The 115,343-nt window shown below is 68.9% G+C and carries 94 protein-coding genes, 3 pseudogenes and 2 riboswitches (1 of these 99 running past the window's edge); of the genes and pseudogenes, 39 read left to right on the top strand and 58 right to left on the bottom strand.

The window, feature by feature from the left end; genetic code table 11:
* Window positions 1–107: pseudogene (locus P0D62_RS11495) on the top strand (IS5/IS1182 family transposase); the annotation flags it as partial.
* A gap of 74 nt (window positions 108–181) precedes the next feature.
* On the opposite strand, the gene P0D62_RS11500 reads toward P0D62_RS11495, so the two are convergent.
* A complete protein-coding gene (locus P0D62_RS11500) occupies window positions 182–415 on the bottom strand; it encodes a ribbon-helix-helix domain-containing protein (protein ID WP_275702697.1) in 234 nt (77 codons plus the stop codon).
* Between the two features lie 66 nt (window positions 416–481).
* On the opposite strand from P0D62_RS11500, the gene P0D62_RS11505 reads away from it, so the two are divergent.
* Genes P0D62_RS11505 through P0D62_RS11515 form a run of 3 tightly spaced genes read left to right on the top strand, consistent with a single transcriptional unit; the run spans window position 482 to window position 2,190 of the window.
* Complete coding sequence (locus P0D62_RS11505; RefSeq protein ID WP_275702698.1) at window positions 482–1,240, top strand: SDR family NAD(P)-dependent oxidoreductase; 759 nt, start codon at window positions 482–484, stop codon at window positions 1,238–1,240.
* A 21-nt stretch (window positions 1,241–1,261) separates the two neighbouring features.
* Window positions 1,262–1,594 (top strand): hypothetical protein, encoded by a 333-nt coding sequence (locus P0D62_RS11510; RefSeq protein WP_275702699.1) that lies wholly within the window; start codon window positions 1,262–1,264, stop codon window positions 1,592–1,594.
* Window positions 1,591–2,190 carry a 2'-5' RNA ligase family protein gene (locus P0D62_RS11515; RefSeq protein WP_275702700.1) on the top strand — a complete coding sequence of 200 codons (600 nt, stop codon included), beginning with the start codon at window positions 1,591–1,593 and terminating at the stop codon, window positions 2,188–2,190. The genes P0D62_RS11510 and P0D62_RS11515 overlap by 4 nt, the downstream gene beginning before the upstream one ends.
* Before the next feature lie 292 nt (window positions 2,191–2,482).
* On the opposite strand, the gene P0D62_RS11520 is transcribed toward P0D62_RS11515, so the two are convergent.
* From P0D62_RS11520 to cobU, 6 genes and pseudogenes are all read right to left on the bottom strand, one after another.
* The gene (locus P0D62_RS11520) at window positions 2,483–5,005 is read right to left on the bottom strand and encodes a GH36-type glycosyl hydrolase domain-containing protein (RefSeq protein ID WP_275702701.1); all 2,523 of its coding nucleotides are present in this window, start codon (window positions 5,003–5,005) and stop codon (window positions 2,483–2,485) included.
* Window positions 5,006–5,059: 54 nt separating this feature from the next.
* Entirely contained in the window at window positions 5,060–5,920 is an 861-nt protein-coding gene (locus P0D62_RS11525; RefSeq protein WP_275702702.1) for a carbohydrate ABC transporter permease, read from the bottom strand.
* A gap of 1 nt (window position 5,921) precedes the next feature.
* A complete protein-coding gene (locus tag P0D62_RS11530) occupies window positions 5,922–6,869 on the bottom strand; it encodes a carbohydrate ABC transporter permease (RefSeq protein WP_275702703.1) in 948 nt (315 codons plus the stop codon).
* Between the two features lie 112 nt (window positions 6,870–6,981).
* Window positions 6,982–8,367 carry an extracellular solute-binding protein gene (locus P0D62_RS11535; RefSeq protein WP_275702704.1) on the bottom strand — a complete coding sequence of 462 codons (1,386 nt, stop codon included), beginning with the start codon at window positions 8,365–8,367 and terminating at the stop codon, window positions 6,982–6,984.
* A gap of 167 nt (window positions 8,368–8,534) precedes the next feature.
* On the bottom strand, window positions 8,535–9,329 hold the full coding sequence (cobS, locus tag P0D62_RS11540; protein WP_275702705.1) for an adenosylcobinamide-GDP ribazoletransferase: 795 nt from the start codon (window positions 9,327–9,329) through the stop codon (window positions 8,535–8,537).
* A gap of 116 nt (window positions 9,330–9,445) precedes the next feature.
* A pseudogene (gene cobU, locus P0D62_RS11545) lies at window positions 9,446–9,967 on the bottom strand (bifunctional adenosylcobinamide kinase/adenosylcobinamide-phosphate guanylyltransferase); the annotation flags it as partial.
* Window positions 9,968–10,167: 200 nt separating this feature from the next.
* Here cobU and P0D62_RS11550 point away from each other — a divergent pair.
* A complete protein-coding gene (locus P0D62_RS11550) occupies window positions 10,168–10,950 on the top strand; it encodes a cobalt-precorrin-6A reductase (protein WP_275702706.1) in 783 nt (260 codons plus the stop codon).
* Between the two features lie 38 nt (window positions 10,951–10,988).
* Here the strand turns inward: P0D62_RS11550 and cobA are convergent, their stop codons facing one another.
* From cobA to cobO, 3 genes are read right to left on the bottom strand one after another with little or no spacing between them, the layout of a single operon-like run.
* The gene (gene cobA, locus P0D62_RS11555) at window positions 10,989–11,729 is read right to left on the bottom strand and encodes a uroporphyrinogen-III C-methyltransferase (RefSeq protein WP_275702707.1); all 741 of its coding nucleotides are present in this window, start codon (window positions 11,727–11,729) and stop codon (window positions 10,989–10,991) included.
* Window positions 11,729–14,419, bottom strand: a complete 2,691-nt coding sequence (locus P0D62_RS11560; protein WP_275702708.1) for a cobyrinate a,c-diamide synthase — start codon at window positions 14,417–14,419, stop codon at window positions 11,729–11,731. Before P0D62_RS11560 ends, cobA begins: the two co-directional genes overlap by 1 nt.
* Window positions 14,413–15,003 (bottom strand): cob(I)yrinic acid a,c-diamide adenosyltransferase, encoded by a 591-nt coding sequence (gene cobO, locus P0D62_RS11565; protein WP_275702709.1) that lies wholly within the window; start codon window positions 15,001–15,003, stop codon window positions 14,413–14,415. The genes P0D62_RS11560 and cobO overlap by 7 nt, the downstream gene beginning before the upstream one ends.
* A 74-nt stretch (window positions 15,004–15,077) precedes the next feature.
* Window positions 15,078–15,140, bottom strand: a riboswitch (cobalamin riboswitch).
* A gap of 221 nt (window positions 15,141–15,361) precedes the next feature.
* On the opposite strand from cobO, the gene cbiT reads away from it, so the two are divergent.
* Window positions 15,362–15,949, top strand: coding sequence for a precorrin-6Y C5,15-methyltransferase (decarboxylating) subunit CbiT (gene cbiT / locus P0D62_RS11570; protein WP_275702803.1), 588 nt, complete (start codon window positions 15,362–15,364; stop codon window positions 15,947–15,949).
* A 334-nt stretch (window positions 15,950–16,283) separates the two neighbouring features.
* On the opposite strand, the gene P0D62_RS11575 is transcribed toward cbiT, so the two are convergent.
* Genes P0D62_RS11575 through P0D62_RS11590 form a run of 4 tightly spaced genes read right to left on the bottom strand, consistent with a single transcriptional unit; the run spans window position 16,284 to window position 18,855 of the window.
* A complete protein-coding gene (locus tag P0D62_RS11575) occupies window positions 16,284–17,093 on the bottom strand; it encodes an energy-coupling factor ABC transporter ATP-binding protein (protein WP_275702710.1) in 810 nt (269 codons plus the stop codon).
* Entirely contained in the window at window positions 17,090–17,851 is a 762-nt protein-coding gene (gene cbiQ / locus P0D62_RS11580; RefSeq protein WP_275702711.1) for a cobalt ECF transporter T component CbiQ, read from the bottom strand. Before cbiQ ends, P0D62_RS11575 begins: the two co-directional genes overlap by 4 nt.
* A complete protein-coding gene (locus P0D62_RS11585; protein ID WP_275702712.1) occupies window positions 17,844–18,179 on the bottom strand; it encodes an energy-coupling factor ABC transporter substrate-binding protein in 336 nt (111 codons plus the stop codon). The genes cbiQ and P0D62_RS11585 overlap by 8 nt, the downstream gene beginning before the upstream one ends.
* On the bottom strand, window positions 18,172–18,855 hold the full coding sequence (locus P0D62_RS11590; RefSeq protein ID WP_275702713.1) for an energy-coupling factor ABC transporter permease: 684 nt from the start codon (window positions 18,853–18,855) through the stop codon (window positions 18,172–18,174). Before P0D62_RS11590 ends, P0D62_RS11585 begins: the two co-directional genes overlap by 8 nt.
* 241 nt (window positions 18,856–19,096) lie before the next feature.
* Between P0D62_RS11590 and P0D62_RS11595 the strand changes: the two genes are divergently transcribed.
* Window positions 19,097–19,753: a precorrin-8X methylmutase gene (locus P0D62_RS11595; protein WP_275702714.1), complete on the top strand. Its 657-nt coding sequence runs from the start codon at window positions 19,097–19,099 to the stop codon at window positions 19,751–19,753.
* A gap of 110 nt (window positions 19,754–19,863) precedes the next feature.
* Here P0D62_RS11595 and P0D62_RS11600 read toward each other — a convergent pair whose 3' ends face one another.
* From P0D62_RS11600 to P0D62_RS11640, 8 genes are all read right to left on the bottom strand, one after another.
* Window positions 19,864–21,093: a CbiX/SirB N-terminal domain-containing protein gene (locus tag P0D62_RS11600; RefSeq protein ID WP_275702715.1), complete on the bottom strand. Its 1,230-nt coding sequence runs from the start codon at window positions 21,091–21,093 to the stop codon at window positions 19,864–19,866.
* A complete protein-coding gene (cobJ, locus tag P0D62_RS19110; protein WP_319947005.1) occupies window positions 21,090–23,708 on the bottom strand; it encodes a precorrin-3B C(17)-methyltransferase in 2,619 nt (872 codons plus the stop codon). The genes P0D62_RS11600 and cobJ overlap by 4 nt, the downstream gene beginning before the upstream one ends.
* A gap of 198 nt (window positions 23,709–23,906) precedes the next feature.
* Window positions 23,907–24,728 (bottom strand): precorrin-4 C(11)-methyltransferase, encoded by an 822-nt coding sequence (cobM, locus tag P0D62_RS11615; protein ID WP_275702716.1) that lies wholly within the window; start codon window positions 24,726–24,728, stop codon window positions 23,907–23,909.
* Window positions 24,729–24,916: 188 nt separating this feature from the next.
* The gene (cobI, locus tag P0D62_RS11620) at window positions 24,917–25,669 is read right to left on the bottom strand and encodes a precorrin-2 C(20)-methyltransferase (RefSeq protein ID WP_275702717.1); all 753 of its coding nucleotides are present in this window, start codon (window positions 25,667–25,669) and stop codon (window positions 24,917–24,919) included.
* A gap of 30 nt (window positions 25,670–25,699) precedes the next feature.
* Window positions 25,700–25,822: riboswitch (cobalamin riboswitch) on the bottom strand.
* A 77-nt stretch (window positions 25,823–25,899) separates the two neighbouring features.
* The gene (locus P0D62_RS11625; protein WP_275702718.1) at window positions 25,900–26,721 is read right to left on the bottom strand and encodes a hypothetical protein; all 822 of its coding nucleotides are present in this window, start codon (window positions 26,719–26,721) and stop codon (window positions 25,900–25,902) included.
* A complete protein-coding gene (locus P0D62_RS11630; protein ID WP_275702719.1) occupies window positions 26,718–27,707 on the bottom strand; it encodes a type IV toxin-antitoxin system AbiEi family antitoxin in 990 nt (329 codons plus the stop codon). Before P0D62_RS11630 ends, P0D62_RS11625 begins: the two co-directional genes overlap by 4 nt.
* 81 nt (window positions 27,708–27,788) lie before the next feature.
* The gene (locus P0D62_RS11635; RefSeq protein ID WP_275702720.1) at window positions 27,789–28,175 is read right to left on the bottom strand and encodes a type II toxin-antitoxin system VapC family toxin; all 387 of its coding nucleotides are present in this window, start codon (window positions 28,173–28,175) and stop codon (window positions 27,789–27,791) included.
* A complete protein-coding gene (locus tag P0D62_RS11640; protein WP_275702721.1) occupies window positions 28,175–28,417 on the bottom strand; it encodes a type II toxin-antitoxin system Phd/YefM family antitoxin in 243 nt (80 codons plus the stop codon). Before P0D62_RS11640 ends, P0D62_RS11635 begins: the two co-directional genes overlap by 1 nt.
* Before the next feature lie 144 nt (window positions 28,418–28,561).
* On the opposite strand from P0D62_RS11640, the gene P0D62_RS11645 reads away from it, so the two are divergent.
* The 4 genes from P0D62_RS11645 (at window position 28,562) to P0D62_RS11660 (ending at window position 30,938) form a co-directional block, all read left to right on the top strand.
* Window positions 28,562–29,140 (top strand): DUF4956 domain-containing protein, encoded by a 579-nt coding sequence (locus P0D62_RS11645; RefSeq protein WP_275702722.1) that lies wholly within the window; start codon window positions 28,562–28,564, stop codon window positions 29,138–29,140.
* Entirely contained in the window at window positions 29,137–29,874 is a 738-nt protein-coding gene (locus tag P0D62_RS11650; RefSeq protein WP_275702723.1) for a polyphosphate polymerase domain-containing protein, read from the top strand. Before P0D62_RS11645 ends, P0D62_RS11650 begins: the two co-directional genes overlap by 4 nt.
* Window positions 29,875–29,998: 124 nt before the next feature.
* Entirely contained in the window at window positions 29,999–30,433 is a 435-nt protein-coding gene (locus P0D62_RS11655) for a hypothetical protein (RefSeq protein WP_275702724.1), read from the top strand.
* 235 nt (window positions 30,434–30,668) lie between these two features.
* Window positions 30,669–30,938 carry a type II toxin-antitoxin system Phd/YefM family antitoxin gene (locus P0D62_RS11660; protein ID WP_275702725.1) on the top strand — a complete coding sequence of 90 codons (270 nt, stop codon included), beginning with the start codon at window positions 30,669–30,671 and terminating at the stop codon, window positions 30,936–30,938.
* Window positions 30,939–31,129: 191 nt separating this feature from the next.
* Here P0D62_RS11660 and P0D62_RS11665 read toward each other — a convergent pair whose 3' ends face one another.
* The 10 genes from P0D62_RS11665 to P0D62_RS11710 form a co-directional block, all read right to left on the bottom strand.
* Window positions 31,130–34,102: a hypothetical protein gene (locus P0D62_RS11665; RefSeq protein WP_275702726.1), complete on the bottom strand. Its 2,973-nt coding sequence runs from the start codon at window positions 34,100–34,102 to the stop codon at window positions 31,130–31,132.
* The gene (locus P0D62_RS11670) at window positions 34,099–34,776 is read right to left on the bottom strand and encodes a hypothetical protein (protein WP_275702727.1); all 678 of its coding nucleotides are present in this window, start codon (window positions 34,774–34,776) and stop codon (window positions 34,099–34,101) included. Before P0D62_RS11670 ends, P0D62_RS11665 begins: the two co-directional genes overlap by 4 nt.
* A 95-nt stretch (window positions 34,777–34,871) precedes the next feature.
* A complete protein-coding gene (locus tag P0D62_RS11675; RefSeq protein ID WP_275702728.1) occupies window positions 34,872–36,668 on the bottom strand; it encodes a hypothetical protein in 1,797 nt (598 codons plus the stop codon).
* A gap of 8 nt (window positions 36,669–36,676) precedes the next feature.
* Window positions 36,677–42,856 carry a hypothetical protein gene (locus P0D62_RS11680; RefSeq protein WP_275702729.1) on the bottom strand — a complete coding sequence of 2,060 codons (6,180 nt, stop codon included), beginning with the start codon at window positions 42,854–42,856 and terminating at the stop codon, window positions 36,677–36,679.
* 13 nt (window positions 42,857–42,869) lie between these two features.
* On the bottom strand, window positions 42,870–46,013 hold the full coding sequence (locus tag P0D62_RS11685) for a hypothetical protein (protein WP_275702730.1): 3,144 nt from the start codon (window positions 46,011–46,013) through the stop codon (window positions 42,870–42,872).
* A complete protein-coding gene (locus tag P0D62_RS11690; RefSeq protein ID WP_275702731.1) occupies window positions 46,003–54,525 on the bottom strand; it encodes an alpha/beta hydrolase in 8,523 nt (2,840 codons plus the stop codon). Before P0D62_RS11690 ends, P0D62_RS11685 begins: the two co-directional genes overlap by 11 nt.
* A gap of 258 nt (window positions 54,526–54,783) precedes the next feature.
* Complete coding sequence (locus tag P0D62_RS11695) at window positions 54,784–56,229, bottom strand: cobyric acid synthase (protein WP_275702732.1); 1,446 nt, start codon at window positions 56,227–56,229, stop codon at window positions 54,784–54,786.
* 324 nt (window positions 56,230–56,553) lie between these two features.
* Window positions 56,554–57,495 carry a cobalamin biosynthesis protein gene (locus tag P0D62_RS11700; protein WP_275702733.1) on the bottom strand — a complete coding sequence of 314 codons (942 nt, stop codon included), beginning with the start codon at window positions 57,493–57,495 and terminating at the stop codon, window positions 56,554–56,556.
* Between the two features lie 57 nt (window positions 57,496–57,552).
* A complete protein-coding gene (pth, locus tag P0D62_RS11705) occupies window positions 57,553–58,146 on the bottom strand; it encodes an aminoacyl-tRNA hydrolase (protein ID WP_275702734.1) in 594 nt (197 codons plus the stop codon).
* A complete protein-coding gene (locus P0D62_RS11710) occupies window positions 58,143–58,727 on the bottom strand; it encodes a 50S ribosomal protein L25/general stress protein Ctc (RefSeq protein ID WP_275702735.1) in 585 nt (194 codons plus the stop codon). Before P0D62_RS11710 ends, pth begins: the two co-directional genes overlap by 4 nt.
* Before the next feature lie 252 nt (window positions 58,728–58,979).
* On the opposite strand from P0D62_RS11710, the gene P0D62_RS11715 reads away from it, so the two are divergent.
* Window positions 58,980–59,645: an EcsC family protein gene (locus P0D62_RS11715; RefSeq protein WP_275702736.1), complete on the top strand. Its 666-nt coding sequence runs from the start codon at window positions 58,980–58,982 to the stop codon at window positions 59,643–59,645.
* A 626-nt stretch (window positions 59,646–60,271) separates the two neighbouring features.
* Here the strand turns inward: P0D62_RS11715 and alr are convergent.
* The 4 genes from alr to pdhA form a co-directional block, all read right to left on the bottom strand.
* Window positions 60,272–61,387, bottom strand: a complete 1,116-nt coding sequence (gene alr, locus P0D62_RS11720) for an alanine racemase (protein WP_275702737.1) — start codon at window positions 61,385–61,387, stop codon at window positions 60,272–60,274.
* Between the two features lie 455 nt (window positions 61,388–61,842).
* The gene (locus P0D62_RS11725) at window positions 61,843–63,489 is read right to left on the bottom strand and encodes a dihydrolipoamide acetyltransferase family protein (RefSeq protein WP_275702738.1); all 1,647 of its coding nucleotides are present in this window, start codon (window positions 63,487–63,489) and stop codon (window positions 61,843–61,845) included.
* 10 nt (window positions 63,490–63,499) lie between these two features.
* Entirely contained in the window at window positions 63,500–64,477 is a 978-nt protein-coding gene (locus P0D62_RS11730) for an alpha-ketoacid dehydrogenase subunit beta (protein WP_275702739.1), read from the bottom strand.
* Window positions 64,474–65,574 carry a pyruvate dehydrogenase (acetyl-transferring) E1 component subunit alpha gene (gene pdhA, locus P0D62_RS11735; RefSeq protein ID WP_275702740.1) on the bottom strand — a complete coding sequence of 367 codons (1,101 nt, stop codon included), beginning with the start codon at window positions 65,572–65,574 and terminating at the stop codon, window positions 64,474–64,476. Before pdhA ends, P0D62_RS11730 begins: the two co-directional genes overlap by 4 nt.
* Window positions 65,575–65,750: 176 nt before the next feature.
* Here pdhA and P0D62_RS11740 point away from each other — a divergent pair, with 176 nt between their 5' ends.
* On the top strand, window positions 65,751–66,470 hold the full coding sequence (locus P0D62_RS11740; RefSeq protein WP_275702741.1) for an ABC transporter ATP-binding protein: 720 nt from the start codon (window positions 65,751–65,753) through the stop codon (window positions 66,468–66,470).
* Window positions 66,470–69,307, top strand: coding sequence for an FtsX-like permease family protein (locus P0D62_RS11745; protein WP_275702742.1), 2,838 nt, complete (start codon window positions 66,470–66,472; stop codon window positions 69,305–69,307). The genes P0D62_RS11740 and P0D62_RS11745 overlap by 1 nt, the downstream gene beginning before the upstream one ends.
* Here the strand turns inward: P0D62_RS11745 and P0D62_RS11750 are convergent.
* Window positions 69,304–69,507 (bottom strand): hypothetical protein, encoded by a 204-nt coding sequence (locus tag P0D62_RS11750; protein ID WP_275702743.1) that lies wholly within the window; start codon window positions 69,505–69,507, stop codon window positions 69,304–69,306. The two genes, P0D62_RS11745 and P0D62_RS11750, sit on opposite strands and share 4 nt — an antisense overlap.
* Before the next feature lie 124 nt (window positions 69,508–69,631).
* Here P0D62_RS11750 and P0D62_RS11755 point away from each other — a divergent pair, with 124 nt between their 5' ends.
* Window positions 69,632–71,812, top strand: coding sequence for an alpha-galactosidase (locus P0D62_RS11755; protein ID WP_275702744.1), 2,181 nt, complete (start codon window positions 69,632–69,634; stop codon window positions 71,810–71,812).
* Here the strand turns inward: P0D62_RS11755 and P0D62_RS11760 are convergent, their stop codons facing one another.
* The 6 genes from P0D62_RS11760 to argF all read right to left on the bottom strand — a co-directional run bounded on the left by P0D62_RS11760 (window position 71,813) and on the right by argF (window position 80,336).
* Window positions 71,813–72,874: a LacI family DNA-binding transcriptional regulator gene (locus tag P0D62_RS11760; protein ID WP_275702745.1), complete on the bottom strand. Its 1,062-nt coding sequence runs from the start codon at window positions 72,872–72,874 to the stop codon at window positions 71,813–71,815.
* 82 nt (window positions 72,875–72,956) lie between these two features.
* The gene (locus tag P0D62_RS11765; RefSeq protein WP_275702746.1) at window positions 72,957–73,862 is read right to left on the bottom strand and encodes a carbohydrate ABC transporter permease; all 906 of its coding nucleotides are present in this window, start codon (window positions 73,860–73,862) and stop codon (window positions 72,957–72,959) included.
* Entirely contained in the window at window positions 73,859–74,851 is a 993-nt protein-coding gene (locus tag P0D62_RS11770) for a carbohydrate ABC transporter permease (protein ID WP_275702747.1), read from the bottom strand. The genes P0D62_RS11765 and P0D62_RS11770 overlap by 4 nt, the downstream gene beginning before the upstream one ends.
* Before the next feature lie 66 nt (window positions 74,852–74,917).
* A complete protein-coding gene (locus P0D62_RS11775; protein WP_275702748.1) occupies window positions 74,918–76,246 on the bottom strand; it encodes an ABC transporter substrate-binding protein in 1,329 nt (442 codons plus the stop codon).
* 471 nt (window positions 76,247–76,717) lie between these two features.
* Entirely contained in the window at window positions 76,718–79,306 is a 2,589-nt protein-coding gene (locus P0D62_RS11780; protein ID WP_275702749.1) for an alpha-amylase family protein, read from the bottom strand.
* Window positions 79,307–79,334: 28 nt separating this feature from the next.
* Window positions 79,335–80,336, bottom strand: a complete 1,002-nt coding sequence (argF, locus tag P0D62_RS11785; protein ID WP_275702750.1) for an ornithine carbamoyltransferase — start codon at window positions 80,334–80,336, stop codon at window positions 79,335–79,337.
* A 121-nt stretch (window positions 80,337–80,457) separates the two neighbouring features.
* Between argF and P0D62_RS11790 the strand changes: the two genes are divergently transcribed.
* On the top strand, window positions 80,458–80,826 hold the full coding sequence (locus P0D62_RS11790) for a hypothetical protein (RefSeq protein WP_275702751.1): 369 nt from the start codon (window positions 80,458–80,460) through the stop codon (window positions 80,824–80,826).
* Here P0D62_RS11790 and P0D62_RS11795 read toward each other — a convergent pair.
* A complete protein-coding gene (locus tag P0D62_RS11795) occupies window positions 80,816–81,271 on the bottom strand; it encodes a low molecular weight protein-tyrosine-phosphatase (RefSeq protein WP_275702752.1) in 456 nt (151 codons plus the stop codon). The genes P0D62_RS11790 and P0D62_RS11795 overlap by 11 nt on opposite strands.
* A gap of 166 nt (window positions 81,272–81,437) precedes the next feature.
* Between P0D62_RS11795 and P0D62_RS11800 the strand changes: the two genes are divergently transcribed.
* The 7 genes from P0D62_RS11800 (at window position 81,438) to hxlB (ending at window position 86,383) form a co-directional block, all read left to right on the top strand.
* Window positions 81,438–82,130, top strand: a complete 693-nt coding sequence (locus P0D62_RS11800; RefSeq protein WP_275702753.1) for a response regulator transcription factor — start codon at window positions 81,438–81,440, stop codon at window positions 82,128–82,130.
* A complete protein-coding gene (locus P0D62_RS11805) occupies window positions 82,127–83,551 on the top strand; it encodes a sensor histidine kinase (protein ID WP_275702754.1) in 1,425 nt (474 codons plus the stop codon). Before P0D62_RS11800 ends, P0D62_RS11805 begins: the two co-directional genes overlap by 4 nt.
* Window positions 83,548–84,228, top strand: a complete 681-nt coding sequence (locus P0D62_RS11810; RefSeq protein ID WP_275702755.1) for an AzlC family ABC transporter permease — start codon at window positions 83,548–83,550, stop codon at window positions 84,226–84,228. The genes P0D62_RS11805 and P0D62_RS11810 overlap by 4 nt, the downstream gene beginning before the upstream one ends.
* A gap of 172 nt (window positions 84,229–84,400) precedes the next feature.
* A complete protein-coding gene (locus tag P0D62_RS11815; RefSeq protein ID WP_275702756.1) occupies window positions 84,401–84,709 on the top strand; it encodes an AzlD domain-containing protein in 309 nt (102 codons plus the stop codon).
* Window positions 84,710–84,856: 147 nt separating this feature from the next.
* Window positions 84,857–85,123 carry a hypothetical protein gene (locus tag P0D62_RS11820; protein WP_275702757.1) on the top strand — a complete coding sequence of 89 codons (267 nt, stop codon included), beginning with the start codon at window positions 84,857–84,859 and terminating at the stop codon, window positions 85,121–85,123.
* A gap of 58 nt (window positions 85,124–85,181) precedes the next feature.
* Complete coding sequence (hxlA, locus tag P0D62_RS11825; protein WP_275702758.1) at window positions 85,182–85,826, top strand: 3-hexulose-6-phosphate synthase; 645 nt, start codon at window positions 85,182–85,184, stop codon at window positions 85,824–85,826.
* Window positions 85,823–86,383, top strand: coding sequence for a 6-phospho-3-hexuloisomerase (hxlB, locus tag P0D62_RS11830; RefSeq protein ID WP_275702759.1), 561 nt, complete (start codon window positions 85,823–85,825; stop codon window positions 86,381–86,383). The genes hxlA and hxlB overlap by 4 nt, the downstream gene beginning before the upstream one ends.
* A 58-nt stretch (window positions 86,384–86,441) precedes the next feature.
* On the opposite strand, the gene P0D62_RS11835 is transcribed toward hxlB, so the two are convergent.
* Both P0D62_RS11835 and P0D62_RS11840 read right to left on the bottom strand, forming a co-directional pair.
* Window positions 86,442–88,205 (bottom strand): ATP-binding cassette domain-containing protein, encoded by a 1,764-nt coding sequence (locus P0D62_RS11835; protein ID WP_275702760.1) that lies wholly within the window; start codon window positions 88,203–88,205, stop codon window positions 86,442–86,444.
* Window positions 88,202–90,016, bottom strand: coding sequence for an ATP-binding cassette domain-containing protein (locus P0D62_RS11840; RefSeq protein WP_275702761.1), 1,815 nt, complete (start codon window positions 90,014–90,016; stop codon window positions 88,202–88,204). The genes P0D62_RS11835 and P0D62_RS11840 overlap by 4 nt, the downstream gene beginning before the upstream one ends.
* Window positions 90,017–90,182: 166 nt before the next feature.
* Between P0D62_RS11840 and P0D62_RS11845 the strand changes: the two genes are divergently transcribed.
* Window positions 90,183–91,028, top strand: coding sequence for a hypothetical protein (locus P0D62_RS11845; protein WP_275702762.1), 846 nt, complete (start codon window positions 90,183–90,185; stop codon window positions 91,026–91,028).
* Between the two features lie 179 nt (window positions 91,029–91,207).
* Here P0D62_RS11845 and P0D62_RS11850 read toward each other — a convergent pair whose 3' ends face one another.
* From P0D62_RS11850 to P0D62_RS11855, 3 genes and pseudogenes are all read right to left on the bottom strand, one after another.
* Window positions 91,208–91,621: a hypothetical protein gene (locus P0D62_RS11850; protein WP_275702763.1), complete on the bottom strand. Its 414-nt coding sequence runs from the start codon at window positions 91,619–91,621 to the stop codon at window positions 91,208–91,210.
* Between the two features lie 605 nt (window positions 91,622–92,226).
* Window positions 92,227–92,334 (bottom strand): annotated as a pseudogene (locus P0D62_RS19180) (VOC family protein); the annotation flags it as partial.
* A gap of 127 nt (window positions 92,335–92,461) precedes the next feature.
* Window positions 92,462–93,565, bottom strand: a complete 1,104-nt coding sequence (locus P0D62_RS11855; RefSeq protein WP_275702764.1) for a DNA alkylation repair protein — start codon at window positions 93,563–93,565, stop codon at window positions 92,462–92,464.
* Window positions 93,566–93,964: 399 nt separating this feature from the next.
* Between P0D62_RS11855 and P0D62_RS11860 the strand changes: the two genes are divergently transcribed.
* The 3 genes from P0D62_RS11860 (at window position 93,965) to P0D62_RS11870 (ending at window position 96,844) form a co-directional block, all read left to right on the top strand.
* Complete coding sequence (locus P0D62_RS11860; protein WP_275702765.1) at window positions 93,965–94,870, top strand: phosphotransferase family protein; 906 nt, start codon at window positions 93,965–93,967, stop codon at window positions 94,868–94,870.
* 32 nt (window positions 94,871–94,902) lie between these two features.
* Window positions 94,903–95,925, top strand: a complete 1,023-nt coding sequence (locus P0D62_RS11865) for an NAD-dependent epimerase/dehydratase family protein (RefSeq protein ID WP_275702766.1) — start codon at window positions 94,903–94,905, stop codon at window positions 95,923–95,925.
* A 79-nt stretch (window positions 95,926–96,004) separates the two neighbouring features.
* Window positions 96,005–96,844, top strand: coding sequence for a PhzF family phenazine biosynthesis protein (locus tag P0D62_RS11870; protein ID WP_275702767.1), 840 nt, complete (start codon window positions 96,005–96,007; stop codon window positions 96,842–96,844).
* Between the two features lie 18 nt (window positions 96,845–96,862).
* On the opposite strand, the gene P0D62_RS11875 is transcribed toward P0D62_RS11870, so the two are convergent.
* The 3 genes from P0D62_RS11875 to P0D62_RS11885 form a co-directional block, all read right to left on the bottom strand.
* Window positions 96,863–98,074 carry a glycosyltransferase gene (locus P0D62_RS11875; RefSeq protein WP_275702768.1) on the bottom strand — a complete coding sequence of 404 codons (1,212 nt, stop codon included), beginning with the start codon at window positions 98,072–98,074 and terminating at the stop codon, window positions 96,863–96,865.
* Window positions 98,075–98,091: 17 nt separating this feature from the next.
* A complete protein-coding gene (locus P0D62_RS11880) occupies window positions 98,092–99,018 on the bottom strand; it encodes a hypothetical protein (RefSeq protein WP_275702769.1) in 927 nt (308 codons plus the stop codon).
* Window positions 99,019–99,393: 375 nt separating this feature from the next.
* Entirely contained in the window at window positions 99,394–100,023 is a 630-nt protein-coding gene (locus tag P0D62_RS11885) for an HAD family hydrolase (RefSeq protein ID WP_275702770.1), read from the bottom strand.
* Between the two features lie 462 nt (window positions 100,024–100,485).
* Here P0D62_RS11885 and P0D62_RS11890 point away from each other — a divergent pair, with 462 nt between their 5' ends.
* Window positions 100,486–101,751, top strand: coding sequence for an ATP-binding protein (locus tag P0D62_RS11890; protein ID WP_275702771.1), 1,266 nt, complete (start codon window positions 100,486–100,488; stop codon window positions 101,749–101,751).
* A gap of 12 nt (window positions 101,752–101,763) precedes the next feature.
* Here P0D62_RS11890 and P0D62_RS11895 read toward each other — a convergent pair whose 3' ends face one another.
* Window positions 101,764–102,714: a 2-hydroxyacid dehydrogenase gene (locus P0D62_RS11895; protein WP_275702772.1), complete on the bottom strand. Its 951-nt coding sequence runs from the start codon at window positions 102,712–102,714 to the stop codon at window positions 101,764–101,766.
* Between the two features lie 52 nt (window positions 102,715–102,766).
* A complete protein-coding gene (locus P0D62_RS11900; protein WP_275702773.1) occupies window positions 102,767–103,456 on the bottom strand; it encodes an aspartate/glutamate racemase family protein in 690 nt (229 codons plus the stop codon).
* Window positions 103,457–103,589: 133 nt separating this feature from the next.
* Here P0D62_RS11900 and P0D62_RS11905 point away from each other — a divergent pair, with 133 nt between their 5' ends.
* The 6 genes from P0D62_RS11905 (at window position 103,590) to P0D62_RS11930 (ending at window position 108,345) form a co-directional block, all read left to right on the top strand.
* On the top strand, window positions 103,590–104,276 hold the full coding sequence (locus tag P0D62_RS11905) for a type 1 glutamine amidotransferase domain-containing protein (protein ID WP_275702774.1): 687 nt from the start codon (window positions 103,590–103,592) through the stop codon (window positions 104,274–104,276).
* Window positions 104,277–104,405: 129 nt separating this feature from the next.
* Window positions 104,406–104,876: a hemerythrin domain-containing protein gene (locus P0D62_RS11910; RefSeq protein WP_275702775.1), complete on the top strand. Its 471-nt coding sequence runs from the start codon at window positions 104,406–104,408 to the stop codon at window positions 104,874–104,876.
* Between the two features lie 136 nt (window positions 104,877–105,012).
* Window positions 105,013–105,594, top strand: coding sequence for an ATP-binding protein (locus tag P0D62_RS11915; RefSeq protein WP_275702776.1), 582 nt, complete (start codon window positions 105,013–105,015; stop codon window positions 105,592–105,594).
* 60 nt (window positions 105,595–105,654) lie between these two features.
* Window positions 105,655–106,269: a class I SAM-dependent methyltransferase gene (locus P0D62_RS11920; protein WP_275702777.1), complete on the top strand. Its 615-nt coding sequence runs from the start codon at window positions 105,655–105,657 to the stop codon at window positions 106,267–106,269.
* Between the two features lie 123 nt (window positions 106,270–106,392).
* Complete coding sequence (locus P0D62_RS11925; protein WP_275702778.1) at window positions 106,393–107,145, top strand: class I SAM-dependent methyltransferase; 753 nt, start codon at window positions 106,393–106,395, stop codon at window positions 107,143–107,145.
* A gap of 168 nt (window positions 107,146–107,313) precedes the next feature.
* On the top strand, window positions 107,314–108,345 hold the full coding sequence (locus P0D62_RS11930; protein WP_275702779.1) for a hypothetical protein: 1,032 nt from the start codon (window positions 107,314–107,316) through the stop codon (window positions 108,343–108,345).
* A gap of 200 nt (window positions 108,346–108,545) precedes the next feature.
* Here P0D62_RS11930 and P0D62_RS11935 read toward each other — a convergent pair whose 3' ends face one another.
* The gene (locus P0D62_RS11935) at window positions 108,546–109,169 is read right to left on the bottom strand and encodes a response regulator (protein ID WP_275702804.1); all 624 of its coding nucleotides are present in this window, start codon (window positions 109,167–109,169) and stop codon (window positions 108,546–108,548) included.
* The gene (locus P0D62_RS11940) at window positions 109,163–110,353 is read right to left on the bottom strand and encodes a sensor histidine kinase (RefSeq protein WP_275702780.1); all 1,191 of its coding nucleotides are present in this window, start codon (window positions 110,351–110,353) and stop codon (window positions 109,163–109,165) included. The genes P0D62_RS11935 and P0D62_RS11940 overlap by 7 nt, the downstream gene beginning before the upstream one ends.
* A 149-nt stretch (window positions 110,354–110,502) precedes the next feature.
* On the opposite strand from P0D62_RS11940, the gene P0D62_RS11945 reads away from it, so the two are divergent.
* The 3 genes from P0D62_RS11945 (at window position 110,503) to P0D62_RS11955 (ending at window position 112,835) form a co-directional block, all read left to right on the top strand.
* Window positions 110,503–111,594: an ABC transporter permease gene (locus P0D62_RS11945; protein WP_275702781.1), complete on the top strand. Its 1,092-nt coding sequence runs from the start codon at window positions 110,503–110,505 to the stop codon at window positions 111,592–111,594.
* Window positions 111,591–112,292, top strand: coding sequence for an ABC transporter ATP-binding protein (locus P0D62_RS11950; protein ID WP_275702782.1), 702 nt, complete (start codon window positions 111,591–111,593; stop codon window positions 112,290–112,292). The genes P0D62_RS11945 and P0D62_RS11950 overlap by 4 nt, the downstream gene beginning before the upstream one ends.
* Before the next feature lie 87 nt (window positions 112,293–112,379).
* Window positions 112,380–112,835 (top strand): hypothetical protein, encoded by a 456-nt coding sequence (locus P0D62_RS11955; protein WP_275702783.1) that lies wholly within the window; start codon window positions 112,380–112,382, stop codon window positions 112,833–112,835.
* Window positions 112,836–112,849: 14 nt separating this feature from the next.
* Here P0D62_RS11955 and P0D62_RS11960 read toward each other — a convergent pair whose 3' ends face one another.
* The gene (locus tag P0D62_RS11960) at window positions 112,850–113,698 is read right to left on the bottom strand and encodes an HAD family hydrolase (protein WP_275702784.1); all 849 of its coding nucleotides are present in this window, start codon (window positions 113,696–113,698) and stop codon (window positions 112,850–112,852) included.
* Between the two features lie 15 nt (window positions 113,699–113,713).
* Window positions 113,714–114,292 (bottom strand): sugar O-acetyltransferase, encoded by a 579-nt coding sequence (locus P0D62_RS11965; RefSeq protein WP_275702785.1) that lies wholly within the window; start codon window positions 114,290–114,292, stop codon window positions 113,714–113,716.
* A gap of 96 nt (window positions 114,293–114,388) precedes the next feature.
* Between P0D62_RS11965 and P0D62_RS11970 the strand changes: the two genes are divergently transcribed.
* Window positions 114,389–115,006 (top strand): sugar O-acetyltransferase, encoded by a 618-nt coding sequence (locus tag P0D62_RS11970; protein ID WP_275702786.1) that lies wholly within the window; start codon window positions 114,389–114,391, stop codon window positions 115,004–115,006.
* 116 nt (window positions 115,007–115,122) lie between these two features.
* On the top strand, window positions 115,123–115,343 hold the beginning of the coding sequence (locus tag P0D62_RS11975) for an MFS transporter (protein ID WP_275702787.1). Its footprint extends 1,012 nt past the window's final position; only the first 221 of its 1,233 coding nucleotides appear in the window; it begins with the start codon at window positions 115,123–115,125; its stop codon lies beyond the right edge, outside the window.

The raw sequence follows: 115,343 nt of genomic DNA on the forward strand, positions 1-115,343 counted from the left end.
TCGAGGCATTCATCGCTTTGGCCAACGCGGTCATCGTGATCCGACGCCTCGTCCGCACCGCTTGGACAACCCACCGCTGGGACACCCGACCAACCCGACGACCATGACCTACCTGCGGAATCTCTAAGCACCACCACGGGCCTGGTCTTGTCCAGCTGGGCGGCATGAATGGGACGCATGATCAGTCGATGTCCAGCGAGGTGGAAGCCGCAAACTCCGCAAGTCCATCCAAGTCATCGGCATCGGTTGCAGCCGCCAGAATGGAGGCATCTCGCTCCGCGACGCGGCGCCGCCGCTCACGCTCAAGCGCACGCGACACCACAGCGGCCCGACTAGGAGCCAGGCGAGCCTTCACCTCGTCATCCAGAAACCCGACGAGTTCGTCCGGTATGCGAACGGTGATCTGCATAGTCATACCAACACAATACCAGTGTGGGATTCACACTACGCTGCGGCGAGGAGGACAGGAGGCGACAAGAAGATGTCAGATTCGCTAAAGAGCCGGTTGGACGGCAGGGTGGCGCTGGTGACGGGGGCGTCGCGCGGGCTGGGCAAGGCGATTGCGCTGCGGCTCGCGCGCGACGGGGCGCGCGTCGTCGTGAACTACGCACGTTCGGCCGGGCAGGCTGAGGAGGTCGTCGAGCAGATCCGGCAAGAGGGCGGTGAGGCCATCGCGCTGCGGGCTGACGTCACGGATGAGCGGCAGGTGCGCGAACTGGTGAACCAGGCTGCCAGCGCCTTCGGGGACATCGACGTGGTGGTGAACAACGCGACGGGACCGCAACCGGAGCTGCGCATCGAGGACAGCAGCTGGCAGGACTATCAAGACCAGCTCGACTTCTTCGTCAAGGCGCCCTTCCACATCATGCAGGCGGTGCTCCCAGGAATGCGCCGGCGCGGCGTCGGAAGCGTGGTGAACATCGGCAGCGAGGTGGTGCTGCGCGGCTCCGCTCCCTTCGCCACCTACGTGTCGGCGAAGGCCGCGATGATCGGACTCACCCGCTCCTGGGCCAACGAACTGGGCGCCGACGGCATCCGCGTCAACCTCGTCGCACCGGGTTGGATCCCCGTCGAGCGGCATATCGAGTCGGACACCGACGGCTATCGGAACATGGTGCCGCTCGGCCGGATGGGCACGCCCGACGAGATCGCGAGCGCCGTCGCCTTCCTCGCTTCCGACGACGCGAGCTTCGTCACCGGCCAATGCCTCACCGTGAACGGCGGGCTCACCTTCGAGTGACCCATGGGCCATCATGGGGGCATGAGCGAATTCGCGCGGACGCCGGGCGTCATCCCTTACGTGTTGGTCCACGACGGTCCACGCAGGCTTCTCACCATCGACGCGGTAGCGTCCGGCATGCTGCAGCCCGCCGCGGCGTGCCCCGTCATCGGTATCGACGGGCAGCAGTATCAGACGCTGTGGGGCCGGGCGACCTTCGAGATCCCCGCCGACCGCAACGTGCACGTCAGCGCCCATGTGACCGCCGACGATCCCTTCGGATTCGCATCGGTGCTCCTTCCGCCTGCGCCCACCCCGGTGCTGCTCAACTACGAGCGCGATGGCCTGGTCCGCTGGGGGCTCTTCCTCCAGTGACCGAGGCTCTGACCATCGCGTCGGAGGATCGCGACTTTGCCGAATGGCACGGCGGACGCACCCACGCGGCGGTGTGGGCGTTCGACCTGGATCCGCCCGAGGTGCGCGGGATGATCGCCGCCGCGCATCGCTGCCTCAGCCATCTGCTGCTCCCCCGGTATGCGCGCCAGCCGCACGTCACCGTCGCCTTCGCCGGCCTGATGGCCCCTGATGATTTCGACGACGCACGTCTTGACGCCGACCTCTCGCTCCTGCGCGGGCTGATGGCGGGCCCTGTGACGCTGACCGCCACCGGCTGGGCGAGTTTCCCGATGGCGCCGTACCTGCGGGTCGACGCCGACTGGCCGCACGAGGCGCGTGCAGCGCTCAACATCAGCCGGCCTCTTGCCGCCGAGACCTACCAACCGCACGTCACCGTCGGGCTGTACGACACCGTCGTGCCGATTCGCGACGCCGTCGGCCTTCTGGACGGTCTTCCCTTCGGCGGCGCCTGGACGCTGAGCCACCTCTCACTGTTGCGGTATGAAGCCGCCGATATCGCCGGTCCGCTGGAGATCGTCGGTCGCTTGGACCTGACCACAGGCGAGTTCTGCTGAGCGAGCACCATTCACGCTCTTCGAGGTGTGGAGACGCAGATTTGGTTTCCTTCGGCTACGTATCTGGCTCGATCTGTTCCTATTTCACAGATCCCGCCAGATACGTAGCCGGAGGATCCTGCCCTGCCACAACGAACCCGACCACAAGTCCCTACGCACCGTCACGCTCTCCTCGAGGCTCGGCCGCAGGCGGCCTCGCACCTCGAAGAGCGTGGGGATGACGCTCTTTGAGGTGCGAAGGCTCAGGGCGAGGAACGAGCCCCAAGCCGAAGCCTCGAAAAGAGCGACCGCGTCAGCCGAGGGTGACGACGACCGTGTGTGGGCCTTCGGAGAGTGGGAGACGGGTGACCTTGCGGCCGGTGGCCTCATCGAGGACCGGCTCCAGCGGCCGACCGTCGAACTCGACGCTCACCACGCCCGCGCCGACGCCGCCGGGGTTGCGCACCTCGATCGAGTAGGTGGCGCCGCGCCACTGGCGGGTCGCGGTGAAGCCGGGCCAGTCGGCGGGGATGCAGGGGTCCACCACGAGCTCGTCGAAATCGGGTCGCACGCCGAGGATGTACTTGGTGGCGGCCGTGTACATCCAGCCGGCGGTTCCGGTCAGCCAGGGGTTCTGCGCCTTGCCGTACCAGTCGTGGTCGCGACCGTAGAGGAACTGCGCGTAGACGTACGGCTCGGCACCGCGCACCTCGACGGCGTCATTGGAGTTGAACGGTGCCAGCGCGTCGTAGTAGGCCATGGCTCGCTCGCCTCGGCCCAACATGGTCTCGGCGATGATCGGCCAGGCATTCGGATGACTGAAGATGGCCCCGTTCTCCTTCACGCCCGGGTAGACGCGGGTGACGTAGCCGATGGTGTCGTCGACCTGCGTGTAGCTGGGCCAGCACAAGTGGGTGCCGTACGGGCTGGCGAGATGCTCGGCGACGGAGTCCATCGCGCTCAGGCCGCGCTCGCGCGGAGCGGCGCCCGAGATCACCGACCACGCCATGTGCTCCAGGAAGATCTTGCCCTCCGGGCTCTCCGTCGACCCGACCTTCACTCCGTCGCGGGTGAAGCCGCGGATGTACCAGTCGCCGTCCCACAGCTCTCGGTTGGCGGCCTCGCTCACGCGTTCGACGATCTCGGCGAGGCGCTCCGCTTCGGCGGTCCAGCGAGCCGCCTCCCCCGCGTGGGAGGAGCGCGCGGCCCGATGCCGCGCCACCTCCCCCAGCGCGCTCGCCGCCCACACATGCAGGAAGCTGACCAGCGACGTCTGCCCGCCCCCGAGGTTCAGGCAGTCGTTCCAGTCGGCGCGCAGCCCCTTGGCGATCCCGTTGTCACCCACCTGCTCGGCGGTGAACTCGATGGCCCGGCGCAGATGCTCATAGACGGTGGCCGGAGCCGCATCGATGCGGGCGGCCACCTCGTCACCGATCGTCGCGGCACGGTCCTCCAGGGACATGTCGGAGTCGGCGAAGGCGATCACCTCGTCCAGCAGCGAGAGCTCGCCCGTCTCCTTGATGTACTCCAGCACCGACGGCACCAGCCACAGGTGATCGTCGGAGCAGGCGTCCGCCAGGCCGTGCACCAGGTCGCCGGCCTTGCCCGGGACGACCGTGGGCAGCTTCACGCCGACGGGGATATCCGCGCGCTGGTTCTCCTTGAACAGCAGCGGATCGAACAGGTGCAGGCCGTAGCCCCACGACATCTGGCCGCGCAGCAGCTCCAGCATCCGCTGGCGCACCTTGCCGGGGTTGGTGTGCACCACGCTCATGATGTCCTGCGCCGTGTCGCGGTAGCCCAGGCCGACGCGGCCGCCCACCTCGACGAAGGACGCGAACCGCGACCACACCACGCAGGTCTCCGACTGCAGCAGCGTCCACGTGTTCAGCAGCGTGTTCATCGCCTCGGACGGCGTGGTCAGGGCATACACCTCACGCTTGCGGCGCCAGTACTCGGCCAGCTCGGCGATGGCGGCATCCACCGCGGCCGGATCGGCGTAGGTCGAGCGCAGCCGAACGCCCTCAGCCCGACGGCCGTAGCCCAGCACGTAGGCCAGCCGCACGGTCTCCCCCGGAGCCAGCGTGATCCGGTGGTGCAGCGCACCGCAGTGGTTGCTCGTCGTCGCAGCCGACCCGGAGCACTCGCCGCGCTCAACGGCGATCGGGTTGGTCTCTGTCCGGTACGCGCCAAGGAAGGAGTCGCGCAGGGTGTCGAAGCCGGCGGCGTCGCGCGTGGCCGTGAAGTAGTGATAGGTCCAGGGCTCGTAGTAGAAGTCGTACTCGACGACGTCGTCGGCGTAGTCGGCGCCCGACGCGTACAGCGACATCTGGAAGTTCTCGTTGTCGATCGGTACCGAGTGGAAGGAGAACTCGACGTAGCCGAAGAGGCTCAACTCCCGGGTGTTATCGCTGGTGTTGGTCAGCGTGACGTCCCAGATCTCGGCGTCCTCGCCGATCGGCACGAACACGCGTTGGCTGGCCTCGATCCCTCGATAGCTGGACTCGAACACCGAATAGCTGAGGCCATGCCGGGTGCGATAGGTCGCCTCGGAGAGCGGCTTGCCCACCGGCTGCCACGACGCCGACCAGTAGTCGCCGTCGGCGTCGTCGCGCAGGTACAAGTAGTGGCCGGGCCGGTCCAGCGGCACCGCGTTGGGGCGGAACCGGGTGACCCGGCCCTGCTGGCTGGAGCGGTAGAAGCTGTAGCCGCCGGCGTTCTGGTTGATGACGGTGCACCAATCCTCGACGCCCAGGTAGTTGATCCACGACGCGGGCACGTCGACGCGGTCGATGACGTACTCGAGATTGTCGTTGTCGAAATGGCCATAGCGCATGGGAGTGTGTCTTCCTCGGGGGTAGGGAAAGTTGTGTGGGGGGATAGCCGGGCGTCAGCCCTTGACGGCGCCGGCCACCAGGCCGGAGGTGAGCCGGCTCTGCACCAGCAGGAAGAAGATGATGACGGGGATCGCCACCAGGGTCGACGAGGCCATCACCTGGCCCCAGTCGGTGGCCCGGTTGGCGCTCTGCAGGATGAAGGTGCGCAGCCACAGCGGCAGCGTCATCGAGTCCTCCTTCTGCAGGATCACCAAGGCGACGGTGAACTCGTTCCACGCTTGCAGGAAGGCGTAGACGCCAGAGGCGATCAGGCCGGGAGCGAGGAGCGGGAAGGTCACCTTGAAGAAGGCCTGGGTGCGGGTGCAGCCGTCGACCATGGCCGCCTCTTCGAGATCGGCGGGGATGCCGGCGACGAAGCCCCGCAGCATCCAGACGGTGAACGGCACCACGGCCGCGATGTAGATCAGCGAGACGCCCAAGAAGTGGTTGAGCAGGTTCACCGAGCTCATCAGCTTGTACTGCGCGATGAACAGGCCCTCGGCCGGCAGCATCTGGATGAACAGCAGCGCCAGCACGAACGACTTGCGCCCGCGGAACTTGAACCGGCTGATCGCCAGCGCGCCGAGGAAGGCGAACAGCAGCGCCACCGCCACGGTGAGCAGGGTGATCATCAGGCTCATCTGCAGGGCGCCGAAGAACTTGCCGTCGTTGATCACGGCGCTGAAGTTGCGCAGCGACCCGCCGAACGGCAGCAGCCGCGGCGTCACCGATTGCAGCACCGCATTGGGCAGCAGCGACGAGTTGACCATCCAGTAGACGGGGAAGATCCACACCAGCGCCACGACGAGCGCGATCACGCTGAACAGCAGCTTCCCGATGCGGAAGCGAGGACGGGAGGAGGTATCGGCGGCCATGTCAGTTGTCCTCCTTGAGCAGCTGGACGACGTAGAAAGCGCTCATTGCGATGGTGAGGACCAGCACGAAGATGGACATCGCGGAGGCCATGCCGAAATCGCTGGAGCCGACGCCGATTCGGTAGATGAAGGTGCCGAGCAGGTCGGTGCTGCTGGGTGGGGCGCCGGAGTCCTGCAACATCTTGATCTGCGTGAACACCCTCAGATCCCAGATGATCTGGAGCAGCAGCACGATCATCAGCACGGGTCGGATCAGCGGCAGGATGATGTGGAAGAAGCGACGCGGTCCGTCGGCCCCGTCCAGGGCGGCGGCCTCGAGCACCTCGTCGGAGACCTGGGTGAGACCCGCATAGACGGAGAAGGCCACGAAGGGCACCGACATCCACACGACGATCACGGTGGCCACGAAGTAGAAGCTGAGGGGCTCGGCCAGCCAGTTGTGGTTGGTGAACTCGAAGCCCATCTTGGTGAGCAGCCAGTTGATGAAGCCGCGTCGCCAGTCGAACAGCCAGGTCCAGATGGTCATGGCGGCCACCACGGGCATCGCCCAGGCCACCAGCATGGCGATCTGAAGAATCAGGCGCACGGCCTTCGGGACGACGGTCATCAGCAGGGCGGAAAGCACGCCGATCACGACGGTGAGGGCCGCGTTGATCAGGCAGAACGCGATCGAGCGGATCACGATGGCCCAGGTCTCGGAGCTGGTGAAGACCTCCACGTAGTTGGCCATGCCGACGAACTCCGGCGGCTGACCGAACTGCTGGGCCAACCCGAAGGACTGGGTGGAGGTGATGAACTGCCAGACCAGCGGATACCCCAGTGCAAATGCCAGGATCACGATGGAGGGCAGGATCAGGAGATAAGGGGCGAGGCGCGCGAGCCTGCGCGAACGGGCGGCGGCCCGGTCTCGTTCTCGTGCCTCGGAAGACGAGGCGTGCGTGAGCGTCATGGGAGATCGTCTCTCTTTCTGGCGTCGGCGCGACTGCGCCTGGATGTCTGTCTACAGGTAGGGCCCCGCCTGGGGAGGCGGGGCCCCGATCTGCACGAGTGGAAGCTAGCGACTAGCTGCCGTTGAGCATCGGCGTGAGCTTGGCGTCGTACTCGGCGGCGAGGGCGGCGATGTCGCCACCGTCGGCCACCTTGGCGAAGAACTCCTCCAGCGCCATCGAAGCCTCAACGGCGGCCCATCCGGGAGCGGCCGGGGTCAGCTTGGAGTTGCTGGACGACGCGATCTGGGCCTGGGCGAACTCATCGTCGCCGAGCGCGGTCACGTAGTCGGAGTTGGCGGGGCCGAGGCCGTTCTCGCCGAGCATCGTCTGGTACTCCGCGGAGAAGATGATGCGCAGCAGGTCGCGGGCGCCTTCCTGGTTCTGCGAGGCCGCGGAGATGCCGAGGTTCGAGCCTCCGGCGAACACCGGGGCGGGGTTGCCGTCGTTGCCTGGAAGCACGAAGGTGCCGAACTTGTCAGCGTTCCACTCGCGTGCGTCCTCACCGGCGTCGTTCTTCACGAGGTCGCCGATCGACCAGTGGGCCCAGTTCGGGGCCATGATGGTGGCGGCGGCCAGCGAGGTCTCGGCCTCGACGTTGCCCTCTGCATCCTTGGCGGCATCCGAATCGTTGATGTAGAGCCACGGGCTCGTGTCGCGCGCGGTGGAGGGAGCCATGGAGGCGTTCTTCTGGATGTCCTGCAGCTGCTCGAGGCCCTTGATCGTGTTCGGGTCGGACAGCGTGGAGACCCAGGCGCCGTTCTCGAACTTGGCGAGGTCGCCGCCGTTGGCGAAGACCCAGGAGATGCCGTTGCGCCAGTCCTGGCCGCCGAGGAAGAAGCCCGAGAAGTCGGAGATGTTGCGCGGGTTCTTCTCGGTGATCGTCTTCACGGCCGCGTTGAACTCGTCGAGCGTCTTGGGCACCTCGACGCCGGCCTCCTGCCAGACGTCCTTGCGGTAGAACATGTAGCGCGAGCCGAAGTAGTACGGCAGCGTGAAGTTCTTGCCCTCGACGGCGCCCACCTCGACGAACGACTGAAGCAGCTTGTCACCGCCCAGTTCCTGGTACATGTCCGAGATGTCGGCGAAGGCGCCGACGTTGGTGAAGGTGGGCGACTGGGTGTTGCCGATCTCCGTCACGTCGGGGGTGTTGGCCGCGTCGGGCATCGAGGTGGTCAGCTTGGAGATGATGTCACCCCAGGTCTGCTCCTCGATGGTGAGGGCGCCGCCGTTGACCTCCTTGTACTCGCTGATCAGGTAGTCGCGCAGGGGCTGCGGGGTGTCGCCGCCGATCAGCCAGAACGTGATGTCCTGGGCCGTGGCTTCGCCCGCCGGCGTGGATTCCCCGGTGGCCGGGGTGGTGTCGGTGGGAGGCGCCGCGGGCTCTCCCGATCCACCGCAGGCACTGAGTGCCATGGCGGACGCGGCGAACATCGCCACCGCTGCCAGCTTCTTCTTCATGAGGTTTCCTTTCGGTACGGAGCCGCTGCCTGGGCTCTGGGTAGCGCGCGCCGAGAATCGCCTACTGCCGAGTGCGCGTCGTTGCTGCATAACTATTAGTAAACCTTACGATTAGCTGGCGCGCAACCCCACTGGAAAGTTTGTGACCAATTCGTTATCTCCGGACCTCACGCGGAGAACAGCACAGCGGTGACCACCAGGAAGACGCACTGGGTGACCTCGATCAGGGATCCGAAGGTGTCGCCCGTCATGCCCTCGAACCGGCGGCGCAGGTGGGCCGTCCACCACCAGCCGACCGCCACGGCGATCGCGGCGGCGACACTGAAGGCCACCATTCCAGGGAGGCCTCCGGCCAACCATCCCGCGCCGAGCGCGACGATCCCCACGAGCGCCGACGTGACCGCCAGCCCGCGGGCGGTGGTGACGCCGTCGAACAGGGCGCCGAAGCCGCCCGGCCTGGCGGTGGGGATACGAACGGCGAAGCCCACCGTCAGCCGCCCGAGCATCGCGGCGACGGGCAAGGCGAGGGCAGGAGCGAGGAGGCGCGTCGCCGTTGTTTCTCCCCCGGCGACGGCCAGCGCGTTCAGCGCGGTGATGTCGAACAACAGCACGAAGACCAGCGTGATCACGCCCATCGGGCCGATGTCGGAGCGCTTCATGATGGCCAGCGCCTGCTCGGCGGGCTTGCGCGAGCCGAGCCCGTCCGCGGTGTCGGCCACACCGTCGAGGTGCAGCGCGCCGGTCAGCCAGGCCAGCACCGCCAGCCCGGCCACCGCCGGCAGCAGGGGGGCGCCGGTGAGCGAGAGCAGGGCGAGCGTCAGCCCGCCGAGGCCTCCGACGATCGCACCCACCCACGGCAGCGCGAGCATGGCACGTCCGGCCAGGCGGCGGTCGATCTCGGCGACCGGTGGCACGGGGATGACGGTGAACAGGCCGAGCGCCGCCACCAGCGGATTGACCATCGGCTACGCCCTCCCGACCGGCCGCGCGCCGCGTAGCGGGTGGTACGCCCGGCCGGCCGCCCTCGCATCGCGTTGGGGGTGCTGTGACCGGGCGCGTGCCATCCCGCCGTGGAGTCTCACTTGATCCTCCGGGGGATTCCGGCGACGCAGAACCAGGTCTCGTCGGCGGCGGCAGCGACGGCGGCGTTCAGCCGGCCCAGCTCGTCGCGATAGAGGCGCCCCGACAGAGTGGACGGCACCACGCCCATGCCCACCTCGTTGCTCACCAGGATCACCTCGCGCCGGGTCTCCGCCACCGCAGCGGCCAACGCAGCGACGCGGGCTCGCAGCGGCTCGCGCCACGACTCGTCCGTCGCGTCCCAAGCGCCCACCTCGTCGAGCACCCGGGCGAGCCAGACGGCGAGGCAGTCGATCAGGACGGGCCAGGGGTCGCCCGAGGCCAGCACGCCCACCAGATCCATGGTCTCGACGGTGCGCCACGCCGCCGGACGACGTTCGCGATGCAGAGCGACGCGATGCTGCCACTCGGGATCGTCGTCCGGCACCTCGGAGGTGGCGACGTAGTCGACGGCCTCGCGGTCGAGGAACTGCGCCTCGGCCCACGACGATTTGCCCGACCGCGCACCCCCCAGCACCAGCGCGGTGCCGCGTCCGCGGGTGAGCGGTGTCACCTCGGCGCAGCGGGCCAGCTCCAGGAGCAGCCGCTCCGCCGCCTCATTTTCGGTAGGTATACGCACCTGGAACTCAGTCATGCGCCGACGATCCCTGCGCGTGTTCCGACTGTGTCGATGATGTACTCCCTCATGGCGACCGTCCCTAGAAGTGGTTGGATGGACTCGTGATTGTGATCCTGGGCGGCACGGCTGAGGGACGTGAGCTGTCCGCCGCCTTGGCCGAACGGGGCCGCCCCGCCGTGCTGTCGCTGGCCGGCCGGACGCGCGCGCCGCTGACGACTGGCGAGACCCGGTCGGGCGGTTTCGGCGGCGTCGAGGGTCTCGTCGACTACCTGCGCCAGACCGACGCGGAGTTCGTGGTCGACGCCACCCACCCCTTCGCCGCGCGGATATCCGAGAACGCCGCCGAGGCCTGCCGGATCGCCGGCGTACCTCTGTTGCGACTGTCCCGTCCGGGCTGGGCAGAGCATCCGCTGGCCGACACCTGGCGCTGGGTGACCAGCCACGACGAGGCCGCCGCATTCCTCGACGGGCTGGGAGCCGAACCCGTGCTGCTCACCGTCGGCAAGCAGCACAGCCTCGACTACGTTCCGCGCCTCGCGGGCCGGCACATCATCGCGCGGATGACCGAGGCCCCGTCGGGCCCGATCCCCGAGAGCTGGGAGCTGCTGCTGGCTCGCGGCCCGTTCGCGCTCGACGACGAGCTGGAGCTGTTCCGTCGACTGGGCATAAGGGCCCTGGTCAGCAAGGATTCCGGCGGTGCCCACACCGCCGCCAAGCTGGATGCGGCTCACACCGTCGGCGCGATCGTCGTGATGATCGGCCGTCCCGCCGCTCCTGCGGGTGTCGAGACCGTCGCCACGGTCGCCGAGGCGCTCGCCCACCTCACCCCCGCTCGCCTCTCCGCGTGCACAAATCTGCGTATGCGACCAGACCTCGCTATATAGACGAGGCCTACGTGGATACGCAGATTTATGCACGGGGATCAGCACAACCGAAGGCCCGCGACCTCGCCGATGACGACGGTGGCCGGCGGGGTTACGTGCTCGCTCGCGGCCACGTCGGCCACCTCGGCCAGCGTCGTGAACAAGGTCTTCTGCTGCGGAGTCGATCCCTCACAGACGACCGCGGCGGGCGTCTCGGGCGCCATACCGGCGTTCTGCAGGCGCTCGGCGATGACGGGGAGGTTCTGTACGGCCATCATCAACACCAGCGTGGTGTGCGACTGCGCCAGCGCCTCCCAATTGACGGTGCTGCGGCCGTCGCCCGGCCCCACGTGTCCCGAGACGACGGTGAAGCCCTGCGACATGCCCCGGTGGGTGACGGGGATGCCGCCGAGCCCAGGCACCGCGACGGCCGAGGTGACACCCGGGATGATGCGCACCGGCACGCCGGCCTCGACGCAGGCCAGCCACTCCTCTCCGCCACGGCCGAACACATAAGGGTCGCCGCCCTTCAGCCGCACCACGCGCTGCCCCTGCCGGGCGTGCTCGATGAGGATGCGGTTGATCTCCTCCTGCGGGGTGAAGGCCCCGCGGGGGATCTTGCCGACGTTGATCAGCTCCGCGTCGGGAGCATCGGCCAAGGCGTCCAGCGGGCCGAGCCGGTCGTGCACGATCACGTCGGCCTGCTGAATAGCTCGCAGGCCGGCGACGGTGAGCAGATCGCGGTCGCCGGGGCCGCCGCCCACGAGCACCACTTCACCTGGTGTCAGTTCTGCTTGCATCAGTTTTCCTTTTCGAGCGTGCCGATCGCCTCGGCGAGACGACGGTGAACGTCGGGGGTCCGAACCGCGAGCCGTAGCCACGTGGGCCCGAGACCGGGGAAGGTCTCACCACGTCGTACCGCGAAACCGAGCCTAGCGAGCGGCTCGCGCAGGGAGGACATCGAGGTGCCCGACGTGTCGACCAGCACGAACGGCGCCTCACCCTTGATCGTCGGCAACCCGATGGCCTCGAGGCGGGCCACCAGGTCGGCACGATTGGCCTTTGCCTCCCGAGCGAGGCGGTTCGCCTCGGCCTTGGCGTCGTCGGTCAGGCAGGCCAGCGTCGCGACGATCGCCGGCGCCGACACCGACCACGGCGGCTGCTGGGCCGCCAGGGCCGCGATCGGGGCAGGATCACCAACGGCGTATCCGGCGCGCACCCCGGCCAGCGCCCACGTCTTGGTGAGCGAGCGCAACACGATCCGGCCAGGCATCTCGGGCGCGATCAGCGTCTCCGGCTCCCCGGGGATCGCATCGAGGAACGCCTCATCCACCACCAGCGTCCTAGCCTGGATCCACCGATCCCCACCTACTACGCGACCCCATCCAGGCGCACTGGCTTCCCCGTCCCCGCTCAACAGACGACCCGGTATGCCCTCGCGGATACGGATTGCCATTGCACCCGTCTGAGGCCGCTCGCTACGGCGGCTACCGGTGGATCCAGGCTTAGCCAGCAGCCGAAGCAGGTCGTCGCGTCGGTGCAGCACGCCCGTGGGATTGGTCGGGTTCCCGACCACGACCAGGTCGAACGACCGCACATCGCGGGCATCGTCTCGAAGGGCGGCAGGCAGCCGGAAGCCGTTGTCGGCCGACAGGATCAGTCGCTCGACATGGCGACCCGCAGCGCGCAGGGCGGCCTCCGGCTCGGTGAACTGCGGATGCACGATCGCGGCCGTGCCCGGGATGGCGCGGGCGATCAGGGTGAAGCCTTCCGCAGCACCGGCCAGCGGCAGCACCATGTCCTCTGAGACACCGTGGTGGGCGGCGATGGCACGTCGCGCAGGGGTCGCGTCGGGGTAGGAGGCCCAGTCGGTGTCGCGGACCAGCCGCTCCCGCAACCACGCCGGCGGCTCGGCCTGGCGCAGGTTCACCGCGAAATCGATCAGCCCTTCGCCCAGGTCTTTGTCGCCGTGGTGCAGCAGGTCGGGTTCGACGGTCGCGACACCCCCCGCCCTCTCGCTGTCTCCCCTCTCTTCCCCGGCCGCGTCATTCCCGGAAAATCGGCCAATGGCCGATTTTGCGCTGTCCTGTGCCGAAAATCGACCATTGGCCGATTTTCCTGGATTGGGTCGGACCTGATCAGGCGACGCGGCATGGGCGTCGTAGGCATGGACGGCATCCGTGAAGCGCTGGGCCAGCTGCGGGTGGCCGGCCCAGTGGACGTGCAGATAGGAGGCGTGCAGGGTGTCGGTGGCGACGCCGTCAGGGCGACCGTCCAGCAGCCAGGCCGCGGGCTCGCCGGGGTCGGCGGCAGTGCGGTGGAACTCGTGGCCGGTGATCGTCTCGCCAGGCCGTCCGAGCAGCGACGCCGCGGGCGCCACCGCCTCCCGGTAGCCCATGGTGAGCCTCTTCGTCATGGCCGAGGTGCCCGGCAGCGCACCCACCATCGGCTGCCCGTCGAGCTCGCGACAGAGATAGAGCAGTCCCGCGCATTCGGCGACGGTGGGCATGCCGTCGGCGATCGCGCCACGGATCTGTTCTCGCAGCGCCTCGTTCCCCGCCAGATCGGGGGCGTGCACCTCAGGGAACCCTCCCCCCAACCAGAGACCTGCCGTCCTCTCGGGCAGCGCGGCGTCGGTGGTCGGGTCGAAGACCACGGGCTCGCAGCCGGCGGCGCGCAACAGCTCGTCGGTCTCGGGGTAGCGGAAGGTGAAGGCCCTGCCCCCCGCCACCGCGATCACCGGCCTCGCTTGGGACGGTGCGCAGACCACGGAGGCGGGATCCCACGGCTCTGCCTCGAACGGCGGCGCGGTGCGAGCCAAGCGCACGACGGCATCGATATCCAGGTGCGCCGCGACGACGGCCCCCATCGCGACGATGCCCGCGTCGTCGCGCTCGGCCACAGGGACCAGCCCGAGGTGCCGCGACGGCGCCTCGATCTCCAGATTGCGCGGCATCGAGCCGAGCACCGGGATCCCCACCGACTCCACGGCAGCGCGCGCCTCGGCCTCGTGGCGCGGGCTGCCCACCTGGTTGAGCACCACCCCGCCGATCCGCACGTCGGGGTCGAAGGTGGCCATGCCCTTGACGAGGGCCCCGACGCTGCGCGACGTGTGCCGGACGTCCACCACCAGCAGCACCGGAGCGTCGAGCAAGCGCGCGACGTGAGCGGTGGAGGCGAAGCCCTCGGTGCCCAGCCGGCCGTCGAACAGGCCCATCACGCCCTCGACCACCGCGATATCCATGCCGGCCGCGCCATGGGCGAACAGCGGACCCATCAGCTCCTCGCCGCAGAGGAAGGGGTCGAGGTTGCGCCCCGGTCGCCCGGCGGCCAGCGTGTGATACCCGGGATCGATGTAGTCGGGCCCCACCTTGAACGGCGCGACGCCCACGCCCCGCGCGGTGAGAGCAGCCATCAGCCCGGTGGCCACCGTCGTCTTGCCGTGGCCCGAGGCCGGCGCGGCCACCACGATCCGCGGGACGCTCACCATTCGATGCCCGCCTGGCCTCGTTGCCCCTTGTCGAAGGGGTGCTTCACCTTGGTCATCTCGGTGACCAGGTCGGCGGCGTCGATCAATCGCCCCGGTGCACGCCGACCGGTGATGACGACGTGCTGGGTGCCCGGTCGATTCGCCAGGGTGTCGAGGACATCGTCGAGGTCGAGCCAGCCCCAATCGAGGGGGTAAGTGAACTCGTCCAGCAGCCAGAACTTGTGCCGCTCCTCCGCCAGGCCCTCCTTGATGCGACGCCAGCCCTCCTGGGCCAGCTCGGCGCCGTCGTCGGAGGTCTTGCGGATCCACGACCACCCGGCGCCCATCCGCTCCCAGGTAACGTTGCCGCGCAGTTCCCCGAGTGCGGCGAAGACCTCCACCTCGCCGGCTTTCCAGTTGGCGGACTTCACGAACTGATAGACGCCCAGTGGCCACCCCTGCGCCCAGGCCCGCAGCGCCATGCCGCACGCCGCCGTGGTCTTGCCCTTGCCGTCGCCGGTGTGCACGATCAGCACCGGACGCAGGCGTCGCTGCTTCGTGGTGAGGCCGTCGTCGGGCGCGACGGGCGTCTCGCCACGACTCATCGGATGGCCCTGCGTCGCATGAATCCTCCAAGCAGGTCCGCGCCTGCGTTCAGTTGGTGTTCGTCGGAGCAAGATGCCCTGGCTCGCACGAGATCGCGCTCACAGTGGCGGGACCGCCCCGGATTCGCACCGGATTCCTCCCACGCCGACCTCCCCATCCTGACACACCCCTCTCCGCGCCCTTCAGCCTCCCCTCCTCTATCGGTTGCCGTGCACAAATCTGCGCCTAGGGCCTCCCGTATATAGCGAGACCTTCGCGTAGGCGCAGATTTGTGCACGGGCGAAGGGAGTCTGGGAGAGTTGGACCATCATGACTACCCATCGAGACGGGCGCGAGGTGCCCTCCTCAGGCACCTCCCTGATCGTCGACCGCGACTGCTCACTGCTCGGCCGTGCCCCCGGCTTGCCCGACGACGTGTTCGAGCACGACGGTCTGGTCACCAAACGCGTGATCCGGGCCGCCGCCTTGGCACACCTGCGTCCGCAGCCCGGTCAGTGGCTCTGGGACATCGGGGTGGGCGCCGGTTCGGTGGCCATCGAATGGTGCCGGGGGGCAGAAGGGGCGCGAGCGATCGGCGTGGAACGCCGCTCCGACCGAGCCAGCCGGGCCATCGCCAACGCGGAACGCCTCGCCCCCGAAGGCAGCTTCGACCTGGTGGTGGGCGACGCCGCCGACGTGGTGGCCAGGCTCCCTCGCCCCGACGCGGTCTTCGTCGGCGGCGGCGGGACGATCGCCGTCCTGGAGACGGCGATGGAGGCGCTGCATCCCGGCGGCAGGATCGTGGTGCACGGCGTGACGCTCGAGGCCGAGCTGCTCGCGGCCGAGGCCCACCGACGCTGGGGCGGGCAGCTGCTGAGGATGCAGGTCGAGACGGCCGAGCCATTGGGCAGGCTCACCGGCTGGAAGCCCGCACGCACGGTTATTCAGTGGCATCAGACGGTGTGACCGACGGGGCTTATAAATTCTGAAACTCGGATTAATAAAAGCGCAAGGAAAATACGACGACGTGGTCGATTTGTGGCTGATTAACCGGTAGCGTTGGGAAGCGCGCAATTCGCAGAATGGGCTTCAGATCTCAGCTAAAGGGCCCGCGCCCCCCGACGCGGGCCCTTGGCTGAGATTGCGGATCGCACGCGAACCGACTTCATTTCCCCGGAAAACGCCCCCCCTACGAGACATTGTTTCCCGAGTACCCCCTACAAGGTTGCCCTTAGTCTAACCCATCCTGGCCAAAGGTCAAATGCTAACTGGCCAAAAGTCTAGGGGTGAGTATGTGCTACTACCTAGAGGGGTGTTGCAGGGTGGCGGCGACGTCGTCCACGGTGCGGGGCGGGGGATCCAGCGGGAGGCCGAAGCGCCGGAGCAGGTCGAGTTGCCAGGGCATCCGGAGGCGCGCCCGGCCCAACAACTCCTCATCTGCCATCAATGTGACGTCCCCTTGTCGCACCTCGCCGCCGGCGACGACGACCACCTCGTCGGCCCAGCTCAAGGTCAGGTCGACGTCGTGCGTGGCCAGCACCACCGTCGTGTCCAAGCCATCGAGGGTGGCCATGAGTTCGGCCACTCCTGCGGGATCGAGGCCGGCCGTCGGCTCGTCGAGCAGCAGCACCCGAGGCCGCATCGCGACGGCGCCGGCGATCGCAACCCGCTTGCGTTCGCCATAGCTGAGCTGATGGGTCGGGCGCTCGGCGAGATGGGTGATCGCAAGAAGCTCCATGGCCTCCTCGACGCGCTCCCGGGCCGCGCCCTCATCCAGACCGAGGTTGAGGGGCCCGAACGAGATGTCCTGGGTGACGTCGGCGGAGAAGAGCTGATCGTCGGGATCCTGCAGCACCAGCTGCACCCGTCGGCGGTGCTGCCGCAGCCCGTCACGATTGCGCCGCAGCACCTCGCCGTCGACGACGACACGTCCGGCCAACGGCGTGAGCGCACCCGAGAGACAGCGCAACAAGGTGGTCTTTCCTGACCCGTTGGCCCCCAGCAAGGCGATCCGCCGGCCTTCGCCGATCGACACGTCCACCCCGTCGAGAACGGGGGGACGGCCGCGGAACCCTGCGACGAGGCCCCTGGTCTCCATCAATGCACTCATCTCATCACCCACACCACAACCCAGACCGCCGCGACGCTGAGCGCGGAGGCACCGACGAAACGCCAATCACGAGGCCGCGCGGGGGTGAGCGTGAGGAGCGCATCCTCATACCCACGCCCCTCCAGGCCCTCCTGCAGCCTGCTGGCGCGCTGCCAGCTGCGGATCACGATGCTGCCGACGGTGCCCGCGCTCGCCTGGAACCGTCGGCGCAGCGGAGCCGCGTCTCCCAAACGGGCCTGCTGCGCGTCGTGCACGGCCAGCGCCGTTCCCAGCAGGACGAACAACAGGCGGTAGGTGAGCGAGGCGATCTCCAACAGCACGTCGGGGATGCGCAGGGTGCGCAGCCAGGTGAGCAGGTCGACGAGCGGGGTGGTCGTCGCCAGCAACAACAACGCCACCGTGCCCGCGACGCCATGCGCCCAGAGCCCCGCGGCCTGGAGCAGCCCGTCGCGAGAGACGCGAAAGGGACCGAGCCCCCAGCCGTCGCCGCCGATGTGCACAGCGACGGGGATGGTGCCGATCAGCAGGAAGAGCGCCGGTGGCACCAGCACCAGGGCGAGCAGTCCCGGCCTGATCTTCGCGGGACCGAGGATGTAGAAGGTGGCCAGCGCCGCCACCAGGACGCATCCCGGCCAGGGCGGAGTGAGCAAAGCCGTCAACACCAGCGCGACGCTGAGCCCCGCCTTCTCCCCTACGCGACGACGCCGCCAAGGAGAGTCCCAAGCGGCGTCGTCGATGAAGGTGTGATGGCTAGCCACGATCCTCTGCAGTCGCCTGCTGCTCCTTGCGCTGGACCGCACGTCCGCGCAGGTTGCCCAACGCGAAGCCGAGAATGCCGGCGCCAAGACCCGCCTGGATCGCGAACAGGCCCGACTCGATCTCACCCGAGCCAGGCTCGAAGATCGGATCGAACCAGGGCTCGACGCCGTGCTCCTCCTCCAGCACGCTCGTCACGACGGAGTCGGAGCCCGCGAAGCTCTCCTCGCCCTCAGCGGGAGACGGGGCCATCATGAAGCTGAAGGCGAAGATGCCGACGAAAGCCGCGACCAGGGCCGCAGCCCATCCCCAATGCTTGGACTCAAACATGGACGGCCTCCTTGGTGGACGCGATGACGCCCAGCTTGGCGAGCTGCTCCGGCACGACGCGCAGGAAGAAGCCGAACAGCAGCACGCCAAGGATGCCCTCGGCGATGGACAGCGGGATCTGGGTGACGGCGAAGATGCCGAGGAACTTGCCGAGCGCACCGAAGAAGCCGGTGGTGGCGTCGGGGTAGGCGATGGCCAGCTGCACCGAGGTGACGCAGTAGGTGACCAGGTTGGCCACGGCCATGCCGAAGAAGACGCCCAGCCAGGTGGGGGCCTTCGCGGCGCGCAGCAGCTTCCAGACGGCGTAGCCCGCCCATGGGCCGGCGATGGCCATCGAGAAGACGTTGGCACCCAGCGTCGTCAGTCCGCCGTGAGCCAGCAGCAGCGCTTGGAACAGCAGCACGATGGTGCCGAGGAAGGCCATGACGGGTGGTCCGAAGAGGATCGCTCCGGCGCCCGTGCCCGTCGGGTGAGACGAGGATCCGGTGACCGACGGCATCTTGATGGCGGACAGCACGAAAGTGAAGGCGCCGGCTGCGGCCAGCAGCAGTTTGTTCTCAGGGGATTCCTTGGCCTTGCGAACCACCTCGCGGGCCCCGTGGATCACGAAGGGAGCTGACGCGGCGAACCACACGGCGCATTGAACAGGAGGGAGAAAGCCCTCAGCGATATGCATCGCGGACTCCTTTTCTCGGGATTGCGCGTCCCGAATCAGGTGCGGCTGGGGGCAGTTCCTGACTTCCGCCGATCAGCTGATCGAGCGGCTCACAGTGGCGCGACCGTCCCGGACAATTCCCGGGTTCCTGCGCTCCCCACCGACTTCTTTGTTGTTGCCCATCCAGTCTCACAGACCGCGCTCGGCGGGCTTCGACCGGGGTCGGATAAGGGCGGGAGCGGGCGGTCAGTAGGGTGTTGCCGTGGATCGCAATACGTACCTGAGTGACGGCTCCGACATCTACCGGGAGTCCTTCCGGATCATCCGGGAGGAGACCAACCTGGAGCGCTTCCCCGACGACGTCAGCCGCGTCGTCGTGCGCATGGTGCATGCCGCCGGGGCCACCGACATCGCCGACGATGTGGCCTTCACCCCGGGCGTCGTGCAGGCAGCCAATGCGGCCCTGCGCGCGGGTGCGCCCATTTTCTGCGACTCGTCGATGGTGGCGACGGGCATCATCCGTTCCCGTCTGCCCAAGGACAACGACGTGGTGTGCCACATCAAGGATCCGTCGCTGGCCGAGATAGCGGCGGCGCGAGGCATCACCAAGACGATGGCCGCCGTCGACCTGTGGCTGCCTCGCCTGGGTGGAGCGGTGGTCGCCATCGGCAACGCCCCCACGGCGCTGTTCCGGCTGCTCGAGGTGGTGCGCGAGCACGGCGTGAAGCCGGCCGCGGTGGTCGGCATTCCGGTGGGCTTCGTCGGCGCGGCGGAGTCGAAGGACGCGCTGGCGAACAACGATCTGGGGCTGGACTACCTGGCGGTTCTCGGACGACGCGGCGGCAGCGCCATGACGGTCGCGGCGGTCAACGCCATCGCCAGCACCGACGAACTCACCAACACCTCCCGCCAGGACTAGAGTCCACCCCGCGCTCCCTGGACGCGATCCCCGCTACCTCTCCGAGGCGCTCCCCGCGCTCTTCGAGGTGCGAGGCCGCCCGCGGCCGAGCCTCGAGGAGAGCGTGGAGGTCATCCGCCGAAAATGGCCTCGCGGACCGTCGGGGCAGTGAAGATGGCCTGGCGGATGGCCTTGGTGCGCTTCGGGTCGCGGTTGCCGAGGACGGCGATGGAGACACCGTCGAGGTCGAGCGTCGCGGGGGTCCAGGCGGAGCCGGCGAAGCCGTCATCCGCGCGCACGCAGAAGGTGTGGTTGGCCTCGGCCTCAGCGCCCACGCGGGCGTTGACCTCGGGATCCGTCGTCGCCGCCATCACGTACCACGCACCGGCCAGGTCGCCGTCAGCATAGTCGCGACGCACCCACTCGAGCGCTCCGGTCTCGGCCAGGCCGGCGACGCGGTCGGTGACCTCCGGCGCGATGACCTTCACCCTGGCCCCAGCCTCGACCAGCGCCGGCACCCGGCGCGAGGCGACGCAGCCGCCACCCACGACCACCACGTCGCGATCCCTCAGCAGCAGCCCCACCGGGTAGGCCGGCGAGCCCTCGCCGCTCTCCTCGGGCAGCATCTCGTGGTAGCGCTCGATCACCACCTGGGCCAGCTCGTCGCAATCGCCGATCACCTCGGCGACGCGCACCTCCGCATCGAGATGACGCTCAGCCCATGCCGCGCTCTGCTGATGCGTCCAGTTGCGCAGCACGCCGGGGAACAGCCAATGGCCGAGCAGCAGGATCTTGCGCGCGCCGTTGGCGTAGGCGCGGTCGAGACCCTCGGGCAGGCTGGGCTGGGTCACCTGGATGAAGCAGTGCTCCACGTCGCGCCAGCCGCCCTCCTCGTAGTGCATCCGGGCGAGGCGCACGTGGTCGGCGTTGGCCTCGGGCACCAGCGCGCCGCGGCCCAGGAAGACCAGCGTGGTGTCTGCGGGCTGCCAGTCGCCCATGGCGGCGGCCATCCGGTCGCGCACCACCTGGACCAGACGCGGGTCGGGGCCGAGGTGGCGCGCGTAGCGCACCGACGCGTGCGGCACCTCGTCGAGCGCCTCCTGGATGAACTCCGGGATGTCGACGCGCACGTGGCCGCCGGTGCCCAGCATCAGCGGCACCACCACGGCGGAGCGCGAACCCGTCCGCTTCACCGCGTCGGCCAAAGCCCGCGGAATGCCCGGCGAGCTCAGTTCGACGAAACCGACGGAGACGTCGATGCCGGGCAGCATCCGTCCGACCCGCTCGGTGAGCGCCTTGCAGACCGCCTCGCCCTCGGCGTCGCGGGTGCCGTGCGCGGCGATGATCAGTGGGGTGCTCATGCGGTGTGCTCCTCGGTCTCGGTAGGCATCCATTTGTAGTCGCGGGGCGTGACGATCATGCGCTCTCCCCCGCCTGTGGTGACGAACTTCGTCGTCGACGAGCCCACCACCACCAGCGAGTTCATGTCGACCCACTCCGGCTGGAACTCGGCCAAGGTGCTCATGATCACCTTCTGGCGCTTGCGGGTGGCCTGCTGCACCACCGCGATCGGCGTCTCCGGGCTGCGTTTGGCGCCCAGGATCTCCAGGGCGCGCGGCAGGTGCATGCGCCGGGTGCGGCTGCGCGGGTTGTACAGCGAGACGACGTAGTCGCCGTCGGCGGCCGCAAAGAGCCGCTTCTCGATGTTCTCCCAGCTCGTGTGCAGATCGGAGAGCGAGAGGGTGACGTTGTCATGGCCCAGCGGGGCACCGAGGATGGCGGAGACGGCGAGGCTGGCGGTGACGCCCGGCACGATGTCGATGTCGATGCCCTCGGTGCCTTGCTCCAGCACGGGGCTGGCCATGGCGTAGATGGCCGGGTCGCCGCCGCAGACCAGGCAGACGTTCTCACCGGCACGCGCCGCGTCGATCGCGGCGGAGGTGCGCATCTCCTCGGTGCCCATCTTGGAGGCGAGGATGCGGGTGCCGGGGCGCACCAGGTCGCGGATCTGCTTGACGTAGGGGCCGTAGCCGACGATGAACGTGGCTTGGCGCAGCCGCTCGATCGCCCTGGGGGTCAGGAGGTCGCGGACGCCGGGGCCGAGGCCCACGACGGAGAGCCGTCCGCGCACGGGGAGCCGGCCGATGGCGCAGGTGGCGTCCGAGTTCTTCTGCTTGGGCACGATCAGCTCCGCGCCGCGAGCCAGCACGGAGGCCTCGGAGACCGACGGCGTGCTCACGTGACCCTGCACCGTCGCGCTGGGGGTGGGCACGTCGAACTCCGCCAGCTCGTCGGCCGGGTAGTCGATCAGCGGCACGCCCAGCTGCTTGACCAGTTGAAGGAAGCCGATCTCACCGGCCTTGAGGTCGACGGTGGTGATAGCCGCCACCGATTCCAGCGCCAGGTTGTTCTCGGCCAGCGTCTGCTCCAGCAGCGCACGGATGGTCTCGACGGGGGTGCCGCGGTTGCAGCCCATCCCCACGATCAGCGACTTGGGGTGCAGGACGACCGTCGGCAGCTCCGACTCCTCGACCGTCGCGCGGTCGGTGACGACGATGCGGGCCACGGCGTCTTCGGTGGGATCCTGCCCATCGTCGCCCTCCTTTCGAGGCTCCCGCTCCGGGGCTCGTTCCTCACCCTCGAGCGCACGCACCTCAAGGAGCGAAGAATGGTGCTCCGCCGCTCCCGACTGTCGAGGCTCCCGCTCCGGGGCTCGTTCCTCACCCTCGAGCGCACGCACCTCAAGGAGCGAAGAATGGTGCTCCGCCGCTCCCGACTGTCGAGGCTCCCGCTCCGGGGCTCGTTCCTCGCCCTCGAGCGCACGCACCTCAAGGACCGTGGGCGGCAGCGGGGGCAACGGCCAGGGGTGTTCCTTCTCGACGCGCACCGGGCGGCCGTCGATGAGGGCGCGGGTGACGCCGGCTACGTCGCCGGAGTAGGCCCAGCCCAGGGTGTCCAGGGCGGGCAGGTCGAGGGCGTCGGTGGCAGTGGTCAGCACCGCGGTGGCGCCGATGCCGTCGGAAATGCGCCTGGCAAGGTCGTTCGCCCCGCCCGCATGGCCGCCCACCAGCGGCACGGCGAACCGACCGGCCTCGTCGACGACCACCACACCGGGATCCGTCTTCTTGTTCCGCAGCAGCGGGGCGAGGATCCGGGTGGTGGCGCCGAGCGCCAGATGGCTGACGATCAGGTCGCACTCGCGCCACGCCACCGGCATGAGCAGGGAGGCGGCGCCGTCGTAGCGCCTTGTCTCCACGCCCAGCACCTTGTCGATCTCGTCCGCGCGGCGACGCGCGGCCGGCGAGTTGACCAGCTGGCCGATCACCGGCTCGCCGCTGCCGTCGCGCACGGGCACGTCGGAGGCAGCGATCAGCGACTCGTCGTCGGGGTGGCCGTCGAGGATCAGCACGACGTTGGGCTCGGCCACGTCGTCGACGGCGATGGCCTCGTCGCGGGTCAGGATGCGCACGCGCTCGTCCGGCTCGCCCAGACGCTCGGCCAGCACGTAGGTGCGAGGCGCCTCGATGGCGGCGGCCAGCTCGTTGATGCCGGAGCCCTTGGCCGTCAGCACCGCCACCTTGCGATGCCAGCGCGCGGCCGCGACGGCCTCGTCGACGGGCTTGCCGTGCGCGGAGAGCGCCAGCGCGTCGTCCCAGGGCAGGGCGACGGCGGCGAAGGCGGCGGCGATCGAGCTGACGGCGGGCTGCACCGTCACGCGATGCCCGGCCAGCCGGATGCGGCGCACGATGCCGTGGAAGCCGGGGTCGCCGCTGGCGACGACCAGCACATCGGCGTCAGGGCCGGCCTGCGCGACGCGCTCCAGGGCGGGCGTGATGGCGCCCAGGATCACCTGGCGCTCCTCCTCGACGCCGAGATCGGCCAGATGGCGGCGGCCGCCCACCACGAGCGTCGCCGTGGTGGCGAGTTCGCGGGTGGCGGGGCTCAGCTCGCCGAGATAACCGTGGATGTGAATCACTTCGCCTCCTTGGCGTGGGTAAGCGTGGCGGGGGCAAGACCACAGCCACGCGACTCGCGCCGCGCAGGGCTCAACTCACCGCGACTCTGGGGGTAGGTCACTTCGCCTCCCTGGCGTCGATGAGCGTGCTGGGAGCAAGACCGCAACGACGCGACTCGCGCCACGCAGGGCTCAACTCACCGCGACTCTGGGGATGGGTCACTTCTCCTCCTTCGCGTGGACGGCGCCGGCGCCGTGGGCGCGCAACTCCGATTGGGCTTGGGGGTCGGCAGCCCGGTACTCGTGCCGGAACCCGGGGTGGTAGAGGTGCGAGCGGGTGCCGCTGTGGCCCTCGGCCAGGGCCGGGCCCACCATCACGATGGTGTGCTTCCACAGCTTGTGCTCGCGCATGGTGGCCGAGAGATCTTTCAGCTCACAGCGCATGATCATCTCGTCGGGCCAGGTCACCCGGTAGCCGACGATGCACGGCGTCTCAGGCACGTACCCACCCTCGAGCAGCGCCGCCTGGAGCTGCTTGTTGCGGGCCGCCGAGAGATACAGCGCCATGGTGGCGCCGTGCTGGGCGAAGCCGGCCACCGTCTCCTTCGGCGGCATCGGCGTGCGCCCGCCCTCCAGCCGGGTGAGGATGAACGACTGGCAGACCTCGGGGATGGTGATCTCCGAGTTGGTCCTCGCCGCCGTCGCGGAGTAGGCCGAGATACCCGGGATGGTCTCGAACTCGATCCCGATCTGCCGGCACAGCTCGTACTGCTCGCCGGTCGCGCCATAGATGGAGGGATCGCCGGTGTGCACGCGCGCCACCAGCAGGCCCTCCTCGGCGGCCCGACGGTAGTGGGCCTCGGTGTCCTCCAGCGCCTCGCCTGCGGAGTCGACGACGAGCGCCCCGGGCTTGGCGTTCGCCACGATGCCAGGGTGCACCAGCGACGAGGCCCAGATCACGATGTCGGCCTCCGCGATCACGCGGGCCCCGCGCACCGTGATCAGGTCGTCGGCACCTGGCCCTGCCCCGACGAAGACCACCTTGCCCTGCTTCCCGCTCCTTGAGGTGCGAGCGCCAGCGAGCCTCGAAAGGCCGGGTGGCGAGGCAGGAACCTGCGCACCGCCGCTCTGCCCCTGTTCGGGCGCCGGTCGCTTCGAGGTGGTTCCTGAGGAGGGCGCCCCGCGCCCGTCTCGAAGGGCTCCTTCGTCGCACCTCAACGACCGTGAGTTCACAGCCGTCCTCCTGTCTTGCCCGACCGCCTGGCCGGGGCCAGCACCGTCGAGAAATAGGGCGCGCGCTGGTCGTCGTCGAGCTCGCTGAGGGTGAAGATCTGCTGCTTCTCCAGGCCGATGTTGACGCCCAGCACCGCGTCGCGACCCTTGCCACGCACCGTCTCGGCAACCTCCGGTAGCTTGCGCCCGCCCTTGTACGCCACGACGGTGTCGACGACGTCGAGCAGCTCGCCCAAGGTGTCGAGGCCCGCGGTCACCGGCACCAGCGCCAGCGTCTCGGTGCCCTCCACCAGCGGGGTGCGGCTCTCCGCAGCCAGCGCCTGCATGGCCGTGATGCCGGGCACCACGTCGATCTCCACCTCGGGCATCAGCACGACGACGTGCGCCGCCAGGTAGGAGAAGGTGGAGTAGACGCTGGGGTCGCCCACCGTCGCGAACACCACCAGCTGGGCCCCGGCCTGGAAGGCGTCGACGGCGGCCTCGGCCGAGGTCTGCCACGCTTCCTTGCGCTGCTCGTCGATGCCCTTGCGGCAGGCCATGGAGAACGGGATGCGCACGATCTTCGCGTCCGGGCAGTTGGCCACGACGATCTGCTCGGCCCGCCCGGCACCGTCGCCCGACTGCTCGGTGGCCGGCACCAGCACCGCGTCGGCAGCGGCCAGCAGTCGCACGGCTTTCACGGTGATGAGTTCTGGGTCGCCGGGGCCCACGCCTATGCCAACCAGCTGCGGGGTTGCGCGCACGTTCAACCGAACCTGCCTCCCTCGGGTCTCTCGCCCATCGATGCGGCGCACGAGACGAGTTCCTGACTCCCGGCCTTGTCAGACCGATCACAGTGGCGGGACCGTTTCGGGATTTCACCGAATTCCTCGTGCCCTCGTGCCTGTCGCGCCTCAGTCTGCCAGGCCCCCTTCGGCCACCTTCGGGCGGGGTCGGTCAGGCACCTCCCACCCTCGGCAGCGAGTTAGGGAAGCACTGATCACAGGATCAGCTGCCGGACGAAGGCCCGACGTCGGGTGAGCGCTGGCACCCCAGGACCGCCAGCTGGCAGCGTGAACTCTCGGGCGAGGCTCTCGAGGTCTTGTTCAGCCCAGCGGCGCGCAAGATCGTCTCGGTTGGCGGGCGAGAGCTGGGCTGCCGCGTCCAAGCCGAGCAACCGGACGGCGGCGACATCGGTGTCGTGATCAAGTTTGCGAAGCACCTCGAACCCAGCGTCGGTGTCATAGAGTCGATCCAGGATCTCCGGCGCATTCTGGTACCAGAAGGCTGCGAGCGCGAGATCATTCGCATCTTTGTCATTCCCGTAGTAGTGGGACCGATCGATCCATGCCCGCATCTTGAGCGCGGCATACCCCGCTGGCTGCGGCAGGCGAATGGCCTGACCGTTCGGCAACGCCAGTGGTAGGGCACGTTCATAGACATCGCGGAATCCAAACACCACGAGATCGTCACCTCGTGGAGCCGGCCGGCTGATTCCTTCGGGATCCTCGACCTCACCGAACGGTATGACGTCCACAGCGATGCCAGAGATCCGGTAGCGAATGCCGTTGCTGCCCGCACGGGGGAAGCAGTCCTCAATGCGTTCCGAGATCGTCCAGTCGCTCACCGCGATCCCCACATCAGTGTCAATGGTCGCGCGAGCAGGGAACTCATGTCCGAAGGCCGCGTGCAGCACATCACGACACGCCGCGCCCACCAGGAGGATGTTGTCTGGATTCACACCCACTTCCGACGTCAGCGCCTCAACGACCGGCGTAACCGAGCCGTACGTGCGTTCATCGACCCGCGAAAGATCGATCACAACTGCCGCCCTCGAAGCTGTTCTGCGGCTTCACGCTGGCGACTTCCGTTCGACGCGAGCAGGTCAGCGTAGGTCAACAACCAGGGCGCGACGTGCTTACCCGGGTGGCTTGAGGCGTCTACTGATTGCCAGAACTGGTGTCGCAAGAAGATGTTCGGCTGCGCCTCATCCCGGCGCCAACGATGCGCACGGACAAGCTCCGTCGGGAACGTCTTCGTATACAGCACGATGGTCTCCGGTCGCAGCAAGTCTGGCACCGCAGCCTCGCCGCTCACATAGACCGTTTCACCACCCGGATCGAAGCCACGCCATTCGCCCGAGAACCGTCTCGTCTTTGCATCCGCTCCCAGTCCCGTGGGGAAGGCGGCCGTCCACTGATCGATGAGACGCTCGCGGTGCGTGTGCATCAATCGCCGGTGATGATCCAAAAATCCGTACTGCGTGAGCAACTCCAGCGTCTCCTGAGCCTGCCCGAGCGATACCCCTGCCGTTCCAGCGATCTCCCGCACGGGACTGCTGAAGAGCTCGGGCCACGAGAGGAGAGCGAAGATCACCTGAGACCGTTTTGCGCTGAACAAGTTCACCCCACCACGACTCATGCGCGGTGGACTCTCACCGAGCGAACTCTGACCTCGCCTTCCACGCACGTCGATGTACACACCCCCGAAGGTGATGAAGGCGTTGCCTGCGGAGTCGAGGTAGCTGATACCCAGTCGCCGGAGCATCTCTGCGCTGCGCTCCGTCACACGAGGGCCAAGCAGCAGGAGTCGCTCGCTCCCCACAAAGTGGGGTTCCGCCCAGCCGAGGGAGGACACAATAAGCGGATCCGCGTAGCCGACACGAAACGCCGCGTGCCCCTGCTCATGAGAAAGCGTCACCGGCACGGTGTCCTCGTGAGGGATCTCGGCAAGCTCGATGGGGTCCACTAACCGGAGCCCAAACTCGTCGAACCGCTCCGCGAGGGCCTGAGCTACCTGGGCGTCCACCACCCACCTCCTGTTCGACTTAACGTTGTGTTCATTCTAAATGAAAATCAGATAGTAGTGAACATGTCGTCACACCGATCCCTATACCGAGCGAACCGGGGAGCCGTACTGGCCGACCTTGCCGTCGGAGCTGAGCAGGGTGATGCCTTCTGCCCGCGCTTGGGCGAGCAGGATCCGGTCGAAAGGATCGTGGTGGATAGGAGGGAGCGCACTGACACTGGCCGCATGGGCGGCGGAGATCGCCAGTTCCACGTAGCCGTTGTCCACCAAGGCGCGTCGCAGCACGTTGGCGTCGACGGCGAAGTCGCTTCGCCCCAGGCCCGACTTGATCGCAACCTCCCAGATGCTGGCCGCACTGAAGACCAAGGTGTTGGCCGGATCGACGATCAGCCGCCGGGCCTCGTCGCTCAGCTTGCCTGGCTCGTAAGCGGCCCACAACAGGAGATGCGTGTCTAGAAGCAGCAGCATCACTCGGCCTGTCCGTCGAAGAGCGCGGCGATCTGCTCGGCGCCGATCTCGTCGAAGTCGTCTGGGACGCTCCCCTGACCGGCGAGGAAGCCCAATCGACGAGGCTCCGGCGCGGCGTCGACCCGAACCAGTTTCACCGCCGGCTTCCCGGCCTTTGCGATCACGACGGGCTCCCCATCCTGGGCGGCCGCGATGAGGCGCGAGAGATGCGTCTTCGCCTCATGGATGTTCACAGTGGTCACACTGCCTCCTAGTCTAGTCTTCTTAGTTTAGTCTATTACTCGCCACGTCCCACGACTCACAGACGACGCAGGATGCGTTCACAGAAACTCCACAGACTCGGACGGCTGAATAAGAACACAGCCGAAACCGACCGAGGAGTCACCATGACCGCACTGATCCCCATCGCCGCCAACCTGGCCGCGATCGCCATCCTGATCTTTGGCGTCTACTTCCCCCGCCACCACCGCCGCGACCTGGCCGTCGCCTACCTCGGCGTCAACGTCGGCGTACTGGCCGTCGCGACGGCGCTCAGCGCGCAGGCGGCCACCACCGTCGGGCTCGGGCTGGGGCTGTTCGGGGTGCTCTCGATCATCCGGCTCCGCTCCGACGAACTCGCCCAGCACGAGGTGGCCTACTACTTCGCCTCGCTCGCGATCGGCCTGATCGCCGGCATCGGCACCACGTCGATCTGGCTCACGCTGGGTCTGATGGGCGCGCTGGTGGCGACGATGTTCGTCGGCGACCATCCGAAGGTCTTCGGCTCCTACGGCCGTCAGGTGATCCAGCTCGACCGCGCGATCGCCGACCCGCGCGAACTCAGGGCGGAACTGTCCGCCCGGCTCGACGCCGACGTGCAGAGCGTCTCCGTTCAGCGCCTGGACATGGTGAACGACACCACCCTGGTGGACGTCCGGTACCGCCGTCGTCAGGCCCTCCCCCGCGCCGTGGTGGTGGCCCGATGAGCGCCCTCACTATGGATCGCCTGGCCCCCGTGAGCTTGGAGGAGCTGAACGCCACCTCCGCACTGCTCACCCGGATCGACCGCAAGTACGTGCTCGACGAGGCCTCCACCACCGCCCTGCTCGACCGCGTTCCGTCCACGACCAAGCAGTTGGAGATCGACGGACGCCGCGCCTTTCGCTACCACTCGCTCTACTTCGACACTCCGTCACTGGAGGCCTTCCGAGCCACCGCCCATCGCCATCGCCGCCGCTACAAGGTGCGCATTCGCAGCTACGACACGGGGCTCCGTTTCCTGGAGGTGAAGACCCGACGCGGTGCGCACACGGTCAAGGAGCGCGTCACCTGCGAGCGCCTGAACCTCGACCGGGACGGCGCGGCCTTCGTCTTCGACCGGCTGGGCGCCGCTCACATCGTGCCGGACGGCCCCCTCGACCCGGCGCTGACCACCGTGTACCACCGCCGCACCTTCCTCCTCGACGACGGCGCCCGCCTCACCGTCGACTCCGACCTGGTCTGGCACACCGCCGCCGATGAGCTCCAGGTGCCCGGCCTGGTCATCGTCGAGACCAAGTCGGGGGCGCGCCCCTCCCGCGCCGACCGACTGCTCTGGGCGGAAGGCCATCGCCCTCAGACCATCTCCAAGTACGCCACCGGACTCGCCGCCCTCCGGCCCCATCTGCCCCGCAACCGTTGGCACCGGCTGCTCACCACGACGCTGACCCAAGAAAGGTGACCGCCAAAACAGATTTATAGCTGGCTGGGTTGGTCGCAGTGTGCAATACGTACAGTGCGACCAACCCAGCCAGCTATAAATTGAGGACAAGACAGTAAGCGACCTAGGCGGAGCATCGGCTGAAGTGATAACCAACATCCCCGGCGCAGGACGCGCCCACGGCTGGGCCGTCAGCGAGTTCGAGCACGAGGTGGAACTGGCCGACGGCGCCGTCGCCGACCTCAAGGCGGACTACGGGTTGGTGTCCACCACCATCGAGACCCATGACGCAACCATCACGATGAGGTCCGCGACGACGACCGACGAGATCCGGCTCACCTGGAGCGGATTGACGAGCGCCTCCGTCGAACCTACCGGACCGATCATCCCCTCCGAGGAGGATGGCCTGACGGGCATCATCGGGATCAGACTGATGAAGGATCGCGCGGGCGAACTGGAGTTCGAGGTCGAGGCCGACTGGTTCCGCATGACCGTGAGATGCACGGCATTCACCGTCGAGTCGCACCCTCACGACAAAAGAACCTCGACGACCAACGGCGACGCAAGCCACCCACGGTAGACGCGGTCCAGTATCTCTACGGGAATGACATCACCGCGCAGGCGGGCTTCACGGTGCGAACAGACTTCCTGGATCGGTGAGGGCAGGTTGGTGCCGAAACCCTGGGCAACCGCATTAACACGGGCGACGTTCCCATTGCAAGAAGCAGCTAGCTCACATTTCGCCGTATCTACATTTATCGTTATCCCCCAACCTGCTATTGTGTACACAGCGGTACACATTGGAAGGGGTGGCGATGAGCACGACAGTAGGGGTTCGCGAGTTCCGGCAGGGTCTCGCCGACTACATCGACCAGACGGAACCCGTGACGATTACTCGTCACGGGCAGACGGTAGGTCTATTCATCCCGGTCCACAGGGATCGCAAGGCCGACGTCGCGGCCTATGCAGAGGCCGCAAAGAAGGCCGAAGCGCTGCTCTCTGAGTGGGGCATGACAGAGGATGAGGCCGTAGCCGAGTTCGATGCGTTGCGGCGCTCCGAGCGCGAAACCGAGCAGGACGCGTGACACCACGCGGATCATCCACGACGCGACGGTACTGCTCGCGAGCCTCGACCGTTTGAGGACAGTCGTCGATGTAGTTACAGAGGACGTCACCAACCCACTCGAAGGTGCCGCCTTGGCTCGTATCGGCGCACGCGACCCAATGGGCTGCCGGTCGTAGCTGCTGCAACGGACCGCGGGGGAGCCGATACCTGCTAGACCACCGGCCACGCCCGGGCGGCGGGGTCGGTGGTGTCCTCCGCGGGGGAGCCGTATGCCAGGCGGAGGTAGCCGTCCAGCGCGGTGGCGAAGCGCAGCATGTTTCCCCGCTGGCCGCGCTGGCGAGGGCCGGCGCCGGGCGGCTCGAGGGCCTTCGGGGAGGCGTTGCGGTGGTAGACGAGGTACTCGCTGATCGACGTTCCCGATGCCAGCACGGGATCGGGCACTGAATCGACCCACGCGTTCCACGTGCGTTCCTCCACGTTGAAGGCCAAGTACACCAACGACCAGTAGGCGATGTAGCGACGCCGCTCGGCCGTCGTCGCATCGGCTCCCACCGGGGGCGGCGGCGGAGCGAGGAACTCCGCCACCTGGACGTAGGGGTTGCCGCCCGCCGGCGGCACGCTCTTGCGCGGAGTCGTGGCCTGGGTGAGCAGCCGGTGCACCCACTGGAACGTCGCCTGGTGGATGGCGAAGGCCATCCAGAGCGCTGTCCGAGACGCGGTTCGGTGCCGCAGCCCGCCAGGCGTCCACTTCGCGGGACGGCGCGCGCCGAGGTAGCGCAGCGCCGACTCCCAGTCGACACGAAGGTCGGCGGACTGGTCGAACAACCCCTCCGCCGTCAGCCTGAGCAGGAAGTGATCGCGGACGTTGTCCCGGGTGAGCGTCACCAGGGCCGGATTGTCGAACTGCACATTCTGAAGCGGCTTGTTGCGAACCACCATGTCCAGCCCGAAGGGGTAGATCAGCCACAGCATGAGCCCGACGTGGTCGGCGTTGCGCCCCAGGCTCCTGACGCCCGGAGCGAAGACACCCGTGACATCACGCTCAACGGCCAGCCGCTCGCCACTGGCCGCCCCTCGGAACCCCTCCCTCTCAAGCAGCGCGAGGAAAAGGGCGGGGTCGAGATCGGTGGCGAGCGTCTTGCCGTTGCGCACCACCTTGACGGCACGCAGCACGGCCTCGATCTCCACCTCGTCAAAGCCGGTCACCCGCGGGGCGCCCGGCGCGAACTCACCGTCCTGTTGCCAGTATGAGGTCAGCGGCGGCACCTTCAGAGTGGTGCCGGACTTATAGGGCGTCGACGGGCTGGGCGGCAGACTCGCATCGGCCTGGGCCGGCACGGTGGCCGGCCAGTCGCCCGCAGCATCCCGCAGCCCCGTCGTCGTGCTCCACCAGTCGATGGTGGCCGCACCCAACGGCTTTCCGCCGAGCCGCACCGCGCCCAGTCGTTCCATCCGCGCGGACAGCTCCACCGCCTCCACATGCTGCGGGAAATGCAGGACCGGGGCGAGCGGGTGGCCGTGAGCGGCATAGTTGCCGAAGTCCAGCTTGGCGGGCTGAGGACCGGCCCGCCGGGCTCCCTTGACCAGTTCGGCCAGCCAGTCGTAGGTGGTGAACTCCTGCCGCGGCGGCGCTTTGTCGACGGCGCGCAGCACCGCCAGCACCCCGGGCGAGTCGGCGGCGAAGCCGGAGAGGTCCACCTGGCGGAGTGGATCGGCGACGTCCGGCGCCGCGACATCCGGATATTCGGCCGTGGTCAGGCCGGCGATGGCAACGGCTTCGAGCTCGAAGGTGGTCAGTCGGCCGAGCGGCCTCGGATGCGCGGGCGACGGCGCCGTGCGAGGCTCGTAGAGTCGCCCGGGCCGTCCCAACGGACAGCCGGCGAAGGCGAGCAGCCACATCTCGGAGGCGAAGGGCAGCCGTTCGAGCGCGAGGTGGGCCTTCACCAGTTCCGGCGGCCTGTTGGCGGGCTCGATCGGCAGGTCGACGCCCAGCTCGGACCACGACCGGCCGCACAGCAGCGGAGCGTAGTAGCTCACCACGAAATCGAGCAGGCTCGCCTTGGCTGCCGCGTCGGCGAGCACATATGCGACCATCGCCTCCACGCTCCCCCGGCTCGCCGTCTTCGTGCCCTCGAACGGGGCGCGCATCGTCGCGGGAATGGTGGCGGCGAGCCCGGCTGTGCCCGGCCTCACGACGGGAGCGACGACGCTCAGCCATGCGAGCCAGGAACGCAGCAGCCAACTCATCTGGCCGAGCACGGCGGGCCGGAACCGGCTGGCGGCCAGCACGTCGGCCAGCCTCAGCAGGTGCACGGTGACCAAACGCGCGGCGCACTCGATCGCGTGTTCGACGGCGACGTGTTCGAACACCACGGTTCGCTGCTCGTCCAGCGGCGAGCGGGTGCTCCCCGATGGCATGGCCTTGAGCACCCAAGCGCCGGTTGCGCTGGGCTGCGCGACCTGGAGACGCCCGGCCCGCAGCACGAGGTGCCGGTACCGCTCGAAGCGCACCAGACCGACGGCGGGCGCACGAAGCAACGTACGTTCCAGTTCGCCGTCGCGAGCCCCGGCTGAGGTGGCGAGAAGGTAGCCGGCGGCATCGTCCTCCGCGATGCCAGGCTGATCGGCCGCCGGCAGTGGCGGCAGCGCGGGCCGGTCGGGCCAATAGGCTGTCAGCGCCTCGTCCGTGAGCAGCGGCTGGGGCAACGGGGCAGCCGCCTTCGCGTCGTCATCCCAGCGGAAGCGGCGGGCGGCGACCTGCGCCATCGACATTCCCGGCACGGGACCGGCCGCCACCCAGGAGCCCCCGCTGTCGGACACGCGCTTGGCGTCCAGGTCCAGGTCGGCGGCGGGAAGGCTCGGCACCACCCCGGCGCAGCGGGGAACGACGAGGCGGTCCGCACCAATCGACAGCGTTCGAACGCGAGAACTCTTGACCTTGGGCGCGAACCCGGGTTCCAGCGCCACCCGGTCGGGGCGGTCGAAGTAGACCATCGACGCCTCGGCCCCCAGCTGGCCCAGGTAGTCGGCCAAGGCGGCATCCGTCAGGTCGGTCGGCACGCCGAAGGGCAGCGAGAACTCGCGCGAGAAGTCGATCGTGGCGCCCGGCTTCTGAGCCGCCGCCGGAGGCGCGCCCGTGATCGTCAGTCCCAACGCCAACAGGACATCGTCGAGGATCGTCATGAGGCTACCTCCATCACGCGGAGCTCCGCTGCGGACGCCGGGACGCGGATGTCGCCGGCGGCCCGCAACCGGTACCCCTCATCGAAATACTCCAAGAGAACCCGGATCGCCGCGCGGGGGCGGCCCGCGTGGAAGTGGCTGATCGCCCGATCGGCGCGGCTGTCGCCGAGACGTCGACGGATCCGTTGGGTGGCCGCGACGAGCTCGGCCGGCGCGGCGTGGCCGTAGGTGCGGGCGATCCGTTCCACCCTCTCCTCGAGCGGGCAGACCAACTCGACGGTTCGAGCCGTCGCGATCGCCGCCACGATCTCGCGCGGCAGCCACAGGCTCCCGATGTGCGGGCCCTCGTCCTCCAGCCAGACCGGGCGGGCGGGATCGACGGCGTCCAGCGCCTCGGCGATCAGGGTGTGGAACTCAGCCTCGGAGGGCTGCGGCAACGCCATTGCCACCCGGCCGAAGCTGGACCCTCGATGGCAGGCCAGGCCTTCGAGATCGATCGTCTGCTCGCCCATGGCCGACAGCCGCGCCAGCGCATCCGTCTTCCCCGCTCCGGGAAGACCGGTCAGGACGACGAACCGGATGGGAAAGCTCAGTGCCCCCTGAACGGTGAGCCGGTACGGAACCCTGCATCCGCAGCGAAGAACGCACGACGTCCGCCCAGGAGGACTAACCATCAGTTCAGAAATTCTTCCTCTTTCCCCGCTACAAATACGAGTGTGCTCAGCACTTCCGATGGGTGCCACCATCGTCCGCCCGTCGGTATCCACTGTCAACCCCCGAAAGGCCCGGGGAGCACGCGGTCGAAGGCCAACCCGGAGCGGGCCTCTCCCCTGCCGGTGGTGACGCGGCGGGCGTGCCACACGACGGGGGTTCCGTCGTACCTTCTGGCTCGGCGAAGCAGCCCCTGCACCTGCACCCCGGCGCGCGGCACCTCCTCCTCGTGCACGTAGTACGGGGCCAGCCGGTTGTCGTCCTCGTCGATCCCCTGCCGGAGGATGGAGGTGAGCGGCCGGATCAGCGTGTCCTCCTCGCCGATGGTGCGACGAAGGGTGCCGCGCTGCAGCTGGATGGCACGCTGCTGGCCGTCCAGGTGGACGGGGATGAACGGGATCCAGTTCTCGGCCACCTCAGTCTGCAGCGTGTACCGCAGCAGCGCACCGGACGTCGGCACGGGAAGCGTGTCCGCCGCGGGATCCAGCTGCCGACGCAGACGCCGCGACGCATCAGCCGCGTCGCGGGACGCACCCAGGCCGTCGGGGATCCGCTGCTCGATGGCCCACACCATGTCCGCGGTCTCGTCCCGGACGAAGGCCACCTGCTCCAACGGCTCGCCGTCGGTGATCTGCGGCAGGGTTCGGGGCAGGAAGAGGTGCTGCGGCAGCGGTGCATGCGGTGCGCCGGAGGCGCGTGGCGACAGGCTGAACGCATCCCAGCCCGCCCAGTCCGTGCCCGCCGGCTGCACCGTCGGGCGAACGAGCGTGCGCCAGCCGAAGGTGTCGGTCACCACCACGCCCTGCAACTCCGCGACACTGCCCACGGGCTGCCGGCAGACGATGGTGAACCAGTCGTTGCTGTAGAGCAGCGCGAACTCGCTGACGACAATGCGGGCGACGTCCGTGGCATCCGCGCTGAGCCGGCCGAGATCGACGGCGGCGTCCTCGAACTGCCACCAGCGGGGCTTCGGCATGCCGGGATACTCGGCGGGCACGGGGATGACGGTGCGCACGTCGACGGTGGCGGGCTCGTCCCCAGCCACTGCGCGCGTGGCGCCCTGGTCGAAGGAGTACCAGTCCAGGTGTCCGCCCACGTGCTCCGCGGCGGCCAGCTCCGTCTCGGCGTCCGGCCTGGCGACGGTTCCAGCGACGGCGTACTCCAGCTGATCCCCCTCCCACCGGCTGCCAACACCGTCGACGTCCGGCTGCGCGTAGGTGGCCTCGAACCAGGCGCGGTACTGCCGCAGCACGTCGCACACGATGGTGGCCCAGCCCGGCGGCAGTGCGGCCGCAAAGTCTGCCGGGAGCATCGCTACCGTGAGCTCAGGCGGGGTGAGCTCGTAGGCCCGCACCCCGTCGACGCTGCGGCCGCGCAGTGCCTGCCGGGCTCGCGCCGCGCGGGGGGCGGTCCGGTCGCGCGCAACCCGGATCGGATCCACCGGCTCACCGTCCAGCGGCCCGTAGAACCGGTAGCACAGCTCGCGGAGCACCTGCGCGTCGTAGCCGACGACGCCCGCCAACGCGGCGTCCATCCTGCTCAGCAGCGTGCGGCCGAGCCGGGCGCGCACCACCAACGGGAACGCGATGGGCAGCCGCTCGGTGACCACGTCCACGCCGTCGTCCGGGCCGGCGCCGGGGACGGCCATGGGGTGGACGTCACGGGCCAGCGTCGCGAAGATGGCCGATCCGGCGTCCGCGCCTGCGAACTCGCCGAACTGCCACTGCCGGCCCAGCAGGAAGAACGGGTCGGCGATCGCGGCCGAAAGGGTGCCGGCGAAGTCCACCTGGCGCGCTCGGGGTTCGAGCCGCGACCAGACCCGCAGCGGCTCGCAGGTGGGTGAGATGAAGGCCATCGGAGCTCCTACGGGTTGTTCTGATGGAAGTCGAGGATGACCCGGTCTCCGGCGGCCTCCGAGTCGAACGCGCGCGGCACCACCTCGCCGATCAGCAGCGGCAGCAGCTGGCCGTATCTGCTGGCGCCGATGTGCTCCACCTCCACGGTGCGGTTGCGCGCCAGTTCCAGCGTGTCGTGCAAGGTGGCGGCGAAGTCGGCGAGCGTCCAGGCCTGGTCCCGCACCGGCGGCACGGCCAGCAGCACGGCCTGCGGCGCGGTGGCGTCGGGCTGGTCGTAGTGCAGCGCGACGCCGGTCATCTCTTCGCGATAGGGGACGGACTCGCTCCACTCGTCGACGAGCAACGCCGTCCCCGACGCACCGGCCACCGGCAGGTGCTCCGCGCCGAAGATCGCGACGCTGACCCTCCCCGCGAGTGCCGCGGGATCGGCCACCCGCCCACCCAGCCACGGCTCACCCGCAACGTGCGGCAGTTGCGCCACAGACCCGGCCGACGACCCGGCGCCCAGCGCCTCCGCGAACACCTGCAGATCGGCCAGGTCTGCCGCACCGCGCCGCACGGCCGCAGCGCCTTCGAGCCAGCCGTCCAGCTCGTCGGGAGCGACGAGGTGCGCGTCGAGCGCGGCCTGCAGGTCGGTGCGCACCGCGTCGAGCCGCACCCGCGGCACCAGCGTCAGGCCTTCGCCGAGCAGGTCCCGCGCCGCCTGCAGCCAGGCTGAGGCCGGGACCGGGTCGACGGCCAGGGTGGCCGACGCGGCGCGGCAGCGCGCCGCGAGGTCGAGGAACGCCGCCTCGGCCGACTGCAGCAGCTCGGTGCTCACCTGCACGCGGGACAGGAACCGGCGCGGCAGCCCCACCCGGATGCCGTACGCCTGCGCCGCCTGCGCGGCGTCGTGCCACGCGTCGCGCGCCGCCCAGAGCCGGTCGAGCCGCGCCTGCTGCTCGGCCGCGGTCTCCTGGGCGCGCCACGTGCGGTGCACCCCCAGCCACACCGCAGGGTCGGCATCCAGCACGGCCGGGTCCGGGGCTGCCCCATCGGCGAGCAGCTGGGCCAGCCGCAGCGCGTCGGTGGCCGCGCCGTCGACCAGCCGCTGCGCCCTGACCGCGAGGTCCGCGACATCCACGCCGTCGCCGGCCGTGGCGGTGAACTCGGGTGCCGCGTAGTCCGACGCCTCGGCAGGCTTCGACGTGCCGAGCAGGTCGACGGCCGCCTCCAGCAGCGGCGCCACGTCGGTGATGCTGCGGATGCCCGGGCGCCACGCCTCGGCTCTGGCCGGCTCGATCCGCCACGCGTCGGTGGCGGTGCTCTGCGCACCGTCGGAGACCGGCACGCCGGGCTGATCCGGCGGAAGGTCGGCGGGGCGGAGCCGGTCGAGCACCCGGGCCGTCAGCGATCCCACCGCCGCGTCGAAGCCGTCGGCCATGAGCGCCACGAGGTCGAGCGGCTGGAGCCCCAGTTCGGCCAGCGACACCTCCGGGAGCGCGGTGCCGGGCGGCGTCGCGTCGGAGGTGAGCCGGATGCGGATGGCCGACGGGTCGCCCAGGAGGCCCCCCAGCCAGTGGTTGACGGACGGCTCGAGCGCGGAGCGCGCTGTCGTCGGCACGGCGTCCCAGCCTGGCGGCCCCGTCACGGGTGCCGCGGGCAGCGCCGGCAGCTGCAGGATCAGCGTGTGGCTGACCGGCAGGCCGGTGCGAGGGGTGTCGACCACCTCGGGATGCGGGATGGCGGTGCCCTCCGCCAGCGCGCTCAGCACCGCGGCGGCGCGAGCGTGGTTGCCGCGCACCAGCTGGTGCACGGTCTCGCTGGTGGTGAGGTCGCCCAGCGCGTCGAGCGCGTCGGCGATCGCATCGATCCCGCGCAGCACGCCGGTCAGCTTGTCGGTGTCGGTCAACAGCGGCAGCGCCCCTGGCTTGGTTCCCCACGGGTAGCCGGCCGGGCGCGCCCAGAGCACGCTGAACAGGGTGCCTACGGCGCCCGGCGCGTTGTCCTCGACCCAGTCGAGGATGGTGCGCACGAGCGCGAGGCCGTCGACGACGTGGCGCGTCGGCTCGGTGACCGCCGCGGCCGCGGGGTCCACGGCCACCACGGTCGGATAGGCGCGGCGGAGCGGGAAGATCGCGGCGTCCAACTCCACCGCGTGCGGCGTGTCGGGGCGCGCGTAGTACTCGTGCAGGAAACGCTCCAGCCGGTAGCCCAGCAGCGCCCCCAGGTCGTTTCCGGCGCGCACACCGTCGATCAGGGCGAGCGCCACGCGCACCCGCTCCGAGGACAGGTTCACCGACATCTCGTTGCCGAGCGAGCCCTCGGCCTTCTGCGAGCGGTAGGCCGCGCGCAGGATTGCCGCGGTCACCGCATGCGACGGCGACGGCGTCTGGATGAAGCCCTCACCTGACGGGTCGTCCATCAGCGGCCGGCCGGGCAGGCCGACGAGCGCGGCGGGCACACCCGCCGCGGACGGCGCACTCCGGCTGGGTCGCAGATTCTCCACCCAGCCGTAGGCGCCTACCTGGGCGCCTCGCGGCCGGTCCGCACGCATCGTGCGCAGCCGCCGGTGCGCCAGCGCGCCGATCCACGCGTCCAGCCGGTAGCTGCCGAGGTCGAGGTGCTCGCGGGTGAGCGCCGTCATCCGCTCGGCGGGGAGCGCGGCGGAGGCCTGGATGGCCGCGTGGTGCTCGGCCATCACCGGTGGCCGCTGCGCGGTGACGATGTCGTTCATCCAGCGGTGCCGCAGGTCCGGGGGCACCGCGGCGCCCGAACCCGACAGCCGGACCAGCTCGTCGACGGACGCGAACAGCAGCCCCCACGCCGATGTCCTCGAAAGAGTGCCGTCGGACCACGTCTGGTACACCGACGAGGTGCCCAGAAGCGCCAGCTGATCGTCCGACAGCACGCCGCGGGCCACCAGGATCTCGGCGGCCGCGCGCCGCGCCTCGGCCAGCAGCGCGTGCCGCACCAGCAGTTCGGCGAGGCCGACGTTCGAGAGATCCTGCTCCGTCCGGTCGCGCAGCTCGGCCGGCGAGAGGGTCAGGAGGTTCGAGATCCAATGTCCGGTGCCTGGGCGGCCGCCGGACGGTGCGCTGGAGACGACGCCCTGCAGCGGCCACCGGCCGGTCAGCAGGCGCAGGCCATACGCGCGCGCCGCCGAGAGCCGGTCCAGCACCGGCTCCCATTCGGGCGCGACGCCGCCGGTCACGGCATGCCGAGGGTGGACGGCAGCGGGCAGCCCGAAGGCGACGCGGAAGACGGTCTCCAGGTGCTCCATCAGCCCGAACGGGCCGAACCGCGCGGCCGGGTTTCCGCCCTCCTTCGGGGGGATGCCGAAGCCCAGGCCGAGGTCGTGCTGGCCCCGCGCCTCGCCGCGGTCGGCCACGTTCACGGCGAACCGGTAGCCCGCGGCCACCGAGGAGGCCTCGAGCCCGAGCATGCCGAGGAAGTGCTGTTGGGCGTCGAAGCCCGGCGTGCCCACCTCGGGGCTGTGGGCGTGCCGCACGCCCGGGTGTCCGTCGGCCCCGCGGCGCAGGTCCGACCAGTCGCGGTGCAGGCCGCGGAACAGCTCCACCAGCGTGTCCTCGAAGCGCTGCTGCCGCGCGCGCACGTCGGCGGTGGCCGCGTGCAGCCCGGAGTCGCGCAGGTCGGCGCGAAAGCGGCTGAGCGCCACGGCGGGAAGGAAGGCGTAGGGCTGGTCGTCCACCCGGATGGCGGGCACCAGGCCGCGGGCGGACACGTCGGCCAGCGCGTAGTGCCGCAGCCGATCCCGCGCATCGCGGCTGACGAGGCCGCCGGCGAGTTCCTCCAACGCGTGCCCGACGGTGCCCGGATACAGCACGCGATTCGCAAGCAGGGAGTCCTTGGCGTCCGTCCCGCCGGCGCCCGCGACATGGGCCACCACATCCGCGTCGATGCCGAGTGCGGCCGTGAATCGGCTGCCGTCGGAGTCCGGTGAGGCCAGCGACGGGCCACGCTCGATCGGGAATGCCGCGTCCGGGTCGTCCGCGGTGGAGAATCCTGCGCTCTCGGCCTCGGTGTTGTTGGTGGGTGTGCCGACGGGCAGCAGGGAGAGACCCTGGCCCGTGTAGTGGTGGGCATCGAGCATGGCGGTGAGCCGGTCCTCGCCGTCAGCGGCGTCGCCGTCGGCGAGTCCGAGCACCAGGAGTTCGTCGAAGCCGCGCTCGGCCTGCTGCGGCGTGAGGGTCAGCCGAAGAGCCATCCCCTTCGCCTCGGCCTCGTCGAAGTCGGTCATCCACCGGATGGAATCGGGCACGGCCAGGATGCCGTCGTCGTCGAGGCTGAACGTGTCGTTGGCAGGGTCGAAGCCCAGCGCGAGGGCGGGCGGAATGGGGCGCCCGGCGCCCACCAGCTCGCCTTTGCCGCCGTTGACCGCGAAGACGGCGAACCGGTGCGGCAGCACCGACGACGACGCGGCCCTCGTCCAGGTGCCCGGCCGGGTGGCCACCTCCGGGATCTTCGGCTCGGGCGCCGGCTCGACCGGGATGAGCCGCACGCGGCGCGCGAGCCCCTTGACCTGTGCGGCCCATTCGGCGGGCACGTCGACGAAGGTCAGGGTGAGCCCCTCCACCGCCGCGTGCAGCGTCGCCAGCCGGGCGCCGATCGGCCCGATGGCGGCCTCCGGGAGCTCCGCCGCTGCCACGACGGGCTCCTCGATGGCTTGGAGTGCCTTGGCCACGGCGGCCACCTGCCGGGGCGTCAGGTTCTTCCCGAGCCTCCCCACGGGCGGGCGCCGGTCGCGCAGCATGGGCTCGCGGAGCACCGGTAGGTCACCGTCCAATCCGGCGAGCCGCTTCTCGCACGCCGTGATGGCGGCGTTGATCGCCTCGGCGGCCCGGGCACCGGGCGTGGGGCCTGTCTCCGCGGGCTCGACCGGCTCGGTGGCCCGGGCCACCCAGGCCGCGCGACGCGTGCTGCGGCCCACGCAGAGCGCCCGCCACGCGCCCAGCCGCAGCTGTTCGTCGGCGCCCGCGGCGGCGGTGGCAGCCCAGAAGTCGGTGCCGTCGGAGCGCTCGGTGACGGTCAGCTCCTCCTCGTGGCTGTCCACGGCCAGGGGTTCCGGGTAGACGCGGACCAGCAGTTGGTGGACGGTGCGGGTGGGCCCGGCGACGGCGAAGACGGTGGTCGCGGCGCGCAGCGGCACCGCCGCGTCCAGCTCGGGCCGGTCGCTCGGGGTGGCCGCGATCTCGGCCCTCAGCTCGGCGACGCCCGGGCGGCCCGCCGCCTGGTCGAGGCGCGCGAGGAGATCGGCCTTCACGGTCCCGGGCAGCACGGCGATCCCCGCCGCGGCCGCTCGCACCGCCGGGTCGAGCGGCGCCGTCGGATCCGCCAACCGCGAGGCCACCAGATCGGCCGCCTCCGCGGAGGCCACCAGCTGCGCCCGGTCCAGCCTCAGCACGCGCTCGGCACCGAGCGCCTCGGCGGCGGTCCCGTCGTCGATCACGACGCGTCTCGGCGGCATCCTCAGCAGACGCGCCGCGCCCGAGCCGAGGTCGCGGAGCTCCGGCTGCAGCGGGCCACCCAGTGGCGTGCGACCCAACTCGCGCGCCGCCCGCGCCCCCATCGGCAGACCCAGGTCGGCCACCAGCCTCAGGGCCGGCCCGACGCGCTTCTCCACCATCCGCAACACGCCCTCCGCCGCGGCGCTCTGCGCCTCGATCCGGCCGACGTGCTGGGCTCGCTGGTACTCGGACCGCAGCCCGCTCAGTGCTGTGCGGCCGGCCTCGAAGGCCTCGCGCGCAGCGGGCACGGCACGCGCGAGCCGCCCCTGCTGCTCGGGCGTCCCGGTGAGGATGGGCTGCTCCAGGTGGACCCGCATCGCCTCGATCATCGCGGCCAGCTGATCCAGGTCGGCGGTGGCGGCCTTGTAGAGCGGCGTCTCCACCGTCTCCTTGAACGTCTTCTTCTCCTTGACGGTGCCGCTGAGCCGGGTGGCATAGGGCCGGGCGCCCAGTCGCTTCAGGACGGCGGACAGATCGTCGAGGTGCCGGAGCAGCTCGCTCAGGTGGTCGCGCTCGTCCGGCACCTCGGCGGTGGCGAAGCGCGTCTCCACCCGGAAGGGGATGAGCACCGCAGGAACCCGCGGGTCGAGGCCCGCGGCCAGGGCGGCGAGCGTGTCGACGGCCTCTCGCGTGGCGGGGTCAGGGGTCAGGGTCGACCAATCGACGGCGTTCGTGCTCACAGCGTCCTTCCCCTCACTCGACCGGCAGCATGTCGGTGGCGTGCCTGGCGAGCCACACCGGGTTCTGGCAGAGGATCGACGCCATGTGCGCGGAGGTGGCACCCCACGCGGGCAAGCCGGCCGTCGTGGGGACCAACCCTGCGTTGGGGCCCACCAGCACCTGGGCAGGCGGCCGCCCGTCCACGGGCTGCAGGTGCTTCCAATTCGCGTCGTTCCAGGTGGCGAGCGTGGGTGGCGGCGTATTGGAGTCGTCGTCGAGGTCGAGCCCGAAGCGGAGCTTGCCGGGGCGCTCCATGAAACAGAAGAAGAACCCGGCGTCCGAATCGGTGCCGGCGGCGGCTTCCGGGGTCAGCTCGAAACCGTACAACGACACGTCGGGCTCCAGACCGCCCCGAATCACCGGGTAGCGGATCTCACCGTCGGGCGCGAGGGTCCGACGCCGGGCCGCGCCCTGTCCGACGTAGGCGCCGCGCTGAGCGAAGACGACCGTGTCGGGGAACTTCACCAGCAGTTCCGCGCGCACCACGAGCACCAGCAGCCCGGAGAGCTGCGGAGAGTTGCTCCCCAGGTCGCGTTCCCAGCGGTGCAGCTCCGGGACGTCCGGCGGGCGCGGGTCGCCCCCGTCGGCGGCATCGGCCGCGTCGAAGAACCGACGGAAGGGTGTGCCGCGCTGGTCGGTGGGGTACTCGTGCCAGAGCAACTCGCGGGCGAACTCGGTGTTGACGCCTGCGAGCATCGACTCGATGAAGCGCACGTTGGGCACCATGAGCGCGATCGACTCGGCGGGCAGGCCCGCGATGTTCGGGATGATGTAGTCCTGCCCCAGCTGGCGCAGCGGCTCGAAGAGCGGGTCGTCGAAGATGGGATAGGCCATCACCGGCGTCAGCCGGCGCTCGCGTGCGAGGGCGGCAGAGAGTTCATCGGCACCGCCCACCACCGACGCCACGCGCGCAAGGACGGTCACCCGCGGCGCCAACTGTGTGGACACCTGCTGGGCGAGAGCGGTGAGCGGGGTGAGCGCCGCGGCCGGCGGCGGGATCGGGCGCGCGGAGGCGAGGGCGGAGAGGTCCGTGAGAGCGACGGCGAAGTCGGCCGCGGAGCCCAGGCCCGCGGTCGGGGCGACGGTGGCGAGCACGGTGGCCGTGTCCGGCGCGATCACCGCGCCGAGGTAGCCCTTGCCCTCGATGTGCGGGCCGTAGGTCGTGGTGAACGCCGCCGCGGGGATGCGCAGCACCGTCGGGGCGTCGCCCGCGCCCACCGTCACGGCGGTCACCGCGTCGATCAGGGCGATGGCGTCGGCGCGCAGCGCCGCATTCGCGGGAGCGGCCGCGGGGAACCCATCGTCCAGCCGGGTGTGCAGCGCCGCTCGGAGCTGGTCGACGGTGAGCCCCGCCAGGGTGCCCGCCACCCGCTGGGCTTCGACCTCCTCGCCGACGAGCACGGGGAACACGTCGCGGCCGCGCGGCGGCTGCGCGGCGACGGCGGCGACGGCCTGCTGGACGAGCGTGGGCGCCACGCCGAGGACCGGATCCGGCGCGGGCGGCGCGGCGGAGACGGCCGTGCCGGGATCCTCGTTCAGCCGGCTGAGCAGCCCCGCCTCCAGCCCGGCGTGCATCGTCTCGGTCAGTGACCGGATGAGGGGGCGAGCGGGGCGGGTGATGCGGCGGAAGGCGGGAGCCTGGGCCGCCACCGGCACGCGGCTGGCGTCCACCTGGCCGCGGATCGTCGTCTCCCCGGTGGCCGCGGCACGCAGCGCCGACTGGACACCCGCGCTCAACCCCAGCATCCGGTCGGGGCCGGTGTGCGCGATGTGCTTGGCGTAGACGCGGTCGCTGGCGGTCATCGCGAGGTCGGCCTCTCGCAGCCGCTGGTTGACCGCCTCCAGCTCCTCCACCTGCGCCCAGGCGCGCTCCATGTACTCCTCGTCGCGCTGCCGCACGATCTCGGCTCCCAGGCCCGCGGCGGCCCGGTTCCTCGGGTCGAGGTTGAGCTCCGCCACCCAGCGCACGTCCGCGGTGGTGGCGTCGGCCACCCGCTCCAGGCCCACGTGCTTCTTGCCGTAGGCGGGCGGGGTGACGATGGGATCCTCGCCGCTGTCCGCGCCACTGGCCCGCACCTCGACGGCCAGGTCCACCAGCTCCCGCAGCTGGTTCGCCACGGGAGCACCGGGCGAGGCCGGGTACGGCGTGCGGCCGTCGAAGTCCACGGGGGCGAGCGCTCCCTCGAAGCCGACGGTGGTGCCGGGCGCCACCTCGACGCCTGCGCCGGGATGGGAGATGTCGAGGTCCCGCGTGCCGAAGCTCTCGGCCGCCACCCGGAAGGCCTTCGGACGCCGTGCGAGTACCTCGAAGTCGGCCAACTCGCCCGTCTGGAAGGCCCAGTCGAAGAGCACCGGGAAGACGCGGGGCTGCCCCTGGCCCCAGGACGGCTGCTGCGCCGCCACCGTGCCCGGGGCCGGCGGCGTGCCTAGGCCCGCGAGGCGGCCGGTCTCCATCGCGGGCACCACGAAGGCCCGGTACGCGGTGTTGCGCTCGAGCCGCCGCGGGCTGAGCAGCCGTGAGAGCGCGAGGTCGGGGGCGGCGGTCACGCGCGTGTCGAGCGCCTCCCCCGGGTCGCCGCCGCGCAGGTCGCCGTGGGCCTGCACGTGAGCCCAGGCCCAGGTCTCGGTGACCGGCGGCAGCGGTGCAGCGTCGGTCACGGTGAGGATGGCGACCTCGCCGGGGACCGGCGTCACCGTGTACTCGCCCTCGGCGAGCACGAACAGCGCGATCCACGGCCGCAGCCGGTGGTCGGCCGTCGCCCGGGCCGGCGTGTAACGCCACGGGAAGTCCTCGTCGTAGAACTCGAGATAGGCCAGCTCCCCCGGGGTGGCGTTCAGGCTGCCGGACACCGGCATCACGCGCAGCACCGAATCGGGCCGGAAGCTCTTCACATCGCCCGGGCCCACCAGCGAGACGGACTGGTTCACGGCGACGGGGGCCACCGTCGGCGCCCCCGGCACGGGCAGCGATTCGACGGTGAGCGACGCGGTGAGCGTGGCGCGGTCCTTGGGACCGGCGTCCGGCGCCGCGCCCAGGTGGTCGACCTGGTCGACCCGCGTGGCGATACCCCGCCGTGACCACGGCAGGAAGCTGTACTCGGGCAGTTCAAAGGACAACCTGCACCTCCGGGACGATCTGGAACTGGCGCCCGTCGGCGGGGAGCGCCGCGAGCCGCTGCTCCGCGTCGGTGCGGCTGAGCAGCATGGTCTCCGCCGTCGCGGGGAGGCCGTCGGGGCCGAGCGGAAGGAGCGAGTCCTTGGCCGTGACGGCGAACAGCGGCTCGGCGACCACGGCCGTGCGGACCGCGCCCCGCTCGTCGCGCCGCGCCCGCAGTTTCGACGACGCGGACGCCGCGATGGCGCCACCGGCCACCAGGTGCGAGAAGTTCAGCCGCGGATTCACCGATACCGGCGGCGGCGTCGGAGCCTCGGGATCGGGGTCGTCGATGACGATCATCTCGTAGGACTGCGGGTGGTGGAGGACGAGGTCGGCCGCCAGCGACTGGCCGGATCCGGCCCGCACCCCATGGGGCCGCTGCTCGAACGCGGGCGCCTTCAGCAGGTCGGGGTTGGTGTTCGACGCGCCCGCGAAGGTGGACGGCGAGAAGGGCGCGGTGACGTCGTCGAACGCGACGGGCTCCGGGTCGACGGTGCCCAGCGAGAAGCCCGTGATAGCCACGCGCCGCACGTCGCTGGGCGGAGTCTTACCCACCAGCCCGATGTCGGTTTCCAGCGGCAGCAGGTTCTGCCGCACCGAGAGCAGGCCGGCGGCGTCCACCACCAGCGCGCCCTGGGGCGGCGGCAGCAGCGCCACGCCTGCGGCCGACGAGGAGGCCAGCTCGGCGCTCCAGTTCGAGGGATCGCGCAGCTGGTCCAGCAGCCGGGGCAGCACGGGCTCGGCGGGGATGCTCGCCTCGTGGGCGTCACCGAACGTCGCCTCCACCTCGATGGTGATCGAGAAGAACAGGATGCGGAAGCTGGCGGTGCCGTGGGCGTACCAGGGGGTCGGCCCGCGCAGCTGCAGCCTGAGATCGATCGAGCAGATGTCGCAGCCGGCCGCCGTGATGGCCAGCTTGCCCCACATGCAGGCGTCGATCAGGAACGGCACGAACTGCACCAGGACGTCGAAGCCGAAGTCGCCGCTGATGGAGAACCCGTCGATGCCCGCGAAGAACTCCAGCCGGGCGCCGAACTGGATGGTGTTGCTGGTGATGGCGAAGTACAGCGTGAGGGTGAGGCGCGGGTTGTCCTTGAGCAGCGAGAGGGTGAGCCGGCGCATCGCAGGGAGCTTCAGGTGCGCGGCCGGCGAGTAGCCGGGGTGGAAGCCGCCGACGGAGATCACCAGGTCGGGCTTGGCTCCCCAGCAGAAGCGCACCGCGATGTCGCCCTCGAGGCTGAGCTTGAAGTCGCCGTAGCCGATGAACGAGTCGTAGATGGAGGCGTCGAAGTACAGCAGCCCGGCACCGATGTCGATGCCGCCGATGAACGCCACCTTGAGGTCGACGACGGCCTCGCTGGGCGTGGGCAGCGCGAGCCGCAGTACTCCGAGCAAGGCCACGTTGGGCTGCGGTGCGATCTCCAGGATGAGACCGATCTTGAGCGTGACCAGCGCCGGGTTCATCCACGTGATCATCCCCATGGGGGCGATCAGGAAGTGCCCCTCCTGCACCGGGAACGACTCTTCGAGATCGCGGATGATGACGTCGATGCGGTTGACGACATCCGTCGGGAACAGGATCGAGTCGGCGGTGCCGGTGCGCAGGCCGTCGCGGATCCGGTCGACGTCCATCCCCCGGTTGAGGCCCAGCAGGCCACCGGCGCCGGAGAAGAAGAAGCCGTAGCCGAGCGGGATGGGCACGGGGAGGGAGACGGTGATCAGCATCAGCAGCGAGAAGCCCGGCGTGCCGTCGGCGTTCTTGGTGGTGACGATGCCGATGGCGGTGAGCGAGAACTTCTCCAGCAGCGCGATCTCGAGCGCGCCGACGTAGCGGCCGCGGGCCTCGTCCACCAGCAGGAAGCCGCCCAGCCGGATGGTCGAGGTGTCCAGCGAGAAGCCCGCACCGTCCGGCGGCTTGAACGACAGCACTGCCCCGGAGCCGGAGATGGTCACGCGCAGGCCCACCCGGTCGACGGTGACGGCGATCGGCCCCAGCTCCGCGTTTCCCGAGAGCGCGGCGGTCACGGTCGTCGGGTCGCCGAACAGGGCCGCCAGGTACAGCTCACGCAGCAGCACCACGTCGAAGATGTTGAGGTTGAGCGGGAAGGTGAGCTCGATGCCGTTGTCCAGGTTGCCGGGGCCGCCGTACACCTGAAGCCGGTCGTCGTGGTAGGCCACCGCCATGGTGAAGCCGGCGCCGAGCTCCTGCGGAATGAGCTTGGCGACGAACGAGTCGCCGTCGCTGCCGTTCACGCGGACGGCGGCCTTGGTGAGCTCCACGGCACCGCCGAGGCGGTCGACGGCGAACCGGGGCCGGCGCGCCGTGGGATCCCAGAAGTCGAAGCGGCCGAAGAACAGGGCCGCGATGCCGCCCAGCCGCACCACGCCGTCGTCTGCGCCGAACAGCGGGTGGTCGTCGTCGGCTCCGGAGATCCTGAGGCCCAGCCCGGAGACGTCCAGCGCGGGCGCGGGCGCCACCGGCAGGGCCGGGTCGTCGGAGGGGCCGATCACCCACGCGGTGATGCCGCGGCTCTCGCCGATCCACTCGTGCTCGCCGAAGAGCAGCGAGACCGAGACGTCACCGGGGAAGCGCACGGCCCCGCGGAGCCGGATGCCGAGGCGGCCGGCGTCCTCGGCGAAGGCCAGCGCCAGGCCATCGGTGAGTTCCACCGCCACGCCGGACAGGGCCGCCTTGAGCGTGCCCAACCCCATCACGGCGGGCTCTGGGAACGGGACGGCGATGCGCAGCTCCCCGTCGGGGCTGGTGAGCAGGCGCGCGCCGTGCAGGATGCGCCGCGAGGTGGGTCCGCTCGGCCAGAGCGGCTGGTCGAGCAGCGCTTCCACCTGCGGGATCACGTAGCGGGTGATGAGCGGCAACAGCCAGGAGGCGGCCAGCTGCAGGCCGCCCTCCGGGGTGAGGACGAGGTCCGGCACCGGGGCCAGGACGATCGCGACGTCGTCCTCGGCGGCGGCGCCGAGCGGCAGGATCCGCAGCCGCACCCGGTCTCCTGCGAGGGCGAACTCGGCCTCCGGGGTGAACCAGTCCAGCGGCTCGCCGGCATCGACGCGCACGCGAAGGAGACCCTCGAGCGCATCGAGGTAACCGAGCCGCGCGGCGTCGATGGTGAGGGGGCCGGCGTCGAGATCGGCGAGCGTGACCAGCACCTGCGGGTGGCCCGCCGCGCCCCAGCCCAACTCGGCCCCCAGCAGACCGCCGCCCGGCAGGTCCATCTCCCAGCGCAGCCGGTCGCCCTCGCGGCGGACGCGGTGGCCGGGCGGGAGCACGATCGGGCCGGGAGTGGCGTCGTCGGGAAAGAGCCGCTGGAGGTGGCCGATGAGCAGCGCCGGGTCGGTGACCTGGTCCTCGAGCCAGCCGGGGTCGAGCATGTGACGCACCCGCTCGGCCTGCGCCGCCCCGATGAAGCCGCCGGCGGCCGGGTCGTAGATGCCGAGCGCCTCCGCCACGTCCAGCGCGACGTCCAGCACGGGATGGGGCGGGCTGGCCGCCAGCGCATCGGTGATCTCCTGCAGCACCCTCGGCACGAGGGCCGTGGCGGTGGTGCTCAGCAGGTCGCCGAGCCCGGAGACCGTCGGGAGCAGCTGGATCGGCCCGACGTGCTCAGGCGTGACGACGAGCCGAACGCCCGCGGCGTCGGCACCGAAGGCGATGCCCAGGGTGCCCCAGTCGCCCGGGAGCGCGAGCGTCAGCGCGATGGTGCCCGAGGGCGTGACCCGGACATCCGTCGGCAGCGGGCCGGTGCGCCGCAGGTCGAGCCCCAGGTCGACGGCCGCACCCACCACATCGTCGCCGAGGGTGCCGCTGAGCTGCAGGTGCAGCGGGTCGGTGCCGCTCGCAGTGAGCAGCATCCCGCCCGGCAGGGCGAGGCCCTGGCTGTCGTCCAGGCCGAGCGCGTCGCCGATCGAGCGCAGCAGGTCGTTGATCCGGTCGCCGTCGAGCAGCCCCTCGGGCGTGACCAATCCGCTGGCGTCGCGCAGCCAGCCCACCGGGTCGCGCACCAGGGCGCTGATCGGCCCCACGGTGATGCCGCTCTCCGCGCTCTCGTCGAGGACGGCGGCCACCACGGCCGAGACCGCGAGATCAGGGATGAGCTGTTCGAGCTGGGCGGCGAGCCGCGGCGGGTCGAACGGACGCAGCACCATCGGTTCGGCGAGATAGGGCGAAGCGGTGGCGGTGACCGTGCCGTCGGCCGACCGGCGCACGGTCACGGGGCCTGCCGCGAGCGAGGCGTCGAGGGTGACGGCGAGGGTGCGGGTGTCGAGGTCGAGCCGACCGGCGAGCAGGAACGGCCCGGCCAGCTCGATGGCCGGCGTGGTCTCGAGCCGGATGGTCATCGTCGCGTCGTCGAGGCTGAGCCTGAGCGGCAGCTCGGGTAGGGACACCGATAGCGCGCCGGGGTCGAGGCCGCCGAGGTCGATGTCCGTCAGGTCGGGGTCACCGACGATGGCCCGGAGCGCGGCGATCAGCGCGGCACGACGTTCTGTCAGGGTCCTGGTAGGTGCGGTGGCGAGCGCGAGGATGCCCTGGACGGAGGCGCGTCGGCCGTCGGCGGTGGCGACCAGCGCGCCCGCGGCCTCCAACAGGTTGAGCGCGGCGTCGGCCGCCGGGTCGTCGGCGGCGGAAAGCTCCGCCACGACGGCATCGAGCGCGGCACGCAGGGCCTCGTCGCCCAGCGCGACCACATCGCGCACCGGCGTCGCGTCGATCGAGGCGTCCACCAGCCGCAGCCAGGGTCGGATCTCCGGCCCGGCGGTGACGGTGACACCGGCCTCGACGCGGCGCACCCGGGCGCCGAGCGGCCCCTCCGCCAGCATGCCGTCACCCACGAGCCAGCCATCGGGCCGCGAGGTGGTGGTGCTGATGGTGACCGCGGTCGCGGGCCGCGGAGGCTCAGCGGCATCCGGCGTCAACCGCAGCCGAGCCAGGTCCACCCGCGCGTCGGCGGCGAAGACAACGCCGTCGTCGTCCTCGGCCTCCGGCGTGGCAAGGCCCAACCGGACACCGAAGCCCAGGTGCGTCGGCGGCGCTCCCCCGGCGAGGCCGACGACGGTGGAGCCGGCGAGCAGGCCCGGCAGGTCTCCGCCCAGCCGCGAGCCGATGGCGAACCGCGGCACGGCGTCCACCAGGCCGAGCTCCGCGCCCGCGAACCAGCCCGGCCGGACGGGCCCGCCCCAGCCGCCGCCGGAACCGTCGAGCAACCCGGCCAGCCACCCGACGGTGCCGCCGAGCGCACTGTCGGCGACCGCGCCGGCCACGGCGGCGGCCACCCGCACCGCGTCCGCGGTCAGCTGATCGGCGAGCGGCAGCAGGTCGGAGCCGGCGTGCGGGCTGCCGATGGTGATCAACCCAGCGACAACGTCCGGCTGCGCGGCCGCGAGGGCGCGCGCGACGACGCCCGCGGTGGAGTGGCCCACCACGCGCGGCGCCTGCCCGGTGAGGGCGCGGATGCGCTGTGCGACGGCCCGCAGCTGATCGGTCTGGCTGACGGCATGGTCCGCGGTCAGGTCCGCGGTGTAGACGCGGGTCACCGCGGTTATCCGGGTGAGGTCCACCTCGGCGGGGTCGGGCAGAGCGCGCAGGTCGAAGTGGTGCGCGAGGCTCGGCGCGGCACCGGTGAGGGCGAGCACCAGGTCGTCGTAGATGGCGTGGTCGGCGAACGGCGGGGCGACCAGCAGGATCGGGGCGGCGCCCACCAGCCGGGTGACCACCTGGCTGATCACGGCCGGATCCTTCGGCAGCAGCGCGTGCGGCGTGGCCACCGTGGCGCCGTGCTCCCAGCCGTCGGGCAGCTGCGAGGCCAGCGGCACCAGGCCGTCGCTGTCGGAGAGCCACTCGGCCAGCTCGTCGAACCCGAAGGCGACGGCGTCCGGGGCACGTCCACGGAGCGAGGCCGCGAGCTGGGGGCGGAACGCGGCGGCCTCGGCCAGGAAGCGGGCGAGGAGGTCGCCGTCGGACACCTCGTCGGCGGCCTGCGCGATCAGGGCGATCCACTCCGCCGGCGGCCCGGCCGGGTCGAGCCAGACGAGCGCGTCGACGCTGGTGACGCCCTCGGACGGATCGGCCGTCTCGTCGACGATCGGGACGACCCACGGGTCGTCGTAACGGCCCGAGCCGGTGATCGCGAGCGCCGTCGACAGCTCTCCCGGCAGCAGGCTCCGCAGCACCCGCAGCGCCTCCACCACGAAGGCGCGCCCGCCGTCGGCGACTCCCGTGAGGAGCCGGCGCAGGTGGGCGCGAAGCGCGGCCGGCGGGTCGTCGAGCAGGCGCCGGAGCGAGCCGGCACCGGTCAGGAGGTCGCTCAGTAGCGGCCAGTCGGCAGGCAGATCCGGGAGGTCGCGGTGCAGGCCGAGCAGAGCGGCCAGGGCATAGGCGGGCTCGCCCGACCAGGAGCGCAGTGCCGAGCTGATCAGCTGGCCGAGCAGGCGGATGGCGTCGTCGCCGAGGCCGAGATCGTCCAGCGGGCGCGGCAGCGTGAGGTCGAAAGCGCCGAAGGCGGTGTCGTCGACGGTGACCGTGACGCCCGCCACCCCCACCTGCCAGACGGGGGCCTCGCCCGGCCGCCACTCGGCACGGGCGCTGAGCAGGCCGGACTCGAGCGCCAGGCCGTCCAGGGTCATCGGGCCGTCGGGCGTCACGCGGAGGCGCAGCTCTGAGCGGCCGACGAGGGCGACGGCGCCGTGACCGGCCGCCGGCAGGTCGAAGGCCAACAGCTCTACCAGGAGCCGCCCGTCGAAGACGCCCTGCGTCGCCTGGGCGAGGACGCCGAGCCGGAGCCGCTGCAGGCCGGCCGGGTCGGCGTCGGTACGGGCGTTCCAGGCCGCCAGCGCCAGGGTGACCGGCCCCTCGGTGGCGATCGGGGCGGTCCACGGGTCGTCGACGGTGCCCGCCCCGCCGATGTCGGGGGTCAAGCCGGCCAGCAGCGCCACCTGGGCGAGCATGTGCTGCCAGGGATGCGCGGCGTCGGCCAGGATCTCGCGGTGCAGTCCGGCGAGCGCCGCCGTGGGGCCGCGACCCAGCGCGGCCGGGTCCAGCAGATGCGGCGTGGTGGGGTCCGTGTCAGGCCGCCGCAGACCCACCAGCGTGAGCAGGGCACGCGCTGCGGGGCTGTCACCGAGAGCGTCCTCGAGGATGCCGCGCGCTGCGTCGCCCACCACGCCGACGACGGCATCCGCGTCGGTGAGGTCGACTGTGCCGTGGTCCTGACCGTCGATGACGACCCCGCGGGCCTCGAGCCATGGCGTGAGAACGCCGTCGGCGAGCCGGAACCCGGCCCCCAGGCTGCCCACCTGCAGGACGGGGGCGTTGTCGACGAGGAGGCCGGAGGTGGGGGCCACCAGGCCGACCGTCACGTCGGGCACCAGCTGCGTGAACCGCGCCGGCGCCGCGGGGTCTGCGCCGGGCGCCGGCAGCGGGATGCGCAGCACTGTGGCCGCGGCCGAGAGCGCGACGGGACCGGCGTCCACCCTCGCGTCGACGCCGACCACGAGGTGGCGGTCGGCGGTGGCCTCGAGCACCAGGAACAGGTCGAGGACGTCCGAATCGACGAGGCGCGCCCGGAACGGCTGGCCCGTCTCGCCAGTGCCGACCACCTCGAGGTCGTCGCCGATCAAGCCCGCAAGATGCGTGGCCCACGCCGTCAGGGTGTCCGGGCTGTCGACGACGTCGACCAGCCAGTCCAGCGCGGCCTCCGGCCGGGCGAACAACTCCTCCAGCGGCAGCGGAGGCACATCGCCGTCGAGATCGAGCCCGAGCAGCGCGAACAGGTGCTCGCCGAGCCGGGCCAGCTGGTCGTTGTCGCCCGCCTCCGCCACCAGCAGGTCGATCACCTCGCCCAGCAGGAGCCGGAGCGCCCGCAGCAGGTCCCGCCCCATCGTCGCCGAGTCGATGACGAGATCGACCGGATCCCCGCCACCAAGGTTCACGTCATCGATGGTCACCCGGACAGCCGCCTGCACGCCGAGCGGCGCCGCGTCGTCGGCATAGACGCCGACAGCGGCCCCGATTCGCGACAACGGGATGTCCGGGCTGGTGAAGCCGACGTCCACCCCGACGAGCAGCGGCCCTTCCGCCGTGACCGCTATCGCCTCCAGTTCGTCGGCCACGCTGACCAGCGGAAGACGGACGGTGCCGCGCACCTGCCCCACGCCGTCGCCCAGGTCGCCGCTGTGCAGGGCGGCCGCGATGCCCACCACGTCGTTCTCGACGGTGAGGTACAGGTTGCCGACCTCCGTGTCGAGCAACGGGTACCAGCCCGCCTGGCCCGGGTCGGTGGGAAGTAGTTCGTCGAGCAGCCGGAGCAGTGCCGCACGCTGGACGGGATTCGACAGCACCCTGCGGATCGCCGCCAGCGGATCCTCGAACCAGGTGGAGACGAGCTGGCCGTCGTCGTCCAGCACGCCGATGGCGGTGAGCAGGCTGGCGGTCTGCGGGTCGACCCCGACGGTCAGCGTCATCGCACACCCCCGAATCCGGCGCAGAGACGCCATGGCATTGGGTTCGACCACCGGCGTGGTGTCACGGGAAAGGTCGACTTCGTGACGGCGTCTGTATCAGGGGAGGGGGCGCGACGCAAGGTCAGCCTAACTCCGGATGATCACCCCGGACAAGGCCCCGATGACGAGAGATTCCGCAGGTAGCTGGCACCTACTGCGGACCCTCTTACGAGTGGGTATCAGCTGCGGCGCGGATCAGCCCCAAACGGCGACGAGCCACTAGCGCGCCAGGCCCAGCAGGCCGTCGACGTCGATGTGGTTCTCGATCGCGTCGGCGACCGTCTCGATCATCGACTCGCGGCCGGCGGCGAAGCCCGGGGCGTTGCTGCGGGGCTCCCAGTCCTTGCCGGCCTGGGCGGCGACCTCCCGCAGCCAGGCGCGACGGAACTCGTCGTTCTCCAGCGAGCCATGCCACATGGTGCCCCACACCGAACCGGAGCAGACGCCGTCGAGGAACGGCTCGTGACCCTCGTCGACGAGGCAGCGGCCATGATGGATCTCGTAGCCGTCGACGTACAGCCCGCGCCATTCGCCCTCGGGGCGGGCGAGCACCTTGTCGGGATGGAAACGCACCTCGACGGGCAACAGCCCTAGTCCCGGCGCGCTTTCCAGCCGGTTCTCCACCCCGTCGACGATGGTTCGGGCCAGCATCTGGTAGCCGCCGCAGATGCCCAGTACCGGGCGCCCCTCTGCCGCGCGGTGCTCGATCTCGGCGGCGATGCCGGTCTCGCGGAGCCAGGCAAGGTCGTCGATCGTGGAGCGCGAGCCCGGCAGCACCACCACATCGGCCCTCGCCACCTCGACGGGATCGACGGTCACCCGCACGTCGACGCCGAGCTCGTGAGCCAGAGCGTCGACGTCGGTGGCGTTGGATATTCGGGGCAGACGGACGGCGGCGACGGTCAGCTCGGGCCCGTCGGCGGCCGAGCCGTCGTGCCGCCACCGCCCCACCTCCAGCGCGTCCTCACCGTCGATCCACACCCCGTGCAGCCACGGCAGCACGCCGTAGTTGGTGAGTCCGGTGCGGCGGGTGATCTCGTCGAGGCCGGGATCGAGGATGGCCTGGTCGCCGCGGAACTTGTTGATTACGTAGCCGGCGAGCAGCGCGCGGTCCTCGTCCTCGAGGAGGGCCCAGGTGCCGTAGAGCGACGCCAACACCCCGCCCCGGTCGATGTCGCCGACCATCACCACCGGCAGATCGAAGCGCCTGGCCAGACCCATGTTGGTGTAGTCGCCCTGGCGAAGATTGATCTCGGCCGGCGAACCGGCGCCCTCGCAGATCACCAGCTCGTGGCGCTGCGCGAGTTCCTCGTAGGCGGCGTGTGCGGCGTCGGCCAGGTGCCGCCGGGAGGTGGCGTACTCCCCCGCCTCCAGCGCGCCGGCGGGCTGCCCGCGCAGCACGACGAAGCTGCGCCGGTCGGTGCCGGGTTTGAGCAGCACCGGGTTCAGTATCGACTCCGGCGTCACCCCCGCCGCCATCGCCTGCAAGTACTGGGCGCGACCGATCTCCGACCCGTCCAGGCACACCATCGAGTTGTTGCTCATGTTCTGCGCCTTGTACGGCGCGACGTCGATGCCGCGTCGCCGCGCCACCCGGCAGAGCCCGGTGACGAACAGCGACTTCCCCGCGTCAGACGACGTCCCCGCGATCAGCAGCCCGGTCATCGACCTCTCCCTGGCTCGTTCCTCACACCAGCTTCCCCCTCACACCAGCTTCCCCCTCACACCAATGTCCCTTCACGCCCCACCTCACAAGCCCCACCGCCACCCGCATTCCCGGAAAATCGGCCAATGGCCGATTCTCGGCAACAGACACCGAAAAATGGGCCAATGGCCGATTTTTCTGGATTGCGGCGCTGTGGGCAGTGGCCGATTCTCGGCAACAGACACCGGAAAATCGGCCATTGGCCGATTTTCCTGGATTCGCTGGGTGGCCGAAGGGCGGCGGCGCGGAGAAGGAGGGGGAAGGAAGGGCAAGAGAGAGTGGGGTCATGAGGGGCGCCTCAGGGAGCGGAGGACGAGGGCGCCGGCGGCGATGCCCGTCGCGAGCGCGGTGACGGCGGTCACCAGGCGGGCGGCCTTGCGGAGCTTGCGGGCGTCAGGGCGCGGGCCGTCGCCGAGCAGCGGGCGCTCCTCGGTGCGCGAGAAGTAGACGTTGGTACCGCCGAGCTGCACGCCCAGCGCCCCGGCCCAGGCCGACTCGCACCAACCGCCGTTCGGCGAGGGGTGCTTGCGGCAGTCGCGCCGCATGATCCCGTAGGCGCGGGCGGAGTCACCGCCGACGACCCACGCCAGCCGACAGGCCAGGTCGCCGGTGATCCGGGCGGGTAGGAAGTCGAGGGCATCGTCGAGGCGCGCAGCGGCGGTGCCGAAACGCGAGTAGCGCTCGTTGAGATGGCCGACCATCGCGTCGAGGGTGTTGACGGCCCGGTGCACCAGCAGCCCTGGAATGCCGGTGATGGCTCCCCAGAACAACGACGCCACCACGGCGTCGGCGGTGTTCTCGGCCATCGACTCGACGGCGGCCCGCGCGAGTTCTGGCTCGTCGAGGTTGCTGGGGTCGCGTCCGCAGAGGTGACCGAGCCGGCCGCGCGCCGCCTCCAGGTCGCCGGCGTCCAGGTGGTCCGCCATGATCTCGCCCTCGGCGGCGAGGCTTCGGGCACCGAGGACGGCCCAGGTGCACACCGCCGTCGCAACCACATGGGCAACGGGATGCGAGCGAGTGACGCGCTCCAGGACGACGCCAGCCAGCGCGACGGGGGTCACCGTCGCGGCCACATAGACAGCGCCGTGCGCACGGTCGTCCGCATAGAGATATGGCTCCGACTTGGATGCGAAGGTGCCGAACCAGGCGACGGGATGGTGCTTCTTCGGGTCGCCGAAGACGGCGTCGGCGGCAACGCCCAACGCGATACCCAAAGCCCTGGTCATCGACACATCGGCCAACCTAGCAGGGCAGCATCCGGCAGCCGAGGCCACCCCGACAGGTCAGGAGTTGAAGCGGTTCTGGGTGGCGACCAGGCCCTCGCGGACCAGCACCTCCACGGCATCGCCGGCGACGGCGGCGTCGACGCGCATCGCATCCAGATCGGAGGGACGCATCTTGGCGAGCACGTAGTCGGCGGCGGCCTGGCGGCCGGGCGGGCGACCGATACCCACGCGCACCCGGTAGAAGTCTCCGGTGCCGAGGTGCTGGCGCATCGACTTCAGGCCGTTGTGACCGTTGTCTCCCCCGCCGAACTTCACACGCAGCCGGCCGGGATCGAGGTCGAGCTCGTCGTGGATCGCGATCACGTGATCCGGCGCGATCTTGTGGAACGCGGCGACGGCGCCCACCGCGCGGCCCGACTCGTTCATGAAAGTGGTGGGCCGCACCAGCACCAGCTTCACGGCGTCGACCCCCGGCGCGGGCGGCAAGGTCACCGTCGCGATCTGGCAGCGCTGCCGGGAGTTGAGCACGAAGGAAGAGCCGTAGCGATCCGCGAGGTCCGCTACGGCCCAGAACCCGACATTGTGCCGGGTGGGCTCGTAGGCCGGGCCCGGATTACCGAGCCCGGCCACGAGAAAGGCAGAGTTGCTCACTCCGCGGCGGCTTCTTCGCCCTCAGCCTCGGCCGGAGCCTCGGCGGCAGGCAGGATGACACCCAGCACGAGGGCCTCGGCGTCGTCCATGGCCACAGCACCCTCGGGGAGGGCCACGTCGGCGACGGTGACATGCGCGCCAACCTCAAGGGCCGCCACGTCGATCTCGATCTCGGTGGGGATGTTGGTGGCGGAGGCCTCGATGGAGAGCGACTGCAGCTCCTGGTTGAGGATGCCCTCGCGCACCTCGCCGACGATGACGATCGGGATGTCGACGGTGACCTTCTCGCCGGCCTTCACCAGCAGCAGGTCGACATGCTCGATGATCGGGAGGATCGGGTCGCGCTGGACCTGCTTGGGCAGAGCCAGCACGGGCTTGCTGTCACCCTCGATGGTGATGGTGAACAGCACGTTGGCCTGACGCAGGGCGAGGAAGGTCTCGCGACCCGGCAGGGTCAGGTGAACGGGATCGGTGCCGTGGCCGTACAGCACGGCGGGGATGTCGCCGGCGCGGCGGATGCGGCGGGCAGCGCCCTTGCCGAACTCTTCACGACGGGTGGCCTTGAGCGAATGATCAGCCATGTCTTCTCCTCTAAATCTCTATGGGCATACACGTGCCGAGCGAAGAGAAGCTAGTCGATAACGGACTGGGTGAGTCTCCGCGGAATCGCGGCGTCTCAGTTGTCCCTCGCCAGGCGCCCGCCTAGTTTAGCCCACCGCCTCCGAATCGCCGCATCTGCCGGATCGCGCAACACCGCCGAATGGGGGCGATACCTGGTTCTCCCCCTGACGACGCCCGCATAGACTGGGTGAATCCGAGCGCGAGGAGCTGGCATGACGAACAACAGCGTCGAGGTTGCCGAGGGGTTCACGGCCGACGTCTTCCACCAGCTGCTGGATCTCGCCATCAAGGGCAAGGGCAAGCTGCCCGGCGCCCGGTCCACCGCCAACGAACTGCTGCGAGGAACCAACGACGCCGAGGCAGCCGTGTCGCGGACGGTGACCAACCACATCGCGCTGGCCGGCGGGCAGGGCTTCGCCACCAACTGGGGCGGGTTCCTGGTCGCCCTGGTGACCATCCCCGCCAACCTCGCCGCCTCGACGTTCGTGCAGGCCCGGCTGGTGGCGTCGGTGGCGCATCTGCGCGGCTACAACCTCGACGACCCCCGCGTCCGCACCGCCATCCTCATGGTGATGCTCGGCCCCTCGGCCGGAGAGAAGCTGATCGCGCAGGGCGTGCTGCCCTCCACACCCGCCATGGTCGCCACGGCTCCGGTCTTCGACGCGAAGCTCGACGGCTCCGTGTCCCGGCTGCTGCTTGAACGGGCGATGAACTACGTGGGCGGAAAGCGGCTTGGAGTCACATTGGCCAAGCGCATCCCGGTGATCGGAGGCGGCGTCGGAGCCGCTGTCGACGGCTGGATGACCCACACCATCGCCCAGTACGCCCTCACCGCCCTGCCCAGCCGACGCCCCAAGCTCACCCGCACCGCAAGCTGACTGACCAACGCTCCTCGAGGTGCCCCCCTCTACGCTCTTCGAGGCGCGAGGCCGCCCGCGGCCGAGCCTCGAGGAGAGCGTGACCGTGCGTAGGGAGCGGTGGTCGGGTTCTGGTGGTTCCGTCCGTCGTGTTCCGGATGGGGTCGCGGTTGCTGAGGTGCGAGCGAAGCGAGCCTCGAAGTGCCCGCCGCCGACCGTGTCCCGGCGCTTCGCGCGGGCCCACGGCTTTTACGCCCACCACACCCACTCGCGAACCCCATCCTCCACACAACTCAGCGTTCGGCTGCCAGCTGGGTCGCTTCGAGGCGACTTCGTCGCACCTCAACGACCGTGAAGGCGGACCCCATCCTCCACACGACTACGTTCTTCGGCTGCCAGCTGGCTCTCCTCGAGGCTCCGCTGCGCTCCGCACCTCGAAGAGCGTGACGATGACGCTCTTCGAGGTGCGAGGCCGCCTGCGGCCGAGCCTCGAGGAGAGCCAGCGCGAGGCAAGGCAGGGATCAAGCGACGAGTTGGTTCCAGTGGGAAATGTTCCACCGTCTGTGGTGGAACATCTCCCACTGGAGCGTTTTCGTCACAGCGTCATGGGGTCAGTGGGTGTCGAGGAGTTCGGCGAGGCACCTCGGTCAGGAGATGTAGGTCCGGGGGACTCGGGGGGTGATCAGGCAGGTGACCTCGTAGGGGATGGTGGCCATCAGGTCGGCTAGTTCCGCGACGGTAATGGTCTCGTCTCCGCTGGTACCCACCAAGACCACCTCGTCGCCGACCGCACAGCGGGGCTCGGGCCCCAGGTCGATCATGGTCTGGTCCATGCAGACCCGGCCGACGATGGGGTACGACGCACCGTCGATCAGCATCCGGCCGAGACTGGACAGCAAGCGGGAGTAGCCATCGCCATATCCCACCGCGACAGTGCCGACGTAGGTGTCGTGTGGGGCGGTCCAGGTGCGGCCGTAGCCCACCGTCTCCCCCGCGCTCACGCGCTGGATGAAGGTGAGGCGCGAGGTCCAGCGCTCGGTGGGGCGCAGGTCGGCGGTACGCGGGGTGAGCACGTCGGGGTACGACCCGTAGACCATGATCCCCGGGCGCACCATGTCGGTGCCGGTGAGGTCGTGGCCGAGCACCCCTCCGGAGTTGGCGGCGTGCACGAGGATCTCCGCCGACGCGATCCCCCGGATCTCATCGGCGAGTGCGCGGAAACGGGCCAACTGGTCGTGGGTGAAGGTCTCGCCGTCGGGCACATCGGAGACGGGAAGGTGAGTGAACAGGCCTGTCAGGGCGATATTCGGCAGCGACTCGATCAGCCTCGCCAAGCCCGGGGCCTCGTCGATGGCGGCCCCGAAGCGATGCATTCCGGTGTCCACCTTGAGGTGCACATCGGCGGTCTTGCCCGTCGCCTGCCCAGCGGCCGAGATGCGACGGATGGACGCCTCGTCACCGACTCCCAGCGTGATGCCGGCCGACACGGCGACCTCTTCGTCGGACAGCGTCGGGCTGAACTTCAGGATCGGCAGCGTGATGCCGCCCTCGCGCAGCAGCAGCCCCTCATCGACGGTGGCCACGCCCAGCCAGTCGGCGCTGCCTGACGCCTCGATGCTGCGGGACACCTCGACGATGCCATGGCCGTACGCATTCGCCTTCACCGCCGCCAACACCAGTCGCCCGCCAGCCAACCTGCGAACCTCCGCGAGGTTGTGGTTGATCGCGGCGAGGTTCACCTGGAGCACGGTCGGATTCGGCACGGCCTCACTTTAGTCCCACGCTCTTCGAGGTGCTGCGACGGCTTTCCATCCTGTTTGGTTTCCTTCAGCTATGCATATGGCGTGATCTGTACCTCCTGCACAGATCACGCCATATACATAGCCGGAGGATCCTGCCCTGCCACAACGAACCCGACCACAAGTCCCCAGACGCCGTCGCGCTCTTTTCGAGGCTCCTTCGTCGCACCTCAAAGAGCGTCATCAGTGCTTCGCGCTCGTGCTGATCCTGGACCACAGTCCCCGACCACAAGTCCCCAGACACCGCGCTCTCCTCGAGGCTCGGCCGCGGGCGGCCTCGCACCTCGAAGAGCGTCATCAGTGCTTCGCGCTCGTGCTGATTCTGGACCACAGTTCCTGACCACAAGTCCCCACGCCCGGTCACGCTCTCCTCGAGGCTCGGCCGCGGGCGGCCTCGCACCTCGAAGAGCGTGGGCAGGTCAGAACAGGAGGGCCAGGGCGGGTTCGGCGAGGATCTCGGCGATGTCGTGGAGGAAGCGGGAACCTTGTTCGCCGTCGACGATGCGGTGGTCGAAGGCCACCGACAGCGTCGTCACCCAGCGGGGTTCGATGCGTTCCTGCAGGCCTTGTCCGACCACCCAGGGGCGACGGTCGATGGAGCCCATGCAGAAGATCGCCGACTCGTTGCCGTTGATGATCGGGGTGCCAGAGTCGATGCCGAAGACGCCGACGTTGGTGATCGTGAACGTGCCGCCGCTGTAGTCACCGGGCTGGAGCTTGCCGTCGCGCGCCACCTGCACCAGCTGGTTCAGCGCCTGGGCCAGCTGGATCAGGCTGAGCCGCTGGGCGCCCTTGATGTTGGGCACCATCAAGCCACGGGGCGTGGCGGCCGCGATACCGAGGTTCACGTCGGCGTGGTAGACGATCTCCTGGGTCTCGTCGTCCCACGACGTGTTCAGCTCGGGGTTGCGACCCAGCGCCAGGCACACGGCCTTGGCGTAGACCAGCAGCGGCGAGATCCGCAGGCCGGCGAACTCGCGCCGCTCCTTCAGCGTCTCGACGAACTCCATGGTTCCGGTGACGTCGACGGTGGTCCACTCGGTGACGTGCACATGGTTGTCGCGCGAGCGCACCATGTTCTCTGCGGTCACCTTGCGCACGCCCTTGATGGGCACGCGGCGCTCGGACTTGCCCTGAAACGGATCGAAGCCGCCGGGCATTCCCCCGGGAACCCCACCACCGAAACCGGCGCCGAAGCCCCCCGCGAAGGCGCTGCCGCCAGGCGTGCCCCCGCCGAAGCCGCCTCCGCCGGAGAACCCGCCGCCACCGAAACCGCCGCCGGGCGCCGCGGTGCCGAAGCCCCCGCTCGGGGAGTAGGTGGGCGGAGCCTCGTGGTGCTGCTGGAAGCTGGCCGCGTCGTTGATGATCCGGCCCTGCTTGGGCTCGGCGTCCATCCGCATGAAGGCGGCGGCCGCCTCCACGTCGCGACGGGTGATGGTGCCATCGGGACCGGTGCCGACGACGCCGGCCAGGTCGACGCCCAGGTCGCGGGCGTACTTGCGCACGGGCGGCTTGGCGCGGGCATCGTCGGCGTCGTGCGCCAGCACCAGGGCCGACTCCGTGGGCGCCTTGCCGGGCGTCGGGAGCGGGTCGCCGACGGGCTGCGCATGCACCGGGCTGGCCGGCTGCATCTCGTCGGGGCGTCGCCCGGGCTCGTGCTGAGAGTAGGCCTCGTTCATCATGTCGGCATTCGAGCGGTCAGACCCGCGCGCAGCCCGGCCGCGGCGCCGGCGCGACCCGCGCTGCTCCCGCTCGCCGTAGCCGACGAGCGTGGCCGGCGCCTCGTCCGCCACCTCACCGACGATGGTCTCGACCGGCTCGTCGTCCAGCCCGTCGTCGATCTCGACGATCGGCGTGCCCACCTCGACGGTGCTGCCCTCCGCGACGATCAGCCGCGTGACGGTGCCCGCGAACGGGGATGGCAGTTCGACGATCGACTTGGCCGTCTCGATCTCGAGCAGCACGTCGTTGACCTTGATCACGTCGCCGGCGGCCACCCGCCAGGCGACGATCTCGGCCTCTTGCAGGCCCTCTCCCGGATCCGGCAGCAAGTATTGATGCAGCATCTCAATCTCCCTAGAAGGCCATGGACTTGTCGACGGCGTCGAGGATCCGGTCGACGGAGGGGAGGTACTCCTCCTCCACCTGCGCCGGCGGATAGGGCATGTCGAATCCGGCGACGCGCTGCACCGGCGACTCCATCACGTAGAAAAGGTTCTCATGCAGCCGGGCCGCGATCTCGGCGCCCAGGCCGAGTGTCAGCGGCGCCTCGTGCACGACGATGGCCCGCTTGGTGCGCCGCACCGACGAGATCAGGGTGACCCAGTCGACGGGGCTGAGCGTGCGCAGGTCGACCACCTCCAGCGAGGTGCCCTCCTCGGCCGCGACGGCGGCGGCCTCCTCGCAGGTGGCCACCGTCGGGCCATAGGCGATCAGGGTGGCGTCGGAGCCGTAGCGGGTGATCCGCGCCTGGTGCATGGGGTCGGGCCGCGACTCGAAGTTGACCAGACCCTTGCTCTGGTAGCGCCGCTTGGGCTCGAAGAACACCACCGGGTCGTCGGACTGGATGGCCTGCTGAATCATCCAGAACGCGTCGTTGGGGTTGGCGCAGGCCACCACCTTGAGCCCCGCCGTGTGGATGAAATAGCCTTCGGGCGATTCGGAGTGATGCTCAATCGCGCCGATGCCGCCGCCGAACGGAATCCGGATCACCATCGGCATGGGCGTGCGACCGCCGGTGCGGGCGTGCATCTTGGCCACCTGGGTGACGATCTGGGAGAACGCCGGGTAGACGAAGCCGTCGAACTGGATCTCCAGCACCGGCCGGTAGCCGCGCATGCACAGGCCGACGGCGGTGCCGACGATGCCCGACTCGGCCAGCGGCGAGTCGATCACGCGGTTCTCGCCGAACTCGGCCTGGAGGTGCTCGGTGATGCGGAACACACCGCCCAGCTTGCCGATGTCCTCGCCCATCAGCAGCACCTTGGGATCGGCCTGCAGCGCCCGGCGCAGCCCCCGGTTGAGGGCCTTCGCGATGGTCAGCGTCTCGCTCACTGCTCGTCCTCCCCGAAGCTCGCCACGTACTCGGCATACTCGCGACGCTGGGCCTCCAGCTCGACGGTGGGTTCGGCATAGACGGAGGCGAACAGCTCGTCCATGGTCTTGTCCTTCAGCTCCTTGATCGCGGCCCGGGTCTCGGCGCCGAGCTCGTCGGCCTCCTCTTCCAGGCGGGCCAGATGGGCATCGTCGATGGCCCCAGCGGAGCGCAGGTGTTTCTCCAGCCGGTTGATCGGGTCGCGGCCGCGCCACATCTCTTCCTCGGACGAGCCGCGGTACTTCGTGGGGTCGTCGGAGGTGGTGTGGGCGCCCATCCGGTAGGTGAAGGCCTCGATGAAGGTCGGGCCCTCGCCGTTTCGGGCGCGGTCCATGGCCCAGTCGGTGACGGCCTTGACCGCCAGCACGTCGTTGCCGTCCACCTGCAGGCCGTGGAAGCCGAAGCCCCAGGCGCGTTGGTACAGCGGGATCCGGGATTGCAGCGCGATGGGTTCAGAGATCGCCCACTGGTTGTTCTGGCAGAAGAACACCACGGGGGCGTTGTAGGAGGCGGCGAAGACGTAGGCCTCGTTCACGTCGCCCTGCGACGACGCCCCGTCGCCGTGGAAGACGAGGGTGGCGGCGTTCTTGGCGGCGTCGTCGTTGCCCACCATGCCGTCGAACTGCAGGGCCATGGCGTAGCCGACGGCGTTCAGCGTCTGGCAGCCGATCACGATCTGGTAGTTGCGGAACTTGTCCAGCATCTCCCAGTCGCCGGCGTCGGAACCGCGGAACAGCGCGAGGATCTGCTTCATCGGGAAGCCCAGGATCATCGCCAGCGTGTGCTCGCGGTAGCTGGGGAAGACCATGTCGTTGTCGCGCACCGCGTAGCCGGCGCCCACCTGCGCGGCCTCCTGGCCGATCTGCGGCGGCCACAGGCCCAGTTCGCCATGCCGCTGCAACGCGGTGGCTTCGACGTCGAAGCGCCGTCCCAGCACCATGTCGCGGTGGTAGGCCACCAGATCGTCGACCGTTCCGGTGAACGCGAACTGCTCGTGTTCTACTCGCTCACCCTCTGGGGTGAGGAGCTGCACCATGTCGTGGCTCTGACCGCGCACGCGGCCCCCTTTCACCAACCTACGTAACCGTAACTTACGCCAGCGTAGCTTATCGCCGCCACCCATCCCGATGAGGACATGCCAAACCCTCCGCGCGACGGTTTGTGGAATGCCGACAAACGGACCGGTGCGTGCGCCACACTGTGTGCTTTGAGTCGGACAGCAAGGAGGCCCCGATGAGTGTGGGCGTAACCCTCGATCAGGTGACGAAGGCCTACCGGCTGGGAGATGGGTCGCTGCTGCGCGCCGCCGACGACGTCAGCGTGAGTCTCGCCGCCGGGCGTCGCACGGCACTGATCGGCGCCTCGGGGTCGGGCAAGTCGACGCTGCTGCACCTGATGGGGGCCATCGACGTGCCGGATTCGGGCACCATCACCGTCGGCGACGAGGTGATCACCGGACGCCCACCCCGCTGGCTGGCCGACTACCGCAGCCGCATCGGATTCGTGTTCCAGCAGTTCCATCTGCTGCCCGCCCTCACCCTGCTCGACAACGTCTGCGCCCCGCTGGTCGGGCGCCCCTTCGACGGCAACAAACGCGAGCGCGGCCGCGAGGTGCTCGACGCCGTCGGCCTGGCGGGCCGCGAGAGCGCGCTGCCCTCCCAGCTCTCGGGTGGCCAGCAGCAGCGCGTGGCGATCGCCCGGGCACTGGTCGCCCATCCGATGCTGCTGCTCGCCGACGAGCCCACCGGCAACCTCGACGCCGAGACCTCCGCCGGCATCCTCGACCTCATCGGCGACCTCCACCAGCGCTACGGCACCACCGTCGTGATCGCCACCCACGACACCGAGGTCGCTGCCATCTGCGACGACGTGCTGCGAATCGAGCGCGGGCACGCGACCCCGCTCGAACCGGAGACCGCATCCACGCCTCGGCACGCAGCGGCGGACCTGTGATGGAACTGGTTCGCTACGCAGCGGCGGCCGCACGGGGCGGCTGGCGACGCACGCTGGGCGCGATGGTGGCGGTGTTCATGGCCGTCACGTCGTTCGTGCTGCTCACCGGAACCGCGGAGACGCAGCGCCTCGAGGTGACCGGCACCATCGAGGACAACATCCGGGGCGCCTACGACATCCTGGTGCGCCCCGTCGGCACCGCCACCGGGCTGGAGAAGGAGAAGGGGCAGGTACGGGCGAACTTCCTGACCGGCGCCTTCGGCGGCATCACGCTGGACCAGGTCGAACAGGTCAAGGCCATCGGGGGCGTCGACGTGGCCGCCCCCATCGCGATGCTGGGCTCGATCCTCTACTACCTCCCGTTCCGCATCGACATCAGCGACGCCGTGCCCGAGGGCAAGGAGCGCTACCTCGTCCGCTACCGGACCAGCGTGCAGTCGCGCGGCGGCAACGTCGACCTTCCCGCCGGCAACGGCTTCATGTACGTCACGTCGCAGCCGTTCACGTCCCTGAGCTCCGGCATGGCCTCCATCAGCGAAGAGGTCGACGGCACGACCGCGTTCCCATGCTCGGGATACGGCGGCGCATCGGATGTCGTGGAGAAGATGAAGTCCGACGAGCCCTTCGCCGTCACCTGCCACTCGCTGGTGACGCCGGAGGATCCGGCGACCACGCACTCGATCATCGCCCCCGTCGGTACGGTGCAGCTGCCAATGTGGACGTCGATCCCGTTGCAGATGGCCGCCATCGACCCGGTCGAGGAGGCCAAGCTCGTCGGGCTCGACGAGACGGTGGTCGCCGGGCGGTTCCTCACCGCAGACGACTCCTGGACGCCGTCGGAGGCGACTCCGGAGAACCCGTTCGGCATCCCACCGCAGGCGCCCGCCCTCCTCGTGTCCTCCGCAGAGGCCGACTATCAGGTGACCGCGACGATCGACCTGCTCCCCGACGAGTCGACCTCCGCCTACTTGGAGATCAACCCCATGGACAGGAAGGCCATCGAGACGGCCACGATGAAGCAGCCGGTGACGGTGCCGCTCGGGGAGCGCGCGGCGCTGACCAGCGATCTCTACGACGCCTTCCTCGCCGCGCACCTGCCGGGCAAGGACCACCTGGAAACCCTCGATGAGGCGTTCGGCGAGAATACGCTTCGGGTGGACTGGCTGCTCCAGACCGGCGAGGTCTCGTTCGCCCCCGGCCTGCCGCTGCGCCCGCAGCCCACGGTGCTGAGCGAGGATGCGACGAAGATCCTGGAGATCGCCGGCCCCGAGACCTCCACCGACACGGCGCTGCGCCCGCTGACACTCGTCGGCGGCGAGGAGTACCTGCGCTCCAACGGCGGGGGGTCCGGCGAAATGGGCTGCGAGGACCAGAGCGAGTGCTGGTCCCTGATCACCCTTCCCGTCGTCGGCCACTTCGACCCGAAGCAGGTCGAGCAGGGCGCCGCGCTGGGCCGGGTGCCGCTGCAGGAGTACGAGGTGCCCCAGCTGAATCTGGTCGACGACGTGGCCAAGGAGGCGCTGGACACCGACCGCCTGCTGCCCGACCTCAACCCGGCCGGGTACGCGCAGTCGCCGCCGTCGGTGCTCATCTCCATCGCGTCGCTGCCCGTGATGCGGGCCTCGCAGCTGAAAGCGATCGAGGACGACCCGATCAGCGCGATCCGCGTCCGGGTGTCGGACGTGACGGGGGTCGACGAGGTGAGCCGCGAGCGCATCCGGCTCGTCGCGCAGCAGATCGTCGACGCGACTGGCCTCGAGGTCGACATCGTTCTCGGCTCCTCACAGGTCACCCAGCGGGTGGAGCTCCCGGAGACGAAGCTCGGCTCCCCCGCCCTCGCCATCGACGAGCTGTGGAGCCAGAAGGGCGTCGCGGTGAAGATCGCCCAAGCGCTTGACCTGAAGTCGCTGGCGCTGTTCGGGCTGATCCTCGCGTCGTCGGCGCTCACGGTCGCGGTGGTGGCGCGCGCGTCGATGGCGGCGCGACGCCACGAGCTGGCCGTGCTCATGGTCTCGGGGTGGCCCGCCCGGCGCATCACGGCCATGCTGCTCATCGAGGCTGTGCTGATCGGGCTGGCGGCCGGCATCGTCGGCGCGGTGGTGTCCTGGCCCTTGGCCGGGGTGCTCGGGGTGGCGTTCGACGCGACGCGCGCGGCCTGGGCCATCCCGATCGCCGTCGGCCTCACCGTACTGGCCAGCCTGGCGGCGGCCTTCTCCGCCGGAAGGCGCCCGCCGATCGAGACGCTCGGGCCCGCCGTCTCCTCGGGACGCGGCGCCATCCTTCCGCTGACGGGCCCGATCAGCCTCGGCCTGGTGGGGCTGCTGCGCCGCCCCGGACGCCTCGTGGCAGGGGCCGCCGCGGGCGGGCTCGGCGTGGGAGCGTTGGTCTTCCTGGGCGCGGTGACCAGCGCGTTCCAGGGGGCGGTGGTCGGCTCCCTGATGGGCGACGTCGTCGCCATCCAGGTGCGGGCACCCGACGTGGTGGCCGCCGTGATGCTGGCGGTGCTGGCCACCATCTCGATCGGCGTGATCCTGCTGCTCGGCATCACCGAGGACGCGCGCGGCTACGCGGCGCTCGCCGCCGCCGGCTGGCAGACCAACACGCTGGTGGTCGCGATGTGCGCCCAGGCGGTGGCCATCGCGCTGGTCGGCGCGGTGCTCGGCGTGGGTATCGCCTCGGTCGCGATGGCCGTGGTGCTCGGCACGCTGCCGGCACACGCTTGGCTCTGGGCGGGAGCGGTCACCCTGGGCGCGGTCGCCGTGTCGCTGCTCGTGGCCGTGGCGACGGGCAGCGTCCTCCGCCGGCTCGACCTCGCGCGGCTGCTGGCCGGCGACTAGGCAAGACGGACGACGCGAGCCTCCCAGGGGAGCAGGGCATCCGTGGCGCCGCGACCCGGATGGTTGGCCAGCAGCACCTCGTCGCTCAGCTCCGACAGCGCGTCGCCCGGCCATTCGCGCTCGGCGCCGACGTGGCCCGGCTTGGGGTCGTGCCAGACGTACCAGTCGGCCTTCGGGTTGTCGCGCGAGGTGCGGGACATTGCTTCTCCTTCGACGCCGGTCGGCCCACATCCTACGGCCCCTTTCCTCCGCACAGACCGATAGGGCGCCCTGGGACGCACCGGGCTACGCTATTCCGAGCCCGATTCCAAGGAGTGCCCTTTCATGACCACCGCACCGAGCGCCGCGACGACGCCACACAACGTGCTGATGCGCGCTGGCGGCACCGCCGTCTTCCTCCGTGTCGAAGCCGACTCCCTGCCGGAGGTGCTCTACTGGGGCCGCGACCTCGGCGCCCTCTCCGACGCCGGCCTCGAGGCCTGGGGCTCCGCGCGCGTCGGATCGGTGTCCGGCTGCGCCGATGTGTCCCCGAGGATCTCCCTGGTGCCCAGCCAGGCGGAGGGCTGGCTGGGGACGCCCGGGCTCGCCGGATCGCGTTCGGGACTGGATCAGTTCTCGGCCTTCCGGCCCGTGTCCGTCGAGGTGCGGGCCTGCGACGGCACCGACGGCGCCCCATCTCAGGTGATGATCGCCGCGCACGACGACGAGGCCGATCTCGACCTCACTCTCGACGTCGAACTCACGCCGTCGGGCCTGCTGCGCACCCGCGCCACGCTCACCAACCGGGGTACGGACGGGTACGGCGTCGATTCGCTGCTGCTGGCGCTGCCGACCCCCGCGTCGGAGACCCAGGTGATCGATCAGTCCGGGCACCACCTGCGCGAGAGCGCCACCGCCACCCACGAGTTCACCATCGGCACCCACGAACGCACCATCCGCATCGCGCGCGGCCACACCGCCTCCACCATCCACGGCACCTGCGAGCCCGGCGCCGGCTGGGGCAAGGGGCAGGTGCACTACGTGCACGTCGCGTGGTCGGGCAACACTCGTTCGGTGGCCGAGCGTACGGTGCTCGGCCAGCAGGTGCTGCTCGGCGGCGAGCTGCTGATGCCCGGAGAGGTGGTGCTGAACCGGGACGAGTCGTATTCGTCACCGTGGCTGGTCGCCACCTGGGGCGAGGGCCTCGACCAGGCCGCCGCCCGCATCCACGACTTCCTCCGGGCACGCCCCGGGCACCCGCGCTCGACGCGACCCGTCACCTTCAACGCGTGGGAGGCGGTCTACTTCGACCATTCCCTGCCCCGCCTGCTCGATCTGGTCGAGGTGGCCGCCGAGGCCGGAGCCGAGCGCTTCGTGCTCGACGACGGCTGGTTCGGCTCCCGCCGCGACGACAACTCCGGCCTGGGCGACTGGGTGGTCTCCCCCGACGCCTGGCCGAACGGCCTGAACCCGCTGGCCGACGCGGTGCACGCCAAGGGCATGGAGTTCGGGCTCTGGTTCGAGCCCGAGGCCATCAACCCCGATTCCGACGCAGCCCGCGCGCACCCCGAATGGATCCTGTCCCCGCGCACCCACCGCCCGCAGGAGGCCCGCGGCCAGCAGGTGATCGACCTCACCAACCCCGAGGCCTTCGACCACGTGCTGGGCCAGATGCGCACCGTCCTGGCCGACACCAAGGTCGACTTCATCAAGTGGGACTACAACCGCGACCTCTACGAGTCGATCTCGCCGCGCACCGGTCGCCCCGCCTACCACGCTCAGATCCTGGCCACCTACCGGTTGATGGACATCCTGCTCGCCGAGCACCCCGGGCTGGAGATCGAGTCCTGCGCCGGCGGCGGCGGCCGCATCGACCTGGGCATCATGGAGCGCGCCGTGCGGGTGTGGGGCTCCGACTGCATCGACCCGCTCGAGCGCCAGCAGATCGAGGCCGGCACGTCACTGCTCCTGCCGCCGGAACTGGTGGGCTCGCACGTCGCCTCCACCACGTCGCACACCACCAGCCGCACCCTGAACCTCAGCGTGCGCGCCTCCACCGCGATGTTCAACCACATGGGCGTCGAATGGAACCTGCTGGACGCCTCCGACCAGGAGCGCCGCGACCTCGCCGGCTGGATCGCCCTGCACAAGCGCTTCCGTCCGCTGTTCCACACCGGACGGGTGGTGCACGTCGACTATCCCGATGACGGCTGGAGCATCCACGGCGTCGTCTCGCAGGATCGCGACGAGGCCGTCTTCAGCCTGATGCGGATCGCCACCTCGGCCGCCCGTCCAGGCCCCGCGATCACGCTGCCCGGGCTGAATCCCGACGCCGACTACCGGCTCGCCGATCTGCGTCCCGAAGGCGTCGCCTCACCCGTGCGCTTCGACGCGCATTCGCCGGAGTCCTGGGCCTGGTGGCGGGAGGGTCTCACCCTCCCCGGCAGCGTGCTCAGCACCGCCGGCCTCCGCTTCCCCGACCTGGATCCCGCGCAGGTGATCCTGGTACACCTCACACGGGCCTGATCAGGAGGGCGCGGGCCCCGTCGATCCACGAACGACGAGACGACAGGGCAACAGGGCCGGGCCGGGCGTCAGCCGCACGGCTCCCGCACTCTCGGGATTGATGGCGGCCAGCACGGCCAGCATCGCGCACCGCCCCATCTCCGCGAGGGGAAGCGCCATGGTGCTCAGCAACGGCACCATGTCGTCGGCCAGCCGGCGCTCGTCGTCGTAGCCCATGATCGACAGGTCGCCAGGCACCTCCAGGCCCAGCCGCGCGGCCGCCAGCAGCGCTCCGCTGGCGGCGCGATCGTTCGGCATCAGGATCGCCGTGGGCCGGTCCGCCACGGGAACGTCCAGCATCCGCAGCGCCGCGTGGTAGCCGGGGATGAGCTTGTAGTCGGCGATCGTCACCCAGTCCTCCCGCACGGGCAGCGTCGCCGCAGCCATGGCCAGCCGGAACCCCTCCTGGCGCTGCCACGTGGCCGGAGCCGTGTCCTCGCCCCCGATGAAGGCGATACGACGATGGCCCAACTCGATCAGGTGCTCCGCCGCCGTCCGACCGCCGGCCACCTCGTCGGGCAGGAAGACGGGCAGCCGCAGCGCGCCCTCCGACGAGTCCGGCCTCGGATAGCAGTTCGCCAACGCCCCGGGCACCGAGAGAAAGGAGTCGAGGACGGTGGTCTCGCGCATGCCAACCCTCAACAGGATCAGGCCATCGACGTTGCGCCCGAGCAGGCCCGCGATCGCCGCCGCACCGTCGTCGGCGCGTCGCTCGCTGTCGGCCGAGACGATCACGAACCCGTGCTCGCCGGCCGCGCGGTCGGCGCCCGCGATGATCTCACCGTCGAAAGGGCCGGTCACCGCGACGTCGGAGATCACGCCGATGATGCCGGAGCGCTGGTTGCGCAGGCTGCGGGCCACCTGATTGGGGGTGTAGCCCAGCTGCGCGGCCGCCTCGCGGATCCGCTGCTGGGTCTCCTTGGCCAAGAACCCGTCCGCGCGCTGGTTGAACACCATCGACACGGAACTGCGCGCCACCCCAGCCAGATCGGCCACGTCCTGCGCCGTCGCTCGTCGTGCCACGTCGTCCTCCTCTCTCCTGAGAAAACACCTCGCGGCCAGCGACGACGAGTCGCTGACCGCGAGGAGGTAGGGAATAGGCCGATCAGCCCTTGACCGCGCCGGAGGTCATGCCTCGGACGAAGTAGCGCTGCAGGGCGAAGAACACGGCGAGCGGCAGGACCATCGACAGGAACGCGCCTGCCGTGACCAGGTGCCAGTTCTCGCCACGGCTGCCGAGCAGGCCGGCCAAGGTGACGGTCATCACGCTGTTCTGGCCCTGGCCCAGGAAGATCAAGGCCACCAGCATGTCGTTCCACACCCAGAGGAACTGGAAGATCGCGAACGACGCCAGAGCCGGGGTGGACATGGGGATGATCAGCTTCCAGAAGGTCTGCCAGTGCGTGGCACCGTCGATCTTCGCCGACTCCACCACCGACTTGGGCAGCGTCGCCATGTAGTTGCGCAGGATGTAGACCGCCAGCGGCATGCCGAAGCCCGCGTGAGCCAACCACACCGTCGCGAACTGACCCTGAATGCCCAGCTGCTGGAAGATGATCGACAGCGGCACGAAGGCCACCTGGTTCGGGATCACCAGCAGGCCGACGATCAGGATGAACAGGAAGTCGCGTCCCTTGAACTCCATGAACGTGAACACGTACGCGGCGAACGCGGCGATCAGGATCGGGATGATCGTGGCCGGAACCGCGACCGTCAGCGAGTTGATGAACGACAGGCCCATCGGGGTCGAGCCCGAGGTGAGCACCTCGGAGTAGTTCTCGATGGTGATCTGCGCCGGATTGGCGAAGACATTCCACCAGCCGTTGGCGTTGGCCTCGGTGCGGGGACGAAGCGACGTCACCAGCAGACCGAAGGTCGGCACCAGCCAGATCAGGCACATGATCACGACGATGGATTCGATGATCCACAGACCCTTGTTCGACCCGACGGAATGCGACTTGTCCTCGCCGCGAGCCACCTTCGGCTTCTTCTTGACTGCTGCGGTGCTCATGCGTTCTCCTCCTGAAGCCGGAACTGGCGCACCTGGTAGACCAACACCGGAATGATGGCCACGACCAGGATCACGACGATGGCCGATGCCTTACCGGGGTCGTACTGCCGGAACAGCGCGTTGTAGAAGGCGTTGCCGAGGACGTTGGTGTTGTAGTTGCCGTTGGTCATGGCGTAGACGATGTCGAAGACCTTCATCACGCCGATGAGAACGGTGATGAACACCGTGATCACCGTCGGCCATGCCTGCGGAAGGATGATCCTCCAGAAGATCTGGCCTTCCTTGGCGCCGTCGATGCGGCCGGCCTCGATGGTGTCCTCCGGCACGCCCTTGAGCGCGGCGGAGAGCAGCACCATGGCGTAGCCCACCTGGGTCCAGATGTAGACGACCATCAGCATGAAGGTGTTGAACCGCAGCGTGTCGACCTGAAGCCAGGTCTGCGGCTCGCCACCCAGCGCCACCAGGATGGCGTTGAACAGACCGGTCTGCGGGGAGCCCGGGGGCTTCCAGGCGTAGACAAGGTTCCAGATGGTCGAGGCGCCGACCATCGAGATCGCCATGGGCAGGAAGATGATCGACTTCGCGACCTTCTCCGCCGTGGGCTTCAGCTTGTCGACGAGCACCGCCACCAACAGGCCGAAGCCGACGATGCCCACCGGGGCCACCAGGATCCACAGCACGTTGTTGATCAGCGTGTTGATGAAGGTGGGATCGGTGAACAGCTTGACGTAGTTGTTGAAGCCGACGAATTTGCCGAGCGTGCCGCTGTTGCCCGCCCGGAAGCTGCCCACGATGGTTTCCACCGCGGGATACAGCAGGAAGACGGTGATCACGCCGAAGGCGGGAATCAGGAGGGCATAAGGCTTCAGCCGCTCCTCCCACTTCTTCGGCAGCAGTTCACACGCCTTGTTCAGGAGCCAGAAGAGGACGATCGCCCCCAACACTCCGACCACGACCGCGCCGAGCGCGAGACCTAGTTTCTCAATCATTGAGTCACCTCCCAGAAGGGACGGCGGCGGACGATGCCGCCCGCCGCCGACCTCACTGGTTGTCGGTTACTGCTCGTCCGTCGGCCACGCCGAGTCGATGAACTTCAGCGTGGTGTCGAGATCGGTACGGCCGGAGGTGTAGTCGACCATGCCGGTCCAGAACGAACCCGCACCCACGGCGCCGGGCATCTGGTCGGAACCGTCGAAGCGGAACAGCGTCGCGTCGGACACCGAAGCGGCAACGGCGCGCAGGGTCTCATTGGGGTACTTCGAGGTGTCGAAGGACTTCAGCGGGGACAGCCATGCACCGGTGTCGGACTGCTTCTCACCGAAGGTGGGATCGGTGGTCATGAAGGCCATGACCTTCTTGACGTTGTCGTCGTTCGCGGTGAACGCGGCAGCCATGTCGCCGCCGCCGAGGAAGGCGCTCTCGCCCTTCACCGACGGGGTCAGGAACATGCCGACGATGTCGTCGAGCTGATCGAAGATCTCATCCGGGAAGAAGCCGCGCTGGGTGATGAAGTTGCCCTGCTTGCCGAGGTAGCACTTGGGATCCTCGTCGAACATCGGGTTCAGCGACTGCGCCATGGCGTTGGCGGAGGCGTTCTCGACGCCGCCGTAGACGTTGCCCGGGGTCATGATGATCTGATCGAAGATGGCGACGGCCTCGCGGATCTCGGGGCTGTCGAACTTGATCTCACCCGCGACCCACTTGTCGTAGACCTCGGCGCCGCCGGTCTGCAGGACGTAGTCCTCGATCCAGTCGGTGGCGGGCCAGCCGGTGGCCGGGCCCGACTCCATGCCGAAGCAGAGCGGGGTGTTGCCGTCGGCCTTGATCTTGTCGATCAGAGCCAGCAGCTCCTCGTGGTTGTTGGGCACGGTGTACCCGGCGGCCGTGAAGGCCGGCTTGTTGTACCAGTAGAACGACTTGCCGTTCATCGCCATCGGCGCGCCGTAGATGGTGCCGTCGACGGTGGCGGCATCGAGGAAGCCGGGAACGATGTCGGCCTGCAGCTTGGGCAGGTCGACCTGGCTCTCGAGCGACTGCAGCTTGCCGTCCTTGGCCATCTTCTGCAGGATGCCCGGCTGCGGGAAGATCGCGATGTCAGGCGCGTCGCCCGACTGCACCTTGGCGACGATCTGGATCTCGAACTCGTTGGACTGGATGAAGTCGAACGTCACGCCGTTGGCGTCACCCCAGGTCTTCATGTCCTCCTGGAACGCCTCCGACTGGTCGCCGGAGAAGGCGTACATGACCTGGATGGTCTCCTTGGCAGTGGCCTCGCCGGAGTTCCCGGACCCGGGATCGGGCTCGGTGCCACCTCCACCCAGACATGCAGTGAGGGCCAGGCTGGCCACGGCCAGACCAGCGACGAGGGATTGCTTGATGCGCATTTGCCTTGCTCCTTTGCAGCGGTTCTCCGGCGCGGTCGCGCGGAGTATCACCGCGCGAATGTAACATGACGCCCCTCTTGGCCGTCCAGCCTTCCGGGCAAACCTTTACCGAACTGTTATGCCTTGTGCCGCCGCGCTGACACGTGTAGCGGAGAACCCCACGAGGACTGACCTGACACGTGTAGCGCCCCTCGCGCTCCTCGAGGAGAGCGACTGGCAGCCAGAAGACAGTCCCAGCCCCTTCTTCACGCTCTTCGAGGCGCGAGGCCGCCCGCGGCCGAGCCTCGAGGAGAGCAACGGGCAGCCAGACGACAGTCCCAGTCCCTTCTTCACGCTCTTCGAGGTGCGAGGCCGCCCGCGGCCGAGCCTCGAGGAGAGCGACAGGCAGCCGGAAGACAGTCCCCGCCCCGGATCACGCTCTGTTCGAGGCTCCGGCTTCGGTGCTCGTTCCTCGCCCTGAGCCTCCGCACCTCAAAGAGCGTACTCACCGTCCGGGCCGGTGGCTCGGATCTGGAAGGTGCTCGTCGCGAGGTCGGCTGTCAGCACGGCGGTGTGGCCGTCCTTGGTCCACGTCATCTCCAGCTGATGCGCGGGCGTCTCCCCGATGGTGCACGTCGCGTCGAAGCCGAAGGCCGGGCAGTGGTTGCGGAAGCGGAGCAGCTCCAGCTGCTGCGCGACGATCGGCCGCTGCAGCCCCTCCGCCACCGTCTCCGGCGACAGGTTGGTGCGGTTGATCTCCTTGTGACCGCCGGCGCCAGCACGCTCGACGGCGGCGTGGTCGTTGCGGCCGGCGAACAGATCCAGGTACCAGATCTGCGGCTTGCCCGGCGTGAACAGCTGAATGGCTCGGGCCAGCAGCATCTTGGCCTCGTCCTCGCCCAGCGCGCTGAAGTACGTCGCGTTGACCTGGTAGTAGACGTTTTTCGCGCCGTGCAGATCCTTGACGTAGCCGCCCCTGCTGACGATGACGTCGATCAGCTCCTGGATGCGATCGTCGTCCAGCAGGCCTTGCAGGTCGAGCACCGGGATGCCGTCGTGGCAGCCGAGCATAGTGACGGTGTTGATCTTCCGCTCGATCACCTCGCCGATCCAGCGCCGGAGCACCGTGGTGTCCTGACGCTCGAAGGCGTCCAGCACCAGGCCGGGCAGGAAGAAGTCATAGGTGAGGAAGCCCTTGTCGGCGATGGTCTGGTGGATGCCCTCGGCGTAGCGCGAGTGGATCTCGGGCAGCAGCTGGACGCCGCGCGTGTCGGCGAGCTGCTTGACCTCCGCCAGCAGATCCCAGGTGCCGGGGTCGTTGAGGAAGTTGCGCTCCCCCGGCGCCTTGGGGGCGTAGGCGAAGGCGTCGAGGCGGACGATCCGCGCGCCGTAGCCGGCGAGCCGGTCGAGGGTCTCGGCGTAGAACTCCCACACCAGGGGCGACTGGATGTTGAGGTCCATCTGGCCCAGGTAGCGGCGCTTCGATTCGAGCAGCTCCACCACCGCGTCGCGCGCGGCCTCGTAGCCGGCGAAGTCGACATCGGCCGGGCGGCCGCCGTCGGCGAGCGTGGCGGCGATCCGGCCCACCAGCTCCTCGGCGCTGCCGTACTGCAGGCCCGTGGCCTCCATCAGATCCTGCGGATCAGGGGTGGTGTAGCGCACCTCTTGGTAGAAGGTGTTCCAGTAGGGCTTCTCGGTGCCGTCGGGCATCCGCACCATCAGGATCGGCAGGCCGGCCTTGCGGAAGAACATGTCCTTGATCAGCTCGGGATCGGGCTGGATCCAGCCGCCCTCGGTGAGTTCGCCGTGCCCGGCCCAGAAGGCGTTCCAGTCGATGAAGAAGTCGGCGTAGCGGGAGCGCTCGCCGTTTCGCAGGATGTCCTGGAACTGGGGCGAGAGCACCGAGGCGTGGTTGAGGATGAAGTCGAACTTCAGGTCCACGCCCGCGTCGACCAGCGCCGGCAGATCCTCGGGCGAGGTGAGCCGCTCGCTCAGGTCGTAGGAGATCACGGAGAAGCCGCGGTCGAGGTCGGTGTTGAAGACGCTCGGCAGCAGGTAGGCCGACTCGAACGCGCCGGCCACTGCGGGATCGGTGAGCAGGTCGACGGTGCCCGAGAGGCGCTCGCCGATGCTGTCGGGGTAGACGTTGAGCATGGGGCCGCTGCCCGGCAGGTGGCGTCCCATCGTGCGCAGGTAGGCGTCGTAGTCGAGCAGCTCACCGTTCTTCGCGACGATGATCGCCGCGCGGTGCGCCTGCGAGTGCAGCAGCTCCTGCTCGAGTTCGAGCACCATCGTGGTGAACGGGCTGTCGGTGCCGCCGTCGCGGTTGCGGGCGCGACGGTGCGCCAGCGTCTCGGCGGGGGTGCTGTTGAGCAGGATCGGGATGTCGACGCCGCGAAGGTTGTCGTTGTTTCCGTGGGTCCACTCGACGACCAGCACGGGGACGTCGCTCACGTCGACGGCGTCGTACCAGAGCTGGTCGGGGGTACGACCCATGCGCTTGAGGGTGAGCGCGTCGGCACCGTCGTGGAAGGCCGCGAGGATGGCGTTGACTTCGTCGAAGTCGATCTCGTTGGACGTTCCCAGGTAACCGGTGAGGCCGCGTCGGCCCGCCTTCTGATAGGTGGCCAGCCAGGGGTGTTCGGCGCGCTGGGCAGGATCGGCGTCCTGGTCTGCGGCCTGGAGCTGGGCGAGCTGCTCGCGCACCGCGTCGTCGTAGAGACCCTCGGCCACCAGGCCCTGAACGCCGGAGACGCGGAAGGTGCGCAGGCGCTCGGCGTCGTTGGCGCTGGGCACGCGACGCGGGTAGTTGTCGCCCGACATCACGTAGGCGCCGATGCCCGCCGCCTTGAGCGCGTGCGCCAGCAGCGACCCGATCTCGGACTTGCCGACGCCCGACCCGCCGTGCACGGAGATCACCGCGCGGCCGCCGTCGGCCAGCAGGGGCTCCAGCCGGCGCTGCAGCTCGGGCCAGATGATGTCGGCCTTGTCCAGGTGCGACTCCGAGATCTGGATCTTGTCACCGGGCATGTCCCCCGCGACGAGCGCGTCGAGGTCCATCGATCGGAAGGTGCTCTCCATGTGTTGTCTCTCCAGCTTCTTCGGGGGGTCAGGGGGTTTCAGCCAAGGTCGCCACGAGGACGGCCTTGATGGTGTGCATGCGGTTCTCGGCCTGGTCGAAGACGATGCTGGCCGGCGACTCGAACACCTCGTCGGTCACCTCGACGCCGTTCAGACCGAACTCGTCGAACAACGCCTTGCCGACGCTGGTCTCCAGGTCGTGGAAGGCCGGCAGGCAGTGCATGAACTTCACGTCGGGGTTGCCGGTGGCGGCGAGCAGTTCGGCGTTGACCTGATAGTCGCGCAGCAGCGCGATCCGCTCGGCCCACACCTCCTTGGGCTCGCCCAGCGACACCCACACGTCGGTGTAGACGAAGTCGACGCCGGCGACGCCCGTGGCCACGTCGTCGGTGATGGTGATCCGGGCCCCGGTCTGCTCGGCCAGGCGACGAGCCTCGGCGACGATCTCGGGCGCGTTCTGCTGAGCCACCGGAGCCACCATGCGCACGTCCATGCCCATCAGCGCGCCCGAGATGAGCAGCGAGTTGCCGACGTTGTTGCGGGCGTCGCCCAGGAAGGCGAAGGCGATCTGCTCGATCGGCTTGCCGCTGTGCTCCAGCATGGTGAGCTGGTCGGCGAGCATCTGGGTGGGATGCCAGTCGTCGGTGAGGCCGTTGTAGACGGGCACCCCGGCGTGCGCGGCTAGCGTGTCGACGGCGGCCTGGGCAGAGCCGCGGAACTCGATGCCGTGGTACCAGCGACCCAGCACCCGCGCGGTGTCGGCGGCCGACTCCTTGTGCCCGATCTGCGAGCCCGACGGGTCGAGATAGGTGGTGTTGCCGCCCTGCTCGAGCATCGCGACCTCGAAGGCGCAGCGGGTGCGCGTCGACGTCTTCTCGAACAGCAGGGCGACATTCTTGCCCACCAGGCGCTGACGCTCACGACCCTCGGCGCGCTCCCGCTTCAACTCCGCCGACAGCTCCAGCAGCGAGCGCCACTCGTCGGGGGTGAAGTCGAGTTCTTTGAGGAAGCTACGGCCGTGCAGACTCATCGTCGATCGCCTTTCGCGGGTGCGGGAGTCCTCAGAATATCCGCCGGAGCGACGGGGTGGGGCCGGGTATCCCGCTGAACGGCAGGTGCCGGCTGCCCGCGGGCCGGGTTAGGCTCCCCTCATGAGCGTTCCCACACCGCAGCCGTACCCGCCCCGGATGCCCCAGCCCCAGAGCAACGGCCTGGGCAAGACGGCCTTCATCATCTCCGTGGTGGTTGTCTTCCTTGGCCACGTATCGAGTTGGGGCAGCCAGTACCTCTTGTTCAGCGATCCCGGCAACTACGCCGCGAACTCCGTGATCTACGCGGTGAGCGCCGCGATTCTCGGCGTCATGTCGATCATCGCGCTGATCCTGGGGCTTCTCGCCCTCTCTCGGACGGGGCTCTCCAAGACGCTGGCGGCGGTCGCCATCGCACTGAGTGCGACGAACCTGCTGGGGCTGGCGAGCGGCTTCGTCATGCCCATCGTCATGAACGCCCTCATCCAATAACAGCGTCCAGGATCGCGTCCATCGCCGCCTCGATGTCGGCGAGCGTCTCTTTGAAGCCGACCTCCGGCCCGTACCAGGGATCGTCGAGCGGGGTGCCCTTCGGCATCGCCGGGTTGAAGTCGTTGAGCAGGGCGAGGTTCTCGGCATCCGGGGCAAGTCGGAGCATCCGGGAGATGTGATGGGGCTCGGCCGCGACCACCAGGTCGGCGGCCTCGATGTCCTCACGAGAGATGCGCCGCGCGCGGTGTCCCGTCGCGTCGTAGCCGGCGGCCTGGAGAACGCGGGCGGCCCGACGGTCGATGGGGTTGCCGGATTCCTCGCTGGACACGCCGAAACTCACGATGTTCAGGTCCAGTTCGCGCTGGGCTGCGCGTCGTCGCGCGACGCGTTCCGCCATCGGGGAGCGGCAGATGTTGCCGTGACACACGAAGATCAGGGTGCTCATCCCGCTACCTTAGGCCCCTTCACCGCCGCGTCCCGTGCACAAATCTGCGTATCCGCGAAGGCCTCGCTATATACGGGAGGCCTTCGCGTGCAGGCAGATTTGTGCACGATGTCCGGACGCGGAGCGGCGGAAACGGACTGTCTGCGGAGCCGGGTACGATGAGCGCATGCAAATCTTGGTGGTCGACGATGATCAGGCCGTGCGTGATTCTCTCGCTCGGTCGCTCAAGTACTCCGGCGACGATGTCATCACAGCCAACGACGGGATCGAGGCCCTGGCGAAGCTCGCCGGCCACACCCCCGACGCGGTGATCATGGACGTCATGATGCCTCGTCTGGACGGCCTGGAGACCACCCGGATGCTGCGCGAGAGCGGCAACGACGTGCCCATCCTCATCCTGACAGCGCGCGACGCCGTCGGCGACCGCGTCGACGGTCTGGACGCCGGCGCCGACGACTACATGGTCAAGCCTTTCGCGCTCGACGAGCTGTTAGCCCGGTTGCGCGCACTCACCCGGCGCGCGAAGCCGACCACGGAGTCCGAGTCGGAGTCTCGGGTGCTGTCCTTCCAGGACATGACGCTCGACACGCAACACCGCGAAGTCACGCGCAGCGGCCAGCACATCTCGCTCACTCGCACCGAGTTCGCGCTGCTGCAGGTGTTCATGGAGAACCCGCGCAGGGTGCTGGAGCGCAACACGTTGCTCAACGAGGTGTGGGGCGTCGAGTTCCCCACCACCGCCAACTCGCTCGAGGTCTACATCGGCTACTTGCGCCGCAAGACCGAGATCGGCAATCGTCCCCGGCTGATTCACACCGTCCGAGGCGTCGGCTACGTCCTGCGTGAAACGCCCCCGTGATCGGTAGCCAATGGATCCGGATCCGGCGAGCGGTTGGCCGGCTGGTCTCTGGGCAGTCGCTGCAATGGCGGATGGCCCTCTTGTCGGCCCTCAGCGTCGCGCTCTCGGTGCTGTTCGTCGGCGCATCCGGCTATTGGATCACCCGTTGGTCTTTGCTCGATCAGCTCGACCAGGATCTGGTGCGCACCGCCCGTCAGGCGGCGTCGACGATCTCCAGCGATCTCAGCAACCTGGGCGGGCTCACGCCTGAGGCGCTCGGGTCCGGCAGCGCAGTGCTGTCGCTGGTCGGCGCGGACGGCACCGACAAGCCTGCGCCTGGGCAGTCGATCAAGCTCGCGATCGGGTCCGACGAGATCGCCATCGCGCGCCTTCAGTCGGGCACCTCGGTACGCACGGAGCTGGCCAGCAACGGCGATCCGTATCGCGTCGTGTCGGTGCCCATGGAGGTCGGCGGCATCTATTACTCGGTGATGTACGGGCGCCCCATGGAGTCCACCTACCGCACCCTCGACTCGCTGCGCTGGGCCATGGTGCTCGCCGGTTCGCTCGGCGTGCTGGCCGCCACCGTCGCCGCGTTGGCGGTTGCTCGCACCGCGCTGACCCCGCTGCGTCGCCTCTCGACCGCGGTCAAGGAAGTCACCACCACCGATCAGCTCAACCCCATCCGCATCTACGGACGCGACGAGCTGGGCGAACTGACGCAGTCGTTCAACACCATGCTGCGTTCGCTGCAGCACTCGCGCGAGCAGCAACGTCAGCTGATCGCCGACGCGGGCCATGAGCTGCGCACGCCGCTCACGTCGATGCGCACCAACGTCGAGCTGCTCGTCGCCGACGACACCTCCGGCATGCTCCCCGAAGGGGCACGGGGAGAGATCCTGGCCGACGTGGCTGCGCAGCTGGGCGAGTTCACAGCGCTGGTGGGAGACCTCGTGGCCTTGACCCGAGACGATCACCTGCAGCGTCCGCACGAACTGCTCGACCTCGCCGAGGTGCTGGAGGCGGCCATCGCGCGGGCTCAGCGTCGCGGACCGGGAATCACCTTCAACCTCAACATCGCGCCGTCGCCTGTGATGGGCGACGCCTCCACGCTGGAGCGCGCGCTCACCAACCTGCTGGACAACGCAGTGAAATTCTCGCCGCCCGACGGCGCGATCGAGGTGAGCCTCGAAGACGGCACGGTCACCATCGTCGATCATGGTCCGGGCATCGCCGAGGAAGACCTACCGCACATCTTCGATCGTTTCTACCGCTCCGACCGGGCACGAAACACGCCTGGCACCGGCCTTGGTCTCGCGATCGTCGCGCACACCGCCGAGGCCCACGGCGGCTCGGCGCGAGCCGGCAACCATCCGGAGGGCGGCGCTCGTTTCGTCTTCAAGGTGCCCCTGCTCGACCCCGAGGAGGAGTTCGAGTCGTGAGGCGACACTTCACCCCGGCGATACGCATGGGGGTGTCGATCGGCGTCGCCACCGGGCTGTACGCCATCTCTTTCGGGGCGTTGGCGGTGACCGCCGGCCTGAGCGTGCTGCAGACCTCCGCGCTCTCTCTGCTGATGTTCACCGGTGGCTCGCAGTTCGCCTACGTGGGCGTGCTTGCGGGAGGCGGGCCAGGGGCGTCGGCGACGGCGGCCGCGTCGCTGCTCGGCATCCGCAATGCCATCTACGGCGTGCCGATGAATGCGCTGCTGCGCCCCCTGAGCTGGCGACGACTAGCCCAGGCCCAGCTGACCATCGACGAGTCGGTGGCCACCGCGTCGGCCCAGGACTCCCAGGACGAGGCTCGGCGTGGTTTCTGGGCGGCGGGGATCGCCGTGTATGTGTTCTGGAACATCTTCACCGTCGTCGGAGCGCTGCTCGGTCAGGCCCTCGGCGACACCCGGGCATGGGGCTTGGACGGCGCGGCGGTGGCGGCCTTTCTGGGCCTGCTCTGGCCACGTTTGAAGGGCCGCGAACCACTGGCCATCGCTGCGGTGTCCGCCGTGGCGACGGTGCTCGTCGTCCCCTTCGCGCCAGCCGGCATCCCCATCGTGGTAGCCGCGGTGGTGGCCGCTGTCATTACCTGGCTCCAACCCCGCTCCCGGCAGGTCGCCCCATGACCACTCTCCCCTGCCCCGCGCGCTGCCGCCGCCCCGGCCTCCGCACTCGCTGCCCACACCCCCAGACCCCTATCCGCTGCCCACACCCCGCCCCAGCCAATCCAGGAAAATCGGCCAATGGCCGATTTTGCGGTGTCGTGTGCCAAAAATCGGCCATAAGGTGGGTGATCCGATGAGCACCTGGACCTGGATTCTCATCGCCTGCGGCATCGCGTATGTGACGAAACTCGTCGGCTATCTCCTGCCGCACGCTTGGCTGGAGCAGCCTCGCGTCCAGCGCACGGCCGCGGGCATGACCGTCGGCCTGCTGGCGTCGCTGGTCGCCGTGAACACCTTCGTCACGGTCACGTCCCTCACCTTCGACGCCCGCCTAGCGGCCCTCGTCGCGGCAACCATCGCACTCCTCCTGCGCGCCCCGTTCCTGGTCGTCGTGATCGTCGGAGCGGCGACCACGGCGGGCGCCCGCGCACTAGCCTTCTAGCCCAAGACTCGAAACAGGCCCTAGTCAGCTGGACGACATCGACGCCGGGCGGACGAGACATATCCACGTACTTATCCACAGGGTTTTCCACCAGTGTGCACAAGTTACACCGATGTGATTGCCGTCCTGCGCGCGCCAGGACTCGGCATGGCTGACGCTCGAGAGTCATCGCCGGGGCGCAGGTTCAGCTATCCGACGAAGGTGAGAGTCCCGAGCGCACCCACCCTGATTTCTCGCACGGACCGCCAGCAGCGCGCACCCGACGACAACAAAACCACCGACGATGGTGAGCCAGCCGATGCGCTCATGCAGGAACAGGCCGAGCCCACCGGCTGCTATCTCCGGCTCAACTACTCCGGCGCCAAACCCGGAGCCTTCCCCGAGGCCGCACGCATCATCGGCCGACATTGCTAGCCTTCCACTCGGGAGACCTTTAGGAGGCTTGCATGTCGAGGACGGTTCTGGCGGCGCGATGAAGATCCAGCTCGCGATCGATGACATAGCACTGACGGAGGCCGTCGGCTTGTGTTCGGAGGTGGCCGACTACGTCGACATCATCGAGATCGGCACGCCGATGATCATCCAGGAAGGGATGCGTGCGGTGCGGGCGATCCGGGAAGCACTGCCCGATCACCAGATCCTGGCAGACACCAAGATCATGGATGCTGGCGCATATGAGGCCGAGTTGGCCTTCGCCGCCGGCGCCGACTATTGCACGGTGCTCGGGGTGACCGACGATCTCACGATCACCGCGTGCCTCAAGGCCGCCTCGGCCAAGACTGGAGGGGTGTTCGTCGATCTGATCTGTGTACCGGACGTGGCGCAGCGGACCCGTGAGTTGGAGGGTCTCGGGGTGGAGCTGATCGCGGTCCATACCGGGGTCGATCGGCAGGCCGAAGGGGTGACGCCGTTCGCGGAGTTTCTCCAGGTCAAGGCTGCCAGCACTGCGTCGACGATCTCGGTGGCCGGCGGCATCAACGAGGACACCATCGGGCAGTACCTGGCTGAGGGCTGCGACATCGTGGTGATCGGGGCCGGCATCACGAAGGCTTCCGATCCCGTGGCGGCCGCGCGCCGGCTGTCGGCGTTGGCAGGACGGGGTACAGAGAACTCATGAGCGTCACTAAGAACCTCTCCCTGATCCTGGCCGAACTCACCGCCAACCAGCGCCACATCGAAGAAGAAGGCCTACAAGCACTGGTCAACCAGATCCTCCAGGCCAACCATGTTTTCCTCGCCGGCTCAGGTCGCTCCGGCGTCGCCATCCGCGGCTTCGCCAACCGCCTGATGCACCTCGGAAAGTCCGTTTCCTTGGTCGGCGACATCAGCAGCCCCCACAGCACCCCCGGCGACCTCCTCATCATCGGATCAGGCTCCGGCGAAACCGAGAGCCTGGTCGCGCTCGCCCACAAGGCCAAGCGCAGCGACGTCAGGATCGGGCTGATCACCATGGACGCCGCCTCCACCATCGGGCAGCTCGCCGACGCTGTCGTCGTGCTTCCCGGGGTATCACCCAAACTGCAGGGCGCGGCGCAGGTCACCTCGATCCAGCCGATGGGATCCGCCTTCGAGCAGATCTCGTTCCTCACCTACGACGCGATCATCCTCGAACTCATGCAGCGGACGGGCCAGACCACCGACACCATGTTCCCCCGCCACGCCGACCTGGAGTGACCCGCGGGCCCGATCTACCGCATGCTGCTCAGATCGCTCTGGTGAGAAGAGCAGCCACTCAGCCGAGGTAGGCGATCCGCTGGAGCTCGAACATCTCGCGATAGCGTCCGTTCAGGGCCATCAGTTCCGCGTGGGTGCCTTGTTCGATGATCTGTCCTTCGTCGACGACGAGGATCCGGTCGGCGAGGTACGCGGCGGAGTAGCGGTGGGAGATCATCACCGAGATCGTTCCACGGGCAACAGCCGCCTGGCGCGCGGTGACGGCGAAGGACTGGAAGAGCTCGAACTCGGCGTGGGCGTCCAACGCGGAGGTCGGCTCGTCGAGCACGAGGAGCAGCGGCTCTTGGCGCATCCTGGAGCGCGCCAGCGCGATCAACTGCCATTGCCCGTGCGAGAGGTCGGTGCCCCGGCGCGGGGCGAGCGAGGTGTCGATTCCGTCTGGAAGGCTCGCGACGAAGTCGCCGGCGTTGCCCACAGCGATCGCCGCCTCGATGGCGTCCCGCTCGTCGATCCTCGCTGGATCACCGATACCGACGGCCTCACGGACCGTGAATCGCGGCTTCATGAAGTCCTGGAAAGCGCCGGAAGTCCGCTGCCGCCAGGCCACTGGTTCCACCTCGACGCCGTCGACAAGCAACCGGCCACGGGTGGGCTCGAGCAAGCCGAGAAGCAGGTTGGCCAACGTCGTCTTTCCAGCACCGTTCTCTCCGACGACGGCGATCAGCGCGCCGCGCGGGAGATCCAGATCGATGGCGGTCAACGTCGGCCGCGAGGACCGGGCATAGGTGAATCCCACGTCCTCCAGACGCAGGCCCTGACGCAGGTCGCCATCGCGCGGCATCGGGCGCGACGAACGGCCGGCCCGGTCACGAATGCGAGCCGTCGCCCTCACGGTCGACACGAACGGACCGATCTCGTTGGCCTGGGCGATAGCGAGGGAAAGCTGGCCGCGCAGGCCGATCGTCAGCACGATGACGAGCACCAGATCGCCGGTGGTGTGCCTGCCGGCCGTGATGCCGTCCGCGACGATCAACAGTCCCACGACCAGCGCGACCCCCAAGCCAAGCCATCCCGCGGCGGGCCAGCGGAGCGCCCTCATCTTGATCCGCAGGCGACGGTCGGCGATCTCGGTCCACAGCTCCCCCGCCGCGTCACTGAGCACGGGCCCGCAATCATACGAGCGGATCTCCTCGACGCCTCGCGGTTCGATGCAGACCTGGTGGAGGTGGCGCTCACTGCGCTCCAGCGGGGTCAGCCGTTCCGTCTCGCGCACCTCGGTGCGCGCCGCCACCAGGGACAGCACCAGCGAGAGCAGTACACCTGCGAGGATCACCAGCAGCCGCCAGTCCACCGCCAGCAGCAGCCAGATCGACAGTCCTAGCCCCGCGAGGCCCATCAGGTTCGAGAACAGCAGCCACGGAAGGTGGATCGGGCCGGCCGATTCGCGACGCACGCGCTCGAGGTCGTCGAGGAAGTCCGGGTCGCCGATGTCTTCGAAGGACGACCGGCGATCGATCAGGTCGAGCACCTCGGCGCGCAGCTCGGGCACAACACGATGCACCACCTGATCCCACAGGGGGCCACCGATGCGCGCCAGTGCAAGCCAGATCGTGAAGACGGCCCCCGCGCCCAGCGCGATCAACATGATCTGGTGTGGGCTTCCCTGTTCGGCCCCGTCGATCAGAGCGCGCTGGATCGCCGCCGACGCAGCGGTGGACGTCGCACCGAGGGCAGCGACGACGACCGCGAGGACCATCGCGATCCTCGTGCGATGCCAGCCGAGCCTCAGCGCCCGGCCCATTTCGCGCAGCACGCCCCTCATCCGATCTCCCGGAATCGGTCGGCCTGCGCGCGGAACATCGCCGCATAGGCGCCACCGGATCGCATGAGTTCGTCGTGCGAACCGATCTCGCCGATCCGCCCGTCCTCCAGCAGCGCGATGCGGTCGGCTCGGCGTACCGTCGACAGGCGATGGGTGATCAAGACGACGGTCACCCCGGGAAGCCCGGCCATCACCGTGTTGTAGAACTCCGTCTCCCCGCGCACGTCGAACTGCGACGTGGGCTCGTCCAGGATGAGGATGCGCTTTCCGCGCCAGGCGGCCAGGATCGCCCGGGCCAGCGTCAGCCGCTGCCACTGGCCACCCGAGAGATCAGTGGTGGGTCCGGTCGTGTTCCACAGTGCCGTCGAGAGCGTGATGCCCCGCTGCCGGAGTCCGTCGGCAAGGCCGGCGAGCGTCAACGCCTCCCAGACCTCGTCGTCGGACGCGGTCGCACCAAGGGTGACGTTCATACGCACATCCAGCGGGAGCCGCAGCGCATCCTGGTTCATGATCGCCACCACCGACGACCCGCCGCTTTCGGGGTCGGTCGCGGAGACTCCGTCGAAGCGGATGTCACCGGCTTGCGGGGCGTAGAGGCCGCTGATCAGCTTGGTCAGCGTCGATTTTCCGGCGCCGTTTCGGCCGACGATCGCGAGCCGCTCGCCCGGGATCAGTGTGAGGGACACCGACTGGAGCACCGGCCGGTCGCGATAGCCGAAGGCCACGCGCTCCAGCACCACCTCGGGCGCCGAACGGTGAGCCGCCGGGGCGTCAAATGTGAGCGCCTGCGGTGCGGGGTGTGAGGCGCTCAACGACTCGATCCGACGGTAGGCGCGCATCGCCGAGAGCCCGTAGTCGATATCCCAGGCCTCCCAGCCCATGGTGGACATGCCCATCGCCCCGGTCACCGCGACCATCGCGACCGCAAGTTCGGGCGCGCTCAGACGACCCGCCGCTGCATCCAGCCCCAGGAGGCCGAACGACACCACGGCTAGGACGAACGCGATGATCCCCGTGAGCCACTGCTCCTGCGCGATCTTGACCAGCGCCCGGTAGCCCGCTTCCTTGGCCGCCACATGCCGCCCGTGCCACTGCTCAATGAGCCACGGGCCGAATCCGAAGACCGCGAACTCCCGCGCAAATCGGGGCTCGGCGAACGTCGCCGCGATGTCGTCCGCCTCGCGCCCGAGCGGAGCGTTGTCGTCCACGATGCGGAAGTACGGCACCCACTCCCCGCGCACGATCGCCCTGATCGCGAAGGCACCCGCGAGCGCCACCACCGCCACGACGACGTTGAAGGTCGCGATCACGACGCCGAGCGCCAGCGCTGCAAGGATTCGGAAGATCAGCCACAGCTGCCCGATCGCCGCCGCGCCGGGAGTGCGGCTGCGCCAGCTCACCGCGCCGGGGTCGCACACCCGCGACGCATCCGTCTGGAACTCGTCGCTCTCAACGATCGCGAAGGGCAGCACCTCGCTCGCCAGAAAGCGCACCCGCCGCCGGAGGTGCCCGTCGATCGACGACGTCACCCTCGCGACGAGCGGACCGTGGAACGCCATCGCCTGCTGCAGGACGACGATCGACACAGCCACACCCACGCCGGCCCAGACCGTCGCACCGACGTCTCCGGACGCGCGAAGCTGCCGCGTCAAGGCACCGGTCAGCAGGGAGGTCGCAACGGGCGCGCCCACGGTCACGATGCCCACCAGAACGAACAGGATCAGGGGCCGCCGTTCGGATACCAGAACGAGCCGGAGCAACTCCAGCCGCTCCGACATCATGTTCCGCACCCGGGACAACACCACCGACACCCTTCATTGCGACGCCGACCTTCACCCGAGCCTAACACGTGTTAGTTAGCTAGGGGCGACCCTTGCCATCCGAGGCGTCCGCACATAGGCTGCGGGCATCACAACCCATGGGCTCTGTCACGCGCGAGCGTGCATCCACGTTTCACCAACGTCCCGGAGAGAGCCCATGATGAGAGATCCCCATTCCACGCCGAACAACACCGCCGACGGCGGACAGCGTCACCATTCGGAACACGATGCCTTCGACCTGTTCACCGACGAACTGATCGAGGCCGCCGCAGCCAAAGACGGAGTGATCGGACTGGTTCTGCTCGGCTCCGCTTCTCAGACGGGTGCGCGTCGCCGCGACGAATGGTCGGATCACGACTTCTTCCTCGTAGCCGAACCGGGTCGCGGGATGGAGGCGAGGCGATCCCTCGATTGGCTCCCAGACCCACACCGCATCGTCACGACCGCTCGCGACGGCAGCATCGGCTTCACCGTCCTCTACGATGACGGCCACGTGCTCGAGTTCGCTCTCGCGGAAGCGACAGAGCTGGAGGGGGTCGTGGCCGGCGATGCCTCCGTCGTGATCGACGACGCGGCGGCGACAACCAGCACGTTGATAGCGCGCGCCCAGGGCCTCGCAACCAAGGCCGACCGCTTCGATCCGAGCAACGACGTGAGGCTTGCTCTGGTGAAGATCTTGATCGGAGTCGGTCGTCTTCGTCGCGGCGAGGCCATCAACGGAGGACAGTTCATCCGGACGTGGGTGGTCAACCACTTCCTGCGCGCGATCCGGGGTCGGTTCGGGGACGAGGCGACCACCGCACGCGACACCATCGATCCGACGAGACGATTCGAGATGGACTATCCCGTGTGGGCGGCACAGATCTCGGCAGCACTCGATCAACCCGCCGAGCGGGCGGCCCGTGACCTCTTCGCCCTCATTCGCGAGATTCTGGAACCCGACTGGGAGGACTTCCCGACAGCCGCCGCCAACACCGTCGCTCACCGCCTCGGCTGGAACTGAACAGAGATTCCCTCTAGCCGGAGGCTCCCGGAGGACGGCGACCACCCGATCGTCGAGGGGGCGCCCCGGCTTCTCCATGACCTCTTGAGAATAAAAGTGCCTGAGCGGGGGCTATCTGTACCTCTTGCACAGATCACCCCCGCTCAGGCACTTTTCCGCGCGGCACACGCCCAGCAGCGTCAGCCCCAGTCCAACTGAGATTCCGGGGTTCCCCGCGCACGGCCCCAAGCCTTAGCGGTCCTGCTGGCGTTCTCGTCGTCGATGCGAAAGCGAAACACCTTGTCAGCGAAGACGACGACCTTCTCGGCATCATCGACGGTGAAGTCTGCCCACCACCCGAGTTGGGGTTCGAGTGCCTGGGCAAAGGCATGGGCCAGATCATCGGCGAGTTCGTTGGGCGCCTCGAAGTCGATGAAAGTCCAGATGGTGGGCTGCTCGGCGACAGCGCCTGGCGTCACGGGGGCATCGCGCTCATCCGGCGGAGTCGTCGACCCGGTGACGTCGTGGCGTCCGAATCGTACCAGACGTAGGCCCGGCACCTCGATATCGACCCCGGGTTTGCAGCTCTCGGCAATGAGTCGTCCCTTGATCATGCGCCAATGATCACACGAGCCACACCCCACCGCAGGCCCGTCGCGCCTGTGCCCCTCGCCGGGAGGCCAACAGACTCGCAGGATGTCCTCATGAAGTCGCAGAACCGATAGCCTCCGTGGATGCGGATCGCTGGCATCGCGATCGTCGGCTCCAACGGCGTGGTCGGGAAGTGGCCGGGGGTATCGAGGTTGATTCCGTCAGCGGTCGGGCTTGTCTGGCGATCTGGGGTTAGCCAGGTCAGATCCGTCAGCATGCTGACGTCTGTGACCTGGCTATCCCCAGATCGCCGGGCAACCGAACGAAAATAACCTCGCGGATCCAGGCTTAGGCGGGAAGGGTGTAGAACTCAAGCGCGATGTTATCCGGGCCGCGGAACGAAAGCACGCGGCCGCTGATGCCGTCGACGATCTCGGAACGCGTCACACCCAACTCGTCGAGACGTTGGCCCCATGCCTCGATGGCGGCAGCGTCGACAGCGAAACTCAGGTGATCCAGCCCGACGCGGTGCTCGTCGAAACGGTCCCCGGCGCGCGCGTCGCCGTGATCGATGAATGGAACCCAGCCGGCAGAGCGCCTTATCGAGCCCGTTGTGGGTGACGCGGGTGAGGAGGCCGAAGCCGAGCACCTCGCCGAACCAGTCGATGGTGGCATCCAGGTCGGTCACGGACAGCGTGACGTGATGGATGCCGCGAATCCCTGGGGTCTCGTTCATGACCTCACTCTAGACGGGCGAGCACCCACCCACGTCGGTCGGCAACACCGCGGCCGCGCCCGTCGGAATAGCGACGTTGGCAGCCGCCCTGATGCCCGAGGCGCTGGGTCTATGCGCGTAAGAGAGCTCAGTCCGTGCTCAATGGTGCTTCGCCTGCGGTGACCTCCACCTCGGTCGCGCCAAGCACCCGCCCATTGACCTGGATCTCGATGCGGTGCGCGCCCGGGTGGATCGTCCGGATCGAGACGTGGGCAAACCGGTGGCGGCGCGAGAAATCGACCGCCCGACCACCGGGGAGATCCCGGACGGTCAGTTTGAACACCTTGCCGGCCTTGGGCCCGCGAGCCCCCTGGTAGTGAACCAGGTAGTCGATCGCCGCCTTCGTCGGCGCGGCCGCACGCAACGCGAAGGAGATGGTGGTCGCGTCTCCGATGGAGATGGTCGACGGCGAACAGGTGAGATTCTCCATATCGATCCGAGCGTCGTGATCGAATCCGAGCACCGCGAGCGTCGCCGGATCTCCTCGTTTGATCAGCGTGCGGAGACCGTGCCGCACGACGAAGTCACCACGCGTGAGGCTCCGAGACCAACGACGGGCAACGTCGAGGGCGAGATCTGGATGATCCTTGCTGATGTCGTTGAGGTGGTTGGCGACGGAGCGGCGCACATAGTCGGACTCGTCGTCGGCGAGCACCTCCAGCAACGCGATGGTGGGAGCCGGATCGGCGACGAATCGAGCGAGTTTCCGACCCCACGGCAGCCGCGGCCGCGTGCCCTCGGTGACCAGCCGCCGGACATGCTCGTTGGAGTCGGTGGTCCACGACCGAAGGTGCTCCATCGTCGTCTCGTAGTGCGTCTCGATGAAGGGACGGATCGCGAACTCCGCGGTGTAGCGGGGCGTGAGCGCGGCCAGCAGCGGGAGCGCGACGTCGGGCCGGTCGAGCAGCGTCGAAGAGACATACGCGTTAACCGGCATGGACGCCCAGCCGTGGAGCCCCCCGTTGTCGAGGGCCGCTCGGATCAGCCGGTCGGCCCGCTCGGCGGACGGCGGCATCGTCGTCGCGAGCGCGCGAGCGATCCAGTCGACGCGAGCCATCAACTCGAGCTCGCCAAGACCGGCGCAGGCGAGCCGTTCGAAGGCCGCTCGGTCGAACGCGGAGGACGCCGCTGCAAGGTCGCCCCCGATGCGCGCGACGAGTTCTGGCGACAGTTCGTCCTTGAAGTCGGCCATCTCAGCACCCCTTCCCGGGCCCATGGCCTTCGTTCGACGCCCGGACGATGCCGCCGCCTTCCCAGCGCTGGATCGCGAACGGTTTGCGTCGCAGCCTCGTCACCATGTGCCCAAGTCTGCCGGTGAGTCGCACCCCGCGCACGTGACCCCGTCAGATGCGGATGGGCCGCCGTGCACGACATCGGAGGAAGCGGGACACCAACGGCGACTCAGGATACGGTGAGCAGGATGAGCAAGAGGTTCCGCAGGTAGGTGGCGCCGTAGCGAGGACGTACTGGATGGATGACATGGCAAGGCGAGAGAGTCGAAACTCGCATTGGGCATGCTTGTGAGTTCGACAACGAAGCCAGGTCGCCATCCAGTGCGCCGCAGTAGGCGCCACCTACCTGCGGAATCTCTATGATGGTGGAGCAGACGTACGCGCCGGCGGGACCGGATGAGGCGGCGATCCTGGCGCAATTCGGTCTCGACGAGACGGCGTTCTTGGGCAGCGGCGGCGAAGCACGCGTCTTCGCTCTCGATGACGAATGCGTGCTGCGGATTCAGGCTCCGGGCGACTCCCCACCCGACCGGGAACTGGCCGACCTGCTGGACTCGTGGGCGGGTTGTGACATCGGCGTCGAACTGCCAAAAGTACTGAGCCAAGCCAGGCGGGGCTCGCAGAACTACAACATCGAACGTCGCCTGCCGGGCGTCCCCCTCTCACGGTGGCTCGCCGAAACGCCCGATCCAAGGAGGCGGCAGGTGGCGCTGCTCAGCCTGCTCGACGTCGCCGCTCGACTCCGAGAGCTTCCCCTCCCCCGTGAAGGTTTTGGCCGCGTGCTCCACAACCCGCATCGGTTCACCTCACTTCCGGAACTGTTGGCGGCGCAGATCGCCATCGGGATCCACTACAGCGATGGACTCCTCGCGCAGGCCGTACCCAACCTCGACCACCAGGTGAGCACACTCCTCGACAAGCTGAGCCACCGCGTCGTGACCCCTGCGTTCTGCCACGTCGACCTGGTTCCGGCCAACGTCCTGGTCGACGATGACGGCCACCTCACCGCGGTGCTCGACGTCAGCGTGCACGCCCTCGCCGCCGATCCCGTCATGGACGAGGTGCTCACACTCGCCATCCTGGAGGCGTCCCCTTACGACGGCAGCACGGCGGACGCCGCATGGTTGGAGGACGAGCTACGTCGACGCCTCGGCGCGGACGCCTGGCTGATCGACGCCTACCGTCGCTTCTACGCGTTGTACTACGCCATGGATCCCGTGCTGATCCCGTGGTCGGCATCGCTGCTGACAAGGCCGTTCAACTAACCAGTACATCGCAACCCAACTCAGGAGGCTTCATGAGAATCGTGGTCATCGGCGGCAGCGGCCACATCGGCACCTTCCTTGTTCCACGACTCGTGCGCGCCGGGCATCAGGTGTTCAACATCACCCGCTCCGGCGGCACCGGCTACGCCGATGCGCCCGCGTGGGAGGCCGTCACTCAAGTCGTGGCGGATCGTCAGCAACAGGATGCCGACGGCACCTTCGGTGCCACGGTCCTCTCGCTGGAGCCCGATGTGGTCATCGATCTGGTGTGCTTCACCCTCGAGTCCGCGACGGCCCTGGTCAACGCACTGCGTGGGAACGTCGGGCACCTGATCCACTGCGGGTCCATCTGGCGCTATGGCCCCAGCCGGAAGCTCCCCATCGCCGAAGACAGCGACTCCGCGGGACCACCGTTCGACGAGTACGGCCTCCAGAAAGCCGCGATCGCCCGGATGTTGAAGGAGGAGACCGCCTCCGGCGGGCTGGTCACCACCTCCATCCATCCCGGGCACATCGTCGGGCGCGGCTGGCATCCCACCGGTCCGCTGGGCAACATCGACCCCAACGTGTGGCACACCCTATCTGCGGGCGACACCATCCGGGTGCCGGGCAGCGGCACCGAGACGCTGCACCACGTCCACGCCGACGACCTGGCCCAAGCCTTCGAACTCGCCGTCGAGCATCGCGACGCGGCCGCAGGCGAGGACTTCAACATCGTCGCGCCGACGGCGCTCACCGTACGCGGCTACATCGAGATCGCCTCCGGCTGGTTCGGACGATCCGCCATGCTGGAGCCCATCACCTGGGATGACTACCGTGCCTCAACCACGGAGGAGTACGCCCGCGAGAGCTGGGGTCACCTTCACCGCAGCCAGGTGTTCACCATCGAGAAGGCCAAGTCGCTGCTCGGCTACGCACCACGCTACGAACCCGAACAAGCAATCCTCGAAGCGATCGCCTGGCTCATCGCGCACGACCAACTCGACGTCGACGCTCCACTTCAGGCCGGAATCGAGCACCTCACGTCGATCACACCGTCCTCAGGAACGCACTGACCCCGAGGGCCATCGCTCCACCGAACGGCATCCTCGCCAAGGCCGGCTGCTTCGCTTTCCTCGTGAGAGGATCGGCTCCATGAGCCTTTCCCGTCGTTATGCCCAAGTCGACGTGTTCTCGCCGACCCCGTACCTGGGCAATCCCGTCGCCGTCATCCTCGACGCCGAAGGCCTGGATACCGAGTACATGCAGCGGATCGCGCGCTGGACCAACCTCTCCGAGACGACGTTCGTGCTGCCACCCACCACATCCGAGGCCGACTACCGGCTGCGCATCTTCACGCCTAAAGGCGAGCTTCCGTTCGCCGGCCATCCGACGCTGGGCTCAGCCCGCGCTTGGCTGCATCACGGAGGCCTGCCCCACACCGAAGGCCGGATCGTTCAGGAATGCGCCGCCGGGTTGATCACGCTTCGACACGACGACGACCTGTTGTCCTTCGCCGCCCCTCCCCTGCTGCGCACCGGTCCTCTCGACGACGCGCACCTCGCCCGGATCGTGGCCGCCTACGGCACAAACGCCGATCAGGTCATCGGTCATCAGTGGGTGGACAACGGACCGGGCTGGGCCGTGATCCAGCTCGCCACCGCCGACGAGGTGCTGGCGCTGCAGCCCGACCTCTCCCAGATCCCCGACGCGATGGTCGGCGCGATCGGCGCCTACCCCGAGGGTTCTCGGCACGCCTTCGAGCTGCGCTCCTTCGCCCCCGGCGTCGACGTGCCCGAGGATCCGGTCTGCGGCAGCATGAACGCGTCGGTCGCGCAATGGCTCACCAGCACCGGCCAAGCCCCTGCCCACTACACGGTCTCGCAAGGAACGTGCCTCGGTCGAGCCGGAGAGATCACCATCACCGTCGACGGCGACGCCGTCTGGGTGGGCGGCGCCACCACCGTCTGCTTCAGCGGAACCACCACGACGTAGAGATCCTGGGAGACGATCTCAGGCGACGCGGAGCCTCAGGTCGGCGTCGCGCCACGGGTCGCGGTGCTCGGCGATGGTGGCCTCGTAGACGTCGAGGATTCGCCCGGTGATCGAACTCTGCCGGAACTGGGCCTGCGGAGATCCGGGATCGGCCAGGCGTCCCGTCGCGAGCATGTCCGGCAGTTCCTTCAGCGCGTGGGACAGGGCCTCGACGGACGCGTCCATCACCGTATGACGCCACGCCGCGGGCAGGTCGTAGGCGATGGCGGGATCGCGCACGAGCACAGGGGTGCCGACGGAGATCGCCTCGTAGACGGTCAGCCCCTGAGTCTCGTAGCCGAGGGAACTCTGGATCACCGCGTCGGCCTGCCTCATTGCGCGCAGGATGGCGTCGTGCGAGACCGTGCCGTGGAATCGCACGAGATGCGCGATCCCGAGCAGGTTGGTCAGCGACTCGCAGTGCCGCAGCCCAGGCCCCGATCCGTAGACGTGAAGCTCGGCGTCGATCTGCGAGTAGGCGAACGCCCGGAGCACGTCGTCGAGACGTTTCTCCTCGCTGATCCGGCCGGGCCACATCAGGACCGGCCGTTCCCGCCTGGCACGCATCTCAGTCCATGCCACGTCGATCTGACGGTCGTCCACGCCGGTGGGGATGACGTGGAGTTCACGGTCGATGCCGTAGTCACGGAGCCTCCGGGCGAAGTGCGAACTGGGGACGATGACGGCATCGGCCGTCTCAGAGAAGGCGCGCATGTAGCCGGCCATGTCCGGCACCGGGGTGCGCAGATGTCGTTGCTGTGCGGCGCACATCAGCCGGAACGCCGCCTGCGGAAACGGGACCACGCCGGGTACGCCGAGCTCGATGTTGGTGTGCATGGTGTGCACCACCGGTAGCCCATGGCGCCGCGCGAACCGGTAGCCGTTCCAGGCGCCCCACGCGTCCGCCTGCACGTGGACGACGTCCACCGGCGGTCGGTCGTCGAACCCCGCATCGGTCGCCCTGTCCGCGGACGGCCCGGTGAATCGGAAGGAGTGCTCGCCCACCTGCATCGCGCGCAGCAGCACATCGCCGTCGCGGGAGTATTGCGGCGAGGGCCGGCGCTTGGAGTCGGGGGAACAGACCGTCACCGTGTGGCCGGCCGCCTCCAAATACTCACGCTGAAGCCCGAGGGACACCTGCAGCCCACCCAGGGTTGCTGGGTGCTGATCACTGAAGAACGCGACATGCATCGGTTGCGTTTCCTTATCTATCCGGTGTGGGAGACGGCCAGCTCGGGCTCTGGGCAAGCGGATAAGTCCGTCGTGCGCTGGAGGTTCCGCATCCCGACGACGCCGCCGATCGCGACCCCGCCGAACAGCAGAACCAGGAGCCCCGCCTCGGGCGTCAGAGCGCTCTCCTGCAGCAGCAGGGTGCCGATCGCGGCGGCCGTCAGCGTCTCGGTGATGGTCAGAGCGGCGACGACGGTGGGCGCGGGAAGCACCCGGTGCGCGAGCTGGAACTGCGCCCCGGCGATGGTGCCGCCGATGGCGACGAAGAGCAGCGCCAGGATCGTGACGGGCTGGGTGAGAACCTCGACGAGGCCGTGCGCCAGAACCAGCCCGACCAGTACCTTGAAGGTCGCCGTGATGGTGCCGAACTCCACCGCGGCCATGATGAGGCCCGCCATGTGCGTCGTCTTGTCCGTCGTTCGCCTACTGACGCAGGCGATGACCACGCCAGCCGCAGCGACGATGATCTGGATCGCCATCACGATGGGAAGCAGCCGCTCGAGATCGTGGTGGGCCACATCGGTTCGGTGGCTTGCGATGACGACGATGAACCCGAGAATGCCCACCAGGCATGCGACCACGGACAGCTTCACCTGAGGGGTAACCCTGATCCGACCCGTGATCGCCCCGTATGTCGTCGACGCCGCAAGGCCGACGATGCTCATCGACTGCACCGCACTGATGGGGGCCAGCGCCAACGCGATGAAATTCGTGGATACGGCGACGCCCAGCAGGAGGAGGCCGAGCAGCCAGAACGGATTCCGGATGAATCTGGACCACCGGCCGTCCGCGACGTAGACCGCCCTCGATTGGAGTTCCGATCCCCCGGCCAGCAGGAGCGCGCCGCCGAGGGCGACGGCCAGTCCGACGAAGAACCCCAGCATGTCAGGCTCCGATCGGGTCATGAGAAGAAGCAGGATGCGGCCCGCCAGGCGACGCGCAACGACCGTTGCGCGAGATCCGTCGAGCACTCGTCGCGCCGCGTCCCGGTGCCTGTGTGATCGCCATGCGTCCTCTCCTCTGAGCTTCCCACGAGGCTATGGACGATCGCCCCCGGCGCACATCACCCCAGAGGGCCAAGCCAACCCCCATTTGGAGTGCGGGCGGGCTCAGGGTTCGATCATCCGCACACCGCAGAGTCGCCGCCGGGATGGCGGCAAGCGGGATCCAGCCCATACGGAAAAAGAGTCGCGCAAGGGCACCTCGGCCCAACACGGCGCCAACTCGACGCGAACTTCCGGTTGTCCTCCAAGGTCTATCGATCGGCGGCGGCGGAAGCTCTAGGTCGAAAGCAGCGAGATCAACTCGTCGAGCGAGTCGATGCGCGCCACGTCGGCGCCGTCGAGGCTTTGATGGCCGCCGGTGAAGTGCACGAACTGGGTGCCCAGCGCCTCGGCGATCTCGAGGTCGTGGTTGGTGTCGCCGACCATCACCACCCGCGTCGGAGGAATGTTCGTCGCCGTGAGCCACGCGGCAATCACGTCGTACTTGGACGCGTCGTAGGCGTCATCGATGCTGAGGATGTCGCTGAACGCTCCGTGGACGCCGTGCGGGCGCATCTGCGCATGAAGCGTTGCTCCGACGGTTGCCGAGGCGAGGATCTGCCGCAGCCCGAGCCCGGCCAGTCGCTGCAGGGTGTCCTCAGCGCCCGAGTGCAGCGCAGCGTCGGCAATGGACTCGTGAAGCAGCGCGATGTAGCGATCAGCGGCGCGGAGATAGGCGGCGTCGTCGATACCGAGGTCGGCGTAGAAGGCTCGGATCGGAAATCGGAAGACTCGCCGATAGGCGGCGAGGTCGATGATCTCCGGATGACCGTGCTCGGCGAGCACCCGATTCATCGTCAGCCGGCAGACCTCGACGTCGTCGAACAGAGTTCCGTTCCAGTCCCAGCACACCGCCTCGACGCGCATCCGCCTCACCTCCACTTTCTCCGTGACGGTGATCGTAACGGAGGAGTCAGACAACCCGGTTGATCGGATGACCCTCGGCGAACGCGCGGATGTTGTCGCCGATCATGCTCCTAGCCGGCCACGTCCTCGGCCAAGATCACCACTGACCGGAAAACTGTTGATGTCAACACGGGAGCTCGAGTAAAGGGCCGCAGATCAAACCGGTGCTTCTCGCGAAAGCTTTTCACATTCTCGACTGTGACACTTCTGATGTACACGACCACCGCCCTGTTCCCGCTCCCCTTCATCAGGGGCAAGCGCTGCAAGCGCAGGTACCACCCACCGACAACCCTGTTAGGTGCCGTCAAGACCGGACCGTGTGTTGCGATCGGCGGACTGGACACCCCACCACATTTGGACCAGAACAGCATCGACCAGTGGGCCAAATCAGCATCAGCTAGTGGACCAGAGTAGCATTAAGCCATGGATGAGCCCGATCCCACACCTCCGTCGTCGTACCGGAAGCGCCTCGTCGACAACCTGCTCGATGTCGCGGTCAGCCAGCTTCCTGCGGTCTCTCTGGTTGGCCCTCGCGCGTGCGGCAAGACCACGACCGCCGCCCGGCATGCCGCAACAGTGGTGCGCCTGAACCGCGACGCCGAGGCTGCCGCGTTCAGGGCAGACCCAGATGCTGCGCTTCGAAGATTGACCGAGCCCGTCCTTCTCGACGAATGGCAGGAGGTACCCGGCGTACTTGCCGCTGTGAAACGAGCTGTCGACGAAAACTCGCGGCCCCATCGGTTCATACTTACGGGATCGGTATCGTCGGAAGTAGCCGCCAACACGTGGCCCGGGACTGGCCGGATCACCCGTATCCCCATGTCAACCATGGCTGTTCGCGAAACAGACCACAGCACGAACAGCCCGCTCACCGTTGACCGTCTCGCCACCGGCGACCTGTCAACGCTCGTCCCGGCCGCCGGGGACAGCCTCAACCTCGGCGACTACGTCGACCTCGCCGTCCGCGGTGGTTTCCCTGATCCCGTTCTCCACCGAAACGAGGCTGGCCGGCGGCTGTGGCTCACGAGCTACCTGGACGAGCTGATCCATCACGATGCGGCACTTCTGCGTGAGGGGATCGACGCAGGCCGCCTCGCGAGCTACGTGGAAGCAATCGCCATCAACAACGCCGGCGTGGTTGACGACAGCACCATCCTCGATCACGTCCGCATCGACCGCCGAACAGCTCAGGCGTATTGGCGGCTGCTCGAGAACCTGTTCATCGCCGAGGCCGTTCCCGCATGGTGGTCGAGCCGACTCACCCGACTGGTCGCGCTAAAGAAGCGATACCTCACCGACACGTCCCTCATGGTCGCAGCGCTCCGGCTCAGCACCGCCGACATCATGCGCGACGGAAACCTGCTCGGCCGCATCATCGATGCCTTCGTCGCCATGCAGATCCGCCCAGAGTTGGCCGTCTCCGAACGGCGTCCAAGGCTGTATCACCTGCGCGACAAGGGCGGTCGCCACGAGATCGACCTCGTCCTGGAGTACGGAGGCGGCAAGATCGCAGCCATCGAGATCAAGGCGACGGCTGCTCCGAGCCGACACGATGCCCGACACCTGGCCTGGCTCCGAGAGGAACTCGGCGACCGCTTCGTCGCCGGCCTCGTCTTGCACACCGGTCCACAGGCATTCGAGCTGGGCGATCGAATCGTCGCGGCACCGATCTCGACGTTGTGGGCCTAGAAGCGCACTTGTTCAGTTCACCCGGTTGATCGGATGCCCATCGGTGAACGCGCGGATGTTGTCCCCGATCATCGACACCAGGCGGCGCCGCGTTTCCAGACCCCGCCACCCCATGTGGGGCGTGATGATGACGTTGTCCATGATGTAGAGCGGGCTGGCGTCATCGAGCGGCTCGACCTCCTGCACATCCAGGCCGGCGCCTGCGATGACGCCGGTCTGCAGCGCCTCGATCAGCGCCGGCTCGTCGATCAACGCACCCCGGGCGGTGTTGATCACGCAGGCGCTCGGCTTCATCATCGCCAGCGTCTCGCGGTTGATCAGGTGCCTCGTCGAGTCGTTCAGCGGGCAGTTGAGGGAGAGGAAGTCGCTCTGCGCGAGCACCTCGTCGAGCGTGACGAAACGCACCCCGTCCTCATCCGGCCTGGGAGTTCGCGTGGACACCAGGATCTTCATCCCCAGCGCCTTCGCCACCGTGATGATCTCCTTGGCGATGGCGCCGTACCCGACAACGCCCAGCGTCTTCCCGTTCACCTCCACGTGGTCGACCATCAGGTGCGTGTGGAAGTTGTCGTGGTTGCCCTCGACGAGCATGCGGATCTGTTTCTGCAGCGAGCTCGCGAGGCTCAGGATCAGCAGGATGGCGGTGTGCGCCACGCGCTGGCTGCTGTAGGCCGGGATGTTGCAGACGACGATGCCCTTCTCCCGCGCCGCGTCCAGGTCGAGGTTGTTGTAGCCGGTGCCGGCCTCGCAGATCATCCGCACGCTGTCGGGGAACCGTCGGATGACGTCGCCGCCGACCCTCATCTCCTTGGTGACGACCACCGCAAATCCCTCGACCCGTTCCAGGATCTTGTCCTCGGGGGTCTCGTCGTAGATCACGACGTCGGACGCGATCTGCGTGTAATCGACCTTCCCGTCGTAGTTCACCAATCCCGCGTTCAGCACCACGGTCCTGTCGTTCACGATCCTTCTCCCTCGTCTTTGCTCTCCCTCATCCCCTCCTCCTCTCGCGGCGTTACTCGTCGGCTGCAGCCAGGGCTGCCGCGACGTGGAGAGCGGTGGTGGGGAACACGGGGACGGGCGAGTCGGGCTGTGTGATGAGCAGCTCGATCTCGGTGCAGCCCAGGATGACCCCTTCGGCGCCGGCCGCGACGAGGCGGCCGATGACCTCGCGATAGGCCTGCCGCGACTCCTCGCTGACGACGCCCTTCACCAGCTCGTCGTAGATCACCCGGTGCACGGTGGAACGGTCTTCGTCGTCCGGAATCACCGTGGTGATGCCGTGCGACGCGAGCCGGTCGCGATAGAACGGCTGTTCCATGGTGAACGCCGTGCCCAGCAGACCCACCGTCGACAGCCCTGCGGCTGTGATCGCGTCCGCCGTCACGTCGACGATGTGGACGAACGGCACGCTGATCGCGTCAACGATCTGGTCGGCCACCAGGTGCATGGTGTTGGTGCAGAGCACCACCAATCCTGCGCCGGCTGCCTCGAGCCCCTGGGCGTGCGAGGCGAGGAGCCGCCCGGCGGCGTCCCAGTCGCCGGATGCTTGCAGAGCCTCGATCTCGGCGAAGTCGAGCGAGTCCAGCAGGATCGGCGCGGAGTGATATCCGCCGAGCCGCTCACGAACCAGCTCGTTCGCCATCCGGTACCACCCCAGCGAGGATTCCCAGCTCATCCCACCCAACACACCGATCGTCTTCATGCGCCGACTCTACGACGCGCACCGTGAGCCCGCCTGTGTCCTTGCTCGCCAAGGTCGACAGAGCATCGGGCACGCTTCCTCTGAGCCAGCTCCGTGGCAATGTAGACAGTGTCCACTTCGGATGAGAGGTTCCATGAGCACGCGCATCCTGATCGTCGTCACCAACGTCGACCACTATGAAACCGACCCGTCGCACCCCACCGGGCTCTGGCTCTCCGAACTCACCCACGCGTACGACCTCTTCGAGAAGCGCGGCTTCGAGCAGACGCTCATCAGCCCGGCGGGCGGGCGATCGCCGCTGGAGCCGCGGTCGTTGACGTTTCCCAACTACGACGCCTCCGCCAAGGCCTGGCGCGAGAACCCCGCGCGCATGGCCCTGCTCGACGACACCGCCAGCCCCGGGCAGATCGACTCCGCCGACTACGACGCGATCTACTTCACCGGCGGCCACGCCGTGATGTTCGACTTCCCCGGCAGCACCGGCCTGCAGCAGATCACCCGCGAGATCTTCGAGCGCGGGGGCATCGTCGGCGCGGTCTGCCACGGCTACTGCGGGCTGCTGGAGACCACCCTCTCCGACGGCAGCCACCTCGTCGCCGGACGCAACATCACCGGCTTCTCCTGGCGCGAGGAGGTGCTCGCCCGCGTCGACAAGCTCGTCCCCTACAACGTCGAACAATGGATGAAGGACCGCGGCGCCCGCTACTCCAAGGCGCTGCTGCCATTCGTCTCCCACACCGTCGTCGACGGCCGGCTGGTCACCGGGCAGAACCCGGGATCGGCGAAGGAGACCGCGGCCAAGGTCGCCGCGCTGCTCTGACCATCCGGCCCGACATCCCGGACTGCTAGAGTTCCTGCAGCGTCGCGTGTCGGTGGCAGTCTGTGTCAGGCATGGAGGCGTGGAACCCGAAGGAGAACCCGATGCGCGCATCGATTCCTTCGTTCTCGCGTGACTGAGCGCGAGACGACCAGGCTGATCGCCTGGAGCACCGAACTACGAACCGTTCACCAGCGGATCCGCAGAGCCCTCGAGGTGACGCGGGAGGCCGTGCGAAACGGTGCGGCCGCCGATCAACCGGGCCGCGACCTGCTGCTCTACTGCCACGGCTTCTGCGCGGCCCTCGACGGCCACCACCGAAGCGAGGATCGCACCCTGTTCCCCGCGATCGAGGTCGCCTACCCGGAGCTGGCCCCCGTCTTGCGATCCCTCCAGCAGGATCACTCCATGATCTCCTACCTCCTCAGTGGCTTGAGCTCGGCGCTCGACCAGTCGGCCCCCGCCGCGGAGCTGGAACGCCACCTCGACGGCCTGGGCGCGATCATGGAAAACCACTTCCGCTACGAGGAACGCCAGCTGCTCGCCGTCCTCGAAGGACTCGAGTTGGACGCTGCGGTGCACGACGCCCTCGGCCCGCTGTGATGTCGCACCCAACCACCCCGGAGCACAAGTCTGCCTATGCACGGGGCTAGCGGAGGAAGCCGGTTTTCCCGGTGGGCTGCGAGAGACGCTGAGGAGCAAGTACCGCCTACCAACTGGATCTTCTAGGGTGGGCGTCATGCTGCTCATGCTCTTTGGCCCGCCCGCCGTCGGCAAGATGACGGTGGGGCGCGCGGTGTGCGCACGGACGAGCTTCCGCCTCTTCCACAACCACATGACGATTGAGCCGCTCGCGGAGACCTTCGGTCACGGCTCTCCGCAGTTCAACCGGCTCAACGACGCCTTTCGTCGCCAGGTACTGGAAGAGGCGGCCTCAAGCGGGATCGACCTGATCTTCACCTGCGTCTGGGGCTTGGACCTCGAAGAAGACCTCGCTCTGACAAGGGCCTACGTCGACATCTTCGACGGCGACGTGGCGTTCGTCGAACTGCGGGCAGGGCTGGACACACGGCTGGATCGCAATCACACGCCGGCTCGGTTGGCTGACAAGCGCTCCAAACGCGATCTGGACTGGTCGGACGGCAACGTGCGCTCCATGGAGCAGTACCGCATGACGACGGAGCAGCCCAGCATCGCCGACGAGGTACTCGCCGCGCACCCGCATCTCGTCCTCGACAACACCCACCTGGCCCCCGACGAGACGGCAACCCGCATCGTCGACTGGCTGAACACCGTACGCCCAGACGGAGGAGCCGCGTGAGTCCAGCACAGCGACGCCGGCGCAGCGATACCCTCCGTGCCAGAGCGACGACGGGGTCGCATGGCAACATTTGAGTCAGTCCGCAGCGCCTATGCGGCGAGGGTCGAGGAGTACGTGGCGGTGGTCGGCGGGATCAGCCACGTCACAGACGCCGACCTGGCTCTGGTGACGCGGTGGGCGCTCGGCATCGAAGGACCGGTGCTCGACGTGGGGTGCGGCCCCGGCCAATGGACGCACCACCTCGCGGGTCTGGGCATCGACGTCGAGGGCGTCGACCCGGTGCCCGAATTCATCGCGCACGCGACGGCGACCTACCCCGACGAGCGGTACCGAGTCGGCCGAGCCGAGAACCTGGGCGCGGCCGACGGCGCGCTGGGTGGGGTGCTCGCCTGGTACTCCCTCATCCACATCGCGCCAGAGCGGATGGGCGACGCGCTCGCAGAGTTCGCCCGCTGCATCCGCCCCGGCGGCGGCCTGGCACTCGGGTTCTTCACCGGCGACGAGCGAAGCCCCTTCGACCACGCCGTGACCACCGCCTACTACTGGCCCATCGACCTCCTTGCCGCCGAGGTGACAGCCGCAGGCTTCGCCATCACGCATACCGAGTCGCGCACCGTCCGTCCCGACCGCACCCACGGCGCGCTCCTCGCCGTCCGCAGACCCGGCGACGAGTAGCGTTGCGACCACACGAACACAACGGATCGCACAGATCGACGGCGACACGGTGCTGCAGCCCGTCATTCCCACGACAGCGACGGCGTATTCGCTCCTCGACACGTTGGAAGTGAGGACCACCCCATGACCGATCAACAACTCCTCTGGGACGACGAGGTCGCACAGACCTACGACACCCCGGGCGTGGGGTGGTTCGCCGACGACGTGCTGGAGCCCTGCGTGCAGACGCTTTCCGAATTGGCCGACGGCGGCCGTGCCGTGGAGTTCGCCATCGGGACCGGCCGCGTCGCGATTCCGCTGTCCGACGCAGGGGTGGCGGTCGCCGGGATCGAGTTGTCGCACGCGATGATCAGCCGGCTTCGCGAGAAGGCGAGCGAAGAACGGATCCCCGTCGTGCAAGGCGACATGGCGACGGCGAGCGCCGGCACCGGATTCAGCCTGACGTTCCTGGTGTGCAACACCATCGCCAACCTCCTCTCCCAGGAGGAGCAGGTGGAATGCTTCCGCAACGCCGCGCGCCACCTCGCGCCCGGAGGCTGCTTCGTGATCGAGCTCTGGGTGCCGCAGCTTCGCGCCCTGGCTCCGGGCCACGGCGGCACGGTCGAGGTGAGCGAGCCCGGCTACCTGCTCGTCGACACCTACGACACGCTGCGCCAGCAGGTGATCTCGCATCACGTGCGATTCGGCGCGGGCCTGGACGACGGTCGCGAGGCGCGGGTCTCCCGCACGCCCCATCGCTACATCTGGCCCAGCGAACTTGATCTGATGGCCCGGCTCGCTGGCTTCGAGCTGGAGTCACGCTGGGCCGACTGGCGTCGAAGCGACTTCACCGCAGACTCCCCCAGCCACGTGTCGGTGTATCGGCTGACCTCATGAAACGCACGGCGGCTGACCTCGTTGGCGAGCACAAATCTGCCTATCCGCGAAGGCCTCCCTATACGGGAGGCCTTCGCGGATAGGCAGATTTGTGCCCGGGTTTAGCCCTGGGGCGGATGCCGGCGATGCGCCGCACCGGGGATGCTCCGTGGAGACGAAAGGATCTCCATGTTCAGCTCCCCGGACCGTCGGTGTTCTAAGCTCCTCCTCGCCGGGCTCGGCGCCGCGCTCGCCGCGACCAGCCTGACCGGATGCGCGAACTCGACCACCCAGGATCCTGTCGACGACAAGGTGCCGCATACCGCGACTGACCCGCTTCCCCTCGACCCCTATCGCGTGATCGCCGATCAGACGCAGGGATACGACGCGGAGAAGGCCTACGCTGACCATCAGAGGTTCCAGGAGTTCATCCGGGGCTGCATGAAGGAGCAAGGTTTCGAATACTTCCCCGCCCCCACGACACTGGAGGACTTCCAGACCCCCGGACGACACGTTCCAGATGAGCCGGCATCGTGGGCAGGCGGTTTGGTCCCGGGCACGCTGGAGTATGCGGAGCGCTACGGCTTCGGGATCGTGGAGTCGCTCTCCCAACCGTTGGGGCCAGACCCGGAGAAGGGCGAAGTTCCACCTGATGAGGCCGCATATTGGGATTCGCTCAGCGAGTCGGACATCGAAGCGCACTACATCGCTCTTCACGGGCGCGACAACGGCATGACCCCGGACGCCGACGGGATCTTCACCTGGGACTGGACCAAAGCCGGATGCGAGGGCAAGGCAGTCCACGAGGTCTATGGCGAGGTGACCTACCCCGAGGATGACCCCGACTTCGCCGACCTCGTGTCCGCGCTCTGGGACAACGAACCGAACATGGACAACGACGATGCCTACGCCGCCCTGCAACGGGACTGGTCCGACTGCATGGAGAAGGCCGGCTACCAGTTCCCGGACCGGCCGGGCGCCGCGCTCGCCCTCTGGGACGAGAAGCCGGGCAGCCTCGACGGCGACGGTCCGCCGGAACCGTCACCCGAGATCGACGCGTTCCACCAACGTGAGATCGCCGCCGCGGTCACTGACGCAACCTGCGCGCAGCAGATCGACTACGACCAGCGCCTTCTCGACCTCACCCACGCCTTCGAGCAGCGCTTCGTCGAGGAACACCGCAAGGAACTCGACGCGCTGACCCTGAAATACGGCAGCTGATTCACCATCCGGGTGCACACAGGTTCGTGGTGAGCGGCACCCAGGCCGTGCGGCGGGCCTTCTGCGGACATCCGCTCGGATTTATAGCTGGCTGGGTTGGTCGCACTGTACGTATGGCACACTGCGACCAACCCAGCCAGCTATAAATCTGCTCCCTCCCGATGAGCATCTGCAGGACGCTCAAGAAACCCGGTCCACGTTCAGCGGAGGACGCCCGAGTCCCGGGCTGCGGCGACCGCCGCGGTGCGCGAGGAGACGCCGAGTTTGGAATAGATGTGCACCAGATGCGACTTCACGGTCGCGTCGCTGATGTGCAGCCGACGGGCGATCGCACCGTTCGACGCCCCCTCCGCGACGAGCTGCAGCACCTCGGTCTCGCGCGCACTGAGGCTGAGCTGCGGCGAGCGCATCCGCGCGAACAGGCGCCCGGCGATCGCCGGGGCCAGCGCGCTCTCGCCGGCAGCGGCGGCCCGAATCGCCACCGTGAGCTCGGAAGGCGGGGCATCCTTCAACAGGTACCCGCTGGCGCCTGCCTCCACGGCCCCGAGGATGTCGCCGTCGGTGTCGTAGTTGGTGAGCACCAGCACGGCCGGCGGGTCGGCGAGGGCACGGATGCGACGGGTGGCGTCGGCGCCAGTCTGATCGGCACCGAACTGGAGGTCCATCAGCACCACATCAGGCCGCAGCTCGGAGGCGAGCGCGACGGCCTCGTCGGGGGTTGCGGCCTGGCCGACAACCTCGAGATCCTCGTCACCGGCCAGCATGGCGCACAACCCGGCGCGCACCACGGGATGGTCGTCGGCGAGCACGATTCGGATCATGATGCCCTCCCTGCGGAAGACGCGATAGGCAGAGTCGCCGAAACCGTCGTGCCGCAGCCAGGGGCCGACTCGATCTGAAGACTGCCGCCCAGTTGACCGACACGTTCGCGCATCGCCTGCAGCCCGATCGAGCCCTTCTCATGGGCCTTCGCCTCCGCGCGCGGGGCATCGAAGCCGAGGCCGTCGTCGCGCACCGTCAGCCGGACGCCGTCGCTCCCGTCCGGGGCGAGGTCGATCGAGATCTGCGTGGCATCCGCGTGCCGCACCGCGTTGGACAGCGCCCCTTGCGCGATGCGCAGCAGGGCGGTCTGGACTTCCATCGGCAACTCCATCCCCGCAGCTGTCACCTCGACGGGCACTCCCGCTCGCCGCGACTGATCCTCGCCCAGCCGGCGAAGCGCCGCGGCCAGCCCGTCGTCCAGACGGCTCGGGGTGAGCTCCCGGATGATCTGACGGGTCTCGGCGAGGCTGTCGGCAGCGGTTTCGCGGGCCAGCCGGAGATACCCGGCGCCGGGCTCAGGGGTGTCGCGCTCAGCTGCGTGCAGCAGCATCTGGATGCTGGAGAGCCCTTGCGCCACGGTGTCGTGGATCTCGCGGGCGAGCCGGGCCCTTTCCTCCAGCGCGCCCTGCTCGCGCTCCGTCGATGCGAGCTGCTGACGCGTGCGGACCAGTTCGACGAGCAGCCGCTCGCGCTCCGCGGCCTCCTGGGTGAGCGCGCGATAGGCCAGGCCGATCAGCAGCGAGACGCCGGCCCCGACGAGCGGGCCGACGACGCCGCCCGTGCTGAAGCCCTGATGCAGGCCGAGCGCGAGGATCGCGACGCCCGTCGAGACCACGACTGCCGTCACACCTCCGGCGCCCGGCAGCAGGTGCAGGTAGAGGAAGAAGAGCGGGAAGACGAGGTAGGCCGCCTCGGGGCTCAACCACACGAGCAGGGCCCACAGCACGGTGAGCGCACCCACCCAAGCCACCCCGAAGCCACGCCGCGCCCCGCCGTCCCGACGCGCTTTCCACGTGCCGACCAGGTACACCCCGACGAACATCACGGCCACCGTCGCCACCCAGCCGGCGACCGGCGAGGACACGCTGAAGGCCCGCACCACCGCGAAGGTGGCGAGGCCGATGAGCAGCGTGTGCAGCCCGAGGCGAAGCCCGGTGAAGACGGGGGCAAGGGTCGAATGCGGCATGACCGCTCCAGCCTATGTGCGTGGGGACCGACCCGCATCAACCGAAAGTTTGACGGGGATTGCGTCGGATCGGGCGATGTCCCCGGTGGCGCTGGCGGCGAGGCTAGAAAGGCAGCTCGCGCAGAAGGCGTGAGCGGGAAAGGTTCATCGTGTTCGTCGCTTGGAGAGAGCTGCGGTTCGCCCGCGGGCGCTTCCTGCTCATCGGGGCAGTCGTCGCCCTCATCACCCTGCTCGTCGGGTTCTTGTCGGGACTGACCGGAGGGCTCGCCGCACAGAACATCTCGGCGGTGCTGCACCTGCCCGGCGACCGCTTGGTGCTGCAGCAACCGGAGAACGGATCGCCGAGCTTCGCCACCTCGACTCTCGACGACGACGCCGTTCTCGCGTGGCAGCAGGCCGACGGCGTCGCGTCGGTGACCCCCATCGGGATCGTGCAGTCGCGGGCGTCGGTCAGCGGCACCGAGGACCGCGCCGGCGTGGCGCTCTTCGGCCTAGCGCCCGATGCGGCCCAGGCCAGCGACACTCCGCTCCTCGCACTGGCGCCTATGTCCGACGGCGAGATCGGGCTGTCCGCCGGCGCCGCCGAAGACCTGAGCGCGCAGCTGGGCGACACCGTCTCGATCACGGGCAACGAGTTCACCGTCACCGGCATCGGCGACGACCTCTGGTACAGCCACACCCCCGCAGTGGTCATGACGCCGGCCGATTGGGCGGAGGCCAGCCGTCGCGTCGGTGGCAGTGGCGAGGCCACCGTGCTGGCGGTAACCGGCGACGCCGACTGGGACGCGGGGGCAGCCGCGAGCGGCACGGTCGCAAAGACGCCGCTCACCGCCCTCATGGCGCTGGAGACCTTCAAGTCGGAGATCGGCTCGCTCGCACTGATGATCGCGATGCTCTTCGGCATCTCCGCCCTGGTGGTGGGCGCGTTCTTCACTGTGTGGATCATGCAACGTGCCGGCGACATCGCCGTGCTCAAGGCGCTCGGCGCCACGACGGGCTCCCTCCTGCGCGACTCCCTCGGGCAGGCCCTCGTCGTGCTGACCGCCGGCATCGGCGTCGGCATCCTCGCCGTCGTCGGCCTGGGCACCCTCGCCGGGCGCGCCCTGCCCTTTGTGATCAGCCCGCTCACCACCGTCGCCCCCGCGGTCATCATGGCCGCGCTGGGCCTGGCCGGCGCGGCCTTCGCGCTGCGCTCCGTCACCAAAGCCGACCCCCTCACCGCACTCGGGAGCAACCGATGATCGAACTGCACAACATCACCCTCACCTTCCCCGATGGCGACCGTCGCATCACCGCTGTCGACGACGTCACCCTGCGCGGCCGCCCCGGCGTCGTCACCGGCATCACCGGGCCGTCCGGGTCGGGCAAGTCGAGCATCCTCGCGGTCGCCGCGACGCTGATCCGCCCCGACTCCGGCGGCGTCCTGATCGGCGACGGCATCACCACCATCGACGCGGCACAGCTCTCGAAGGGCGAGGCCACAGCGCTGCGTCGCGAACGCATCGGCATCGTGTTCCAGCAGTCCAACCTGCTGCCGGCGCTCACTGCCCGCGAACAACTGCTGATGATGGGCCGGCTCGGTGACGGCGCGCGAGGGGCGAGACGCACGAGGATCGATGGACGCGTCGACGATCTGCTCGACGCCGTCGGCCTCACCGAACACGCCGACAAGCGCCCGCATCAGCTCTCGGGCGGGCAGCGCCAGCGCACGGCCATCGCGCGGGCTTTGGTCCACGAGCCCGACGTGCTGCTCGTCGACGAACCCACCAGCGCCCTCGATCAAGAACGCGGCGCGGAGATCATGCGACTCATCGCCAGGCTCACCCACGAGCGGGGCACCGCCACGTTGCTCGTGACCCACGACCTGGTGCACCGCGACACACTCGATGAGCTGGTCACCATCGTCGACGGAAAGATCTCGACGACGCTCGCCGCGTAGCCGCCACGATTCCTCGCCAATCGGGCGCACCTCGGCCCGATCAGGGAAGATGGACGCATCCATGGTGATCGAGCGAAGGAGCACACCATGTCGAACTTGCGCAGCGCGTCGAGGACAATCGCACTCCTGGCGACGGCGTGCCTGGGGCTGGCCACGCTGGGGGCATGTTCGCCGTCAGATGCTCCGTCGAAGAGCCAGGCCACCGTCGAGGTGGACGTTTATTCGGGGCAGGAGAACCCCGTCGCGACCCTCGGCACCGAAGCCCTCGAGCAACTCGACGCCTTCATCGTCGAGCATCAGGATGGTGCCCCAGAAGTCGAGGCACTCGACGATCCGCTCGGGTTCCGCGGCCTCGTCGTCACGCCGGACGGCCCAGGCATGCAGTGGACCGGCGCGCGCGTCTTGAAGGACGCGGTGAGGGTGACCACCGACGACTCCACCGTCCAGATCGAGGACGACGACTCCACGGCCTTCGACATCGTCTGGAACGCCATTCGCGGCGACCTCGACGAGACCGTCGTGAAGGCGGTCGACGAGTCCTGACTCGATTGCAGCCGCTAGCCGATTGCAGCCTCGAGCAGACCCAAGTGCGCGAAAGCGTTGTAGAGGCCGTCGGCCTCTACGTCGGTCGTGATGTGGTCGGCGATCGCGAGCACGTCGTCGGAGGAATTGCCCATCGCCACTCCCACCGCGCAGTACTCGAGCATCGGGATGTCGACGGCGGCATCGCCCATCGCGACGGTGTCGGCCCGGTCGGCACCCAGGTACTCCAGCAGCACCTCGATGGCATGGGCCTTGTCGATGTTCGCGACGCCGAGGTCACCGAAGAGCGCATGCGAACCCCGCCCACCCCAGGTGCCTGCCTTCATCTGCGGGAAGGCTTCCTTGGAGTCGAGATGGTCCTGAAAGCCGCCGAGGACGAAGCTGATCTTGTTGACGTCGTCGCGGTAGAGCTCGGCGCCGTAGATCATCTCGGGGAACACGTCGTCGACGACGACCGTCTCACTGTTGGTCGCCCCCTTGCCCGCGACATAAGCCCGGAGGACCGGCAGCGCCGCAGCCCGGAAGTCGGCGCTGCCGTACAGGCCGGAGTTGGCCTCGAGGTAGAAAGCCAGCCCTCTCGCGTCGAGCCAGTCGACGATCGCGCGGCACTCGTCCAAGGTGAGGCTCTGGTGCATCACCACCTCGCCGCGATGCTCCACATACGACCCATTACCGCCGATCATGCCGTCGATGCCGATGTCCCACAGCTCCTCGTACATCTCGGCCCTGCTGCGCCCGGTGGTCAGGTAGACTAGGTGCCCGACCGCGCGGGCGCGCCGGATCGCGTCGACGGCCGAAGCCGGCAGACGGTTGGCGTAGTCGACGAGGGTGCCGTCGACGTCGAGAAAGACGAGCTTGGGCATGGCGGGTCTCCTGTCTCAGATCTCGCGGATGACGCGGGCAGGATTGCCCACCGCGACGACGTTGGCCGGGATGTCCTTGGTCACCACGGAGCCGGCTCCGATCACGCTGTTGTCGCCGATCGTGACGCCGGGACACACGATCACGCCGCCTCCGAGCCAGACGTTCTCGCCCAGGGTGATCGGCTGCGCGGCCTCAAGCTTGTCGCGGCGGGGCTGGGGATCGATGGGGTGCGTCGGCGTCAGCAGCTGCACGTTGGGGCCGATCTGGCAGTCCTCGCCGATCGTGATCTTCGCCACGTCGAGGGCGGTCAGGTTGTAGTTGATGAAGGTGCGTGCGCCGATCGTGATGTTCTCGCCGTAATCGACGAACAGCGGCGGCTTCACATAGGCCTCGTCGCCGAGCTCGCCGATCAGGTCGGCCAGGAACTCGCGCGCGTGGGGGTCCGCGGCCACCTCGGCACGGTAGTAGGCGTCGGCCAGTTCCATCGCGCGGCGCGCCAGGCGTCCGCTCTCGGGATCGTCGGCGATATAGAGGTCTCCGGCGAGCATGCGCTCTCGATTGGTACGCGGGTCTCCCGCGAAGTAGTCCGTCACGTCTCGATCCTAACAAACTGCGTATGCTCGTACATATTTTTGGCAGGGCCGAGCCCGCGACAATCCGGGGCGAGGGTGCGTGCGAGGATGGATGCCGTGGACAACGAACAACGCATGCAGGCCGGCCTGATCTACAACCCGACGGTGTCGTCGCTCGCCGATCGCCAGACCGAGGCCCTCGAGCTGCTCTACGACTTCAACGCGACGCGCCCCTCCGAGGGCGCGCGCCGCTCCGAGTTGCTCACCCAGATGTTCGGCAGCATCGGGGAAGACTGCTACATCGAGCCGCCGCTGCGCGCCAACTGGGGCGGCCGCAACGTCTACTTCGGTGACGGGGTGTACGCCAACTTCAACCTGACGCTCGTCGACGACGGTGAAATCCACGTGGGCGACAAGGTGATGTTCGGGCCCAACGTCACGATCAGCACCGCAGGGCACCCGATCCTGCCGGAGCTGCGGGAGCGCGCGGCGCAGTTCAATCTTCCCGTGCGGATCGGCAACAACGTGTGGATCGGTGCCGGCGCCCTGATCATGCCGGGCGTCACCATCGGCGACAACACGGTGATCGGCGCCGGCAGCGTCGTCACCAGGGATGTCCCGGCCGACGTCGTCGCCTTCGGCGCGCCGTGTCGCGTGGTGCGCGAGATCGGCGAGCACGACCGGAAGTTCTACTGGCGCGACCGCGAGATCGACATCACCGTCGACGAGTTCTGAGACCGCGCCGGCTCAGTGGCCGCACGATAACTGGCTGGGTTGGTCGCTCTGTACGTATTGCACAGTGCGACCAACCCAGCCAGCTATATTTACGCGACGCTCGTAAAGTAGGGCCAGTGACAACGAGCATGGGCGGCCTCCTCCGGCGATACGGACCGATGGTCTACCTGCCGTCGCTGGTGTTCTCGGTCGGCGAGGGCGCGATGGTCCCCCTCATCCCCGTCATCGCCACCCAGCGCGGCGCCGACATTCCCATGGCGGCCCTCATCGCGTCGGCGCTCATCGTCGGCTCCCTGTGCGGAAACGTCCCGGCGGGCTGGCTGGTCAGCAGAATCGG

The sequence above is a fragment of the Tessaracoccus caeni genome, from assembly GCF_029211185.1.
Classification (GTDB): Bacteria; Actinomycetota; Actinomycetes; order Propionibacteriales; family Propionibacteriaceae; genus Arachnia; species Arachnia caeni.

Coding starts and splice junctions, on each gene's coding strand:
- P0D62_RS11500 (WP_275702697.1), bottom strand. CDS start 415: ATGACTATGCAGATCACCGTTCGCATACCGGACGAACTCGTCGGGTTT.
- P0D62_RS11505 (WP_275702698.1), top strand. CDS start 482: ATGTCAGATTCGCTAAAGAGCCGGTTGGACGGCAGGGTGGCGCTGGTG.
- P0D62_RS11510 (WP_275702699.1), top strand. CDS start 1,262: ATGAGCGAATTCGCGCGGACGCCGGGCGTCATCCCTTACGTGTTGGTC.
- P0D62_RS11520 (WP_275702701.1), bottom strand. CDS start 5,005: ATGCGCTATGGCCATTTCGACAACGACAATCTCGAGTACGTCATCGAC.
- P0D62_RS11525 (WP_275702702.1), bottom strand. CDS start 5,920: ATGGCCGCCGATACCTCCTCCCGTCCTCGCTTCCGCATCGGGAAGCTG.
- P0D62_RS11530 (WP_275702703.1), bottom strand. CDS start 6,869: ATGACGCTCACGCACGCCTCGTCTTCCGAGGCACGAGAACGAGACCGG.
- P0D62_RS11535 (WP_275702704.1), bottom strand. CDS start 8,367: ATGAAGAAGAAGCTGGCAGCGGTGGCGATGTTCGCCGCGTCCGCCATG.
- cobS (WP_275702705.1), bottom strand. CDS start 9,329: ATGGTCAATCCGCTGGTGGCGGCGCTCGGCCTGTTCACCGTCATCCCC.
- cobA (WP_275702707.1), bottom strand. CDS start 11,729: ATGCAAGCAGAACTGACACCAGGTGAAGTGGTGCTCGTGGGCGGCGGC.
- P0D62_RS11560 (WP_275702708.1), bottom strand. CDS start 14,419: ATGGTGAGCGTCCCGCGGATCGTGGTGGCCGCGCCGGCCTCGGGCCAC.
- cobO (WP_275702709.1), bottom strand. CDS start 15,003: ATGAGTCGTGGCGAGACGCCCGTCGCGCCCGACGACGGCCTCACCACG.
- P0D62_RS11575 (WP_275702710.1), bottom strand. CDS start 17,093: ATGAGTGCATTGATGGAGACCAGGGGCCTCGTCGCAGGGTTCCGCGGC.
- P0D62_RS11585 (WP_275702712.1), bottom strand. CDS start 18,179: ATGTTTGAGTCCAAGCATTGGGGATGGGCTGCGGCCCTGGTCGCGGCT.
- P0D62_RS11590 (WP_275702713.1), bottom strand. CDS start 18,855: ATGCATATCGCTGAGGGCTTTCTCCCTCCTGTTCAATGCGCCGTGTGG.
- P0D62_RS11600 (WP_275702715.1), bottom strand. CDS start 21,093: ATGAGCACCCCACTGATCATCGCCGCGCACGGCACCCGCGACGCCGAG.
- P0D62_RS11635 (WP_275702720.1), bottom strand. CDS start 28,175: ATGCTGCTGCTTCTAGACACGCATCTCCTGTTGTGGGCCGCTTACGAG.
- P0D62_RS11645 (WP_275702722.1), top strand. CDS start 28,562: ATGACCGCACTGATCCCCATCGCCGCCAACCTGGCCGCGATCGCCATC.
- P0D62_RS11650 (WP_275702723.1), top strand. CDS start 29,137: ATGAGCGCCCTCACTATGGATCGCCTGGCCCCCGTGAGCTTGGAGGAG.
- P0D62_RS11660 (WP_275702725.1), top strand. CDS start 30,669: ATGAGCACGACAGTAGGGGTTCGCGAGTTCCGGCAGGGTCTCGCCGAC.
- P0D62_RS11665 (WP_275702726.1), bottom strand. CDS start 34,102: ATGACGATCCTCGACGATGTCCTGTTGGCGTTGGGACTGACGATCACG.
- P0D62_RS11670 (WP_275702727.1), bottom strand. CDS start 34,776: ATGGTTAGTCCTCCTGGGCGGACGTCGTGCGTTCTTCGCTGCGGATGC.
- P0D62_RS11675 (WP_275702728.1), bottom strand. CDS start 36,668: ATGGCCTTCATCTCACCCACCTGCGAGCCGCTGCGGGTCTGGTCGCGG.
- P0D62_RS11690 (WP_275702731.1), bottom strand. CDS start 54,525: ATGACGCTGACCGTCGGGGTCGACCCGCAGACCGCCAGCCTGCTCACC.
- P0D62_RS11695 (WP_275702732.1), bottom strand. CDS start 56,229: ATGACCGGGCTGCTGATCGCGGGGACGTCGTCTGACGCGGGGAAGTCG.
- P0D62_RS11700 (WP_275702733.1), bottom strand. CDS start 57,495: ATGACCAGGGCTTTGGGTATCGCGTTGGGCGTTGCCGCCGACGCCGTC.
- P0D62_RS11710 (WP_275702735.1), bottom strand. CDS start 58,727: ATGGCTGATCATTCGCTCAAGGCCACCCGTCGTGAAGAGTTCGGCAAG.
- P0D62_RS11715 (WP_275702736.1), top strand. CDS start 58,980: ATGACGAACAACAGCGTCGAGGTTGCCGAGGGGTTCACGGCCGACGTC.
- P0D62_RS11725 (WP_275702738.1), bottom strand. CDS start 63,489: ATGCTGCATCAATACTTGCTGCCGGATCCGGGAGAGGGCCTGCAAGAG.
- P0D62_RS11740 (WP_275702741.1), top strand. CDS start 65,751: ATGAGTGTGGGCGTAACCCTCGATCAGGTGACGAAGGCCTACCGGCTG.
- P0D62_RS11745 (WP_275702742.1), top strand. CDS start 66,470: ATGGAACTGGTTCGCTACGCAGCGGCGGCCGCACGGGGCGGCTGGCGA.
- P0D62_RS11750 (WP_275702743.1), bottom strand. CDS start 69,507: ATGTCCCGCACCTCGCGCGACAACCCGAAGGCCGACTGGTACGTCTGG.
- P0D62_RS11755 (WP_275702744.1), top strand. CDS start 69,632: ATGACCACCGCACCGAGCGCCGCGACGACGCCACACAACGTGCTGATG.
- P0D62_RS11765 (WP_275702746.1), bottom strand. CDS start 73,862: ATGAGCACCGCAGCAGTCAAGAAGAAGCCGAAGGTGGCTCGCGGCGAG.
- P0D62_RS11770 (WP_275702747.1), bottom strand. CDS start 74,851: ATGATTGAGAAACTAGGTCTCGCGCTCGGCGCGGTCGTGGTCGGAGTG.
- P0D62_RS11775 (WP_275702748.1), bottom strand. CDS start 76,246: ATGCGCATCAAGCAATCCCTCGTCGCTGGTCTGGCCGTGGCCAGCCTG.
- P0D62_RS11780 (WP_275702749.1), bottom strand. CDS start 79,306: ATGGAGAGCACCTTCCGATCGATGGACCTCGACGCGCTCGTCGCGGGG.
- argF (WP_275702750.1), bottom strand. CDS start 80,336: ATGAGTCTGCACGGCCGTAGCTTCCTCAAAGAACTCGACTTCACCCCC.
- P0D62_RS11790 (WP_275702751.1), top strand. CDS start 80,458: ATGAGCGTTCCCACACCGCAGCCGTACCCGCCCCGGATGCCCCAGCCC.
- P0D62_RS11795 (WP_275702752.1), bottom strand. CDS start 81,271: ATGAGCACCCTGATCTTCGTGTGTCACGGCAACATCTGCCGCTCCCCG.
- P0D62_RS11800 (WP_275702753.1), top strand. CDS start 81,438: ATGCAAATCTTGGTGGTCGACGATGATCAGGCCGTGCGTGATTCTCTC.
- P0D62_RS11815 (WP_275702756.1), top strand. CDS start 84,401: ATGAGCACCTGGACCTGGATTCTCATCGCCTGCGGCATCGCGTATGTG.
- P0D62_RS11820 (WP_275702757.1), top strand. CDS start 84,857: ATGGCTGACGCTCGAGAGTCATCGCCGGGGCGCAGGTTCAGCTATCCG.
- hxlA (WP_275702758.1), top strand. CDS start 85,182: ATGAAGATCCAGCTCGCGATCGATGACATAGCACTGACGGAGGCCGTC.
- hxlB (WP_275702759.1), top strand. CDS start 85,823: ATGAGCGTCACTAAGAACCTCTCCCTGATCCTGGCCGAACTCACCGCC.
- P0D62_RS11835 (WP_275702760.1), bottom strand. CDS start 88,205: ATGAGGGGCGTGCTGCGCGAAATGGGCCGGGCGCTGAGGCTCGGCTGG.
- P0D62_RS11845 (WP_275702762.1), top strand. CDS start 90,183: ATGATGAGAGATCCCCATTCCACGCCGAACAACACCGCCGACGGCGGA.
- P0D62_RS11850 (WP_275702763.1), bottom strand. CDS start 91,621: ATGATCAAGGGACGACTCATTGCCGAGAGCTGCAAACCCGGGGTCGAT.
- P0D62_RS11855 (WP_275702764.1), bottom strand. CDS start 93,565: ATGGCCGACTTCAAGGACGAACTGTCGCCAGAACTCGTCGCGCGCATC.
- P0D62_RS11860 (WP_275702765.1), top strand. CDS start 93,965: ATGATGGTGGAGCAGACGTACGCGCCGGCGGGACCGGATGAGGCGGCG.
- P0D62_RS11865 (WP_275702766.1), top strand. CDS start 94,903: ATGAGAATCGTGGTCATCGGCGGCAGCGGCCACATCGGCACCTTCCTT.
- P0D62_RS11870 (WP_275702767.1), top strand. CDS start 96,005: ATGAGCCTTTCCCGTCGTTATGCCCAAGTCGACGTGTTCTCGCCGACC.
- P0D62_RS11875 (WP_275702768.1), bottom strand. CDS start 98,074: ATGCATGTCGCGTTCTTCAGTGATCAGCACCCAGCAACCCTGGGTGGG.
- P0D62_RS11880 (WP_275702769.1), bottom strand. CDS start 99,018: ATGACCCGATCGGAGCCTGACATGCTGGGGTTCTTCGTCGGACTGGCC.
- P0D62_RS11885 (WP_275702770.1), bottom strand. CDS start 100,023: ATGCGCGTCGAGGCGGTGTGCTGGGACTGGAACGGAACTCTGTTCGAC.
- P0D62_RS11890 (WP_275702771.1), top strand. CDS start 100,486: ATGGATGAGCCCGATCCCACACCTCCGTCGTCGTACCGGAAGCGCCTC.
- P0D62_RS11900 (WP_275702773.1), bottom strand. CDS start 103,456: ATGAAGACGATCGGTGTGTTGGGTGGGATGAGCTGGGAATCCTCGCTG.
- P0D62_RS11905 (WP_275702774.1), top strand. CDS start 103,590: ATGAGCACGCGCATCCTGATCGTCGTCACCAACGTCGACCACTATGAA.
- P0D62_RS11915 (WP_275702776.1), top strand. CDS start 105,013: ATGCTGCTCATGCTCTTTGGCCCGCCCGCCGTCGGCAAGATGACGGTG.
- P0D62_RS11920 (WP_275702777.1), top strand. CDS start 105,655: ATGGCAACATTTGAGTCAGTCCGCAGCGCCTATGCGGCGAGGGTCGAG.
- P0D62_RS11925 (WP_275702778.1), top strand. CDS start 106,393: ATGACCGATCAACAACTCCTCTGGGACGACGAGGTCGCACAGACCTAC.
- P0D62_RS11930 (WP_275702779.1), top strand. CDS start 107,314: ATGTTCAGCTCCCCGGACCGTCGGTGTTCTAAGCTCCTCCTCGCCGGG.
- P0D62_RS11940 (WP_275702780.1), bottom strand. CDS start 110,353: ATGCCGCATTCGACCCTTGCCCCCGTCTTCACCGGGCTTCGCCTCGGG.
- P0D62_RS11950 (WP_275702782.1), top strand. CDS start 111,591: ATGATCGAACTGCACAACATCACCCTCACCTTCCCCGATGGCGACCGT.
- P0D62_RS11955 (WP_275702783.1), top strand. CDS start 112,380: ATGTCGAACTTGCGCAGCGCGTCGAGGACAATCGCACTCCTGGCGACG.
- P0D62_RS11960 (WP_275702784.1), bottom strand. CDS start 113,698: ATGCCCAAGCTCGTCTTTCTCGACGTCGACGGCACCCTCGTCGACTAC.